Origin of the sequence: Citrobacter sp. wls714, from assembly GCF_005281025.1 — a bacterium.
GTDB lineage: Bacteria > Pseudomonadota > Gammaproteobacteria > Enterobacterales > Enterobacteriaceae > Citrobacter > Citrobacter werkmanii.
This window is the reverse complement of sequence record NZ_SZWZ01000097.1, coordinates 1-115,343: the sequence shown is the minus strand read 5'-3', so window position 1 is coordinate 115,343 and position 115,343 is coordinate 1. Positions and strand designations below refer to the sequence as shown.

Sequence of the window (115,343 nt, the reverse complement as noted above, 5' to 3'; positions counted from 1 at the left end):
TGGCGCTGAATAAAGCGACGTTTGGCATCGATTATGAAAAAAACATCACCACACGTGACGTCCAGCCGAGCGTAGGGTTTGCCAGTCGCGGTTCGCTACTGCTAGGAAAAGTGATTGAAGGGCTGCCGGTGATGGCGCTCAACGTTAACAGTGTGGATGTGAATTTTTATCGCGTGAAGCCAGAGTCGCTTGGCGCGTTCGTCAGCCAGTGGGAATACCGCAATTCGTTGTCGAACTGGGAATCCGATAATCTGCTGAAAATGGCGGAACTGGTCTATACCGGACGCTTTGATCTCAACCCTGCGCGTAACACGCGCGAAAAGCTGTTGCTCCCGCTGAGCGAAATCAAACCGTTGCAGCAGACCGGCGTTTACATCGCGGTGATGAATCAGGCCGGAAAATACAACTACAGTAATGCCGCGACGCTGTTTACGCTCAGCGATATTGGTGTATCGGCGCATCGCTACCACAATCAACTGGATGTCTTTACACAGAGTCTGGAAAACGGCGCAGCGCAGCAGGGCATTGAAGTCACATTACTCAACGAAAAAGGGCAGACGCTGGCGCAGGCCACCAGCGACGCACAGGGTCATGTACAGCTTAAGACGGATAAAGAAGCTGCCTTATTGCTGGCCCGAAAAGACGGGCAGACCACGCTGCTTGACCTGAAACTTCCGGCGTTGGATCTGGCTGAGTTTGATATTGCCGGCGCGCCGGGATACAGCAAACAGTTCTTTATGTTTGGTCCGCGCGATCTCTATCGCCCCGGTGAAACGGTGATCCTCAATGGATTACTACGTGACAGCGACGGTAAAACGTTACCCGACCAGCCGGTGAAGCTGGAAGTCGTTAAGCCAGACGGACAGGTTTTACGCTCGGTTGTCAGCCAGCCGGAGAACGGTCTGTACCGCTTTAGCTGGCCGCTGGACAGCAGCGCGCCGACCGGGATGTGGCATATTCGTGCCAATACTGGCGACAACCAGACGCGGATGTGGGATTTCCACGTCGAAGATTTTATGCCAGAGCGGATGGCGCTCAATCTCACCGCCAGCAAAATGCCGGTAGCGCCAACTGATGAAGTGAAATTCTCGGTGGTGGGTTACTACCTGTACGGCGCGCCCGCCAACGGCAACGCGCTGCAAGGGCAGCTTTTCTTGCGGCCATTGCGCGAGGCGGTGCAGGCGTTGCCAGGGTTCCAGTTTGGTAATATTGCCGAAGAAAACCTTTCCCGCAGCCTTGATGAAGTTCAGCTCACGCTGGACGATCACGGTCGTGGCGAAGTGACCACCGCCAGCCAGTGGCAGGAGACGCACTCCCCGTTACAGGTGGTGTTGCAAGCCAGCCTGCTGGAGTCGGGTGGCCGCCCGGTGACGCGTCGGGTTGAACAAGCCATCTGGCCTGCGGATACGCTGCCGGGGATTCGACCACAGTTTGCGGCGAAAGCCGTTTATGATTATCGCACTGACACCACGGTGAACCAGCCTATCGTCGATGAAGACAGCAATGCCGCTTTCGATATCGTTTATGCCGATGCGCAAGGCGATAAAAAAGCGGTGTCCGGCTTGCAGGTGCGTTTGATCCGGGAACGTCGAGATTATTACTGGAACTGGACTGAAGGCGAGGGCTGGCAATCACAGTTTGATCAAAAAGATCTGATCGAAGGTGAGCAGACGCTGGATCTTAAGGCCGATGAAACCGGTAAAGTGAGCTTCCCGGTTGAGTGGGGCGCCTATCGTCTGGAAGTAAAAGCGCCGAATGATGCGGTGAGCAGCGTGCGCTTCTGGGCCGGTTATAGCTGGCAGGATAATAGCGACGGCAGTGGCTCTGTTCGTCCCGATCGTGTAACCCTGAAACTGGATAAACCCGGCTATCGTCCTGGCGATACCATGAAGCTGCATATTGCCGCCCCCGCGGCTGGCAAAGGTTATGCGATGGTGGAGTCCAGCGAAGGACCGCTGTGGTGGCAAGAAATAGACGTGCCTGCGAATGGCCTGGATCTCACTATTCCGGTCGATAAAACCTGGAATCGCCACGATTTGTATCTCAGTGCGCTGGTGGTTCGTCCTGGCGACAAATCCCGTTCGGCGACGCCAAAACGGGCGGTTGGGTTACTGCATTTACCGCTGGGCGATGAAAATCGTCGTCTGGGACTGACGCTGGAAAGTCCGGCGAAAATACGCCCAAATCAGCCGTTAACCGTCAAGATTAAAGCCAGCGTTAAAAATGGCGACGTGCCAAAGCAGGTTAACGTACTGGTCTCTGCCGTTGATAGCGGGGTGTTGAACATCACCGATTACGTCACGCCCGACCCATGGCAGGCGTTTTTCGGGCAAAAACGCTATGGCGCGGATATTTATGATATTTACGGTCAGGTTATCGAAGGGCAAGGTCGTCTGGCGGCGCTGCGCTTTGGTGGCGATGGCGATGAGTTAAAGCGTGGCGGTAAGCCTCCGGTCAATCACGTCAATATCGTGGCGCAACAGGCGTTGCCGGTCACGCTTAACGAGCAGGGCGAAGGTACGGTGACGTTACCGATTGGTGATTTCAACGGCGAGCTGCGGGTCATGGCGCAGGCCTGGACGGCGGATGACTTTGGCAGCAGCGAAAGCAAAGTGATTGTCGCCGCGCCGGTGATTGCTGAACTGAACATGCCGCGCTTTTTGGCCGGGGGAGATACTTCGCGCCTGACGCTGGACGTGACCAACCTGACCGATAAACCGCAGACGCTGAATATTAAGCTCGCGGCCAGTGGTTTACTGGAACTGATAGGGCAAGATCCTACGCCTGTGAATCTGGCGCCAGGCGTACGGACTACGCTGTTTATTCCGGTGCGCGCGCGGGAAGGCTTTGGCGAGGGCGACATTCAGGCGCAGATTAGCGGTCTGTCCCTGCCAGGGGAAACGCTGCCTGTGCAGCACAAACAGTGGAAGATTGGCGTGCGTCCGGCGTTTCCCGCGCAAACCGTCAATAATGGCATTGCGCTCCAGCCGGGGGCAATCTGGCAGCTGCCAGGCGAAGAGTTGGCTAATTTCTCTCCTGTGACGATGCAGGGGCAACTGCTGTTCAGCGGTAAGCCGCCGCTTAATCTGGCGCGCTACATCCGTGAACTGAAAGCTTACCCTTACGGTTGCCTTGAGCAAACGGCGAGCGGATTGTTCCCATCCTTATACACCAACGCCGCGCAGTTGAAGGCGTTAGGTATCGCGGGCGACAGCGATGAAAAACGCCGTGCGGCAGTAGAGATTGGCATTTCCCGTTTACTGCAAATGCAGCGCGATAACGGCGGTTTTGCGCTGTGGGATAAAAACGGGCCGGAAGAGTACTGGCTGACCGCGTACGTGATGGATTTCCTCGTGCGTGCGAATGAACAGGGCTACAGCGTCCCGACGGAGGTGATTAACCGGGGTAACGAGCGGCTGCTGCGCTATTTGCAGGATCCGGGCATGATGTCGATTCGCTATACCGACGATACCTCTGCAAGCCGGTTTGCTGTACAGGCCTACGCCGCGCTGGTGCTGGCCCGTCAGCAGAAAGCCCCGCTCGGCGCGCTGCGTGAAATCTGGGAGCGCCGCGCTCAGGCGGCTTCTGGTTTACCGCTGTTGCAACTGGGGATCGCGCTGAAAAACATGGGCGATGCTAATCGCAGTGAACAGGCGCTGACGCTGGCGCTGAATACGCCGCGCCGCGATGCGCAGCAGTGGATGGCCGATTACGGCAGCCCGCTACGCGACAACGCGCTGATGCTGGCCTTGCTGGAAGAGAACAAGCTGAAACCAGACGTGCAGAATACGTTGCTGAATACCCTGTCAGAACAGGCTTTTGGTCAGCGCTGGCTCTCCACTCAGGAAAATAATGCGCTGTTCCTTGCCGCGCGTACGTTACAGGATTTACCCGGCACGTGGCAGGCGCAAACGTCGCTCTCTGAACAGCCGTTAGCCGGGGAGAAATCACAGACGCGTAATCTGGATGCCGACGCGCTGTCTACGCTCAGCGTCACCAATAGCGGTAATCAGCCGCTGTGGCTGCGTCTGGACGTCAGCGGTTACCCGCAAACCTCGCCGACGCCTGCCAGCAACGTCCTGCATATTGAGCGTCAGATCCTGGGGCTCGACGGACACAGCAAATCGCTGGATTCTCTGCGCAGCGGCGAGCTGGTGCTGGTCTGGCTGGAGGTGAAAGCCAGCCAGAACGTACCGGATGCGCTGGTCGTCGACCTACTGCCTGCCGGACTGGAGCTGGAAAACCAGAATCTGGCCAACGGCAGCGCCAGCCTGCAGGATAGCGGTAGCGAAGTGGCGAATCTGCTTAATCAGATGCAGCAGGCGGATATCCAGCACGTTGAGTTCCGTGACGATCGCTTTGTCGCCGCGGTGGCAGTTAATGAAGGACAGCCGGTTACGCTGGTGTACCTGGCGCGGGCGGTAACGCCGGGGACGTATCAGGTTCCCGTCCCGCAGGTCGAATCCATGTATGTTCCGCAATGGCGGGCGACCGGTGCGACAGAGGGACTTTTGATTGTCAGACCGTAAATGATGCGCGGGTTGGGTAAACGCGGCTGCTGGCTCTGGCTGGCAGTCGTTGCGCTAGTGTTGGTGGCGGCAATTTGGGCGGCAGATAAAATCTGGCCACTGCCGCTTCACGAGGTGGATCCCGCACGTGTCGTGGTGGCGCACGATGGTACGCCTCTCTGGCGCTTCGCCGACGCGGACGGTATCTGGCGTTATCCGGTGACGATTGATGAGGTATCACCCCGCTACCTTGAGGCCTTAATCAACTACGAAGACCGCTGGTTCTGGAAACATCCTGGCGTCAATCCATTTTCAGTGCTGCGCGCCGCATGGCAGGACCTCTCCTCAGGGCGTGTTGTTTCGGGCGGCAGTACGCTCACCATGCAGGTGGCACGTTTACTCGACCCCCACCCACGCACCTTTGGCGGCAAGTTTCGCCAGCTCTGGCGCGCTTTGCAGCTGGAATGGCATCTGTCCAAGCGCGACATTCTGACGCTGTATCTTAACCGTGCGCCGTTTGGCGGCACGTTGCAAGGTGTGGGCGCAGCAAGCTGGGCCTATCTTGGCAAATCGCCTGCACAACTGAGCTACTCCGACGCCGCACTGCTGGCTGTGCTGCCACAGGCGCCGAGCCGTCTGCGTCCGGACCGTTGGCCGGACCGCGCTGAAGCGGCGCGTAATAAAGTGCTCGAACGTATGGCAATTCGGGGCATTTGGCCCGCAAAACAGGTGCAGGAGTCACGTGAAGAGCCAGTCTGGCTGGCCCCCAGGCAGATGCCGCAGTTAGCGCCGTTATTTTCGCGCATGATGCTGGGAAAAAGCCGAAGCGATAAAATCGTGACTACCCTTGACGCCGGGTTGCAGCGCCAACTCGAAGAGCTGGCGCAAAACTGGAAAGGGCGGTTACCGGCGCGCAGTTCGCTGGCGATGATTGTGGTCGATCACACCGATATGAGCGTGCGTGGCTGGGTGGGGTCAGTTGATATGAATGATGACTCCCGCTTTGGTCATGTGGATATGGTGAATGCGATCCGCTCACCGGGATCGGTGCTGAAGCCGTTTATCTATGGTCTGGCGCTGGATGACGGATTAATTCATCCCGCTTCGTTGTTGCAGGATGTACCACGGCGAACCGGTGATTATCGACCGGGGAATTTTGACAGTGGTTTTCACGGACCGGTAAGCATGAGTGAGGCGCTGGTACGTTCACTGAATTTACCCGCGGTCCAGGTACTGGAAGCCTACGGTCCGAAGCGTTTTGCAGCATCGTTACGTAACGTCGGTTTACCGTTATATCTGCCTGCAGGGGCTGCGCCGAATCTGTCGTTGATTTTGGGCGGTGCGGGGGCAAGGCTTGATGATATGGCGGCGGCGTATAGCGCCTTTGCCCGCCACGGGAAGGCGGGTAAATTGCGCCTGCAGCCGTCAGACCCGCTACTGGAGCGCCCGCTGATGTCGGCAGGCGCGGCGTGGATTATTCGCCGGATTATGGCTGACGAAGCACAACCGCTACCGGATAACGCACTGAGCAGAGTGGTTCCGCTGGCGTGGAAAACGGGCACCAGCTATGGCTATCGCGATGCGTGGGCGATTGGTATTAACGCCCGTTATGTGATTGGCATCTGGACCGGCAGGCCCGACGGTACGCCGGTGGTGGGGCAATTTGGCTTTGCCAGCGCCGTACCGCTGCTCAATCAGGTCAACAATCTTCTGCTCTCTCGCGGGACGAATCAGCCGGAAGATCCTCGTCCTGAATCCGTTAGCCGCGGCGTGGTATGTTGGCCGGGCGGGCAATCTCTTGCGGCTGGAGACAGCAACTGTCGCCGCCGTCTGGCAACCTGGTTACTGGATGGCAGTCAGCCGCCAACGCTGTTATTACCCGAGCAGGAAGGCGTTAACGGCATTCGTTTCCCTGTCTGGCTGGACGGCGAGGGTAAACGCGTGGCGGCGGATTGCCCACAGGCGCGCGAACAGACGCTTATCGTCTGGCCCTTGCCTCTGGAGCCATGGCTGCCGGAATCAGAGCGCCGTGGGGCGAGATTACCGCCTGTTTCTGCCATATGTCCGCCGTTGGGACAGGATCCCGCGTTACCGTTGCAGTTGACAGGTCTGCGCGATGGCGCGATTGTGAAGCGTTTACCCGGTTCACCAGAGGCTTCATTGCCGGTGCAAACCAGCGGTGGAACAGGCGATCGCTGGTGGTTTCTTAACGGACAACGTTTGGACGAGCGCGGGCGTCACCTGACGCTACGTCTGACGGCCAAAGGGGATTACCAACTGCTGGTGATGGATGACGCCGGACAGGTGGCGACGGTGAGATTTTCGTTGCAGTAGACCAGTTGCTGACTATTTGTTGCTAAAACTCAGCTTATTTTAAAGAAATGTTACCTTCATCAATAGTCAATTGCCGGGATGCTCTTTATAATCCGCGCCAGGTCGTACATCTATATAGACAACAACAGAACACATTACAGAGGTTATCAATGGCTATTGAACGTACTTTTTCCATCATTAAACCAAACGCGGTGGCAAAAAACGTTATTGGGAGCATCTTTGCGCGCTTTGAAGCTGCAGGGTTCAAGATTGTCGGGACTAAAATGCTGCACCTGACCGTTGAGCAGGCGCGTGGCTTCTATGCTGAACACGATGGCAAGCCGTTCTTTGACGGTCTGGTTGAATTTATGACCTCCGGTCCGATCGTTGTTTCTGTTCTGGAAAGCGAAAACGCCGTACAGCGTCATCGCGATCTGCTGGGCGCTACCAACCCAGCGAACGCGCTGGCCGGTACCCTGCGTGCCGACTACGCTGACAGCTTCACCGAGAACGGGACTCACGGTTCTGATTCCGTTGAATCTGCCGCTCGCGAAATCGCCTATTTCTTTGGTGAGGGCGAGGTTTGCCCGCGTACGCGCTAATCTCCTGCGTCTGAAACGCCGTTGAGATGAATTAGCGATTTACATATTATTTTCGCTAATGCTTCGTGCAAACGTGGCATCCCTGCGCCAGACTTTGTACAATGCAACGCCCCGGAAGAGCAGATCGCTTGCCGGGGCGTTTCTTTTTAACCCTCCACGGGCCACAACGTGTAACAACGAGGCCGGAAAAAATTATGTCTGAATTAGTTAACACCTCTGAAGTCGTCATTCCTGCGGTTCCAAATAAAAATGGAAAAATTAACCTGCTGGATCTGAACCGTCAGCAAATGCGCGAATTCTTCAAAGAGATGGGCGAAAAGCCGTTTCGTGCCGATCAGGTCATGAAGTGGATGTACCACTATTGCAGCGACAACTTTGATGACATGACTGACATCAATAAGGTGCTGCGCAACAAGCTGAAAGAAGTCGCTGAAATTCGCGCCCCGGAAGTGGTGGAAGAGCAGCGTTCCTCTGACGGCACGATCAAATGGGCTATCGCGGTTGGCGATCAGCGCGTTGAAACTGTTTATATCCCGGAAGACGATCGCGCGACCCTGTGTGTTTCTTCACAGGTTGGTTGTGCATTAGAGTGTAAATTCTGCTCTACGGCGCAACAGGGATTTAACCGTAACCTGCGAGTGTCGGAAATCATTGGCCAGGTTTGGCGTGCGGCGAAAATCGTCGGCGCGGTCAAAGCAACGGGCGTACGTCCTATCACCAACGTGGTGATGATGGGGATGGGCGAGCCGCTGCTCAACCTGACTAACGTGGTGCCGGCGATGGAAATCATGCTGGATGACTTCGGTTTCGGGCTGTCAAAGCGTCGCGTTACGCTTTCCACCTCAGGGGTTGTACCTGCGTTGGATAAGCTGGGCGATATGATTGACGTCGCGCTGGCGATCTCTCTGCATGCGCCGAACGATGAAATTCGTGACGAAATTGTGCCTATCAACAAAAAGTACAATATCGAAACGTTCCTCGGGGCAGTACGTCGTTACCTGGAGAAATCCAACGCCAACCAGGGTCGTGTGACCATTGAGTATGTCATGTTGGATCACATCAATGACGGTACCGAACACGCACATCAACTGGCTGAACTGCTGAAAGATACACCGTGTAAGATCAACCTGATCCCATGGAACCCGTTCCCTGGCGCACCGTATGGTCGTAGCTCTAACAGCCGTATCGATCGTTTCTCCAAAGTGTTGATGAGCTATGGTTTCACCACCATCGTGCGTAAAACACGTGGCGATGACATCGATGCAGCCTGCGGTCAATTGGCCGGCGATGTTATCGACCGTACCAAGCGTACTCTGCGCAAGCGTATGCAGGGTGATGCTATCGACATCAAAACCGTTTGATGTTGAGTGCACTACGGTATAATTCATGTACCGTAGTGCAATGTAAGCCAGATGAGGTTCCTTGGCTGTTGTCGTCAGGTCAATAATAACGGTGCGTTTTTGTCGACTTTAAGGCAGTATGTAACGGCGCAACAAGAGTTTAGCCCTCAGGTTTACGCTTTTTTGTCATTGGTAGTCTGACCGTTTTATACTGTCTGACGAAGGTTAACTGACCAGATGTTTCGCGGTGTGGGTGAGCATTGTGACTCGCCGGCGCCAGAACCCAAATTTACGCAGCTGTAGCGAATGAATACTGAAGCCACGCACGACAAAAATGAAGCACTCTCCACCGGCGTTCGTCTGCGCAATGCCCGTGAACAACTCGGATTCAGCCAGCAGGCAGTCGCGGAGCGACTGTGCCTGAAGGTCTCCACGGTACGTGATATTGAAGAAGATAAGGCACCAGCCGATCTCGCTTCAACATTCCTGCGTGGATACATCCGTTCTTATGCGCGTCTGGTGCATATTCCTGAAGAAGAACTGTTGCCAGGGCTGGAAAAACAGGCGCCAATTCGTCCTGCTAAAGTCGCGCCGATGCAGAGCTTCTCGCTCGGTAAGCGTCGTAAAAAGCGCGATGGCTGGTTAATGACCTTCACCTGGCTGGTGCTGTTTGTCGTTGTCGGACTGACAGGGGCCTGGTGGTGGCAGAACCATAAAGCGCAGCAGGAAGAGATCAGCACCATGGCCGATCAATCTTCCGCTGAACTGAATGCCGGTAAAGACACTGCGCAGAATGTACCGTTAGATACCAGCGCCGCAGCAGGTCAGGAGACAACCCCGGCTTCGGGCGATGGCGTGGTGGCGAACGCAGCGCCAGCGACTGATGCCCCGACAGCTCCGGCACCAGCCGCGGATGCGCAACAGAATGCCGTAGTGGCACCTTCTCAGGCCAACGTCGATACCGCAACCGCCGCGCCAACAGCGCCAGCGAATGCGGCACCGCTGCCGACTGACCAGGCGGGTGTCACTACCCCGGCAACCGATCCTAACGCGCTGGTAATGAATTTTACCGCTGATTGCTGGCTGGAAGTGACCGATGCGACCGGTAAAAAACTGTTCAGCGGTATGCAGCGTAAAGACGGCAATCTCAATCTGACCGGTCAGGCGCCGTACAAACTGAAAATTGGCGCTCCGGCGGCAGTGCAGATTCAGTTCCAGGGGAAACCTGTCGATCTGAGTCGTTTTATCAGAACTAACCAGGTTGCACGTCTGACCGTTAATGCCGAACAATCACCGGCTCAGTAACAGACGGCAATGCGGGAGATTTTTTAATGCATAACCAGGCTCCAATTCAACGTAGAAAATCGACACGCATTTACGTTGGGAATGTGCCGATCGGCGATGGCGCGCCCATCGCCGTACAGTCTATGACCAATACGCGTACCACTGACGTGGAAGCGACGGTTAATCAGATTAAAGCGCTGGAACGCGTAGGCGCAGACATTGTTCGCGTCTCTGTACCGACAATGGATGCCGCAGAAGCGTTCAAGCTGATCAAACAGCAGGTTAATGTGCCGCTGGTTGCCGATATTCACTTCGATTACCGCATTGCGCTGAAAGTCGCGGAATACGGTGTCGATTGCCTGCGTATTAACCCAGGCAATATCGGTAATGAAGAGCGTATCCGCATGGTGGTTGACTGCGCGCGCGATAAAAATATCCCTATCCGCATCGGCGTAAACGCCGGCTCGCTGGAAAAAGATCTGCAAGAAAAATACGGTGAACCGACGCCGCAGGCGCTGCTGGAATCCGCTATGCGTCATGTGGATCATCTGGATCGTCTGAACTTCGATCAATTCAAAGTCAGCGTTAAAGCCTCTGACGTTTTCCTTGCCGTAGAATCCTATCGCCTGCTGGCGAAACAGATCGATCAACCGCTGCATCTGGGAATCACCGAAGCCGGTGGCGCACGTAGCGGCGCGGTGAAATCCGCGATCGGTTTAGGATTGCTGCTATCTGAAGGGATCGGCGATACGCTGCGTGTTTCTCTGGCCGCCGATCCGGTAGAAGAGATCAAAGTGGGCTTCGATATTCTGAAATCGCTGCGCATTCGCGCGCGCGGGATCAACTTTATCGCTTGTCCAACCTGCTCACGTCAGGAATTCGACGTTATCGGTACGGTTAACGCGCTGGAGCAACGTCTGGAAGATATCATTACGCCAATGGATGTTTCGATCATCGGCTGCGTGGTAAACGGTCCTGGCGAAGCGCTGGTTTCTACGCTGGGCGTGACGGGCGGTAACAAGAAAAGCGGCCTGTACGAAGACGGTGTGCGTAAGGACAGACTCGACAACGACGATATGATCACGCAGCTTGAAGCCCGTATTCGCGCTAAAGCGAGTATCCTGGACGAAGCGCGTCGTATCGACGTGCAGCAGCTTGAAAAATAACAACGTGATGGGAAGCGGCGTGCTTCCCGTGTATGATTGAACCCGCATGGCGCCCGCATTGTTCGGGTTAGCGCTGAGGGTTCATTTTTATATTCATAAAGAGAATAAACGTGGCAAAAAACATTCAAGCCATTCGCGGCATGAACGATTATCTGCCTGGCGAAACCGCCATCTGGCAGCGCATTGAAGGCACTCTCAAGAACGTGCTCGGTAGCTACGGTTACAGTGAAATCCGCTTGCCGATTGTAGAGCAGACCCCGTTATTCAAACGCGCGATCGGTGAAGTTACCGACGTGGTTGAAAAAGAGATGTATACCTTTGAGGACAGAAATGGTGACAGCCTGACTCTGCGTCCTGAAGGGACAGCGGGCTGCGTACGCGCCGGCATCGAACATGGTCTCCTGTACAATCAGGAACAGCGTCTGTGGTATATCGGGCCGATGTTCCGCCACGAACGTCCGCAGAAAGGACGCTATCGTCAGTTCCATCAGTTGGGTGTCGAAGTGTTTGGCCTGCAGGGCCCGGACATCGATGCTGAACTGATTATGTTGACCGCTCGCTGGTGGCGCGCGCTGGGTATATCTCAGCATGTCAGCCTGGAGCTGAACTCAATTGGTTCGCTTGAAGCCCGCGCTAACTACCGTGATGCGCTGGTAGCCTACCTGGAACAGCATAAAGAGAAGCTGGACGAAGACTGCAAGCGTCGCATGTACACCAACCCGCTGCGCGTGCTTGACTCCAAAAACCCAGAAGTGCAGGCGCTACTCAACGACGCACCTGCGCTGGGTGATTATCTTGATGACGACTCTCGCGAGCATTTCGCGGGTCTGTGCAAACTGCTGGAATCCGCAGGGATTGCCTACACCGTTAATCAGCGTCTGGTTCGTGGTCTTGATTACTACAACCGCACCGTATTCGAGTGGGTCACCAGCAGCCTGGGCTCGCAGGGTACCGTGTGTGCCGGTGGTCGTTACGACGGTCTGGTAGAGCAACTTGGCGGTCGCGCAACGCCTGCTGTGGGCTTCGCCATGGGCCTGGAACGACTTGTTTTATTAGTTCAGGCAGTTAATCCGGAATTTATTGCCTCCCCTGTTGTCGATATATACCTGGTTGCTTCAGGCACAGACACGCAGCCGGCAGCAATGCGGCTTGCAGAACGTCTGCGTGATGAAGTTCCTGGTGTGAAACTGATGACCAACCACGGCGGCGGCAACTTTAAGAAACAGTTTGCTCGTGCCGATAAATGGGGCGCCCGCGTTGCACTGGTACTGGGTGAGTCCGAAGTGGCTGACGGTACCGTTGTAGTGAAGGATTTGCGCTCTGGTGAGCAAACGGCAGTAGCGCAGGATGGCGTTGCCGCGCATTTGCGCACTCTACTGGGCTAAGGAGAAGGACAGCGTGGAAATTTACGAGAACGAACACGACCAGGTTGATGCGGTAAAACGCTTCTTTGCCGAAAACGGCAAAGCGCTGGCGGTTGGGATAATTTTAGGGGTTGGCGCGCTGGTTGGCTGGCGTTACTGGACCAGCCATCAGACGGAGTCCGCACGCTCTGCTTCTCTGGCATACCAAAATACGGTGACCGCGGTTAGTGCGGGTAAAGCGGATAGCATTCCTGCGGCAGAGAAATTTGCAGCAGAGAATAAAAATACCTACGGCGCGTTAGCTTCACTGGAACTTGCGCAGCAGTTTGTTGACCAAAATGAACTTGAGAAAGCCGCCAGCCAGCTGCAACAAGGCCTGGCTGCAACCAGCGATGATAATCTCAAAGCGGTGATTAACCTGCGTCTGGCTCGTGTTCAGGTTCAGCTTAAACAGGCTGATACCGCGCTGAAAACACTCGACACCATTAAAGGTGAAGGGTGGACGGCCATTGTTGCCGATCTGCGCGGTGAAGCGTTGCTGAGCAAGGGCGACAAACAAGGTGCGCGTAGCGCATGGGAAGCGGGTGTGAAAAGCGATGCCTCTCCTGCTCTGAGCGAAATGATGCAGATGAAAATCAATAATTTGTCCATCTGAGAGGGACCCGATGCAATTGCGTAAATTACTTCTGCCAGGGCTGCTTTCCGTTACCCTATTGAGCGGCTGTTCACTGTTTAGTGGCGAAGAAGATGTCGTTAAGATGTCCCCATTACCGGTGGTTGAAAACCAGTTTACTCCGTCTACGGACTGGAGCACTTCCGTGGGCAACGGTATTGGTGATTTCTATTCCAATCTTCATCCTGCGCTGGCGGATAACGTTGTCTATGCAGCCGATCGCTCAGGTGTCGTGAAAGCGTTGAACGCAGACGACGGCAAAGAAGTGTGGTCTGTTAATCTGGGTGAGAAAGACGGTTGGTTCTCCCGTGCATCTGCACAGCTTTCTGGCGGCGTAACCGTGTCCGGTGGTCATGTTTACATTGGCAGTGAAAAAGCGCAGGTTTATGCGTTGAATACCAGCGATGGTACCACCGCATGGCAGACGAAAGTTGCCGGTGAAGCGCTGTCTCGTCCGGTTGTGAGCGATGGCGTGGTATTAATCCACACCAGTAACGGTCAATTGCAGGCGTTGAACGAAGCTGACGGCGCCATCAAGTGGACCGTTAACCTCGATATGCCATCCCTGTCTCTGCGTGGCGAATCTGCCCCTGCGACGGCCTTTGGCGCAGCTATTGTTGGTGGTGATAACGGTCGCGTAAGCGCCGTGCTGATGCAGCAGGGTCAGATGATTTGGCAGCAACGTATTTCTCAAGCGACAGGCCCAACGGAAATCGATCGTCTGAGTGACGTTGATACCACGCCGGTTATCGTCAATGGCGTTGTTTACGCGCTGGCTTATAATGGTAACCTGACCGCGCTGGATCTGCGCAGTGGCCAGATTATGTGGAAACGTGAACTGGGCTCGGTGAATGATTTCATCGTCGACGGAAACCGTATCTACCTGGTCGATCAAAACGACCGCATCCTGGCGCTGACTACCGACGGCGGCGTGACGCTGTGGACGCAAAGCGATCTGCTGCACCGTCTGCTGACGTCTCCGGTATTGTATAACGGCAATTTAGTTGTGGGCGATAGCGAAGGCTACCTGCACTGGATTAACGTTGAAGATGGTCGCTTTGTTGCCCAGCAGAAAGTCGACAGCTCCGGTTTCCTGACTGAGCCAGTCTCTGCTGATGGTAAACTGCTGATCCAGGCGAAAGACGGTACGCTGTACTCCATTACGCGTTAATCGTCCTGGCCGCTCGCTTTGAAAAACGGCTCCTGGTGCAGGGGCCGTTTTACTGTTTTTAACAACGGCGCAAAAATGTGCGCGTTGTCTGATGATTTTTTAAATGAGGTTTTAAACATGGTACCTGTGGTCGCGCTTGTCGGGCGCCCTAACGTTGGCAAATCCACGTTATTTAACCGTCTAACTCGCACCCGAGATGCGCTGGTTGCGGATTTCCCGGGTCTGACTCGTGACCGTAAGTACGGTCGTGCGGAAATTGAAGGCCGCGAGTTTATCTGCATTGATACCGGCGGTATTGATGGCACCGAAGACGGTGTTGAAACCCGCATGGCTGAACAGTCTCTGTTGGCTATCGAAGAAGCGGACGTTGTGCTGTTTATGGTGGATGCGCGTGCTGGCCTGATGCCAGCGGATGAAGCCATTGCTAAACATCTGCGTTCACGCCAGAAACCGACGTTCCTGGTGGCCAACAAAACTGACGGACTGGATCCCGATCAGGCGGTTGTTGATTTCTACTCGCTGGGTCTGGGTGAAATTTATCCGATTGCTGCCTCCCATGGTCGCGGCGTTCTCAGCCTGCTGGAGCATGTTCTGCTGCCGTGGATGGATGACGTTGCGCCGCAGGAAGAAGTCGATGAAGATGCGGAATATTGGGCGCAACTGGAAGCCAAAGAAAACGGTGAAGAAGAGCCTGAAGACGACTTCAACCCGCAGGATCTGCCGATCAAACTGGCGATTGTGGGTCGTCCGAACGTAGGTAAGTCCACACTGACTAACCGTATTCTGGGCGAAGACCGCGTGGTGGTTTACGACATGCCTGGGACCACGCGTGACAGCATTTATATTCCGATGCAACGCGACGAACGTGAATATGTGCTGATCGACACCGCGGGCGTGCGTAAGCGCGGGAAAATTACCGAAGCGGTAGAAAAATTCTCAGTCATCAAAACGCTGCAGGCGATTGAAGATGCCAACGTGGTCATGCTGGTGATTGATGCGCGGGAAGGTATTTCCGATCAGGACCTGTCGCTGTTGGGCTTTATCCTCAATAGTGGGCGCTCACTTGTTATTGTCGTCAACAAATGGGACGGCCTGACGCAGGAAGTGAAAGAGCAGGTCAAGGAAACGCTGGACTTCCGTCTGGGCTTTATTGATTTTGCGCGTGTACACTTTATCTCTGCACTGCACGGTAGCGGCGTCGGTAATCTGTTTGAATCGGTCCGCGAAGCGTACGACAGCTCGACCCGTCGCGTTAGTACCGCGATGTTGACGCGTATCATGACCATGGCGGTAGAAGATCATCAGCCGCCGCTGGTACGTGGTCGTCGCGTGAAGCTGAAATATGCCCATGCCGGCGGTTATAACCCGCCGATTGTGGTGATTCATGGTAATCAGGTGAAAGATCTGCCGGATTCATATAAGCGCTATCTGATGAACTACTTCCGCAAAACTCTGGACGTGATGGGGACACCGATTCGCATTCAGTTCAAAGAAGGGGAAAACCCGTTTGCGAATAAACGTAATACGCTGACGCCGACCCAGATGCGTAAACGTAAGCGTTTGATTAAGCACATTAAAAAAAGCAAATAATCGTTGCTGATGTTGATAAAAACCCGCGCTTGCCGCGGGTTTTTTTTCGGTATTCCATCGCCAGCTTCAGCCCGTGCGATGTCAATCACTATTCGTTTTTTACCAAGTTTAAATCTAAGAAAGTAGACATTTGTCGAGTTTTCATCTTAAAGTCCGGGGGCTGGTACTAGACAAAACTAGCCTTAAGTTATCAAATGGTTAAATAACTTTTCGCCGCATGTAAAAAATCGGTCAGATACGTAACTGGCTGGCGTACATCGCGGTGTTTACACGCACGACGACATAACTTTCGGGAGAATTATGCAATCCTCTGTTAATCAAAAAGAAAGCCGAACTTTCTTCGGTCATCCTTATCCGCTCGGCTCGCTGTTCTTCACAGAGATGTGGGAGCGTTTCTCGTTTTATGGCATTCGCCCATTACTGATCCTGTTTATGGCGGCTACCGTCTATGACGGCGGCATGGGGCTGGCCCGTGAAAACGCCTCGGCGATTGTGGGTATCTTTGCCGGTACGATGTATCTCGCTGCGCTGCCGGGTGGTTGGCTGGCGGATAACTGGCTCGGCCAACAGAAAGCGGTATGGTACGGCTCCATCCTGATTGCGCTTGGTCATCTGTCGATTGCGCTTTCGGCCATTATGGGTAACAACCTGTTCTTTATCGGCCTGATGTTTATCGTGCTCGGTTCCGGTCTGTTTAAGACCTGTATTTCGGTCATGGTTGGCACATTGTATAAAAAAGGCGATGCGCGTCGTGACGGCGGTTTCTCGCTGTTCTACATGGGCATCAACATGGGGTCATTCATCGCCCCCTTGATCTCCGGTTGGTTGATTAAAACCCATGGCTGGCATTGGGGCTTCGGTATCGGTGGTATCGGGATGCTGGTGGCGTTAATCATCTTCCGTGTGTTTGCCGTTCCGTCGATGAAACGCTACGACAGCGAAGTGGGACTGGACTCGACCTGGAACAGCCCGGTAGTGAAGCGTAACGGTGTGGGCGCATGGCTACTCGCGCTGGCTGTCGGTGTGGCGGTTATCGTTACGCTGATTGCGCAGGGCGTGATTGTGATTAATCCGGTCGCGGTTGCCAGCATACTGGTGTACGTGATTGCCGCCTCTGTTGCACTCTACTTTATCTATCTGTTCATCTTTGCCGGCCTGAATCGTAAAGAGCGTGCCAGACTGCTGGTTTGCTTTATCCTGCTGGTTTCCGCCGCATTCTTCTGGTCGGCGTTTGAGCAAAAGCCAACCTCGTTCAACCTGTTCGCCAACGACTACACTAACCGTATGATCGGTGATTTTGAAATTCCGGCGGTCTGGTTCCAGTCGATAAACGCCCTGTTTATCATCCTGCTGGCGCCGGTATTCAGCTGGGCGTGGCCGAAGCTGGCGAGCATGAACATTCGCCCGAGCAGTATCACTAAGTTCGTTATCGGCATTTTGTGTGCGGCGGCAGGCTTTGGCTTGATGATGCTGGCGGCGCAAAACGTTCTCAGCAACGGCGGGGCGGGCGTTTCTCCATTCTGGCTGGTGGGCAGTATCCTGATGCTGACGCTCGGCGAGTTGTGTCTGAGCCCGATCGGTCTGGCGACCATGACGCTGCTGGCACCGGAAAGAATGCGTGGGCAGATGATGGGTCTGTGGTTCTGCGCCAGTGCGCTGGGTAACCTGGCTGCAGGTCTGATTGGTGGTCATGTGAAGGCTGACCAACTGGATATGCTGCCGGATCTCTTCGCTCGCTGCTCGATTGCGCTGCTGATCTGCGCCGCGGTCCTGATCGTCCTCATTGTGCCGATTCGTCGCATGCTGGAGAATACGCAAACTAAACCGGCAACCAGCGCCTGATAACACCTCGATTGTGCCGGGGCAGAGGCTATGCCCCGGTCATTCAATTGATGAGGTATGATGTTTTGTTGGGCCTGGGCGACATTCAGCGTAGCGTGTTAAACTCAACACAAGAATGGAGCCCTGTACTGGAGTTGTTATGTCTATCATTTGCCCGGATTGCCACGCTGAACTGGAACCACAAAACGGTGCGGCGCACTGTGAGAGTTGTCAAAAAGATCTTCAACTGGAAGCACGTTGCCCAGAGTGCCATCAACCACTCGAAGTACTAAAGGCCTGTGGCGCGATAGATTATTTCTGTCAGCATGGCCATGGGCTTATTTCGAAAAAACGCGTGGAGTATGTGCCGGTTTAAACCGGCTTTTTCTTCCGCGTTTTTTTCGCCGCCGTTACGCCCCTAACTTCGCTTTCCACCCAGCCATCTGCTAGTCGGGTGGTGATGACATCGCCTGCGCTGACCTGTTTGATCTGTTTCAGTACGCCGCCGCCAGTGGTGGTAGAAACGCTATAGCCGCGCGCCAGGGTCGCCAGCGGACTGACCGCTTCGAGATGAGTAACCGCATTACCAAAACGTTCGCGCTGTTCGCTGAGGCGCGCGCGAATGGTTTCGGCCAGGCGATATTCCAGTTGCTGGATACGGGTTTGTGCGCGATAAATGCGTGGCTGCGGGTTTTGCTGATTGAGACGTTGCAGCATGCGTTGCTGACGCTGATTTGCCTGTTTAATCTTATTTTCAAGCGCAAATCCCATCCGCTGGCGCAACCGCTCCAGCGACGTTTGCTGACGGGCCAGACGCAGCTGCGGATGCTGCTGTTGCAAACGGTGATGAAGCTGGGTAAATCGACGAGTACGGTTGGCGATGTAGTAGTCCATCGCCATTTCCAGACGCTGCTGGATGGACTGGATCTGACGCAACAACTCCTGCTGGTTGCGGCTGACAATTTCTGCCGCTGCCGACGGCGTCGGCGCACGCAGGTCGCCGACAAAATCAGCGATAGTGACGTCGGTTTCGTGGCCGACGGCGCTAACCACCGGAATACGGCTGGCAAAGATTGCCCGCGCCACGCGTTCGTCGTTAAAACTCCATAAATCTTCCAGCGAGCCACCGCCGCGCCCGACAATTAACACGTCGCACTCGCCGCGGGCGTTGGCCAGTTCAATCGCGCGCACGATCTGCCCCGGCGCATCGTCGCCCTGTACCGCGGCGGGGTAAATCACCACCGGCAGCGATGGGTCGCGGCGTTTTAGAACGTGGAGAATATCGTGCAGTGCCGCACCGGTTTTCGAGGTAATCACCCCGACACAGTGGGCCGGGGAGGGCAGAGGCTGCTTATATTGCTGATCGAACAATCCTTCCGCCTGCAGTTTGGCTTTCAACTGCTCATATTTTTGCTGCAATAGCCCTTCGCCCGCAGGCTGCATACTCTCGACGATAATCTGGTAGTCGCCGCGTGGCTCATACAGCGTGATGTTGGCGCGCACCAGCACCTGTTGCCCGTGCTGCGGGCGGAATGTTACCCGACGGTTGCTGTTGCGAAACATCGCGCAGCGTACCTGGGCGGTGTCATCTTTGAGCGTGAAATACCAGTGACCGGAGGACGGCTGAGTGAAATTCGAGATTTCACCGCTGATCCACACTTGTCCCATCTCCTGCTCAAGCAGCAAACGAACCGTCTGGTTCAGGCGGCTTACGGTAAAAATTGAGGTGGTCTGAGAGGATAACATGTGAGCGGGATCAAATTCTAAATCAGCAGGTTATTCAGTCGAAAGTAACATGCTCACAGAGGAGCGCAAGGTTTTTTTGCAAAAAAGTGTGGATGCAATCGGTTACGCTCTGTATAATGCCGCGGCAATATTTAATAACCTCCCAGGTGAGATATTGCCCATGCTACGTATCGCAAAAGAAGCCCTGACGTTTGACGACGTCCTCCTCGTTCCCGCTCATTCTACCGTTCTGCCGAATACTGCTGACCTCAGCACCCAGTTGACGAAAACCATTCGCCTGAACATTCCTATGCTCTCCGCAGCAATGGATACCGTGACGGAAGCGCGCCTGGCAATTGCCCTGGCACAGGAAGGCGGCATCGGTTTTATCCACAAGAACATGTCTATCGAGCGCCAGGCTGAAGAAGTTCGCCGCGTGAAAAAACACGAATCTGGCGTGGTAACCGACCCGCAGACGGTGCTGCCAACCACCACCCTGCGTGAAGTGAAAGAACTGACCGAGCGTAACGGTTTTGCGGGTTACCCGGTAGTGACTGAAGACAACGAGCTGGTTGGCATCATCACCGGTCGTGACGTGCGCTTTGTGACTGACCTGAACCAGCCGGTTAGCGTATACATGACGCCAAAAGAGCGTCTGGTGACTGTGCGTGAAGGTGAAGCACGTGATGTCGTGCTGGCCAAAATGCACGAAAAGCGTGTAGAGAAAGCGCTGGTTGTTGATGACAGCTTCCATCTGCTCGGCATGATCACCGTTAAAGATTTCCAGAAAGCGGAACGTAAACCGAACTCATGTAAAGACGAGCATGGTCGTCTGCGCGTCGGTGCAGCTGTAGGCGCTGGTGCTGGTAACGAAGAACGTGTTGACGCGCTGGTTGCTGCGGGCGTTGACGTGCTGTTGATCGACTCCTCTCACGGTCACTCTGAAGGCGTGCTGCAACGTATCCGTGAAACCCGTGCTAAATATCCTGACCTGCAAATCATCGGCGGTAACGTCGCCACTGGCGCAGGCGCTCGCGCACTGGCGGAAGCTGGTTGCAGCGCGGTGAAAGTGGGTATCGGCCCTGGCTCCATCTGTACGACTCGTATCGTTACTGGCGTGGGCGTTCCGCAGATCACTGCCGTTTCTGACGCGGTTGAAGCGCTGGAAGGTACCGGTATTCCGGTTATCGCTGACGGCGGTATCCGTTTCTCCGGCGACATAGCCAAAGCGATTGCTGCTGGTGCCGCTGCCGTCATGGTTGGCTCGATGCTGGCCGGTACCGAAGAATCCCCGGGCGAAATCGAACTGTACCAGGGCCGCTCTTACAAATCTTACCGCGGTATGGGCTCTCTGGGTGCGATGTCCAAAGGTTCTTCCGACCGTTACTTCCAAAGCGACAACGCCGCTGACAAACTGGTGCCGGAAGGTATCGAAGGTCGCGTAGCGTATAAAGGCCGCCTGAAAGAGATCATTCACCAGCAGATGGGCGGCCTGCGCTCCTGTATGGGTCTGACCGGTTGTGGTACCATCGACCTGCTGCGTACGAAGGCTGAATTCGTGCGTATCAGCGGTGCGGGTATCCAGGAAAGCCACGTTCATGACGTGACCATTACCAAAGAGTCCCCGAACTACCGCTTGGGCTCCTGATAAGTTTCCGCGCCCGGTTTTAAACCGGGCGTTTTGTTATTGTTTCACTTGCCTCGGAATTATCGTCAAATGACAGACAATATTCATAAACATCGCATTCTCATCCTCGATTTCGGATCGCAGTACACCCAACTGGTTGCACGTCGCGTACGTGAACTGGGCGTCTACTGTGAACTGTGGGCATGGGATGTTACTGAAGCACAAATCCGTGAGTTCAACCCGAGCGGCATCATCCTCTCCGGTGGCCCGGAAAGCACCACCGAAGCAAACAGCCCGCGCGCGCCTGAGTACGTCTTCAACGCCGGCGTGCCGGTCTTCGGCGTCTGCTACGGTATGCAGACCATGGCAATGCAGCTGGGTGGCCACGTTGAAGGTTCTAACGAGCGTGAATTCGGCTACGCCCAGGTTGAGGTACAGACCGACAGCGCACTGATTCGCGGTATCGAAGATTCTCTGACCGCCGACGGCAAACCGCTGCTTGACGTGTGGATGAGTCACGGCGACAAAGTGACCGCGATCCCGGAAGGCTTCGTTACCGTTGCTAGCACCGAGACCTGCCCGTTCGCCATTATGGCGCACGAAGAAAAACGCTTCTACGGCGTGCAGTTCCACCCGGAAGTGACCCACACCCGTCAGGGCATGCGCATGCTGGAGCGCTTCGTACGCGATATCTGCCAGTGTGAAGCCCTGTGGACTCCGGCGAAAATCATCGACGATGCCGTTGTCCGTATTCGCGAGCAGGTTGGCGACGACAAAGTGATCCTCGGCCTTTCCGGCGGCGTGGATTCTTCCGTAACCGCCATGCTGCTGCACCGCGCAATCGGTAAAAACCTGACCTGTGTGTTCGTAGACAACGGTCTGCTGCGTCTGAACGAAGCCCAGCAGGTGATGGACATGTTCGGCGACCACTTTGGCCTGAACATTGTTCACGTGGAAGGCGAGCAGCGCTTCCTGGAAGCGCTGAAAGGCGAGAACGATCCGGAAGCCAAACGTAAGATCATTGGTCGTGTGTTCGTGGAAGTGTTCGACGAAGAAGCGCTGAAGCTGGAAGATGTGAAGTGGCTGGCGCAGGGGACTATCTACCCAGACGTAATTGAATCTGCCGCTTCCGCTACCGGTAAAGCACACGTCATCAAATCTCACCACAACGTGGGCGGCTTGCCGAAAGAGATGAAGATGGGTCTGGTTGAGCCGCTGCGTGAGTTGTTTAAAGACGAAGTGCGTAAAATTGGTCTGGAACTGGGCCTGCCGTACGACATGCTGTACCGTCACCCGTTCCCGGGCCCTGGTCTGGGCGTGCGCGTGCTGGGCGAAGTGAAGAAAGAGTACTGCGACCTGCTGCGTCGCGCGGACGCTATCTTCATCGAAGAGCTGCACAAAGCTGACCTGTACAACAAAGTGAGCCAGGCGTTCACCGTATTCCTGCCGGTTCGCTCCGTTGGCGTAATGGGCGATGGCCGCAAGTACGACTGGGTTGTTTCTCTGCGTGCTGTGGAAACCATCGACTTTATGACCGCACACTGGGCGCATCTGCCGTATGACTTCTTAGGCCGCGTCTCTAACCGTATCATCAATGAAGTGAACGGCATTTCCCGTGTGGTGTATGACATCAGCGGTAAGCCACCGGCTACCATTGAGTGGGAATAATATCCCTCTCTGTAAGCGATTTCTGAATTCGTAATATCAAAAAACCCTCTGTTTATAGAGGGTTTTTTATTGCTCTCATTTCAGAAGGAAATTCTGATGGATGATGTTCTAATCAACCAGTTGAAGCTGAGGTTGAGAGTGGGATGCTACGTTCTCCACGCGAATATCCATCTGCGGATACGGCAGGTCAATATGATTAGCATCCAGGGCCTCTTTAATGTTTTCCAGCAAATCGTAATAGGTGTTCCAGTACTCAATATTAGGCACCCACACGCGGACGTAAAAATTGAGCGCAGAGGCACCTAACTCACCCAGACGAACGGTTACCCCTCGTTGCTTATCGATGCGACTGTCCTGCTCGATGATATGGTTAATCACGCGCTTAACATCTGCGATCCGACTCTGATAACCCACGCCAATCACAAGATCGATACGACGAAAAGGGTGGCGGGAATAGTTAATAATATTATCTGCGATGATCTTGCCGTTTGGGATCACCACTTCTTTGCTGTCAGCGGTGAGTAGGGTGGTAGAGAAAATGTGCACCTTTTCAACTGTCCCGGTGACTGCGCCAATCTGCACGATTTCTCCGGCGCGGAAAGGTCGCAGGGAAACCAACAGTACACCAGCGGCGAAGTTGGAGAGCGATCCTTGTAGCGCGAGGCCAATAGCCAGTCCGGCGGCGCCAATGACGGCAATAATGGAGGATGTTTCAATACCGACTCTCCCCAACGCAGCGACCACGAAAAAGGCGAGTGTGATGTAACGTACCAGGGCAGTGAAGAACTGAATGATAGTCCGGTCAACTTTACGTTTTAACAGCAACTTTTCCAGTCCACGGGAGAGCAGTCGAGAGATAAATTTACCGATAAAAAGTAAAATCACGGCAGCAACGATATTCCAGCCGAATTGCATAACAGCATCGCTGTGCCCGGCGATCCACTCAATTCCGTTTCTTATTTTCGGGAATAATGAAAAACCATTCATAGTATTGCTCTGTAGTATTTAAAAATGTTAACAGTTCAAATAAGGTCTTAATTTCATACGAAATATTAATGTTATCGCCAGTGATATTTTCTGGTGATATTAATTAAAGACTATTTGAACTGACTTTGTCTTGTTTATGTCCAGTAAACGGGAGCGTAAGAAATTAGCGCGAATGGTGCAGTGAAGCCGGATTAAAAGATTGTGTATTTGTGCGAAAAGCAGGGGATGATTATCTGTATTTTCAATGCGTGTCGAGGGCAAGATGATGAGTAGTGCCGTCACTCAAATCCCTTACCGGATGGTTAATTGTCAGGCGATTAGCCATCCGGTAAGGAATCTTAATGCTGGGGGATTGCAGGCAAGCGCGATCAACGTACGTCGGTTTGCGTTGGCGATGTCTGTTGCGGCTGGGTTAACTGCTGAGATTCTTTTTTGTCCTGGTGGTGATGCCACGCACCAATGGCGGAGTAGACGAAGCGTCCGAAGAAGAAGAGAAAGCTGATAAGCAGTACGATCCGGATCATGCGACTGTTAAATCGGTGTCGTTTGCGTAGGCTGGTAACCTGGCTCACAAAAGGTTCCTTGTTGTGTACCCGACGAGGGGCGATACTTACATTAAGGCATACTGTGAGGGAATGGTCAATTCTTCGTTATGTAAAATTGCTTCAGTTGTTTTATCCTCTTATGTTATGAAAATTAATATTATTATTTACATGAATAATGAATTAACGATAAAAAACAATGAAAAGAGTAATAATTGATTAATGAGGGGTGTTTTTTTTGATATGTATCAAACGCCACCCTTTGCTAATAACTAAAATTGATGAGCCCTTATGATGTATTTTACTTTATCGTTTTAAAGTCAGGTGGGATGCCTGTCTGAATACCCCCTACAGGATGTGTGGGATTCTACTGAGCATCTATGAAACTCAATAAAAAATATATTGGTATTAGAGATAGATGGTGGGCGTTACCTCTCATCTTACCTTCTTTACTGTTGCCTATATTGAGCACCGCCAACACCTATGCCCATATTAGTACAGGGACCGTAGTACTTTTCTATCTGCCATTGGCGCTGATGATTAGTCTGATGCTTTTTTTTGGCTGGGCGGCATTGCCAGGAATTATCATTTCCATTATCTGGTATAAATATCCGCAGGTTGGCCTATTTGAAACACTCTCAATAATTTCGCACTTTATAGTTACGTTAGTGCTTAGCTGGGGCGGGTATAAGGTATTTACTCCCCGACGCAATAATGTTTCGCACGGCGATTCTCACTTGATGTTTCAGCGAATGTTCTGGCAGGTGTTCTGCCCGGCAACGCTGTTTCTGATTCTCTTCCAGTTTGCCGCCTTTGTGGGCGTCTATGAGAGCAAATCAGGCATGGTGGGCGTAATGCCCTTCAATACTGGTACGTTGATTAATTATCAGGCCTTGCTGGTAGGGAATCTTGTTGGGGTTCCACTGTGCTATCTTATTATTCGAACGATACGAAATCCTTTGCACCTTAGAGGCTATTTTTCTCAATTAAAGCAGCAGTTTGATAGCAAAGTCACCAAGACAGAGCTTGCAGTCTGGTCGATTATATTAATGGCACTGATGTCTATGTTATGCATGCCGTTAAATGAACAAAGCTCAATATTTAGCACGAATTACACCTTGTCGCTGTTACTGCCCGTTATGCTTTGGGGCGCAATGCGTTACGGGTACAGGTTTATTTCGTTGGTATGGTCAGTCGTACTTATTACTGCAATTCATTATTATCAGCGCTATATGCCCTGGTATTCGGGCTATGACACCCAGCTTGCCATTACCTCATCGAGCTATCTGGTTTTCTCCTTTATAGTGAATTTCATTGCCGTACTGGCAACGCGACAGCGGTTCGTTACCCGACGGAACCATCGTCTGGCATACTTTGATCCGATGGTACATATTCCTAACCTGCGCGCGTTGAATCGGGATTTGAAAAAAGCGCCCTGGTCAGTGCTTTGTTTTTTGCGGGTTCCCGGCATGGAACTGCTGGTGAAAAATTACGGTATTATGCTGCGTATCCAGTACAAGCAAAAACTCGCTCAGTGGATAACACCTCTGTTAGAACTGGATGAGCATGTCTATCAATTATCGGGCAATGATCTCGTTTTACGTTTTAACACAGAGGCTCATCAGGAACGTATTGAAGCACTGGACAGGCATATTAAGCAATTCCGCTTTATCTGGGATGGCATGCCTTTACAGCCGCAGGTAGGCATCAGCTTTTGCTATGTTCGTGCTCCGGTTAACCACATTTATTTGTTGCTCGGTGAGTTAAGCACCATTGCTGAGATCTCCCTGGCGACCAATTCTCCAGAAAATATGCAGCGGCGCGGCGTGATGCACTTACAACGTGACCTGAAAGATAAGGTTGCGATGATGAACCGTCTGCAGCAGGCACTGGAGCACAATCGTTTTTTCCTGATGGCGCAGCCGATCGCTGGCGTGCGTGGCGATGTCTATCACGAAATTCTGCTGCGACTTCATGGGGATGACGGTGAAATTATCGCCCCGGATAATTTCTTGCCAGTAGCGCACGAGTTTGGCTTGTCATCCAGCATCGACATGTGGGTGATTGAAAATACGCTGAAATTTATGGCGCAGAATCGGGAACAAATGCCTGCCCGTCGGTTTGCTATTAACTTATCACCTACATCGGTATGCCGCGCCCGGCTTCCGCATGACATCAATCAGTTACTGACGAAATACAAAGTTGAAGCCTGGCAACTCATCTTTGAGGTGACGGAAAGCAATGCCTTAACCAATGCGGACCAGGCGCAGGCGACGTTACTACAGCTGCAGGCTTTGGGTTGTCAGATTGCGATTGATGATTTTGGGACCGGATATGCCAGCTATGCGCGACTGAAAAATGTGAATGCCGATATCCTGAAAATTGACGGCAGTTTTATTCGTAATATCGTTTCGAACAGCCTCGATTACCAAATCGTGGCCTCCATTTGTCATTTGGCGCGGATGAAAAGAATGCTGGTGGTTGCGGAGTACGTCGAAAGCGAAGAAATACGCAGTGCAGTGGTTTCGCTGGGGATTGATTACTTGCAGGGGTATTTGATTGGCAAACCGCAGCCGCTGCATGAAACTCTGGAGGAGCAGGTGCCAGACGAGCCGGCACCTGTTGAGAGCTTATGCGGCGAGATCGGGTGAGCTTTCTTCTTCAATTTTGAGACGCCAGCCGGTTACTGCGTCCCAGTATTGCTGCTCTTTTTCCAGATCGAGCAGGACCAGCGCATTTTGGCTGAACCAGTCATGCGGGAAGCGTAAGGTCCAGTGGTTGTCTTCGGTTAACAGGGTCAGAGTCGGCGGCGTAGTTGTCGCCTGACGCTGATTATTTAGCAATACCCCCAGACGCAACAGCTGGATTAACGGCAGAAACTGTTTTTTCTTAAACAGCGTAAAGCGGGGTAAATCATCAAGTTTCACCGCTTTACGATGGTAACGAACTAGTGTTGCCATCATCAGCTGTTGTTCCTGATTAAATCCAGGTAAATCGCTATTTTGTAGAATGTAAGCAGAATGGCGATGCAGACCGCTGTGGTTGATGTTCAGCCCAACCTCATGCAGCATCGCAGCCCAGCGCAGTAATGCTTCCAGCTGCGGATTGGCCAGTTTTGGTTGCTGGTTATGCCACTGGTCATACATCTGCATGGTGGTTTCCAACACACGGCGGGCTTGCTCACTGTCGATGTTGTACTGATTCGCCAGACTGCTGGCGGTGCGGCTGCGTACATCCTGATGGCGAAAACGGCCTTCCATCTCATACAGCACGCCTTCACGTAGCGCGCCATCGGACAGTCGAAGTTCGCGAATAGCCAGCGCATCAAAAACGCCACACAAAATAGCTAGCCCAGGTACAAACACCGCTTTTCGTTCTTCTGACAGTCCCGGCAAACTGAGCGCATCGAATGACGTGTGCTTCAGCACTTCAGCGGTCAGTTTTTGCAGACGTTCGGGGGTGATAAAACCATCTTTTTCACCCATCTCCAGCAGCACCTCGTGTGCCGCTTTAATGGTCCCCGACGCGCCCAGCGCAACGTTCCAGCCCTGAATGCGAAACTGCCAGGTTAGCGTTTCAAGTTTCTGCGCTGCCGCCATGCGGGCGCTCTGGAAGTTTTCCCGACTAATGGCGCCGCCCGGGAAATACATCTGAGCAAAACTAACGCAGCCCATACGGCGGCTTTCAACCAGTTTGGGTTCGAAATCTTCGCCGATCACCAGTTCCGTTGAGCCGCCGCCGATATCGATAACCAGCTTGCGGCCTTTTTCCGGCTGGGTGTGTTCAACGCCCATAAAAATCAGTCGGGCTTCTTCGTTACCGGAAATAATCTCAATCGGGTAGGGGATGACTTTTTCTGCGCGCTTGAGAAAATCGGTCGCATTCAGCGCCTGACGTAGAGTATGGGTTCCCACGATACATACGCTCGATGGGGGAAAGCCTTGCAGTCGTTCGGCGAAAAGTGACAAACAGCTTAATCCGCGCTCCATTGCTTCTTCGCTCAGCTTGTTGTCTGCGCCGAGCCCATCCGCCAGATGTACGCGTTGTTTCAGTCGGCCGATAATTTGCATTGCACCATCAACCACGCGGGCAATGACCATATGAAAACTGTTTGAACCCAGGTCGACCGCAGCAAATTCCTGCGGTCGCGGTGACTTGTCGTGTATTGGCATATCGTTAGTCAGGTTGCTCGAGTGATTTGATGTAGTCGTAAATCGCCAATTGTGACTGAACCTTACGGCGGTTTCCACGTGGCACGTAGCGATTACTCAGTTCTTTATCGATGAAGCGAGCCTTCACCGTATCGCTAAACAGGATATCAATGATATCCAGCACGCGTTGCTTGAGGCGTGGGTCAAGTAGCGGGGTAGCGACTTCGATACGATAGTCGATATTTCTTGTCATCCAGTCAGCCGAGGAGAGATACACCTGCTTATCGCCGCCGTTCTCAAAAATATAGACCCGGTCATGTTCGAGGTAGCGGTCAACAATGCTGATAACGCGAATATTGTCGCTGATACCTTCAAGGTTCGGGATCAGAGAACACATACCGCGAATCAATAAATTGACCGGCACGCCCGAGCCTGAGGCCGCATAGAGACGATCCACCAGACCTTTATCGACCAGGTTATTCAGTTTTAACGTAATACCTGAAGGTAACCCTTGCTGTGCGTTGGCGATCTCTTTGTCGATCATGGCGTACAGCAGGCGACGTGAGTTCTGCGGAGAAACCAGCAGATAATCAAACGTGACCGGACGATATGGGTTTTCAATGAAGTTGAATACCCGACGAACTTCGTTGGTAATGCGCGAATCGGCGGTAAGCAATGAGTAGTCGGTATACAGTCGCGCCGTTTTTTCGTTGAAGTTCCCGGTCCCGATATGCGCATAGCGCACGACTTCATCGCCTTCTTTACGTGAGATAAGAAACAGCTTGGCGTGAATTTTCAGGCCTGGGGCGGAGAAGATGACGTGCACGCCCGCTTCGGTAAGACGTTTGGCCCAGTGAATGTTAGCTTCTTCATCGAAGCGTGCCTGCAGTTCCACGACGACAGTGACTTTCTTACTGTTATGCGCGGCATGGATCATCGCATCGATGATGCGCGAGTCTTTTGCCACACGGTAGATGTTGATTTTTATCGCCAGCACGCTTGGGTCGAAAGAGGCCTGACGCAGCAGTTCCAGCACATGCTCAAAGGTGTGATACGGATAATAAAGCAGTACATCACGCTCGCGGATAGCATCAAATCCGTTGCGGAATTTCTCGTTATCGAACCAGATGTGACGCAGACGGGGCAGTGGTTTATTCACCAGGTTAGCTTTGCCAACGTTGGGGAAGTTAATAAAGTCTTTGAAGTTATGGTAACGCCCGCCGGGAACGATGGAGTCGTAGCGAGAAATGGTCAGTTTTTCACGCAGCACTTCGACCAGCGCATTAGGCATATCTCGCTGATAAACAAAGCGCACAGGCTCGGCGGTCAGACGCTGTTTCAGGCTGGATGACATCAGCTCCATCAGGCTGGATTCCATCTCGTGCACTAAATCGTATTCGGCGTCGCGGGTCATTTTCATCGAATAGGCGTTCAGCGCATCGTAATCAAAGAACCCTTTGAAAATATCGTCAAGGCAATAACGTAAAATGTTGTCCAACAGGATCATCGGTTTACGACGGCGCGGGGTCTCCGGCGGTAAATTCACAAAACGGGGAACCTTGTCAGAAGGGATTTCCAGTAGCGCATAGCGGATCGTATCACCACGGATAATCTCCACCGCCAGATAGGTATAGTCATCTTTCAGAAACTGGACTAAATCCGTCTCGCGGTTAATCAGGATCGGCGTAATGTGCTGGCGAAGATACTGCTTGAAGTAATGGCGTAACCAGCTCTGCTGATTCACCGACAATTGGCGTTCGTTGATTAAGAAAATCTGGTTGCGCGCCATCTCCAGCAGTAATTCGTTGTACAGGCCGTCAAATTCCTGATCGGCTTTTAATACGCGGGCCTGGATTTTGCCGAGTAAATGGCGGGAGTGAGAGTTTGAACCCTGTTCTTCGCTAATGATGATTCGGCGCTTCAGTTCGGCAAAACGAACCTTGTAAAACTCGTCGAGGTTATTGGAATAGATGCCTAAAAAACGCATCCGTTCGATCAACGGGTTTGATTTATCAGCAGCTTCCTGGAGTACACGTTCGTTGAACGCTAACCAGCTGAGTTCTTTCTCGATATATAGCTTTTCCTGACCCATTACCACTTTTACTCCGTTTCATTCACGGGACACTACCGATTTATTATGGCGAGCATTGCTCTCAGATGTCCAACTGTGCCAGAAAAATATGACAATAAACTGTCTGATAGCAAAGAGAAAGAGGGGAAGAAGAGTAGGCCCGATAAGCGAAGCGCCCTCAGGCCTACCGGAGGATGTGATTATTCGTCGGCGGCATAACCTTGTGGTGGCAGGCGATTACCGTCCAGCCACGCGGCGTTATCGCGCATTTTCAGTCGGCCGTCGGCAAACCAGCTAATCACCAGCGGGTAAATATCATGTTCCTGCGCCTGAACCCGGGCAGTGACATCATCTTCGCTGTCGCCTTCAAATACCGGTACTGTCGCCTGGAGAATAACCGGTCCGCCGTCCAGTTCATCCGTTACGAAATGGACTGAGGTTCCATGCTGTTCATCGCCGTTTTCCAGTACCTGACGGTGCGTATGCAGGCCGGGATACTTTGGCAACAACGAAGGGTGGATATTCAACAATCGTTCAGAATAGTGAGCGACAAACGCTGGGCTGAGGATGCGCATATAACCGGCCAACACCACGACATCGGGGCCGTAGGCGTCAATCTCTTGTATCAGTTGGCGGTCAAATGCTTCGCGGCTGGCAAACTGAGCGGCTTCCAGCGAATGTGCCGGAATATTCGCTTCTCGTGCACGTTCAAGGCCGAACGCATCGGCCTTGTTACTGAATACTGCACGTATGGTGCCATTGATTTTTTTCTGTTCGCAGGCGTTGATGATCGCCTGCAAATTGCTTCCGTTACCGGAAATGAGCACCACAATGTTTTTCATTCAATGACCACACGCTGTTCGGAATCAGAGGCTTTGATAATACCGATTTTCCATGCGTTTTCACCTTTCTCATTGAGCAAAGCGAGGGCGTTGTCAACTTCCGAAGCTGGCAGGGCGATGACCATGCCGACGCCGCAGTTAAAGGTGCGATACATCTCGTGCTGGCTGACGTTACCCGCCGTTTGCAGCCAGTTAAAGACGGCTGGCCACTGCCATGAGGATTCGTCGATCACTGCCTGCGTGTTGTCTGGCAGGACGCGCGGAATATTTTCCCAGAAGCCGCCGCCGGTCAGGTGAGCAATGGCATGCACATCCACCTTCTCGATCAGTTCCAGAATGGATTTAACGTAAATGCGGGTCGGGGCCAGTAAGTGATCGGCCAGCGGTTTACCGTCAAGCTCAGTGGTTTCCGGATTGCAACCGCTGACTTCAACGATTTTACGCACCAGGGAATAGCCGTTGGAGTGTGGACCACTGGAGCCGAGCGCAATCAGCACGTCGCCGTCAGCCACTTTTGAACCGTCGATAATCTCGGATTTTTCGACGACGCCAACGCAGAAGCCAGCCACGTCGTAATCTTCACCGTGGTACATTCCCGGCATTTCAGCCGTTTCACCGCCCACCAGCGCACAGCCTGACTGCAGACAGCCTTCGGCAATACCATTAATGACGCTGGCTGCGGTATCCACATCCAGTTTGCCTGTCGCATAGTAGTCGAGGAAAAACAGCGGCTCAGCGCCCTGAACCACGAGGTCGTTGACGCACATTGCGACCAGATCGATGCCAATAGTGTCGTGACGTTTCAGGTCCATCGCCAGACGCAGTTTTGTGCCAACGCCATCCGTCCCGGAAACCAGCACCGGTTCACGATATTTTTGCGGCAATGCGCACAGCGCACCGAAGCCACCCAGACCACCCATCACTTCCGGGCGACGCGTTTTCTTTACTACGCCTTTGATTCGATCAACCAGAGCATTACCTGCATCAATATCAACACCGGCATCTTTGTAGCTAAGAGAGGTTTTATCGGTCACTGCCTGCTTCCCCACATGTTTACTTGCAGTAAAAGTTAAATTCGGCGCAATTCTAACAGGGAAAGCAAACGTTTGCGAGCGTGCTCTGCATCAAGTTTTATCTGCTGATTTTTTCAGCATTTTACAGTCATTTATCTATTTGTTTGAATCACGTTACGAAAAGGAAACCGGTTTCTTTTTTCTGTTACGGACCTCACGGAGAGTGTTTTGCACAGAGCAAGCTGCGGGCTTATCTTCATCGATAAAAATAATGACGGTAGTGGGGCTTAGCACGCTCGCCTAAGAAATCTTTTTCATGGTATTAACACTTCATCCAGAATAATGCTTAATATCTTTAAAATTCATGGTATTGAATGCAGGCCCCGCCATTAGCTCGGACCTTGTTTTATACTCATCATCCAGACGCAAACGACTTTGGTTGATCCATATCAAGCGGATGCAGTGTTGCGCCAGAGACGAAAAGCGGTATAATCCGGCGATTTTTTTTGTGGTTGCCACTCGTCTGAGGAAAGGAGAAGAGTATGAAGATCGTGGAAGTCAAACACCCACTCGTCAAACACAAGCTGGGACTGATGCGTGAAAACGATATCAGCACTAAACGCTTTCGTGAACTCGCCTCGGAAGTTGGCAGCCTGCTGACTTATGAAGCAACCGCAGGCCTGGAAACCGAAAAGGTGACCATTGAAGGCTGGAACGGTCCGGTTGAAGTAGACCAAATCAAAGGTAAAAAAATCACCGTTGTGCCAATCCTGCGTGCCGGTCTGGGTATGATGGAAGGTGTACTGGAAAACGTTCCGAGCGCGCGTATCAGCGTTGTCGGTATGTACCGTAACGAAGAAACGCTGGAGCCGGTTCCGTATTTCCAGAAGCTGGTTTCTAACATCGATGAGCGTATGGCGCTGATCGTTGACCCGATGCTGGCGACCGGCGGTTCCGTTATCGCCACTATTGACCTGCTGAAAAATGCAGGCTGCACCAGCATCAAAGTGTTGGTGCTGGTTGCGGCGCCGGAAGGTATCGCGGCGCTGGAAAAAGCGCACCCGGATGTTGAGCTGTACACGGCCTCCATCGATCAGGGGCTGAACGAGCACGGATACATTATTCCGGGGCTTGGCGATGCCGGCGATAAGATTTTTGGTACCAAGTAAACGAATAAGTGAAAAGAAGCCGACTTTAAGAGTCGGCTTTTTTTTGAATACAACAACCTAATCGCTAATAACAAACAACACTCAGAGGAAAACACTATGACGCGCCGTGCTATCGGGGTAAGTGAAAGACCGCCGCTTTTACAGACAATCCCGCTTAGTTTACAGCACCTGTTCGCCATGTTTGGCGCAACGGTACTGGTGCCAGTCCTGTTCCACATCAACCCGGCTACCGTTTTGCTGTTTAACGGCATTGGTACGTTGCTGTATCTCTTTATCTGTAAGGGTAAAATCCCCGCGTACCTCGGTTCCAGCTTTGCGTTTATTTCTCCGGTGCTGCTGCTGTTGCCGTTAGGTTATGAAGTGGCGCTGGGCGGTTTCATTATGTGCGGCGTGCTGTTCTGCCTGGTTTCTTTCATCGTTAAGAAAGCAGGCACCGGCTGGCTGGATGTGATGTTCCCTCCGGCGGCGATGGGCGCAATCGTTGCCGTCATCGGCCTGGAGCTGGCAGGTGTTGCTGCGGGCATGGCGGGATTACTGCCTGCTGAAGGGCAATTACCGGATTCGAAAACCATCATCATCTCAATGGTGACGCTGGCGGTGACGGTATTTGGCTCCGTACTATTCCGCGGTTTTATGGCGATTATCCCGATTCTGATTGGGGTGTTAGCCGGTTATGCACTTTCTTTTGTGATGGGCGTCGTGGACACTACGCCGATTGCCCAGGCGCACTGGTTTGCGCTGCCGACTTTCTATACGCCGCGTTTTGAATGGGTTGCTATTCTGACCATCCTGCCTGCTGCGCTGGTGGTGATTGCTGAACACGTCGGACACCTGGTGGTGACGGCAAATATCGTGAAAAAAGATTTGGTTCGCGATCCTGGCCTGCATCGTTCCATGTTCGCCAACGGTCTGTCTACGGTGATCTCCGGTTTCTTCGGCTCTACGCCGAACACCACGTATGGCGAAAATATCGGCGTCATGGCGATTACCCGCGTATACAGTACCTGGGTTATTGGCGGCGCCGCGATTTTTGCCATCCTGCTCTCCTGTGTGGGCAAACTGGCGGCGGCGATTCAGATCATCCCACTGCCGGTCATGGGCGGCGTATCGCTGTTACTGTACGGCGTGATTGGCGCTTCCGGTATTCGCGTACTGATCGAATCAAAAGTTGACTACAACAAAGCTCAGAACCTGATCCTGACCTCTGTCATTTTGATCATTGGTGTGAGTGGGGCGAAAGTTCATATCGGTGCCGCAGAGCTGAAAGGTATGGCGCTGGCGACCATTGTCGGCGTCTGCCTGAGCCTGATTTTCAAAGTCATCAGCCTGCTGCGTCCGGAAGAAGTGGTGCTCGACGCAAAAGATGCAGACAGCCCGCAACAGTGAGTCTCTGACCGGGTGGCATCGCTGCCCGGTTCTATCGCGACGTATTTCTGTGTTAAACTCAACGCGATTTTATGAAATCCTGGGTTGAGGTATCTCTGAACACACCGGCACAGCTCTCTCTGCCACTTTATCTTCCTGACGACGAAACGTTTGCAAGTTTCTGGCCGGGGGATAACTCCTCTTTACTGGCTGCACTGCAAAACGTGCTGCGTCAGGAACATAGCGGGTATATTTATCTCTGGTCGCGTGAAGGCGCTGGCCGTAGTCATTTGCTGCATGCAGCCTGTGCGGAACTGTCTGCACGCGGCGACGCGGTAGGCTACGTGCCGCTCGATAAGCGCACCTGGTTTGTTCCCGAGGTGCTCGACGGTATGGAGCATTTATCGCTGGTATGCATCGATAACATCGAATGTGTGGCCGGTGATTCGCTGTGGGAAATGGCGATCTTTGATCTCTATAACCGTATTCTGGAGTCGGGAAAAACGCGATTGCTGATCACCGGCGATCGCCCACCCAGGCAGCTCAATCTGGGGTTACCGGATCTCGCTTCGCGCCTGGACTGGGGACAAATCTACAAGCTGCAGCCGCTTTCTGATGAAGATAAGCTGCAGGCGTTACAATTACGCGCCAGACTTCGTGGGTTTGAACTGCCGGAAGATGTGGGACGTTTCCTGCTTAAACGTTTGGATCGGGAAATGCGTACGCTGTTTATGACGTTGGATCAGCTTGATCACGCATCGATCACCGCCCAGCGTAAGCTGACCATTCCGTTCGTAAAAGAGATTTTGAAACTGTAAACGCCGCAGCCGAAAAGACTGCGGCTGGCTTCAGCTTAACCGACGATTTCCAGTACCTGCTCCGGCGGACGTCCAATCCGCGCCTGGCCTTTGGCCACCACAATTGGGCGCTCCATCAGTTTCGGGTTGTCTACCATGGCCTGAATCAGCGCATCTTCACTCAAATTTTTGTCCGCCAGGTTAAGCGACTTGTAGAGATCTTCTTTCTGGCGCATCAGTTCACGCGCGCTGGACATCCCCAGCATCTGCAGCAGTTCACGCAGGGTTGCGGCGTCAGCCGGAGTGTCCAGATACAGCACCACTTCCGGGTCCACGCCGTTGGACTTCAGTAATTCCAGCGTTTCGCGGCTCTTGGAACAACGTGGGTTATGGTAGATTTTAATCGCGTCTGACATTTTTTTTCCTGTTACATTTTCGTATACGGTTTAAAGCGTTCTTGCAGTTGGCGCAACTGGTCGATACGGGCGTCGTATCTGGCCTGCTGCTGGCTTCCCAGTTTAACCTGCGAACTTGCGCTGCTGAGCATCGAAATCGCCTGGTCAAGACGTCCTGCAAGGGCATACCCTTCCGCGCGAGCCGCCAGTTCCTGATCGCGGTTACCGAGACCGGCCTCCGTTTGCGCTAACAAATCCCAGCCGTTAGGGTCATCCTTGTGGTTAAACGTATAACGATTCAGGATATTGGCTGCTTCTTTGGCTTGTCCGCCCTGTAAATACGCATTTGCCAGATTGAGCTGCAGTACCGGGTTGACTCGCAGGTCTCGAGCATTTTTAAGGCGATTAATCGCGTCGCCGGTTTTCTTCTGTCCGAGATCGATATCCGTTGCCAGATCGAGATACCAGGCATTGTTAGGGTCAGCCGTCAGCAATGGTTGCAGCGCTTTACGCGCCTCGTCGTATTTACTGGCTTCCATCGCCTGGAGTGCGCGGCCATACTGCGCCGCACGTTGCTCGCGTACGTTGCCTTTCGACCAGTTACTCAGTAAGTCATCGGTCAACTGATTGCGGCCAGAGTTATACATGCCTAAGGTACGCGCCTTGGCCAGATAAAAATCTTCTGAAGACTGGACGACGACTGGGCGCATCTGGTTGGCGCGGTTACGCGCATCTGCCAGACGGCTTTCTGGCAGGGGGTGGGTCAGCAAAATTTCCGGTGGACGCGAAGAGTAACGGGCCTGATCGAGCAGTTTTTCCAGGAACGTCGGCATGGCCTGGGGATCGAATCCCGAACGTTGCAGTACCTGAATACCGATGCGGTCCGCTTCCTGTTCGTTTTGCTGCGTAAAGCTGATCATTCCCTGGCGCGTACCCGCCAGCGTACCGGTCAGCGCCGCCATACCCGCCTGGGGGCTGGCCATCGCTAATAAAATGGAGCCTAACGCACCGACCCACGTTAGCGGGGCGCTGCGTTTCTGATCTTCCATCGCACGAGCCAGGTGACGCTGCGTGACGTGGGAAATTTCGTGCGCCATAACCGATGCCAGCTGGCTTTCGTTATCGGAATAGCGGAATAACGCGGAGTGCAGGACAACGTTGCCGCCAAAGAAAGCAAAGGCGTTGATTTCATCGTTGTTGATTAAAAAGAAGGTGAAAGGCGTTTTTACCGAGTCGGCGTGGGCAACTAAACGCATCCCCAGACTATTAATATATTGGGTCAGCAGCGGATCGTTAATTAACGGCGCGCTGCCTCGCAGCTGGCGTACGTAAAAATCGCCCATCTGCATTTCCTGTCCTATGGAAAGGGTACTCCCTGCCGAGGTTCCCATATCAGGCAGGGTGTCCGCGGGGTCAGCAAATGCGGGCGCAACCTGACCGATGGTCAGTGCGGCAATGAGGGTAGCAACCAGGTTTTTTTTCAACTGCCTGAACATAACCTCTGTCCTGTATTCTTTTTTGAGATAGCCATTTGACCAATGCCGTGAAGTATCGTTCACACTCCGCAAGCTTAGGAAGTTTAACTGCGAAACCTGACGATGAACACCCAGGAAAATGTCTTTTCACTTTGCGTAATCAGCCATAAAAAGCGAAGTCTTTTTTGTGACATTTCGATACAATTCGGGATCGCAATCCCGCTATTGGGTTCATGGAAGGGTTTTATGCTCGAAATGTTGATGCAATGGTATCGCCGCCGCTTTAGCGACCCCGAGGCCATCGCCCTGCTAATTATTCTGGTTGCCGGTTTTGGCATCCTGTTCTTCTTTAGCGGTCTTTTGGCGCCGCTGTTGGTCGCCATTGTGTTGGCGTACCTGCTTGAGTGGCCGACTGTACGGCTGGAACATATCGGCTGCTCACGGCGCTGGGCGACATCAATCGTGCTGGTGGTGTTTGTCGGCATTTTGCTGCTGATGGCGTTTGTCGTGATGCCCGTCGCGTGGCAGCAGGGGATCTACCTGATCCGCGATATGCCCGGTATGCTCAATAAATTATCTGATTTTGCCGCCACTTTACCACGACGTTATCCGGCGCTGATGGATGCGGGCATTATTGATGCGATGGCGGAGAATATGCGCTCGCGAATGCTCACCATGGGGGATTCGGTGGTGAAATATTCGTTAGCCTCCCTGGTCGGATTACTCACGCTGGCGGTTTATCTGGTGCTTGTCCCGTTGATGGTGTTCTTCCTGATCAAAGATAAAGGCCAGATGCTGAACGCCGTGCGCCGGGTGCTACCGCGTAATCGCGGGCTGGCGGGACAGGTATGGAAAGAGATGAACCAGCAAATCACCAACTATATCCGCGGTAAAGTGTTGGAAATGGTGGTGGTTGGTGTGGCGACCTGGCTTGGATTCCTGCTGTTTGGCCTTAACTATTCTCTGCTACTGGCGGTGCTGGTGGGGTTCTCGGTTTTGATCCCATATATCGGCGCTTTTGTGGTGACGATCCCGGTCGTTGGGGTGGCGTTGTTCCAGTTCGGGCTTGGCACCGAATTCTGGAGCTGCTTTGCCGTGTACCTGATAATCCAGGCGCTGGACGGTAATCTGCTGGTCCCCGTACTGTTCTCCGAGGCCGTTAACCTGCATCCGCTGGTGATTATTCTGTCGGTCGTGATTTTTGGCGGGCTATGGGGGTTCTGGGGCGTATTCTTTGCGATTCCTCTGGCGACGCTCATCAAAGCCGTCATGCATGCCTGGCCTGACGGTCAGGCCGTTGACGAACCTTAATCTGCAAACTCCGGCGATGCAATGTCGCCGGAACTGAACTTGTCTGACCTCTATCCACACATTCTGAATAATCTCCTCTGGTGTCGTTTTTCTCCGCATTTGTCTTTAACTTGACCAACGTGATGTCTTTTCGTCACGCAAGGATAAGGCCAACAGGAGAACAAAATGGGTCACAACACACACACGCAGCAAAAGGTGGGATGGGGCGGTTATCTCGCTTTTTTAATTACAATAATTCTTTTTTCCGGCATGTTTGCGAAAAGTACCGAATGGTGGCGGGTTTTTGACTTCACCGTCCTCAACGGTGCGTTTGGGAAAGTTAATGCGGCAGGCGATACGGCGATCTCTTTTCGCGGCACGGGTGGTATGGGCGCTAAAGATGGCTTTTTATTCGCACTGGAGCTGGCACCTTCCGTCATTCTTTCTCTGGGGATTATTTCCGTCACCGAAGGGTTAGGTGGATTGCGCGCCGCACAACAGTTGATGACACCTGTCCTGCGCCCGTTACTCGGCATTCCAGGTGTTTGTTCGCTGGCGCTGATCGCGAATTTGCAAAATACCGATGCCGCGGCCGGGATGACGAAAGAGATGGCTGAAGAGGGCATTATCACTGAACAGGAACGTGCCATTTTTGCCTGCTGGCAAACCAGTGGCAGCGCCTGTATTACCAACTATTTTTCCTCGGGAGCCGCGCTGTTTACGATGGTTACCGTTCCGGTGATTACGCCGCTGGCGGTGATCCTCGTGTTCAAATTTGTGGGGGCTAACCTGCTGCGCTTATGGATTACGCAGTTGGAAAATCGCCGTACGCAGCAGGAGGCATGAGATGACAACTCAGGTACGTAAAAACGTCATGGATATGTTTATCGATGGCGCACGGCGCGGGTTTACCATAGCAACAACCAGCCTGTTGCCGAACGTGGTGATGGCGTTTGTGATTATTCAGGCGCTGAAAGTGACGGGGCTGCTCGAGATTGTCGGGCGGGTATGTGAGCCGGTTATGGCGCTATGGGGGCTGCCTGGCGAATCTGCCACCGTCCTGCTGGCGGCGGTAATGAGTATGGGAGGTGGCGTCGGTGTTTGCGCCAGCCTGGTTGTTGCCGGTACGCTTTCGGGACATGATGCTACGGTATTGTTACCCGCTATCTACCTGATGGGTAACCCGGTGCAAAATGTGGGACGTTGTCTGGGGACAGCGGGGGTCCATCCTCGTTACTATCCGCTTATTATTGCGGTGTGCGTCATTAATGCACTGCTCTCTATTTGGGTCATGCAGGTTATTGCCTGACAAGGAAGGTTATGAACTGTTCAATTCTTGATTTGACGTTGTTCCAGCAGGGACATGTGTACGCGCCGGAAGATTTAGGCCGACAGGATATACTGGTGTCCGGCAGCAAAATTGTTGCCATCGCGCCGTCGATTTCCCTGGAAGACTTTCCCGGCTGTGAGTGTGTCAATCTTGACGGCGCGATTGTGTGTCCTGGGTTTATCGATCAGCACGTCCATTTGATTGGCGGCGGCGGAGAAGCGGGGCCGCACACCCGCACGCCGGAAGTGCGTTTGTCACGGTTGGTTGAAGCAGGGGTCACTTCGGTGGTGGGATTACTGGGCACAGATGGTATTACCCGTCATCCGGAGTCGCTGCTGGCGAAAACCCGCGCGCTGGAGTTTGAAGGTATCAGCGCCTGGATGCTGACCGGGGCGTACTCTCTGCCTTCCCCGACTATCACCGGCAGCATCGATCGCGACGTGGCGCTGATCGATAAAGTGATTGGCGTGAAGTGTGCGATTTCGGACCATCGTTCTTCAGCACCAGATACTCAGGCACTGGCGAACATGGCGGCGCAGTCGCGCGTCGGTGGATTACTGGGGCGTAAACCGGGAATCAGCGTTTTCCATATGGGCGACAGCCCGCGCATGCTGGAACCGTTGTATCAGATCCTTGAAAACTGCGATGTGCCGATAACTAAACTGTTACCGACACACGTTAATCGTGCGGAACCTTTGTTCCAGGCGGCACTGGAGTATGCCCGCCAGGGCGGTTATATCGACATTACCAGCAGCATTGATGAGCCTGTTGATCCGGCCACGGCTATTGCCACGGCGCTGCGCCAAAATGTGCCGCTGTCGCGCATTACCTTAAGCTCGGACGGCAACGGCAGCCAGCCGGAATTTGATGAGTCAGGTAATCTCACCGGGATTGGCGTCGCGGGGTTTGAATCCCTGGCGGAAACGGTGCGTCAGTTGGTGAAGGTGCATGCTGTGCCGTTGGAACAGGCGCTGTGTCCGCTGACGCGTACGGTGGCAGAGTTTTTAGGACTGGAGCATAAAGGGCGTCTGGCGGTGGGATGCGATGCGGACATTCTGGTGCTGAACGACGCGCTGGAGGTGAATCACCTGTGGGCGAAGGGAAAAACCGTAGTCAGAGCGAAAAAAGCCTGCGTCAAAGGGACGTTTGAATAACCGAGGTTGTTGCCGGATGGCGGCGTAAACGCCTTATCCGGCCTACGGGTTTGTGCAGATCAAAGCCTGATAACACGCGTAGCGTCGCCATCAGGCTTTTTTCTGCAAAACGTGAATCAGGCGTTCTCTTTCAGCCAGTTCATTACCACGTCGTGGTGATTGCTGGTTTTGAAGTTATCAAACACATGCTCGATTTTCCCTTCAGCATCAATCAGGAAGCTGATGCGGTGGATGCCATCGTAGGTTTTGCCCATAAATGACTTCTCACCCCAGACGCCGAACTGCTCGCAAACCTGATGATCTTCGTCGGACAAGAGCGTGAAGTTAAGAACTTCTTTCTCAGCGAATCGGGAAAGTTTTTCCGGTTTATCGGTGCTGATTCCCAGCACTTCAACACCTGCTTTTTTTAACTCATCCATGTTATCGCGCAGGCCGCAGGCCTGTACGGTACAGCCGGGTGTCATGGCTTTCGGGTAAAAATAAACCAGAACACGCTGTCCCTGGAAGTCGGTTAAATTAACTTGTTCTCCGTCTTGATCCGGCAAGCTAAATTTCGGTGCGATATCACCGGCTTTCAGTGGGTTCATTACTTAACTCCATCCTGTTCATCATGCTGTGAGTAATTGACGACGTTAATACTGCCTTGCGCATTGAGTTCTGTACAGAGTGCTTTAAACGCATCTTCAATATTTGCCGCGTCATGTGACGCAGGACTATGTGCGGTAATTTGAATAAACAGCTGTGCCGTCTTTCCATTCTCAGCCGGTTGCGTGCGTGAAACCAGTTCCGCAATATTCATTTGGTGGCTGTCAAACAGGGCGGTAAAGCGTTCAATCAAATGTGGAGAATCGGGGACATCGACCTGTACCCATACCGTGGCGGGCATCGCTGGGCGGGGACGCGCAGTCGTGCGCTTCATGACAATCAATAAATCCAGCTCAGCGCCTTTCAACGGCAAGGTTGATTCAATCAGGGTGATGGCATTCCAGGTGCCTGACAGCAGCATGATAAATGTGAATTCATCACCCAGCATCGCCAGTCGGCTGTCTTCGATATTACAGCCGCAACTGCTGACATGACGCGTGATGGTGTTCACAATTCCTGGGCGGTCGGCACCCAGCGCAGTAATGACCAGATAGTGTTGCGATGACGATGTCAAACCTGTTCTTCCTTTGAGCGGTGAGGTAATCATAAGGAAAGCATAAAAAAAACATGCATACAACAATCAGAACGGCTCTGGTCGCTTGCTTTTATTGTCGTACCAAACGTACCATTGAGACACTTGTTTGCACAGAGGATGGCCCATGTTCACGGGAAGTATTGTCGCGCTTGTTACGCCGATGGATGAGAAAGGTAAAGTCTGCCGGTCGAGCCTGAAAAAACTGATTGATTATCATGTCGCCAGCGGCACCTCGGCGATCGTTTCGGTTGGCACCACTGGTGAGTCTGCCACCCTGAGTCATGATGAACATGGCGATGTGGTGATGATGACGCTGGAGCTGGCCGACGGGCGTATTCCGGTTATTGCCGGAACCGGCGCCAATGCGACCGCAGAAGCCATTAGTCTGACGCAGCGTTTCAACGATAGCGGTGTTGTCGGCTGCCTGACGGTGACGCCGTACTACAACCGCCCAACCCAGGAAGGTTTGTTCCAGCATTTCAAAGCTATCGCTGAACATACTGACCTGCCGCAAATTCTGTATAATGTGCCGTCCCGTACTGGCTGCGATATGCTGCCAGAAACCGTTGGCCGCCTGGCGAAAGTAAAAAATATTATCGCTATTAAAGAGGCCACGGGGAACTTAAGTCGCGTTCACCAGATCAAAGAGCTGGTTTCAGACGACTTCATTCTGCTCAGCGGTGATGACGCGACCGGACTGGATTTTATGCAGCTCGGTGGTCATGGCGTGATTTCCGTAACGTCTAACGTTGCGGCACGTGATATGGCTGAAATGTGCAAACTGGCGGCAGCGGGGAATTTTGCCGAGGCGCGGGTGATTAACCAGCGTCTGATGCCGTTACACAACAAACTATTTGTCGAACCCAATCCTATCCCAGTGAAATGGGCATGTAAGGAGTTGGGACTTGTGGCGACCGATACGCTGCGTCTGCCGATGACGCCAATCACGGACAATGCTCGTGAAATCGTCAAGGCGGCGCTTAAGCATGCCGGTTTGCTGTAAAGTTTAGGGAGATTTGATGGCTTACTCAGTACAAAAGTCGCGCCTGGCCAAGGTTGCGGGTGTTTCGCTTGTTATGTTGCTCGCGGCCTGTAGTTCTGACTCGCGCTATAAGCGCCAGGTGAGCGGTGATGAATCCTATCTGGAGGCCGCACCGCTTGCTGAGCTTCATGCGCCAGCTGGGATGATTCTGCCGGTTATGTCGGGTGACTATAATATCCCGGTAACCAACGGTAGTGGTGCCGTGGGTAAAGCGCTGGACATTCGCCCACCGGCTCAGCCGTTAGCGTTAGTCACTGGCGCTCGTACCCAGATCGCAGGTGATACGTCGACATTGCTGGTGGAAAATGGTCGTGGCAACACGCTGTGGCCACAGGTCGTTAGCGTCATTCAGTCTAAAAACTACACGATCGCTAAGCGTGATGATGCCAGCCAGACGTTGACCACCGACTGGGTTGACTGGAACCGTCTGGATGAAGACGAGCAGTACCGTGGACGTTATCAAATCTCGGTTAAACCGCAGGGCTATCAGCAAGCGGTAACGGTGAAACTGACTAACCTTGAGCAGGCGGGTAAACCCGTAGCCGATGCGGCATCAATGCAGCGTTACAGCGCTGAGATGATGAACGTTATCTCTGCCGGTCTGGATAAGAATGCCACCGATGCTGCGAATGCCGCGCAGAACCGCTCTGCAGCCACCATGGACGTTCAGAGCGCCGCCGATGACACGGGTTTACCAATGCTGGTGGTGCGTGGACCGTTCAACGTGGTTTGGCAACGTCTGCCGGCAGCGCTTGAGAAAGTGGGCATGAAAGTGACCGACAGTACCCGTTCTCAGGGCAGCATCGCTGTGACCTACAAACCGCTGTCTGATAGCAGCTGGCAGGAACTGGGTGCAAGCGATCCAGGTTTAGTGTCAGGCGACTATAAACTGCAGGTCGGTGATTTAGATAACCGCAGTAGTATGCAGTTTATCGATCCGAAGGGACATACCCTGACGCAAAGCCAGAACGACGCGCTGGTCGCTGTCTTCCAGGCAGCGTTCAGTAAGTAAAAATGAAGGGCTGGATAACTCCAGCCCTTTTTTTCTGATATGATACGCAAACGTGTGCGTCGGCAGAAAAACGCAATATTTATCGTTAATTCACACCCAGGAGTAATAAAGATGCAAAAGCAAGCTGAGTTGTATCGTGGTAAAGCGAAGACCGTATACAGCACGGAAAACCCGGACCTGTTGGTGCTCGAATTCCGCAATGATACGTCAGCAGGGGATGGCGCGCGCATTGAACAGTTTGACCGTAAAGGCATGGTGAATAACAAGTTCAACCATTTCATTATGACTAAACTGCAAGAAGCGGGCATTCCTACCCAGATGGAGCGACTGCTTTCCGATACCGAATGTCTGGTGAAAAAACTGGAGATGGTACCGGTTGAATGTGTGGTGCGTAACCGCGCGGCAGGCTCACTGGTTAAGCGTTTAGGCGTTGAGGAAGGTATTGAACTGAATCCGCCGCTGTTTGATCTGTTCCTGAAAAACGATGCTATGCACGATCCAATGATTAACGATTCCTATTGCGAAACTTTTGGTTGGGTGAGCAAAGAGAATCTGGCACGTATGAAAGAGCTGACCTACAAAGCTAACGACGTGCTGAAAAAGATGTTCGATGATGCGGGCCTGATTCTGGTCGATTTCAAACTTGAGTTTGGCTTGTATAAAGGTGAAGTGGTGCTGGGTGATGAATTCTCACCGGACGGTAGCCGTCTGTGGGATAAAGAAACGCTGGATAAAATGGACAAAGATCGCTTCCGCCAGAGCCTGGGCGGCCTGATCGAAGCCTATGAAGCCGTCGCGCATCGCCTGGGTGTCAAGTTAGACTAATTCCCCTTTGAGCCGGCGATCGCTCACCGGCTCATCAATCTCGCCGATTTTGATTACTGTTTCTTATGGTAATCCTGTTCCGAACCGCCTACGATCATCATCATAATGAATAAAAAGTTGAGGTGATTATGCGCTGGCAAGGGCGTCGTGAAAGTGACAATGTAGAAGACAGACGAAATAGCTCCGGCGGCCCTTCTATGGGCGGGCCTGGTTTTCGTTTGCCCAGTGGTAAAGGCGGCATCATCCTGCTGATTGTGGTGTTGGTCGCAGGTTATTATGGCGTGGATCTCACCGGGTTAATGACCGGTCAACCCGTCTCCCAACAGCAATCATCACGCTCCATCAGCCCAAATGATGATGAAGCGGCAAAATTTACCTCGGTGATTCTGGCCACCACAGAGGATACCTGGGGACAGCAGTTTGAAAAAATGGGCCGGACCTATCAACAGCCGAAGCTGGTGATGTATCGGGGCGCTACGCGTACCGGCTGCGGCGCGGGCCAGTCCGTGATGGGGCCGTTTTACTGCCCGGCGGATGGCACCGTGTACATCGACCTCTCCTTCTACGACGATATGAAAAACAAGCTGGGCGCCGATGGTGATTTTGCTCAGGGCTATGTTATCGCCCATGAAGTGGGCCACCACGTGCAGAAACTGCTGGGTATTGAACCGAAAGTTCGTCAGATGCAGCAGAATGCCTCACAGGCTGAAGTGAACCGTCTTTCCGTGCGTATGGAACTGCAGGCGGATTGCTTTGCCGGCGTCTGGGGCCATAGTATGCAGCAGCAGGGCGTGCTGGAGTCCGGCGATCTGGAAGAGGCGCTGAACGCCGCGCAGGCGATTGGCGACGATCGCCTGCAGCAGCAAGGACAAGGGCGCGTTGTACCGGACAGCTTTACCCACGGAACCTCTGAACAGCGTTTTACCTGGTTCAAACGCGGCTTTGACAGCGGCGATCCGGGGCAGTGCAATACTTTTGGAAAAGGCATTTAAAATACAGAGGCAGGGATGTCTGATAACACGGCGCTGAGTGCGTTAACTGAACAGATGACCCGCGAAGGTATCCGCCGTTTGCTGGTTATCAGCGGCGAGGATAGCTGGTGTCAGGCGCAAGCGTTAGCACTACGCAACGCGTTACCCGGTGACTGGCTATGGGTAGGGGCGCAAGCCCCTGCTGAGCCGAACTGTACGCCGCAGGCGCTGCAAACATTACTGGGGCGCGAATTCCATCATGCAGTTTTTGACGCCGGGCAGGGATTTGATGCTGCGGCGTTTGCCGCCTTAAGCGGCACGCTGCTCGCCGGGAGCTGGCTGGTGTTGCTGACTCCCCCCTGGCATGGCTGGCACACGCATCCGGACACGGATTCACTGCGCTGGAGCGACTGCGCAGACCCTATTCCAACGCCACATTTTGTTGAACACATCAAACGGGTGATTTCCCAGGATGGACAGGCGTTGCACTGGCAGCAGCATCAGCCTGCTACATATCCCCACTTTGCTGCTCGCGCCGACTGGCACGCGGCAACCGGTGAACCTCAGCCTGAACAGGCGCTGATTTTATCGCAGTTGCTGGGTATGCCTCCTGGCGTGGTTGCCGTGACGGCCGCGCGTGGTCGGGGAAAATCCGCGCTGGCGGGGCAACTGATTGCACGTATCAACGGGACTGCTATTGTTACCGCGCCTGCTAAAGCGGCAACCGATGTGCTGGCGCAATTTGCCGCAGAACGTTACCGCTTTATGGCCCCGGATGCGTTGTTAAGCAGTTCTGCAACCGCAGACTGGCTTATCGTTGATGAAGCCGCCGCAATTCCCGCGCCGCTACTGCATCAGTTAGTCGCGCGTTTTCCCCGTACGCTATTAACCACCACCGTTCAGGGCTATGAGGGAACCGGCAGAGGCTTCTTGTTGAAATTCTGCGCCCGCTTTCCCCATCTTCGACGTTATGAGTTACAACAGCCCGTACGCTGGGCGCTGGGATGCCCTCTGGAGAAAATCGTCAGCGATGCGCTGGTGTTTGACGACGAAACTTTTACGCATGCCCCGTTGGGCGATCTCCATTTCTCGGCATTTGAACAACAATCCTGGCATGACAACCCGGCACTGCCGGTAGCGGTATATCAACTGCTTTCCGGGGCGCACTATCGCACCTCGCCACTTGATCTGCGGCGGATGATGGACGCACCTGGCCAACATTTTCTTCAGGCATCGTGTGCTGATTCGGTGGCGGGAGCCGTCTGGTTGGTGGATGAAGGGGGACTATCTGCTGAATTAAGCCAGGCCGTCTGGGCAGGATATCGCCGACCACGTGGAAATCTGGTTGCACAGTCACTGGCGGCGCACGGTGGCGATCCGTTGGCGGCAACGCTCATTGGACGGCGGGTAAGCCGAATTGCGGTTCATCCTGCTCGCCAGCGAGAAGGTATCGGGCAGCAGTTGATAATGCAGGCCCGGCGTTACTCCACGCTGTGTGACTATCTGTCCGTCAGTTTTGGGTATACGGTCGAACTCTGGCGTTTCTGGCAGCGCTGTGGTTTTGTTCTGGTGCGAATGGGCAATCACCGCGAAGCCAGCAGCGGGTGCTATACCGCCATGGCGTTACTGCCTATTAGCGAAGCGGGAAAACGCCTTGCCGGGCGCGAACACCAGCGTCTGCGGCGTGATGCGGAGATCCTTACGCAGTGGAACGGTGAGGGCATTCCGCTGGACCCGTTGAAAGAGTCTACGCTTAATGAGGATGACTGGAACGAGCTGGCCGGATTTGCTTTCGCCCATCGGCCATTATTGACGTCGCTTGGCTGTCTGACTCGTCTGCTTCAGCACAGCGAGTTACCTCTCCCGGCCTTGCGGGGGCGCTTACAGGCTAAACGCAGCGATGTCGAATTGTGCCAGCAGTTGAAGATCCCCGGGCGTAAAGCACTGCTGGTCGTTCAGCGGGCCGAGGCGGCGCAGGCGCTAAAACAGCTGGATGCTGAACGTATACAGCGGCTACAAAATCGCATTATGCAATGGCAAAATTTTCACTAACTTCTTCAATTTACTGACATGGTCATTGCGGTTAAGCGGCGTAGAATGATTCTCATCAGTTAAGGAGATCGCCATGAAACATGACCATTTTGTTGTTCAAAGTCCTGATAAACCCGCTCAACAGCTACTGCTGCTGTTTCATGGCGTCGGCGATAACCCGGTTGCCATGGGCGAAATCGGCTCCTGGTTTGCACCGCTGTTTCCGGATGCGCTCATCGTCAGCATTGGCGGGGCTGAGCCTTCTGGTTCTCCTTCCGGACGTCAGTGGTTTTCGGTTCAGGGCGTAACGGAAGAGAACCGGCAGGCGCGTGTTGACGCCATTATGCCGGTCTTTATTGAAACCGTGCGCTACTGGCAGAAGCAGAGCGGCGTTTCACCTCAGGCTACTGCGCTGATTGGTTTTTCTCAGGGGGCGATTATGTCGCTTGAGAGTATTAAAGCCGAGCCGGGGCTGGCATCGCGCGTTATCGCTTTCAATGGTCGCTATGCCACCTTACCCGAGGTTGCAACCACGGCTACGACGGTGCATTTGATTCACGGCGGTGAAGACCGGGTGATTGAGTTATCTCACGCCGTTAACGCTCAGGAAGCGTTAATTCGCGCCGGTGGGGATGTGACGCTGGATATCGTCGAAAATCTGGGGCACGCCATTGATGAACACAGCATGCAGTTTGCGCTCGATCATCTGCGTTTTACCGTACCGAAACACTACTTTGATGAAGCGCTGAGTGGCGGTACGCCCAACGATGATGATGTGATTGAGATGATTTAACCTGTAGGCCGGATAAGGCGAAGCCGCCATCCGGCATGACAGTCAGTGATAGTGCCGGATAGCAATGTGATATGTGTTATCCGGCCTACAAATTATTTCTTCGGCTGATCCTTATTCGGCCAATCGTCGTCGTCGTCCCATTTATCGTTAAAGTCACGATGCGGGGGAAGCTCTGGCTTATTAGCGAGAAACTTCTTGTGGTCGACGCGCTTGAGATCTTTGATAACGTTCAGCAATACGCCTACCAGAAACACCAATACTAAAATCCACCAATATTTTGCCAGCCAGTCCATGCTCATTTCCTCTTGCAGGAACACTCATCAGGCGACGAGTTGCTCCATGATACGTTGATACATACGGGCAAGCAGTTGCAGGTCGGCGGCATTAACGCATTCATTAATTTTATGAATGGTGGCATTGACCGGCCCAAGCTCTACTACCTGTGCCCCCATGCGGGCAATAAAACGCCCGTCGGATGTCCCGCCTGTAGTCAGTAACTGCGGTTTAATTTCATTATAGTGCTCAATGGCGTTCACTACTGCATCCACCAGTTTACCGCGTGCGGTCAGGAACGGCTGACCGGAGAGCCACCAGTCGACGGTATAACGCAGTTGATGTTTTTCCAGCAGTTCCAGCACCCTGGCTTTAATCATTTCATCGTTTAATTCGGTGCTGAAACGGAAGTTAAACTGGATGAACAGCTCACCAGGGATGACGTTGTTGCTACCGGTTCCTGCCTGAATATTGGCAATCTGCATACTGGTCGCTGGGAAGAACTCGTTACCCTGATCCCACTCGATCGCCACCAGTTCATTGAGCATTGGCGCGGCGCGGTGTACCGGGTTATCAGCCAGATGTGGGTAGGCCACGTGTCCTTGCACGCCGTGAATGGTCAGGTTGCAGGTCAGCGAACCACGACGACCATTTTTCACCACGTCGCCAACGATTTCCGTACTGGATGGTTCGCCTACCAGACAATAATCGAGGCGTTCGTTACGCGCCATCAGCGCTTCAACCACCTTTACGGTGCCGTTTTTGGCGCTGGCTTCTTCGTCAGAGGTTATCAGGAACGCCAGACGGCCCTGATGATTAGGATGTTGGGCGACAAAGCGTTCTGCGGCCACGACCATCGCTGCCAGTGAACCTTTCATATCGGCAGCGCCACGCCCAAACAGCATGCCATCGCGAATGGTCGGTTCGAACGGCGGATTAATCCAGCGATCGACATCGCCGGCAGGCACTACGTCAGTGTGACCGGCAAATGCCAGAGTCTCACCTTTACCGCGCCATGCCCAAAAATTCTGTGTGTCACCAAAATCCATACGCTCAACGGTAAAACCTACCGCGCGCAGGCGTTCAATCATTAACGCCTGGCACCCGGCATCATCCGGGCTCAGGGAAGGACGGCGAATAAGCTGCTGTGTCAGCTCAATAACCGGGCACGACATAGACTACACCTCATTAAAAAACAGAGTATAACTGGATTCACTGAAACCAAGCAGCATAGGCTTACCCGGCGCGCAGAGCAATGGGCGTTTGATAATTGCTGGCATTTCAATCATCAACGCGGCGGCGGCGTCCGCAGTAGTGATTTGGCTACGCGTGGCTTCATCCAGTTTCCGCCAGGTGGTTCCACGCGTATTGAGTAATGGCTCCCAACCTAATTCGCTGATAAAAGACTGTAATAGCGTGTTGTCCAGTCCGTCGACGCGATAATCATGGAAGCGGTAGTCGATCCCTCGCTCTTCTAACCAGCGTCTGGCTTTTTTAATAGTATCGCAATTTTTAATGCCGTAGAGAGTGATCATTTGAATCCTTATCGATTTAATTTGAATATTTATTCTCGTGTTGTGTGAACACGGATAATACATATTGTCATCCTAGCGTTATAGAGAAATATAACATTGTTGAACAATGGTGAATAATGATTCCTGAAAGTTCCAAAACTAACTCGTAAATGAAAATCAGAATTTGCCTGTTTGCATCAGCCTGTTTTTCCATCAGAATTGCAACAGTAGTAGATGATGTATGAATATTTCAAAATATTGCAGTAAGTCACATAAAATTTATGGGTATAGCGCATAGTGATCACATAAACCCCAACCACGGGAGGATGTAATCACAACCATCGGTTAAATGATCTTCTTTTGATGATGATGATTTCGTAGAATGCTCATAATAATAAGAGAGGTTGTTATGATTGAACGTGAACTGGGGAACTGGAAAGACTTTATCGAAGTCATGCTTCGTAAATAATTTTCTGGAAGAAATTCAGATCCTGCAAAGGATAAAAAAAGGCGACTCAACGTAAGTCGCCTTTTTTGTGTCCGATTATTCTGGGCGTGGCTTCAATGGGAAGCGTCGGCGGACCAGCACAAAAAACAGGGGGACGAAGTAAATTGCCAGGATTGTGGCTGAAATCATCCCGCCCATTACGCCGGTCCCCACTGCATGTTGACCGCCGGAACCCGCGCCATTGCTGATGGCCATCGGCAACACCCCAAAGATAAACGCCAGCGACGTCATCAGAATCGGGCGTAAGCGCTGGCGACAGGCATGCAGCGTGGCGTCGAGCAGATCGTGTCCTTTCTCGTTCATCTCATTGGCGAATTCAACAATCAATATCGCGTTCTTCGCTGAAAGACCGATAACGGTTAATAACCCGACCTGGAAATAGACATCGTTTTCCAGACCGCGCATCCAGGTGGCCAGCAGCGCGCCAATTACCCCCAGCGGAACGACCAGCATGACGGAGAAGGGCACCGACCAGCTTTCGTACAGTGCCGCCAGGCACAGGAACACTACCAGCAGAGAAATGGCGTACAGGGCAGGTGCCTGAGAACCAGACAGTCGTTCCTGATAAGACATTGCCGTCCATTCGAGGCCAAATCCGGTCGGCAACTGTCGCACCAGCGACTCCATCACGTCCATTGCCGTACCGGTACTGACGCCGGGCGCGGCTTCACCGACAATCTCGACGGCAGAATAGCCGTTATAACGCTCCAGACGCGGTGAGCCGGTTTCCCAGCGCGAGGTGGCAAAGGCTGAGAAAGGCACCATGCCGCCGCTATTATTGCGGACGTACCACAAGTTGATGTCGTCCGGGAGCATGCGGTACTTCGCCGCCGCCTGGACGTAAACTTTCTTCACGCGACCGCGATCCATAAAGTCATTAACGTAGCTGGAGCCCCAGGCCGTTTGCAATGTATCGTTGATGTCGTCAATGGACACGCCCAGCGCCTGGGCTTTGCGCTGATCGATATCAATTTGCAATTGTGGACTGTCGTCGAGTCCGTTATGACGAACGCGGGTCAGGGACGCGTCTTTCCCGGCCAGCTCAATCAGCTTGTCGCGTGCGGCCATTAACGCGTCATGGCCCGCGCCGGCGTGATCCTGCAGTTCCATATCAAAACCAGCCGAACTGCCGAGGCCGCTAATGGCCGGAGGGCTGCTGGCGAAGACGCGAGCCTCTTTAATCTTATTAAACGCTTTGGTCGCGCGTTCGATGATGGCGAAGGAGGTCCCGGTGGTGGCGTCACGCTCATCCCAGTCTTTTAAACGCACGAACATACGCGCCACGTTTTGTCCGTTCCCGCCGGGGCCGGATCCTACCGTGGAAAAGACCGACATAATGTTGTCTTTTTCGTGGGTGAAGTAATACTTCTCTACTTCTTCTACCACTTTCAACGTTTGTTGTTGGGTGGAGCCGCTGGGGAGCTGTATCGAGGTGGTAAACATGCCGCGGTCTTCCAGCGGCAGGAAGGAAGTCGGCAGACGCAGGAACAGGAAGACCATACCGCCGAGCAGCAGACCGTAGATCAGGATCCAGCGCAGGCTGCGATGCAGGATCCGGGCAACGCCTTTTTCGTAGCGTTCGGCATTGCGGTTAAACATGCGGTTAAACCAACCGAAGAAACCGGTTTGCCCGTGATGTTCGCCTTTATGCAGCGGTTTGAGTAGCGTGGCGCACAGGGCGGGGGTGAGAATCATCGCCACCAGAACGGACAACACCATCGCGGAAACAATGGTAATCGAGAACTGGCGGTAAATAGCCCCGGTAGTGCCGCCGAAGAAGGCCATCGGGATAAACACCGCCGACAGCACCATGGCGATACCGACCAGCGCCCCCTGGATTTGCCCCATCGATTTCCGCGTCGCTTCACGCGGCGTGAGGCCCTCCTCACTCATAATACGCTCGACGTTTTCCACTACCACAATGGCGTCATCCACCAGCAGGCCGATCGCCAGCACCATCGCAAACATGGTTAACGTGTTCACGCTATAGCCAAAGGCGTAGAGCACGGAGAAGGTACCCATCAGCACGACGGGAACGGCGATAGTGGGAATCAGCGTGGCGCGGAAGTTTTGCAGGAACAGGTACATGACCAAAAATACCAGTGCGATCGCTTCCAGCAGCGTTTTTACCACGTCGATGATTGAGGCTTTTACGAAGGAGGTGGTTTCATACGCCACCTTATATTCCAGTCCGTGTGGAAAATATTGCGACAGCTCGTTCAGACGGTTAATGACCAGCGTTGCCGTCGCCATTTCATTGGCGCCGGAGGCCAGCTTCACGCCCAGACCGGAGGCGGGATTACCGTTAAAGCGGCTGAGGTAATCATACTTCTCAGCCCCCATTTCGACCGTCGCCACGTCGCCCAGTTTAACTTCTGAACCGTCCTGGTTAACGCGTAGCGTAATATCGCGGAATTGATCCGGAGTCTGCAGCAGCGACTGGGCATTAATCGTCGCATTCAGCGCTTGTTTGTCCACTGAAGGCGTGCCGCCAAGCTGTCCGACAGCAATCTGCGCATTCTGTGACTCGATGGCGTCGGTGACATCTTTGGCGGTCATCTGGAAGCTGTTAAGTTTGGCCGGGTCGAGCCAGATACGCATGGAGTATTGTGAACCGTAGGCGTCGATATCCCCCACGCCGTTTATACGACTGAGCGGGTCCTGAATATTACTCGCTACGTAATCAGCGATGTCCTGCTTATCCATGGAGCCATCGGTAGAGACGAAGGCGATGGTCAGAATATTTGTGTCCCCGGTTTTACGCACCGTGACCCCTTGATCCTGTACCGCCTGTGGCAACTTACGCATTGCCGATTGCAGCTGGTTTTGCACCTGCTGTACGGCTTCATCAGGATCGGTTCCGGCGACAAAGCTCAGCGTAACCGTCGCCTGGCCTGTCCCGCTGCTTTGTGATGACATGTACATCAGATTATCGAGACCAGTCATATTCTGCTCGATGACCTGGGTCACGGTGTTTTCCAGCGTTTGTGCAGATGCGCCAGGATAGTTGGCGGTTACCCGCACGTTGGGCGGGGCCAGATCGGGATATTGCTCAACGGGTAGTGAAAAAATAGCCAGGGCTCCTGTCAGGCACAACAGGATAGCTAACACCCAGGCAAAAATGGGGCGATCGATGAAAAAATTCGCCATTAAAAGGGGACCTCGTGTTTCTGCGTATCGTTATGGGTATGACTTGCTTCACTTTAGCGGCAAGGTACGAGCCAAACGTGGAGAAAAAAAGAAGATAATGTAAATTATCATGCCCGTTTACAGCATACCTTTTGTGCCAGCGCCGTCAGGCCTGGATCCAGGCCTACAAGCGCTTTGCGGTTCTTTACGTTAGCCCACTGTCGGAGTCAGCCGAACGAAAACTGATGCTTACCAGCGTACCCCCGCCGGAGGGCTGCGAGAAGGTCAGCGTGCCACTCAGCCTTTCCGCTCGCTCACGCATAATATTTAATCCATAGTGCCCGGTAGGCTCATGCGGTTCGCCAATGCCGATGCCGTTATCGCGGACATAAACCGTATGATTGCCATCCGGCGCGGTGACGCAACTGACGGCAATTTCGGTTGCGTTAGCATGCTTAATCGCGTTCAGCACCGCTTCACGAACAATTTGCAACAGATGCACCTGCATTTGCGCATCCAGCGCCAGCGTAGGTAACCGACAATCGAGTGTGAGTTTAGCTGTGGTCTGATTTTGCAGCGTTTCCAGCATTTCATGCAGGGCGGAGGGTAAATCGGCCTGCTGTAAGGTCAGACGGAAGGTGGTCAGCAGGTCGCGCAATTGACGATAAGCATCATTCAGCGCCTGAGAGAAATCCGCCATAATGCTTTGCGCCGGAGCGTTATCCTCTGGAATCGAGCGCTTCAGCAGCGTGAGCTGAATGCGTAAATAAGAGAGCACCTGCGCCAGCGAGTCATGCAGTTCGCGTGCAATGGTCGCGCGCTCTTCCATTAATAACAGCTGCTGAAAATGTTTTTGCGCCTGGTTGAAGTACAACCCGCGTCCCAGCATTGATGATACGCTGTTGAGCAGCGGGGTCGAGGCATTGACGTTTGGACTTTGCCAGTGCAGTTCGCCGTAGACGGTTTCCTGCATCGTGACCGGCAGGATTTGCATTGGCAGCTCGGGGCTTTTGGTCCCTTCGCTAATCCGCCAGTTATCACCGACGGTAAGCTCCAGGAAATACGCGGCGTCATGTTCGCGGACAATCTGTAAAATATGGCGGAAGCAGTACACATCAATCTGGCTGGTGTTGAGCGCCTGAGAGCACTGATACAGCACCTCCAGGCGGCGATTAGCTTCGTGGAGATCGTGGGTTTTCTCTGCGACCGAGGCTTCCAGCGAGCGGTACAGCTTGTGCAACTCACTCGACATCTGGCTAAAGGTCTTGCCCAGCAGCCCCAGTTCGTTGGGTAAACCGGTATCCAGCGGTGGGATATCAAACTGACCGTGCTCAATGTGCTGGCTGGCCATTACCAGCTTATTTAGCGGCCGCACCACCTGCTGGCGAATGCGCCGCAGGGTAAAGAAAACCAAAGTGAATATGCCGATCCCGCCAGCCAGCGAAATACCAAAAACCAGCATCACTTTGCGTTCGGCGTAATGTTGCAGCGCCAGTACGAAGAGATCGATTTGATCGACATAGTTGTTGATATTAGCCTGGTACCATTTTAAATCGCCATCGATCAGACGGGCGTTCATTTCCAGCCAGTTTGCATGCAGTCGTCCATAGCGACTTTTCACCGCTTGCGGTACATACCACGCATTCAGATTTTGCAATGCCGACGAGTTTAGCGCCTGCTGGAAAAGTTGGCGGTGAGCGTTGAGCTGCGGGCTTTGGCTTTGCAGATCGTAACCCAGACGGTAGCTTTGCATGCGCAATGAGCCAGCAACGTTGATGGCTTCAGCATCCCGCAAGCTGCTGGTCAGCGTGAGCAGCGCAATACCCGTTGAGAGAATCGACAACAGCACGATGTAGAAAAAAGCCTTGGCCAGACTGGCCGAGACCGGACGCTTTACCGTCACTTGTGCATCCTCACACACTACACGTCGCGCCTTGATTCAGCCCGAACGATGCGGTGTAGTTGATAAATGTTAATAAAACGCCATGAAACTGGATGGTAACTGAAACACAATTTCATATGCGATGAAATAAATTGATCTGCCACAGGTTCTGGATAAATAGTTGTGCTTCCTGGGCAAATGAACATTGCCGCTTCCTTCCGTGTCGGTTAATAACAACAGTCATATAAAGAATAAGGTTTTTGCAACCAAAAAAGAAGGAAGCCATGAATCGTTTTATTATGGTCAATAGCCAGCAGTGCCTGGGTTGCCATGCCTGTGAGGTCGCCTGCGTCATGGCTCACAATGGCGAGCAGCATGTCCTGAGCCCGCGGCATTTTCAGCCCCGAATTACCGTCATCAAGCATCAGCAACAACGCAGTGCGGTGACCTGCCACCACTGTGAAGATGCGCCCTGCGCCAGAAGTTGCCCAAATGGGGCAATCAGCCATGAAAACGACAGCGTGCAGGTGAACCCGCAAAAATGTATTGGCTGCAAATCGTGCGTCGTGGCTTGTCCCTTTGGCACGATGCAGATCGTACTCACTCCCGTGGCTAAAGGAAAGGTGAAAGCGACAGCGCATAAATGCGACTTATGTCAGGGGCGTGAAGAGGGGCCCGCCTGCGTGGAAAACTGTCCGGCACAGGCGTTACAGTTGGTGACGGAAAACGCGCTTACCGGTCTGTCAAAAGCGCGCAGACTGCGTACAGCCAGTCTGGAGAGTCAGCCCTGGCACAGTAGCGCTACCGATTTTGTTCAGGTTGCCATCACCAAACGTGAGCAAATGCAGGCGACGCCTGCGCGTGGTGAGCCGGACAAGCTGGCGATTGAAGCCCGTAAAACCAGCTTTGAAGAGATCTATCTGCCGTTTCGTACGGCGCAGGCGGAACGGGAAGCATCCCGCTGTCTGAAATGCGGCGACCACAGTATTTGCGAATGGACCTGCCCACTGCATAACCATATTCCGCAGTGGATAGAACTGGTCAAAGCCGGGAACATTGACGCGGCGGTTGAGCTTTCTCATCAGACCAACTGTCTGCCGGAAGTGACCGGGCGCGTGTGTCCCCAGGATCGGCTCTGCGAAGGGGCATGTACGGTGCGTAACGAGCATGGCGCGGTGACTATCGGTAATATTGAGCGTTATATTTCTGATCGGGCGCTGAGTAAAGGTTGGCGACCGGACTTAAGCCACGTACAGAAAGTGGATAAGCGCGTCGCGATTATCGGCGCGGGTCCGGCGGGCCTGGCCTGTGCGGATGTGTTAGCGCGAAACGGCGTTAGCGCCACCGTGTACGATCGCCATCCTGAAATCGGCGGTTTGCTGACGTTTGGCATACCGGCCTTCAAGCTCGACAAAACGCTGCTGGCGCGTCGCCGTGAAATCTTCAGCGCCATGGGTATTCATTTCGAACTTAACTGCGAAGTGGGCAAGGATGTGGCGCTGGCGACGCTGCTGGAAGAGTACGATGCCGTGTTTGTGGGCGTGGGGACCTATCGTTCCATGAAGGCGGACCTGCCGAATGAAGACGCGCCTGGTGTTTATGATGCGCTGCCGTTCCTGATTGCCAACACGAAACAGGTGATGGGGCTGGATGAACTGCCTGAAGAACCGTTTATTGATACCGCCGGGTTGAATGTGGTTGTCCTGGGCGGAGGCGATACGGCAATGGACTGCGTTCGCACTGCGCTGCGTCACGGCGCAAGTCAGGTAACCTGCGCCTATCGTCGTGATGAAGCCAACATGCCGGGTTCGAAAAAAGAGGTAAAAAACGCGCGTGAAGAGGGGGCGAACTTTGAGTTTAACGTCCAGCCGGTTGAACTGGTGTTGAATGCCGATGGACGAGTCAGCGGCGTGCGTTTCTTACGTACCCAGCTTGGCGAGCCGGACGCGAATGGGCGTCGACGTCCGGTGCCGATCGCCGGGAGTGAGTTTGTTATGCCCGCAGACGCGGTGATCATGGCGTTTGGTTTCCACCCGCACGGTATGCCGTGGCTGGAGACGCATGGCGTTAAGGTCGATAACTGGGGACGGATTGCCGCCAACGTTGAGAGCGCGTACCGTTATCAAACCAGTAATCCGAAAATTTTTGCCGGCGGAGATGCGGTACGCGGTGCGGACCTGGTGGTCACGGCGATGGCCGAAGGGCGGCATGCTGCCCAAGGGATCGTTGACTGGCTGGGCGTAAAATCAGTCAAATCTCACTAGCCGAAGGTCAAGACAAACCCGGTTTCACGGCGTAGTATTATTTTTCACTTCTCGCCGTGGAGCCGGTATGTCGCAAAAAATTACCCTCATCAAAGATAAAGTCCTTTCTGATAACTACTTCATCCTGCGCAATATCACCTATGACCTGACCCGAAGTAATGGGGAGGTGATTCGTCACAAACGCGAGGTTTACGATCGCGGCAACGGTGCGACTATTCTGTTGTATAACGCTGAGAAAAAAACCGTGGTGCTCATCCGTCAGTTCCGCGTCGCGACCTGGGTCAACGGTAACGAAGACGGCCAACTGATTGAAACCTGCGCCGGGCTACTGGATAACGACGAACCGGAAGCGTGTATTCGTAAAGAGGCGATTGAAGAGACCGGCTATGAAGTGGGTGAAGTGCGTAAACTGTTCGAACTCTACATGTCTCCGGGCGGCGTAACGGAGCTGATCCATTTCTTTATCGCGCAATACAGCGACAGTCAACGGGCAAACGCAGGCGGCGGTGTTGAAGATGAAGATATTGAGGTTCTGGAGCTACCGTTCACGCAGGCACTGGAAATGATTAAAACGGGTGAGATCCGTGACGGCAAAACGGTGCTGTTGTTGAATTACCTGCAGTCGTCGCACCTGATGGATTAACCTTCAGTATTAATATTTCTTTACAAATAGACGGCCAATCCGACGATTCTTATTGAGCCACATCAGTCGCGCAAGGAAGATACCGCTTAGGCTGTGTGTTTTGATTTCGGGGTTGTACCGTCCATGCGCTATCGCGTCATTTTCTTTTTCCTGCTCGGGCTGCTACCCGTTCGTTTGCTGTGGGCCGCGCCCGCGCAGCAGGCTTTTTCTGATTGGCAGGTGACGTGTAACAACCAGAATTTTTGCGTGGCGCGCAATACCGGAGAACATCACGGCCTGGTCATGACCCTCAGCCGCAGCGCCGGGGCGCACACCGATGCCGTGTTGCGTATTGAACTGGGAGGGCTGGAGCCTTCCCATGTTAAAGAGAGCGAAATTGCGTCGCGTCTGTTGCTGGATGGCGACTCGCTTGCGCTTAGCGGTGAGCACTGGCGTATTACGCCCTGGCAACTGATGACCGATGATCCGGCAACTATTAGCGCATTTTTACAAACTGTACAGGACGCGAAGGCAATAACCCTGCAAAAAGGCGCGCAAAATCTTTCACTGATCGGATTAAAAGCAGCATTGCTGTTTATCGATGCCCAGCAAAAACGCGTGGGGAGCGAAACCGCCTGGATCGAAAAAGGTGATGAGCCGCCGCTCAGCGTACCGCCAGCCCCGGCCCTGAAAGGTGTGGCTGTCATTAACCCAACGCCAACGCCCTTAACACAACAAGAGCGCAGTGAGCTGCTGGATTATGGTAACTGGCGCATCAATGGTATTCGCTGCTCGATCGATCCACTGCGTCGCGAGATGCGCGTCACGGCCCTGACGGATGATAAAGCGCTACTGATGATCGGCTGTGAAGCCGGGGCGTATAACACTATCGATCTGGCGTGGATTGTTTCGCGCGCAAAACCGTTAACTTCCAGTGCCGTACGTTTGAGTCTGCCATTTAAAACGGATGCCGAAAGTCGGGATATGGAGCTGACCAACGCCACATTTGACGAGAAGTCGCGAGAACTGGTTACCCTCGCCAAAGGACGAGGGATGGCAGATTGCGGTATCCAGACGCGCTGGCGCTATGATGGACAGCGGTTTCGCCTGGCGCGTTATGCCCAGGAACCAAGTTGCGATAACTGGCATGGGCCAGATGCCTGGCCCACATTGTGGATCACGCGTTAAGCACTTTATGCGCTTTGGCCACGATGTTATCCACCGTAAAGCCGAAGAACGGGAACAACTTATCTGCCGGAGCCGATTCTCCATAACCGGTCATGCCGACAATTGCCCCTTTTAGACCGACATATTTGTACCAGTAATCGGCAATGCCTGCTTCCACCGCCACGCGCGCGCTGACGTTTATCGGTAAGACAGATTCCCGGTACGCCTCATCCTGAGCGTCAAAAATATCGGTTGAGGGCAGAGAAACCACGCGCACGTTACGGCCTTCACCGGTCAGTTTTTCCGCTGCCAGCAGCGTGATTTCCATTTCTGAACCGGTAGCAATCAAAATAATATCCGGTTTACCGCCGTTGTCCTTCAGCACATATCCCCCGCGGGCAATCTGCTGCACCTGTTCAGGCGTACGCTCAACCTGCGCCAGATTTTGTCTGGAGAGGATTAGCGCCGTTGGCCCGTCATGGCGTTCGACCGCCAGCTTCCAGCCTACTGCCGCCTCAACCTGATCGCACGGTCGCCAGGTGCTGAAATTAGGTGTCAGACGCAGGCTGGCGAGCTGTTCAACGGCCTGGTGCGTAGGACCATCCTCCCCCAGACCAATCGAGTCGTGGGTATAAACCATGATTTGTCTGGCCTTCATCAGCGCCGCCATGCGCGCGGCATTACGGGCATATTCGACAAACATCAGGAACGTGGCGGTGTAAGGCACAAAGCCACCGTGATGGGCGATACCGTTAGCAATCGCGGTCATGCCAAACTCCCGCACGCCATAGTGGATGTAATTTCCGGCTGGATCCTCTTTAAGCGACGTAGATCCTTTCCAAATGGTCAGGTTGCTCGGCGCCAGATCCGCCGAGCCGCCAAGCAGCTCAGGCAGAATCGGCCCGTAGGCGTTCAGGGTATTTTGCGAGGCCTTACGGGTGGCGATTTTGGCCGGATTTGCCTGTAAGTCGGTAATGTACTTCTGGGTTGTTTCTTCCCACTGTTCCGGTAGCCCGCCGCTCATTCGACGGGTAAATTCAGCCGCCAGCTCCGGGTGTGCTTGTTGATACGCCGCGAATTTCTCATTCCAGGCCTGTTGCGCTTTTTCGCCTTTTTCCCGTGCATCCCACGCCCGGTAAATCTCTTTGGGGATCTCAAAAGCAGGATGGTGCCACCCCAGCTTCTGTCGGGTTAGCGCCACTTCTTCTTCACCCAGCGCGGCGCCGTGCGCTTCTTCTTTCCCGGCTTTATTCGGTGAGCCAAAACCAATCACCGTGCGGCAGATAATCAGCGATGGCTTATCGGTAACAGCCTGCGCTTCCTGAATCGCTTTTTTCACCGCCTCAGGATCATGACCATCAATCTCATGCACCACATGCCAGTGATAGGCCTCAAAGCGTTTTGCGGTATCGTCGGTAAACCAGCCGTCGGTTTCGCCATCAATCGAGATGCCGTTGTGATCGTAGAAGCCGATCAGTTTGCCCAGTCCCAGGGTTCCCGCCAGGGAACAAACCTCGTGGGAAATCCCCTCCATCAGGCAGCCGTCGCCCATAAACACCCAAGTATAGTGGTTAACAATCTCATGATCCGGCTGGTTAAATTGCGCAGCCAGCGTGCGTTCGGCAATCGCCAGGCCAACCGCGTTGGCTAAACCCTGACCCAGCGGGCCGGTGGTGGTTTCCACGCCCGGCGTGTAGCCGATTTCCGGATGCCCTGGCGTCTTCGAATGCAGTTGGCGGAAGTTCTTCAACTCCTCTAACGGCAAATCGTAGCCGGAAAGATGCAGCAGACTGTAAAGCAGCATTGAAGCGTGACCATTGGACAGAATAAACCGGTCACGATCGTACCAGGTGGGATCGGTCGGGTTATGGCGGAGGAAATCATTCCACAGTACTTCGGCGATATCGGCCATACCCATTGGTGCGCCGGGGTGGCCTGAGTTAGCTTTTTGTACGGCATCCATACTTAGCGCACGAATGGCATTGGCAAGCTCTTTACGGGTCATAGGAAATACTCCTTGAAAAGTAAAGCGTTAGATGCGTGTGTTAATTCACACTTTTGGGAAAATTGCGGGCTGCACACGCAAAAAGCATAGCAGACAAGCATGGCATTGCTGGATTAAGCAGGTAACATGGCTGTTATAAGTTGATAACAAATTCTTTCTTTGAATGGCGAGAGTTTGGGGACCTTCAAAGTTTGGGCCGCTGACTGAGGTGATAATGTGCGGCTCGTAGCATGGTTACCCGCGCCACTTTTTTGATCGACACGTGAAAGGAACAACAAGATGGATGACCAGTTAAAACAAAGCGCCCTCGATTTCCACGAATTTCCAGTACCAGGTAAAATTCAGGTTTCTCCGACCAAGCCTCTTGCAACACAGCGCGATCTTGCTCTGGCCTACTCGCCAGGCGTTGCAGCGCCGTGTCTGGAAATTGAAAAGGACCCGCTGGCGGCCTATAAATACACCGCGCGCGGCAACCTGGTTGCGGTTATCTCCAACGGTACCGCGGTGCTGGGCCTGGGCAATATCGGCGCACTGGCTGGCAAACCGGTGATGGAAGGTAAAGGCGTTCTGTTTAAGAAATTCGCCGGGATTGACGTGTTCGATATCGAAGTGGATGAGCTCGATCCGGATAAATTTATCAATGTCGTGGCGGCTCTGGAGCCAACATTTGGCGGCATCAACCTCGAAGATATCAAAGCGCCGGAGTGCTTCTACATTGAGCAAAAACTGCGCGAGCGCATGAATATTCCGGTATTCCATGATGATCAGCACGGCACGGCGATCATCAGCACCGCCGCAATTCTGAACGGTCTGCGGGTGGTGGAGAAGAACATCTCTGACGTACGCATGGTGGTGTCCGGCGCAGGTGCGGCGGCGATTGCCTGTATGAACCTGCTGGTGGCGCTGGGGATGCAGAAACACAATATTGTGGTCTGCGACTCCAAAGGCGTGATTTACAAAGACCGCGAACCGAACATGGCGGAGACCAAAGCGGCTTACGCGGTAGTGGATGATGGTAAACGTACGCTGGATGATGTGATTGACGGCGCAGACATTTTCCTCGGCTGTTCTGGCCCGAAAGTGCTGACCCAGGAAATGGTCAAGAAGATGGCGCGAGCGCCAATGATCCTGGCACTCGCCAACCCGGAACCGGAAATCCTGCCGCCGCTGGCAAAAGAGGTGCGTTCCGACGCCATCATTTGCACCGGTCGTTCTGACTACCCGAACCAGGTTAACAACGTCCTGTGCTTCCCGTTCATTTTCCGCGGCGCGCTGGATGTCGGCGCTACCGCCATCAACGAAGAGATGAAACTGGCTGCAGTACACGCGATTGCTGAGCTGGCGCACGCCGAGCAGAGCGAGGTGGTGGCCTCTGCCTATGGCGACCAGGATCTGAGCTTTGGCCCGGAATACATCATTCCGAAACCGTTCGACCCACGTCTGATCGTCAAAATCGCCCCAGCGGTAGCAAAAGCGGCGATGGACTCCGGTGTGGCGACGCGTCCGATTGCTGACTTTGACGCTTATATCGATAAGCTGACCGAATTTGTCTACAAAACCAACCTGTTCATGAAGCCGATTTTCTCCCAGGCACGTAAAGCGCCGAAGCGCGTGGTGCTGACGGAAGGGGAAGAGGTGCGTGTGCTGCATGCGACTCAGGAGCTGATCACCTTAGGTCTGGCGAAGCCGATCCTGATTGGTCGTCCGAGCGTGATCGAAATGCGTATCCAGAAACTGGGGCTGCAGATCAAAGCCGGCGTCGATTTTGAAATCGTTAACAATGAGTCCGATCCGCGCTTTAAAGAGTACTGGAGCGAGTACTACCAGATCATGAAGCGCCGTGGTATTACCCAGGAGCAGGCGCAGCGTGCGGTGATTGCCAACACCACGGTGATCGGTGCGATCATGGTGCAGCGCGGTGAAGCGGATGCGATGATCTGCGGTACGATTGGCGACTATCATGAGCACTTCAGCGTAGTTAAAGAGGTGTTTGGTTACCGCGAAGGCGTGCATACGGCCGGAGCGATGAACGCTTTGCTGCTGCCAAGCGGTAACACCTTTATCGCCGACACCTACGTCAACGATGACCCTACGCCGGAGCAACTGGCTGAAATCGCCGTGATGGCGGCAGAAACCGTACGTCGCTTTGGTATTGAACCGAAGGTGGCATTACTGTCGCATTCCAACTTTGGCTCATCAAACTGTCCGTCGGCCAGCAAAATGCGTGAAGCGCTGGCGCTGATTAAGGCGCGTGCGCCAGAATTGATGATTGACGGTGAAATGCACGGTGATGCCGCGCTGGTGGAAAGTATCCGTAATGACCGTATGCCGGACAGCCCGTTGAAAGGCTCAGCGAATATTCTGGTGATGCCGAATATGGAGGCTGCTCGTATTAGTTACAACTTACTACGTGTTTCCAGCTCCGAAGGCGTAACGGTCGGCCCAGTGCTGATGGGGGTAGCGAAACCGGTTCACGTATTAACGCAGATCGCCTCTGTTCGTCGTATCGTTAATATGGTGGCGCTGGCCGTTGTAGAAGCTCAAACACAGCCGCTGTAATTTCACTTTAATTATTTCTGGCGCGGGTACCTCCCGCGCCTTTTTATTTTCCTTTTCTTAGTGATCCACTTCACCTTTTAAACCTGGTTGCCGAATTTTGTTATTTACTCTGACAAAAAATTGCCACGATGAGGGCAGTTTTAGCGGAGGCGGTGAGCAATGGAAAAAGAACGCATCATTCAGGAATTTGTGCCGGGGAAACAGGTCACGCTGGCGCATCTCATTGCGCACCCAGGCGAAGAACTGGCGAAAAAGATCGGCGTTCCCGAAGCGGGCGCTATCGGCATTATGACGCTGACGCCAGGCGAAACCGCGATGATAGCCGGTGATTTAGCCATGAAAGCGGCGGATGTACATATTGGCTTTCTCGATAGATTCAGCGGGGCACTGGTGATTTATGGCTCGGTAGGCGCGGTAGAAGAAGCGTTATTACAGACGGTGAGCGGTCTGGGTCGGTTATTAAATTTCACGTTGTGCAACCTGACAAAAAGTTAATCAGAGGCGGCGATGAAACGTATTGCGTTTGTCGGTACGGTGGGCGCGGGGAAAACAACGCTCTTTAATGCGCTACAGGGGAATTATTCCCTCGCCAGAAAAACACAGGCCGTTGAGTTTAATGAAAATGGCGATATCGATACGCCAGGAGAATATTTTAGCCATCCGCGCTGGTACCACGCCTTAATTACCACGCTGCAGGATGTCGATACGTTGATTTATATACACGCGGCAAATGATAAAGAAAGTCGCTTACCTGCCGGGCTGTTGGATATCGGCGCCAGTAAACGACAAATCGCCGTTATCAGCAAAACGGACATGCCGGATGCCGACGTCGCCGCAACGCGACAACTACTTCGCGGGATGGGGTTTCAGGAGCCGATTTTCGAGCTCAATAGCCATGACCCGCGCAGCGTGCAGCACCTGGTGGATTATCTGACTGAGCTCAGCCAAAAGGAGGAAAGGGCAGGTGAAAAAACTCATCACAGCTAACGATATTCGTGCGGCCCACGCACGCGGCGAACAGGAAATGTCGGTTGTTCTGCGCGCCAGCATCATCACCCCGGAGGCACGCGAAGTGGCGGAGCTGCTGGGTGTCACTATCCGTGAATGCGACGAATCCGCGCCAACTGCCGCCGCTGTTGCACCGGCTGCGGTGGATGATGGCAAAACGGAGAGCCAGCGCATTCGTGAAACCATCATTGCGCAATTGCCCGAAGGACAATTTACCGAAAGCCTGGTCGCGCAGCTGATGGACAAAGTCATGAAGGAGAAACAGTCGCTGGAGCAGGGCGGAATGCAGCCGAGCTTTAAATCGGTCACCGGCAAAGGCGGCGTCAAAGTCATCGACGGTAGCAGCGTGAAGTTTGGGCGTTTTGACGGCGCACAACCACACTGCGTTGGCTTAACCGATCTGGTGACCGACCAGGACGGTAGCAGCATGGCCGCCGGGTTCATGCAGTGGGATAACGCCTTTTTCCCATGGACGCTGAACTACGACGAAATCGACATGATTCTGGAAGGCGAGCTGCACGTTCGCCACGAAGGTGAAACCATGATTGCTAAAGCCGGGGACGTCATGTTTATCCCGAAAGGCTCCAGCATTGAATTTGGTACGCCATCGACGGTGAAGTTTCTGTATGTGGCCTGGCCTGCGAACTGGCAGTCCTGCTAAGGCGGATGTATGAAGGATTTCATTACCGAAGCATGGCTCAGAGCGAATCATACGCTCAGCGAGGGGGCTGAAATTCATCTCCCCGCTGATGCTCGCCTGACGCCGTCTGCCCGGGAATTACTGGAAAGCCGACATCTGCGCATTAAGTTTATCGACGAGCAGGGCAGCCTGTTTATTGATGACGAACAACAGCAGCCGCAGCCGGTGCATGGTTTAACCAGCAGCGATACCCATCCACAGGCCAGCTGCGAACTGTGTCATCAACCGGTGGCGAAGAAACCAGACACGCTGACGCATCTGACGGCTGACAAGATGGTGGCCAAAAGTGATCCACGTCTGGGATTTCGCGCCGCGCTGGACAGCACCATCGCGCTGGCCGTGTGGTTGCAGATCGAGCTGGCGGAACCGTGGCAGCCGTGGCTGGCGGATATCCGTTCGCGTCTGGGCAATATTATGCGTGCCGACGCTATGGATGAGCCGCTGGCCGCACAAGCTATCGTCGGTTTGAGCGACGAAGATTTACACCGGCTTTCACATCATCCGCTGCGCTATCTGGATCACGATCATCTGGTGCCTGAGGCCAGCCACGGACGTGATTGCGCGCTGCTGAATCTGCTGCGTACCAAAGTCCGTGAAACGGAGACGGTGGCGGCTCAGGTCTTCATTACCCGCAGTTTTGAAGTTATACGACCGGACATCATGCAGGCGCTCAATCGCCTTTCCAGTACGGTCTACGTGATGATGATTCTGAGCGTGGCGAAACATCCGCTGACGGTTAGCCAAATTCAACAACGACTGGGGGAGAAGCCATGATCATCGAACGTGCTCGTCAACTCGCCCAGCAAGCCCCTGCTCGGGTGGTGTTCCCGGATGCGCTGGATGTCCGGGTGCTGAAAGCCGCGAATTATCTGCATCAGCACGGTCTGGCACGCCCCATTCTTGTCGCCAGCCCATTTGCTTTGCGCCAGTTTGCTCTCAGCCATCGGGTGGCGATGGATGGTATCCAGGTTATCGATCCGCAAAGCAATCTGGCAATGCGCGAAGAGTTTGCGCTGCGCTGGCTGACCCGCGCGGGAGATAAAACGCCAGCCGATGCGCTGGAAAAGCTCAATGATCCGCTGATGTTCGCTGCGGCAATGGTCAGCGCGCGAGAAGCTGACGTCTGTATTGCCGGCAATCTGTCGTCAACAGCAAACGTGCTGCGCGCCGGGTTACGCATTATTGGGCTACAGCCGGGCTGTAAAACGCTGTCGTCGATTTTTCTGATGCTGCCGCAGTATCTCGGACCGTCATTAGGCTTTGCCGATTGCAGCGTCGTACCCCAGCCCACCGCTGCACAGCTGGCGGATATTGCGATTGCCAGCGCGCAGACCTGGCAGGCAATTACCGGTGAAGAGCCGCGCGTGGCCATGCTGTCGTTTTCAAGTAATGGCAGTGCCCGTCACCCCAACGTCGCTAACGTGCAGCAGGCGACCGAGATCGTTCGTGAACGTGCGCCGCAGCTTATCGTGGATGGCGAACTGCAATTTGATGCCGCCTTTGTTCCGGATGTCGCCGCGCAAAAAGCGCCTGCAAGTCCGTTAAAGGGTAATGCCAATGTGATGGTCTTCCCATCGCTTGAAGCAGGCAATATTGGTTACAAAATCGCCCAGCGTTTGGGAGGGTATCGTGCAGTCGGGCCACTGATCCAGGGGCTTGCCGCACCGCTTCATGACCTCTCTCGCGGCTGTAGCGTACAGGAAATTATCGAACTGGCGTTGGTGGCAGCAGTGCCGCGCCAGACTGACGTGAGTCGTGAAAACGCCTCACAAACACTGGTTGTTTAGGTCCCGTTCTGGACCCCTTAATGAGAGGAAAACACAATGGAAGCATTAGGAATGATTGAAACCCGGGGCCTGGTTGCACTGATTGAGGCTTCTGACGCAATGGTTAAAGCGGCACGCGTGAAACTGGTTGGCGTGAAGCAGATCGGTGGCGGTCTGGTCACTGCCATGGTCCGTGGCGACGTAGCGGCATGCAAAGCCGCAACGGACGCAGGTGCTGCGGCTGCACAGCGTATTGGCGAGCTGGTTTCCGTACATGTGATCCCGCGTCCGCATGGCGATCTGGAGGAAGTATTCCCGATCAGCTTTAAAGGCGACAGCAACGACATGTAAGTCGTCCATGTGACGCCACAGACTGTATTGCTGGCGTCACCCTCTCTCCTTTTCACATTACCTTCTGCGGAGGGTAGGGGGAGGTTTTACCTGAAATATGCCACGGAGGCGCGTATGAAACTGGCAATCGTCACAGGACAAATTGTTTGTACCGTACGCCATCAGGGGCTCGCGCACGACAAGTTGCTGATGGTGGAAATGATTGATGCCCAGGGTAACCCCGACGGGCAATGTGCTGTTGCTATCGACAGCATCGGGGCGGGAACCGGAGAGTGGGTGCTGCTGGTCAGCGGAAGCTCAGCCCGTCAGGCGCACCGTAACGAATCATCACCTGTCGATCTGTGCGTGATTGGCATTGTCGATGAAGTGGTGGCAGGTGGTCAGGTGATCTTCCATAAATAAGGCAGAAAATCATGAATCAACAGGATATTGAACAGGTCGTGAAAGCGGTACTGCTGAAAATGAAAGACAGCAGCCAACCCGTCAGTGCCGTTCAAGAAATGGGCGTTTTTGCCTCCCTGGATGACGCAGTGGCGGCAGCAAAACTGGCCCAGCAAGGGCTGAAAAGCGTTGCCATGCGCCAACTGGCTATCACGGCGCTACGTGAGGCGGGCGAAAAGCACGCCAGAGAATTAGCGGAACTTGCCGTCACAGAAACCGGCATGGGACGCGTTGAGGATAAATTTGCCAAAAACGTGGCGCAGGCACGCGGCACGCCGGGAGTGGAATGTCTGTCTCCACAGGTCCTGACCGGCGATAACGGCCTGACGCTGATTGAAAATGCGCCGTGGGGCGTGGTGGCCTCGGTGACACCGTCCACCAACCCGGCCGCAACCGTTATTAACAATGCCATTAGCCTGATCGCAGCTGGCAACAGCGTGGTCTTCGCGCCGCATCCGGCGGCGAAAAAAGTTTCTCAGCGCGCCATCACCCTGCTTAACCAGGCGGTGGTCGCTGCAGGCGGTCCGGCAAACCTGCTGGTCACCGTTGCCAATCCGGATATCGAAACCGCCCAGCGTCTGTTCAAGTACCCAGGCATCGGCCTGCTGGTCGTCACCGGTGGCGAAGCCGTAGTGGATGCCGCGCGTAAACACACCAACAAACGTTTGATTGCTGCCGGTGCGGGTAACCCGCCGGTGGTGGTGGATGAAACGGCCGACCTGGCACGCGCGGCGCAGTCGATCGTCAAAGGCGCGTCGTTTGACAACAACATTATCTGCGCCGACGAAAAAGTGCTGATTGTGGTCGACAGCGTCGCCGATGAGCTGATGCGTCTGATGGAAAGCCAGCATGCGGTGAAATTGACCGCGGCCCAGGCTGAACAGCTGCAACCAGTGCTGCTGAAAAATATCGATGAGCGCGGTAAAGGCACGGTCAGTCGTGACTGGGTAGGGCGCGACGCAGGAAAAATCGCTGCGGCGATTGGTCTGAACGTACCGGAGCAAACCCGGCTGTTATTCGTCGAAACCTCCGCGACGCATCCGTTTGCCGTCACCGAACTGATGATGCCGGTTCTGCCGGTCGTGCGGGTCGCTAACGTCGATGAAGCCATTGAACTGGCGGTCAAGCTTGAAGGCGGCTGCCACCATACGGCGGCGATGCACTCACGCAACATCGACAATATGAACCGCATGGCGAACGCCATTGATACCAGCATTTTCGTTAAGAACGGGCCGTGTATTGCCGGTCTGGGACTTGGCGGCGAAGGCTGGACCACGATGACCATTACCACGCCAACCGGGGAAGGGGTGACCAGCGCGCGTACGTTTGTGCGTCTGCGTCGCTGTGTGTTGGTGGACGCCTTCAGAATTGTATAAGGAGTAAAAGAGATGGCGCACGACGAACAACGTTGGCTGACACCCAGACTGCAAAAAGCAGCCACGCTATGCAACCAGACGCCTGCTGAGAGCGAATCACCGCTATGGTTGGGCGTTGATTTGGGGACGTGTGATGTGGTGTCGATGGTCGTCGACGGTGACGGGCAGCCGGTAGCGGTTTGCCTCGACTGGGCCGATGTCGTGCGCGATGGCATCGTCTGGGATTTCTTCGGCGCAGTAACCATTGTTCGTCGCCATCTCGATACGCTTGAACAACAGCTGGGTTGCCGCTTTACCCATGCGGCAACCTCGTTTCCACCGGGAACGGACCCACGAATCTCCATTAACGTGCTGGAGTCAGCCGGACTTGAAGTGAGTCATGTGCTCGACGAGCCGACCGCCGTGGCGGATCTGTTGCAGCTCGATAACGCTGGTGTGGTGGATATTGGTGGCGGTACCACCGGGATTGCCATTGTTAAGCAGGGCAAAGTGACCTACTCCGCCGATGAAGCGACCGGTGGGCATCACATTTCTCTGACGCTGGCCGGGAACCGCCGCATCCAGTTGGAAGAAGCCGAACAGTATAAACGTAGCAACGGTCAGGAAATCTGGCCGGTGGTTAAGCCTGTCTACGAAAAAATGGCGGAAATCGTGGCTCACCATATAGCCGGACAGGGCGTCACCGATTTATGGCTGGCCGGCGGTTCCTGCATGCAGCCGGGCGTGGATGAGCTGTTCCGTAAGCGCTTCCCGGAACTGCAGGTGCATTTACCTCAGCACAGCCTGTTTATGACCCCGCTGGCGATTGCCAACAGCGGAAAAGAAAAAGCGGAAGGAATCTATGCAAGCTGAATTGCAGACCGCGCTCTTTCAGGCATTCGACACCCTGAATCTGCAACGCGTTAAAACGTTTAGCGTTCCACCGGTCACCCTTTGCGGATTGGGAGCGCTCAGTACCTGCGGTCAGGAAGCACAAACGCGCGGACTGACGCACATGTTCGTCATGGTAGACAGCTTTCTGCATCAGGCGGGGATGACCGCTGCGCTGGAACGCAGTCTGGCGATGAAAGGCGTGGCGATGACGCTGTGGCCGTGCCCGGTGGGCGAACCGTGCATCACGGATGTCTGCGCCGCGGTCGCGCAACTGCGTGAATCGAAGTGCGACGGCGTGGTGGCCTTTGGCGGTGGCTCCGTACTGGATGCCGCTAAAGCAGTGGCGTTGCTGGTGACTAATCCCACGCAGACCCTGGCTGACATGGATGAGCGCAGCGCTTTACGTCCGCGTTTGCCGCTGATTGCCGTACCAACTACCGCCGGAACGGGGTCGGAAACCACTAACGTCACGGTGATTATCGACGCTGCAACCGGACTTAAAAAAGTGCTGGCGCATGCGTCGTTGATGCCGGATGTGGCGATTCTTGACGCCGCGCTAACGGAAGGTGTGCCCGCACACGTCACGGCGATGACCGGGATCGATGCGCTGACGCATGCCATTGAAGCGTATAGCGCCCTGAACGCGACGCCGTTTACCGACAGCCTGGCGATTGGCGCGATTGCGATGATCGGCAAATCGCTGCCGAAGGCCGTTGGCTATGGGCAGGATCTGGCGGCGCGGGAAAGCATGCTGCTGGCCTCCTGTATGGCAGGGATGGCGTTTTCCAGCGCGGGGCTGGGCCTGTGCCATGCGATGGCCCACCAGCCGGGTGCGACGTTGCACATTCCGCACGGGCAGGCTAACGCCATGCTGCTGCCCACGGTAATGGGGTTCAACCGCATGGTGTGTCGCGAACGCTTCAGCCATATCGGACGGGCGTTAACCAACAAGAAGTCGGACGATCGCGATGCCATCAACGCCGTCAGCGAGCTGATTAGCGAAGTGGGCCAGACCAGACGGCTCTCCGACGTTGGGGCAAAGCCCGAGCATTACAGCGCATGGGCTGACGCCGCGCTGGAGGATATTTGTATTCGCAGTAACCCACGCACCGCCACACAGGCACAGATTATCGACCTGTACGCGGCTGCCGGGTAATGCCTGTAGGCCGGATAAGGTGCTCGCACCGCCATCCGGCAATAACACGGCGTTAATGCCGGAGGCGACGTAAACGTCTTATCCGGCCTACAAATCACAAATGACAGGGAGTAGGGGCTATGGGAATTAACGAAATCATCATGTACATCATGATGTTCTTTATGCTGATTGCCGCCGTGGACAGGATCCTGTCGCAGTTTGGCGGTTCAGCGCGCTTCCTCGGTAAGTTCGGTAAGAGTATTGAGGGATCGGGCGGTCAGTTTGAAGAAGGTTTTATGGCGATGGGCGCGTTGGGCCTGGCGATGGTCGGTATGACCGCGCTGGCACCGGTACTGGCGCATGTGCTCGGTCCGGTGATTATTCCGCTGTACGAAATGCTGGGCGCGAACCCGTCGATGTTTGCCGGAACGCTGCTGGCGTGCGACATGGGCGGCTTCTTCCTGGCAAAAGAACTGGCGGGCGGCGACGTTGCGGCGTGGTTGTACTCTGGCCTGATCCTTGGGGCGATGATGGGGCCGACGCTGGTTTTCTCCATTCCGGTTGCGCTGGGGATTATTGAACCGTCCGACCGTCGTTATCTGGCGTTGGGCGTGCTGGCCGGTATCGTCACCATTCCGATTGGTTGTATTGCGGGTGGTTTGATAGCGATGTACTCCGGCGTTGAAATCAACGGTCAGCCGGTGGAGTTCACCTTCGCGCTAATCCTGATGAACATGATCCCGGTGCTGATCGTGGCTGTGCTGGTGGCGCTGGGTCTGAAATTCATCCCGGAAAAAATGATCAACGGCTTCCAGATTTTCGCGAAATTCCTGGTGGCGCTGATCACCATCGGTCTGGCGGCGGCGGTCATCAAATTCCTGCTTGGTTGGGAGCTGATCCCGGGTCTGGACCCTATCTTCATGGCGCCGGGCGACAAGCCGGGTGAAGTGATGCGCGCCATCGAAGTTATCGGCTCTATCTCCTGTGTACTGCTCGGCGCGTACCCGATGGTGCTGCTGCTGACCCGCTGGTTTGAAAAACCGCTGATGAGCGTCGGTAACCTGTTAAAAGTCAATAACATTGCGGCTGCGGGCATGGTGGCGACACTGGCGAACAACATCCCAATGTTCGGCATGATGAAGAATATGGATACCCGCGGCAAAGTGATCAACTGCGCGTTTGCGGTCTCCGCGGCCTTCGCGCTGGGTGACCACTTAGGTTTCGCCGCTGCCAACATGAACGCCATGATCTTCCCGATGATTGTCGGCAAGCTGATTGGCGGCGTGACGGCGATTGGTGTGGCTATGCTGTTGGTACCGAAAGATGAAGATGTGCCAGCAGAAGTGGAAACCAACCCGGAGGCGCAATCGTGAACACTCGCCAGCTACTGAGCGTCGGTATCGATATCGGCACCACCACCACTCAGGTGATCTTCTCGCGCCTTGAGCTGGTTAACCGTGCGGCAGTGTCGCAGGTGCCGCGCTACGAATTCATCAAACGCGAAATTAGCTGGCAAAGCCCGGTGTTCTTCACCCCTGTTGATAAGCAGGGCGGGTTGAAAGAGGCTGAACTTAAGGCACTGATCCTTGCCCAGTATCAGGCGGCGGGCATCAAGCCTGAAGCTGTTGATTCCGGGGCGATCATCATCACCGGCGAAAGCGCCAAAACCCGCAACGCCCGCCCGGCGGTAATGACGCTCTCCCAGTCGCTGGGGGACTTCGTGGTTGCCAGCGCCGGTCCGCACCTGGAGTCGGTGATCGCCGGTCACGGTGCGGGCGCACAAACGCTGTCTGAGCAGAAGTTGTGCCGTGTACTGAATATCGACATCGGTGGCGGGACGTCGAACTATGTGTTGTTCGACGCCGGAAAGGTCAGCGGTTCGGCCTGCCTGAACGTCGGTGGGCGACTGCTGGAAACTGACGGTCAGGGGCGCGTGGTGCATGCGCATCAGCCGGGACAGATGATTGTCGATGACGTATTTGGTCCGGGCTTTGACGCCCGAACGCTCAACGCCTCACAACTGGTCCAGGTAGCAAGACGCATGGCGGCGCTGATTGTGGAGGTGATTGACGGCACGCTGTCACCGCTGGCGCAGGCGCTGATGCAAACCGGTCTGCTGCCAACTGGCGTGAAGCCGGAAGTGATTACGTTGTCCGGTGGGGTAGGTGAATGCTACCGCAACCAACCTGCCGATCCGTTCTGTTTTTCCGACATCGGACCGCTGCTCGCCACGGCGCTGCATGAGCATCCGCGTCTGCGTGAGATGAACGTGCAGTTCCCGGCGCAAACCGTGCGCGCCACGGTGATTGGCGCCGGGGCGCATACGCTGTCGCTTTCGGGCAGCACTATCTGGCTGGAAGGCGTGGCGCTTCCGCTGCGCAATCTGCCGGTGGCGATTCCGGTTGATGAGGCTGATTTGGTGACTGCCTGGCAACAGGCGTTGATGCAGCTCGATCTGGATCCGCAAACGGACGCCTACGTGCTGGCGCTGCCCGGTTCGCTACCGGTGCGCTACGCAGCGCTGTTAACGGTAATTGATGCGCTGCTGGCCTTTGTCGCGCGCTATCCGAATCCGCATCCCCTGCTGGTGGTAGCCGAGCAGGATTTTGGTAAAGCCCTGGGCATGCTGTTACGCCCACAGTTACAGCAACACCCGCTGGCGGTCATCGATGAGGTGGTTGTCCGGGCGGGGGACTATATCGACATTGGTACGCCTCTTTTTGGCGGATCGGTTGTGCCGGTGACGGTGAAATCACTCGCATTTCCTTCCTGAGGGAACGACTTATGAAACTAAAGACCACATTGTTCGGCAATGTTTATCAGTTTAAGGATGTTAAAGAGGTGCTGGCCAAAGCCAACGAACTGCGTTCGGGGGATGTGCTGGCAGGGGTAGCTGCAACCAGTTCGCAGGAACGCGTGGCGGCCAAGCAGGTGCTGTCGGAAATGACGGTAGCGGATATCCGTAATAACCCGGTGATTTCCTATGAAGAGGACTGCGTGACGCGTCTGATTCAGGATGACGTCAACGAAACGGCCTATAACCGCATCAAAAACTGGAGTATCAGCGAGCTGCGCGAGTACGTGCTGAGCGATGAAACCTCTGTTGATGACATTGCGTTTACGCGCAAAGGGTTAACGTCGGAAGTGGTCGCTGCGGTAGCAAAAATCTGCTCCAACGCGGACCTGATCTACGGCGGCAAGAAAATGCCGGTGATCAAAAAAGCTAACACCACTATCGGGCTGCCGGGCACCTTTAGCTGCCGTTTGCAGCCGAACGACACCCGTGACGACGTGCAGAGTATTGCGGCGCAAATCTATGAAGGGCTGTCTTTCGGAGCGGGCGATGCGGTGATCGGCGTAAACCCGGTAACGGATGACGTGGAAAACTTAAGCCGCGTGCTTGATACCGTGTACGGCGTTATCGATAAATTCAATATTCCGACCCAGGGCTGCGTACTGGCGCACGTTACCACCCAGATTGAAGCGATTCGTCGCGGCGCGCCGGGTGGATTGATCTTCCAGAGTATCTGCGGCAGCGAGAAAGGTTTAAAAGAGTTCGGCGTGGAGCTGGCAATGCTCGATGAAGCGCGCGCCGTAGGCGCTGAATTCAACCGTATCGCCGGGGAAAACTGCCTGTACTTCGAAACCGGACAAGGTTCTGCGCTCTCCGCTGGCGCTAACTTCGGCGCCGATCAGGTGACAATGGAAGCGCGTAACTACGGGCTGGCGCGGCACTACGATCCGTTCCTGGTGAACACCGTGGTGGGCTTTATCGGGCCAGAGTATCTCTACAACGACCGTCAGATTATTCGCGCGGGTCTGGAAGATCACTTTATGGGCAAGCTGAGCGGCATCTCGATGGGCTGCGACTGCTGCTACACCAACCATGCTGATGCTGACCAGAACCTTAACGAAAACCTGATGATTCTGCTCGCCACCGCTGGCTGCAACTACATCATGGGCATGCCGCTCGGTGACGACATCATGCTCAACTATCAGACCACCGCATTCCACGATACCGCGACCGTGCGCCAGTTGCTGAACCTGCGCCCGTCGCCGGAGTTTGAACGCTGGCTGGAAACCATGGGCATTATGGCAAACGGTCGCCTGACCAAACGGGCGGGCGATCCGTCACTGTTCTTCTGATGATGCGGGGATGAAACACGATGGATCAAAAACAGATTGAAGAAATTGTACGCAGCGTAATGGCGTCAATGGGTGAGTCTCAACCGCAGGCTCAAGAACCGTCAGCACCAGCAAAATGCAGCACTACGCAGTGCGCCGCGCCGACTGGTGAAAGCTGTGCGATGGACTTAGGCTCAGCCGAAGCTAAAGCGTGGATAGGCGTTGAGAATCCGCACCGCGCAGAGGTGTTGACTGAACTGCGGCGCAGTACCGCGGCGCGTGTTTGTACCGGGCGCGCCGGTCCTCGTCCGCGTACCCAGGCGCTGCTGCGCTTCCTGGCCGACCACTCGCGTTCGAAAGATACGGTGTTAAAAGAAGTGCCGGAAGAGTGGGTAAAAGCGCAAGGGCTACTGGAAGTGCGTTCGGAAATCAGTGACAAAAACCTGTATCTGACGCGCCCGGATCTGGGCCGTCGTCTGAGTGCGGAAGCCATTGATGCGCTGAAATCGCAGTGTGTGATGAACCCGGATGTGCAGGTGATTATCTCTGATGGCTTGTCTACCGATGCCATCACTGCCAACTACGAAGAGATTCTCCCGCCGCTGTTGTCAGGCTTAAAACAAGCCGGATTAAAAGTCGGGACCCCGTTCTTCGTTCGCTATGGTCGCGTGAAAATCGAAGATCAGATCGGCGAACTGCTGGGCGCGAAAGCGGTGATCCTGCTGGTGGGGGAACGTCCGGGTCTCGGTCAGTCGGAAAGTCTCTCCTGCTACGCCGTCTATTCGCCGCGTGTGGCGACGACCGTAGAAGCGGACCGTACCTGTATCTCGAACATTCACCAGGGCGGTACGCCACCGGTTGAAGCAGCGGCGGTGATTGTGGATTTGGCCAAGCGCATGCTGGAGCAAAAAGCCTCCGGCATCAATATGACCCGTTAAGGAGGCATCATGCCAGCATTAGATTTGATTAGACCTTCAGTCACCGCAATGCGCGTGATTGCCTCGGTAAATGACGGTTTTGCCCGTGAGCTTAAGTTACCGCCACATATCCGTAGCCTCGGACTCATCACAGCAGACTCTGATGACGTGGCGTATATTGCCGCAGACGAAGCGACAAAACAGGCGATGGTGGAAGTGGTTTATGGCCGCTCGCTGTACGCCGGTGCGGCGCACAGTCCCTCTCCAACCTCGGGCGAAGTACTGATTATGCTCGGTGGCCCAAACCCGGCTGAAGTTCGCGCGGGTCTGGACGCGATGGTCGCCAATATTGAAAGTGGTGCGGCGTTCCAGTGGGCGAATGACGCAGAAGATACCGCCTTCTTGGCGCACGTGGTTTCGCGTACCGGTTCGTATCTTTCCGCGACCGCAGGATGCCGACTTGGCGATCCAATGGCGTATCTGGTGGCGCCGCCGCTGGAAGCGACGTTTGGTATTGATGCGGCGCTGAAATCTGCTGATGTACAACTGGTGACCTACGTGCCACCGCCGTCAGAAACCAACTATTCAGCCGCGTTTTTGACCGGTAGCCAGGCCGCTTGTAAAGCCGCATGTAACGCCTTTGCTGATGCCGTTCTGGATATTGCCCGTAATCCAATCCAGCGCGCGTAAGAGAGGTTGTGATGATCAATGCACTGGGATTACTGGAAGTGGATGGCATGGTGGCTGCCGTAGACGCGGCGGATGCCATGCTGAAAGCCGCGAACGTACGCCTGCTGAGCCACGAAGTGCTCGATCCAGGCAGGCTGACGCTGGTCGTGGAAGGCGATCTGGCGGCGTGCCGCGCAGCGCTGGATGCTGGCAGCGCCGCCGCAGCGCGAACGGGCCGTGTTATCAGCCGTAAGGAGATAGGCCGACCGGACGATGACACCCAGTGGCTGATCGGCGGTTTTAAGCGCCAGCCGAAGAAACCAGAACAGAAGCCAGAAGTGAAAACAGACGTAAAAGCAGAGAAGACACAGGACGCCCCGTTAACGTCTGAATCCTCTGAACAACTTCTGACGCTGTTAGCATCGGTCCGTCAAGGAATGACGGCAGGGGAAGTGGCTGCCCACTTTGGCTGGTCACTTGATGAAGCCAGAAAGGCGCTGGAACAGCTCTTTTCTGACGGAGCGTTGCGTAAACGCAGTAGTCGCTATCGCTTAAAAAATTAACCTGTCGGAGGGCCGGGGGCTTCGTTGAAGCTTCCGGCTTAAAAGATCATGAAAAAGAACCGTACTGCAAACCTGCACCATCTTTATCATGAAGTGTTACCCGAAGACGTTAAACTTACGCCGAAAGTGGAGGTGGACAACGTTCACCAGCGGCGAACAACGGATGTATATGAGCATGCGCTGACGATTACCGCCTGGCAGCAGATTTACGATCAGCTGCATCCGGGAAAATTTCATGGCGAGTTCACGGAAATCCTGCTCGACGATATTCAGGTTTTCCGTGAATACACCGGACTCGCGCTGCGCCAGTCGTGTCTTGTCTGGCCGAACTCGTTCTGGTTTGGCATTCCGGCCACGCGCGGCGAACAGGGTTTTATTGGCGCCCAATGTCTGGGCAGTGCTGAAATTGCCACCCGACCTGGTGGGACGGAGTTTGAACTGAGTACGCCGGATGATTACACCATTCTGGGGGTTGTCATTTCGGAAGAGGCGATTGCCCGTCAGGCCAACTTCCTGCATAACCCGGAAAGGGTGCTGCATATGCTGCGCAACCAGTCGGCGCTGGAAGTCAAAGAACAGCACAAAGCCGCGCTATGGGGCTTTGTGCAGCAGGCGCTGGCAACGTTTAGCGAAAATCCAGAAAACCTGCGTCAACCTGCGGTACGCAAAGTGTTGGGCGATAACCTGCTGCTGGCGATGGGGACCATGCTGGAAGAAGCGCAGCCGATTATAACCGCTGAGAGCATCAGCCATCAGAGCTATCGTCGTTTACTGTCGCGTGCGCGCGAGTATGTGTTGGAAAACATGTCAGAGCCGCTGACCGTGCTCGATCTGTGTAACCAACTGCACGTCAGCCGTCGGACGTTGCAAAACGCCTTTCACGCGATTCTGGGGATTGGTCCGAATGCCTGGTTAAAACGTATTCGCCTGAACGCCGTGCGTCGAGAGCTGATAAGTCCGTGGTCGCAGAGTGCGACGGTGAAAGATGCCGCCATGCAGTGGGGATTCTGGCATTTAGGGCAGTTTGCTACCGACTACCAGCAGTTGTTTGCGGAAAAACCGTCGTTGACGCTGCATCAGCGTATGCGCCAGTGGGCGTGATGGCATTATTGTGCCGGATGTGATGCTTTGCGTCTTATCAGGCCTATGGGTTGTAGGCCTGATAAGCATTGCGTTATCAGACAATTACACCCAGTCGCGGACCTGAATAAATTCGCTAAGGGCAGCTTCCGGGCTGTTCGCTTCCGGCTGCCAGTCATACTCCCAGCGCACCAGCGGCGGCATCGACATCAGAATCGATTCCGTGCGCCCACCGGTCTGCAGACCGAACAATGTGCCGCGATCCCACACCAGGTTAAATTCGACATAGCGCCCACGACGATAAAGCTGGAAGTTGCGCTCGCGTTCACCCCAATTTATCGCTTTACGTCGGTCAACAATGGGCAGGTACGCCTCGGTGTAACCTTGCCCCACCGCCTGCATAAAGGCGAAGCAGTGGTCGAAACCCGGCGTATTCAAATCATCGAAAAACAACCCGCCAATGCCGCGCTGCTCGTTGCGGTGTTTAAGGAAGAAGTAGTCATCGCACCACTTTTTGTAACGGGGATAAACGTCTTCACCGAACGGCTGACACAGATCCCGCGCCGTACGGTGCCAGTGTACCGCATCCTCTTCAAAGCCGTAGTAGGGCGTTAAGTCAAAGCCGCCGCCAAACCACCAGACGGGATCGGCGTCCGGTTTTTCCGCGATAAAAAAGCGCACGTTGGCATGACTGGTCGGAATGTAGGGATTCTGCGGATGCACCACCAGCGAGACGCCCATGGCTTCAAAGCTGCGCCCGGCAAGTTCAGGTCGATGGGCGGTAGCCGAGGCCGGCATCGCATCGCCGTGGACGTGAGAGAAGTTGACGCCCGCTTGTTCGAAAATACCGCCGTTACGCAGTACCCGGCTGCGCCCGCCGCCACCTGCTTCGCGCTGCCAGTTATCTTCAACAAACTCGGTGCCGTCTACGGCGGATAATCGCTGGCAAATATCATCCTGCAGGCTAAGCAGGAACTGTTTTACGCGCTGTGCATCGGGCTTCATGATTAACGTTTCTTCGAGTGTGCTTTCTGGTTATCAAACCAGTGAAAATAGCTGATGATGCCATTGGCGATAGCGGTAGCAATTTTTTGTCGAAATGCCGCCGTGCCCAGCAGTCGTTCTTCTTCCGGGTTGGTAATGAACGACGTTTCGACCAGTACCGAAGGAATTGAGGGTGATTTTAGCACCACAAAGGCGGCCTGTTCCGTGCTGCGACTGTGCAGACGGTGTACCGGCTTGATCTTCTTAAGAATATGCGAACCTAACGTCAGGCTGTTTTTAATGGTGTCAGTTTGCACCAGATCGAACAGCACCTGCTGCAGCAAATGGTCTTTGTCGGTGGCCTTCTTCCCGGCCACTTCATCGGCGCGGTTTTCACGATCGGACAGATACTTCGCCATGGCGCTACTGGCGCCGCGATTGGACAACGCAAAGACTGAAGCACCTGCCGCGCTTGGGTTGGTAAAACCGTCGGCGTGGATCGACATGAACAGATCGGCGCCATGTTTATGGGCGATCTCGACGCGATCGTAGAGCGGAATAAACGTATCGCCGGAGCGGGTCAGGCGTGCATCTATCCCCTGGTTACGTAGAATCGAGCGCACGTTTTTGGCAATCGCTAGTACCACATGCTTTTCCTTGGAACCGTTGCGGCCAATTGCGCCGGTATCAATACCACCGTGACCCGGATCAAGGACAACTACGCGTTTAGCGCCTGATTTTTTCGCTTTCGGTTTGCTGTGTCCATTACTGGTTTTTAGCGCTTCTTCTTTAGCGATGGCTTGCGACATGCCTGACAGCGTCAGGGCGGCCAGCCCGGCTTTCAGCACCTGGCGGCGCGATGTGAGTGTTTTTAGTGGTTTAAAAGTGCTCATACGGCCTGAGTTGTAAAAAAAAGGTTCTAAACGTTATATCGTATCGCGTAGTCCGTTGCGACGGATCGGGATAAGAATTGTTTTACTTTTCATTTCAATACGTGACAATTCCGTATTATGCCATTTTTTCCGCCGCTTCGCGTCAGATATTGGCTAAATCAGCCGTTCGCGCCATAATCGCTTTTTAACGTCCTGAAAAGGTAACCAATACCATGGAAATACGCGTTTTTCGCCAGGAAGATTTCGAAGAGGTGATCACCCTCTGGGAGCGCTGTGATTTGCTGCGTCCATGGAATGACCCGGAAATGGACATTGAGCGTAAAGTAAATCATGACGTCAGCTTGTTCCTGGTCGCTGAAGTGAACGGCGAGGTGGTCGGTACGGTGATGGGCGGATACGACGGGCATCGCGGCTCGGCCTATTACCTCGGCGTGCATCCTGAGTTTCGCGGTCGCGGCATCGCCAATGCGCTGCTTAACCGACTGGAGAAAAAGCTCATCGCCCGCGGGTGTCCGAAGATTCAAATCATGGTGCGTGAAGATAATGATCTGGTGCTGGGGATGTATGAACGCCTGGGCTATGAACATGCGGATGTACTCAATCTCGGTAAGCGCTTGATCGAAGATGAAGAGTACTGAGTTTCACCCCGCCGACTATGACGGTCACGGGCGTCTGCGCCTGCCTTTTCTTTTCTGGTGCGTACTGCTGCTGCAGGCGCGCACCTGGGTGTTGTTCGTGATTGCCGGTTCTTCCCGTGAGCAGGGCAATACGCTACTGAATCTGTTTTATCCCGACCATGACGCATTCTGGCTGGGGTTGCTCCCCGGCGTTCCCGCGGTGCTGGCGTTTTTACTCAGCGGGCGGCGCTTTGCGTATCCGGGGGTATGGCGCTGGCTGCGCGGATTACTGATTCTCGCGCAACTGGTACTGCTCTGCTGGCAACCGGCGATGTGGCTGGCAGGCGATCCTGTCAACGGAATCGGACTGGCGCTGCTGGTGGCGGATATCGTCGCGCTGGTCTGGCTGTTAACCAATCAACGTCTGCGCGCCTGTTTTTCCCTTGAGAAAGAATAACGGCACTTTTTGGTGAAAGCGGACTCCAAGCAACGTTGATAAATAAGGAAGGAAGTGAAATGAAATCACTGCGTTTGACTTTATGCGCGATGCCGCTGCTACTGACCGGGTGTTCCACGCTGTCGTCGGTGAACTGGTCTGCCGCCAATCCGTGGAACTGGTTCGGTTCTTCAACGCAGGTTACTGAGCAGGGTGTCGGCGCGTTAACGGGCGCTACGCCGCTGGATGAAAAAACTATTGCTGATGCGCTGGATGGTGATTACCGCCTGCGCAGCGGGATGAAGACCGATGACGGTAATGTGGTGCGCTTCTATGAGGCGATGAAAGATGACCAACTGGCAATGGTCATCAATGGCAGTCAGGGAACCATCAGCCGTATTGATGTCCTGGACAGCGATATTTCATCAGACGCGGGTGTCGAAATTGGTACACCGTTTAGCGACCTTTACACCAAAGCCTTTGGTAATTGCCAGAAAGCAACCGGCGATGACAGCGCGAGCGTTGAATGTAAAGCTGAAGGAAGTCAGCATATTAGCTACATTTTTTCCGGCGAATGGAGCGGGCCTGAGGGCTTAATGCCGTCGGACGACACGCTGAAAACGTGGAAAGTCAGCAAAATCATCTGGCGGCGTTAATTTGCGTCTGAACAAATCGACTTGCTAAAAAAACAGGTAGAATAGCGCCAATCAATGCCACGAGGTCGTGGCATCTTTTTTTCAGGAGGAACAATGTCTCAGGTTCAGAGTGGCATTTTGCCAGAACATTGCCGTGCGGCGATTTGGATTGAAGCCAATGTTAAAGGCGACGTTGAGGCCCTGCGTGCGGCCAGCAAAATCTTTGCTGATAAACTGGCGACCTTTGAAGCGAAGTTCCCGGATGCGCATCTGGGCGCGGTTGTGGCTTTCGGCAACAACACCTGGCGTGTATTAAGCGGCGGCGTTGGGGCGGAAGAGTTAAAAGACTTTATCCCTTACGGTAAAGGCCTGGCGCCAGCCACCCAGTATGATGTGTTGATCCACATTCTCTCTTTGCGTCATGACGTGAATTTCTCCGTCGCGCAGGCAGCAATGGAAGCATTTGGTGACTACATTGACGTCAAAGAAGAGATCCACGGTTTCCGTTGGGTTGAAGAACGCGATCTCAGCGGCTTTGTTGACGGTACGGAAAATCCGGCTGGTGAAGAAACGCGTCGTGAAGTCGCGGTGATCAAAGATGGCGTGGATGCTGGTGGCAGCTATGTATTTGTGCAGCGTTGGGAACATAACCTGAAGCAGCTTAACCGCATGAGCATTCACGACCAGGAAATGATGATTGGTCGTACCAAGGAAGCCAACGAAGAGATCGACGGTGATGACCGTCCGGTTACCTCTCACCTGAGCCGCGTTGATCTGAAAGAAGACGGTAAAGGGCTGAAAATTGTGCGCCAGAGCCTGCCATACGGCACGGCCAGCGGCACACACGGTCTCTATTTCTGCGCCTACTGCGCACGTCTGCACAACATTGAGCAGCAACTGCTGAGTATGTTTGGCGACACAGACGGTAAGCGCGACGCGATGCTGCGTTTCACCAAGCCGGTAACCGGTGGCTATTACTTTGCCCCGTCGCTGGACCGCCTGATGGCGCTGTGATTCGTCAGAGACCTTGCATGAGTGAATGGCCAGTCAGTTAGATGATAACGCTGGCCATTTTTGTTACTCGTTTTTGAGTGCTGCATACACCTGATCAACCACCCAGCCGTAGGTAGCAATCGGCATCAAACCACTGTTAAACATGTTTGGGTTCTTTTGTGGATCGGCGACAGGTGAGTGTGGTTTATTGCTCAGCATGACAATCGCCATTCGGTTAACCGGATCGATAACGGTCAGCGTTCCGGTCCATCCGGTGTGTCCATAAGCCTGCGAACTAGCCAACGTACCAAATGTTGGCGTCATAGTGGGATTACCGTTAACTCTCCAGCCAAGGCCAAATGTGGCATCTTCCATTGAACTTTGGGTGAACATTTTTACCGTCTGAGGATCAAATAGCGTGACGTTGCCGTAACCTCCGCCATTCAGCATGGTTTGCATCAATACCGCAATATCGCCAGTGTTTGAAAATAGCCCCGCATGACCCGAAACGCCGCCCATCGAGTAGAACGCTTTTTCATCATGCACCTGACCCCATAATGTTGTGGTGCGAATATTCGGGAAATGGATCACGCCATCCCGGGTATTACCGTTCAGTTCCGTCGCGGCGATCTGCTGCTGATTGAACCCTTTCTGCAGCGGGTTAAAGACGGTATGTGTTAACCCGAGTGGGCGATAGATTGTTTCTTCCACATAACGATCGAGCGGCTGGCCGGTGATGGACTCCACAATAAAGCCAAGCAACATATAATCCACATCGCTGTAGATATGTTTATCGCCTGGATGATATTCCAACGGCGTGCGTTTGATCATTTCAAGCGTAGTGGTTTTATCTTGGGAATATAGCTTGCCTGCTACATCTTTGTTTGGGTATTGCGGATCGGCCGGGAAACCACCGACGTGATGCAAAAGATCCGAAATTCTCAGTGTACTTTTCCCTTTAATGGCATCCTCCGGACGATCGCCAAAACCGGGAATGTACTTTGAGATAAGATCGTCCGGGCGTAATTTACCTTCTGACATCAGTTTTTGTAGCGCAAAATTTGTCGCGTACATTTTGGTGTTTGATGCCAGATCGTACAAAGTATCTGTCGTGGCCTTGACTGGCTGGATCATCAGGTTGAGGCCATCATATTTCTTCGCGTAGCCCCAGGCCTTTCGGTAAACAATATGATTGTCTTTAACAATTAGCAGGTTAACGCTGGGGTATCCGGCATCCACTTGTTGCGCTATCCAGCTATCTAACTGGTTAAGTTGTTTAATATTAAATCCTGCATTTTCCGGAGACGTTTCTGTTAATACCGGAAATGGTACTGCGTTGGCGGTTAAACTTAGAGCCAATAGAAAAGCAAAGCATAATCTTATCTTCATGATATTATTCCAGATTCACATTACGACAGCCAAACAGAACGGTGAAAATAAACCCGCCAAGGTATGAAATCAGCATGCCCCCTGCATATACCGCCATGGCGGGCAAAATACCTTGTGCGGATGTCATTAATGGCAACGCAACCAGACCGGATGGGCCAAAGGCGCTGTTTAATCCCATCGGAAGACCAGCCCATGCCACCAGCCCAATGAAAAGTCCTCCGGCTGCGCCGCCAAGGCAAGCGGTGATAAACGGCTTCATTCGCGGTAGCGTAACACCGTAAATCAGTGGTTCACCGACACCCAATAAACCGGGAATGATCGCCCCACGAATCTGGCTGCGTAACACGCTGTGTTTTTCTGCTCGCCAGTAGAGCGCCAACGCCGCGCCGACCTGGCCTGCGCCAGCCATCGACAGAATCGGGAACAGGCTATTGAATCCCTGGCTACTCATTAATGCCAGATAAACAGGAATGAATCCTTGATGTACGCCGAATACCACTGAAACCAGAAACAGACCGGCCAGAATGGCGCAGCCCAGCGGGTTGCTGTTGAGGTGGATAAAGAGCCAGGACATTCCTTCAAACAGCCAGCCGCCCAGGGGCATGATGATCAAATAGGTCAGCGTGGCGGTGACCAGCAGAGTTAACATCGAGGTCAACAGCATATCCAGATCGTCAGGCATAAATCGGCGAATAAGCCCTTCGAGCCGCGCGCTTGCCCAGGCGGCAATCAGTACGCCGATAATGTTACCGCGTGGGTCGATTGGCATGCCGAAGAAATCCTGAATACCAGAGAAATAACCCGTAGTGGCTACGGGGTTGTAGCCTAACAGGAACAATGACGCGATGATCGCCCCATTAACGCCTGTACCACCGAAAGCCTGAGCTGCGTTGTAACCAACCAGAATGACGAGGAAAGTGAATAACCCCTTACTGAAGACTTTCATGAAGTTAAGCGCGTCGGGAAGCATACCTTGCGCATCGGCTGGGACATGCATGACCGTACCGAGGAGTGTGGCAATACCTAGCAGCAGCCCAGCTGCGATAAAACCTGGAATCAACGGGGTAAAAATGGTAGCGAATTTAGATAGAAATTGTTGAATACCTGAGGTTTGCTTCGCTTTTAGTTGGTTTTTGGTTTTAGCGGCGATATCTGCCGCTTGCATGACGCCCTTGCTGCTATCGGCCAGCAGAACATTCATAGCGTCTGCTGCCCGCTGTGCTTTACCGGGGCCAAAAATGATCTGTACCTGATTTGCGGAAAGTACGACGCCTTTTACACCTTCAAGGTTCTTGAGCGCCGGATCAACCTGATTGCTGTCATGCACCGTCAGGCGTAAACGTGTCATGCAGTTCCCACAGGTGGCAATATTACCCTGGCCGCCGACCTGGGTAATAATGGCGTTCAGGAGATTATTACTGATTTCTTTTGCCATTTGCTTTATTCCTCTTCCAGTACCTGGCGAATGAAACCGCCATGTTGCTCAAGGCGCAGATTGGCTTCCGTTGCGTTGAGGTTTTTCAGTAGCATGACAATCGCGGTTTTACATTGGCGACCACAGGCGATCAGTGCGGCTTCTGCCTGCTGCGCGCTGCAACCTGTTGCATCTTTCACAATATTGACCTGACGCAGATTGAGCTTGTGGTTAGTGGAGACGACGTCCACCATTAGGTTGCCAAATACTTTGCCGGATTTGATCATCAGGCCAGTGGAGAGTGTGTTGAGAACCAGTTTCTGGGCCGTGCCTGCCTTCATGCGCGAGGAACCGCTTACCACTTCGGCACCCACTACCGGGGTGATGGCAATTTCAGCCGCTTCTGATACTGCGCTTCCAGGATTGCAGGAGATGCCTATCGTCCGACAACCAAGTGTGCGGGCATAGCCTAGCCCGGCAACGACATACGGCGTACGACCGCTGGCCGCGATACCGACTACGACGTCCTTTCCATTTAGTGCGATCTTTTTCAGATCGTTGATCCCAAGTTCGCCATCGTCTTCTGCGCCTTCAATGGCATGCTGAAGCGCTTGATCGCCACCGGCGATCAAGCCGATGACCAGTCCCGACTCTACGCCATAGGTGGGAGGACATTCGCTGGCGTCAAGAACACCCAGGCGACCGGATGTTCCGGCGCCAGTATAAATCAACCGCCCGCCCGCGCTGACCTGGGCATAAATAGTGTCAATAGCCGCAGCAATTTCGGGAAGAACCTGCTCTACGGCGAGCGGAACGATTTTATCTTCGTTATTGATGATGCGGCACAATGCGAGGGTAGAGACCCGATCAATCTCCAGAGACGCGGGATTAACGCTTTCGGTAATCATTTTTTCAAGTTGCATATTACTTCTCGCCTTACAGGTTTAGCGCCCATTTCAGGAATGCTTTTTTCTGGGAATCGTCAGCTTTCAGATACAATTGCTGCAACTGAGATAGTTGATCGTATGAAGAGATGGACGTCGCCTCAGGGGAGGTAGAGCGTGCCGGGGACGGGATTATTGTCCCATCGTCGTTGACGATGGCGCTAAGATCGGTAAAGACAGTGAGGCTGTCACGATCGAGAATTTTGATATCAAAGGGCACAGGTTTTCCGCCTGCGGTCAGCGTGAATACCGGCTTTTGCGCCATCAGGCTCGCTTCTTTTTCATCCAGCGGTTTACCTGTTGATAGCTGAATATCAATATTGCCGGAAGCGTTGAAAGAGAGGATATACGGATTAGACGTGACCCTACCTCGGTTATTGTTTACCGATTCCGGATTGACCGGGCTGTCGAATTTAACCACCATTTTTTGCGTACCGTCAGTTAGCGCCACATCTTTGCTAAAAATGCTGACTTTTGCTGAACGGGCCGCCAGTACACTGACATTATCCCCAATAAACAGATGCGGTGCGGCAAGCGCCTGGCTGCAAAATAATAATGCAGCTGCGGATATAATATATTTCTTCATTTTTAACTCTCGCGAAAAGAGGAATCAGAATTCGTAACGTAAGCCAAGATGGAAATAGTCATCTGCCGGGCTGCTGCCGCCGAAGGAGACGTCATTGCCATTGGTGCGTTTTTTCCCCTCTTCACCATTACGCCAGGAGTAAGACGCAAAAACGGAACTGCGTACGGTGAGTTTGTACTGGGCTTCGAAAGTGGTATCGCGAAGTTTCAGCCCGTCACCATCCTGATTTTTCAGATGACGATAACCGGTACGTAAGGCCCAGTCAGGACTGACGTTCCAGACGAGTGTTGCTTCGTAATCTTTATCGGTACTGTCAGGAGAACCATCAAGATAAGTGACTTTATCCTGGGCAAAGAGCAGGCCGAGCATGAAATCACCCAGATAGTATCGGGTACCGATGCCATAAAAAGCGTACTTATCGGCATTATCATCTGACTGCATGGAGGTGTCGTCGTGGCTGGCTTTCTCCGCCTGACCTGCAATTACCGGCTGGAGACGACCAAAATCGCCCATATCGAGCGTATAGCGAAGGGCGGCGTTATAGCCATAATCCAGATCGGAGGTGTTATTCCCCAGAATATAGGCGGTAGAGAAATCAAAGTTTCCGAAGGTGTTCTGATACTGAATCGTACCGTCCTGACGAAAAACCTGTACTGCTGTTGGGTCAACAAAGTTGGCCTGTCGGGCCATGGCCACGTCGGAGCTGGCGAACACATCGCCAATATCTGTAAACATAATCAGGCCGGATGACACGCGCCCACCGGTCAACTTTCCGTATTCCGCAAAATCAATCCCTGCCCATACATAACGCGCAGTGAAATCATCCGGGTCTTCCGCACTGATGTTGTTGGCGTACTCTGCTGCATTCACCTGATACTGTGTAAAGCCAATGACGGCCAGCTTTTCATTGATGGCCTGGCGAGCAGAAAAACCGATACGCGCGTCAAAGTCGCCCGATGTGTCACCCGTCTTTTTATCTGAAATATTGAAGCCGAGACGCCCGTAGAGATCGATATTTGATCCATCATTAGCCTGATAGATCACTGCGGCATGGCTGGTGCTGCTAGCAAGGAGAATAAAAGTTGCCAGGGATGTCAGAGTAAGTTTCATTATGATTATCCTTTTCGATGTGTAAGTTGTCATTGCCATAAACAACGATTGGAATCATATATTCCTTTTTTTAAGTTTCAATGGAATCATTGAATCATAATACAAATATTGTGAGGGCTATCATATTCTCACCAGGCTTGTGGTATCCTGCGGCCAGAGCGTTGGAATTAATGATTCCATGATTACGGGAGTGAAAGAGATATGTTGTATCTGGCGAAGATGCGGAATGCAGAGGCAGAATTAACGGAAAATGAGCAGAAAATTGCCAATTTCCTTTTAGCCCATGTTGACGAGCTGAAAACAGTTTCTTCCCGCAATATGGCGAAGCAGTTGGAAGTCAGTCAGTCGAGTATTGTGAAATTCGCTCAAAAGCTTGGTGCGAACGGCTTCACTGAACTCAGAATGGCGCTCATTGAGGAGTACAGCGCCAATCGGGAAAAGAAACATAATAAGGCCCTGCATCTGCACAGCACAATCACCAGTGAAGACAGTCTGGAGGTGATGGCCCGTAAGCTGAACAGGGAAAAAATAGTCGCCCTTGAAGAGACTTGTAGCCTGATGGATTTCGATCGGCTGACACAGGTGATTAAGCTTATCAGCCAGGCTCAACTTATTCAGATTACCGGGGTTGGGGGATCCGCGCTGGTCGGGCGCGATTTATCCTTTAAGCTGATGAAAATTGGCTGCCGCGTTGCCTGTGAGGTCGATACCCATGTTCAGGCGACAATTGCGCAGGCATTACGCAAAGGTGATGTGCAAATCGCTATTTCCTACAGCGGCTCGAAAAAAGAGATTGTGCTTTGCGCTGAAGCCGCGCATAAGCAGGGAGCAACGGTCATTGCGATCACCTCATTGGCCGATTCCCCGCTGCGGCGACTGGCCGATTACACACTGGATACCGTTTCCGGTGAGACTGAATGGCGCAGTTCGTCTATGTCAACCCGAACCGCGCAGAACTCGGTAACGGACCTGCTTTTTGTCGGCATGGTGCAACTGAATGATGTGGAATCGCTGCGTATGATTGAACGCAGTAGCGAGTTGATTCATCGTTTAGACCGCAGCTAGTGTATTTGACCCGGGATTTACCTAAATTAGTGAGCTATTCCTCAGCACTAATTTGTTATTGCTGTATCTTCTGCGTGAATGAAGTGAAGGCTTCATATTCAAAAGGAGAATATTGAAATGGGAAAACTCACGGGCAAAACAGCATTGATTACGGGCGCATCTCAGGGTATTGGCGAGGGGATCGCCAGAACGTTTGCCCGCCATGGCGCGAACTTAATCCTGCTGGATATCTCCGATGAGATTGAAAAACTGGCGGATGAGCTGGCAGGACGCGGTCACCGCTGCACTGCGGTTCATGCGGATGTCAGAGATTTTGCTTCGGTCACGGAAGCGGTGAAACGCGCGAAGAAGGTTGAAGGCAAAATCGATATTCTGGTCAACAATGCCGGCGTATGTCGCCTCGGCAACTTCCTTGAGATGAGCGATGAAGATCGCGACTTCCATATTGATATCAATATCAAAGGCGTCTGGAACGTAACGAAAGCCGTGCTGCCGGAGATGATTGATCGCAAAGACGGGCGTATCGTGATGATGTCCTCAGTGACTGGCGATATGGTGGCCGATCCGGGCGAAACGGCCTACGCAATGTCAAAAGCGGCGATTATCGGCTTAACCAAATCGCTGGCGGTGGAATATGCGCAGTCCGGTATTCGCGTGAATGCCATTTGCCCAGGCTATGTTCGCACGCCGATGGCGGAAAATATTGCGCGTCAGTCCAATCCGGACGATCCGGAATCTGTATTAACCGAAATGGCGAAAGCGATCCCGATGCGTCGTCTGGCCTGCCCGCTAGAAGTTGGTGAGCTGGCTGCGTTCCTGGCCTCGGATGAGTCCAGTTATTTAACTGGCACGCAAAATGTGATTGATGGCGGTAGCACCTTGCCTGAAAGCGTTAGCGTCGGCGTCTGATTGATGCCGGTCTCCTCCCCGCGCGATGGGGAGGAGGTACCCCTTATTCTCTTTTCAACTTTCAAATCATCAAACGGTATATAAAACCGTTACTCCTTTAGCACTGGTTATAAATATGATGACCATAAGAAAGTCATTAAATTTATAAGGGTGCGCAATGGCCGTTAACTTACTGAAAAAAAGAACCCTGACGCTGGCAGCAATGCTGTTGCTGGTGGGGCAGGCGCAGGCAGCGGAACTGCTGAACAGTTCATACGATGTCTCCCGCGAGCTGTTTGCCGCCCTTAACCCGCCATTTGAACAGCAATGGGCGAAGGATAACGGCGGCGACAAACTGACGATAAAACAATCTCATGCCGGGTCATCAAAACAGGCGCTGGCGATTTTGCAAGGGTTGAAGGCCGATGTAGTGACCTATAACCAGGTGACAGACGTGCAGATCCTGCATGACAAAGGCAAGCTGATCCCCGCCGACTGGCAAAGCCGACTGCCGAATAACAGCTCGCCATTCTATTCCACCATGGCGTTTTTGGTGCGTAAGGGTAACCCGAAGAATATCCACGAATGGAACGATCTGGTTCGCCCGGACGTGAAGCTAATTTTCCCTAACCCGAAGACTTCCGGTAACGCGCGTTATACCTATCTGGCTGCGTGGGGCGCGGCAGATAAAGCTGACGGTGGTGATAAAGCCAAAACCGAACAGTTTATGACCCAGTTTCTGAAAAACGTGGAAGTGTTTGATACCGGCGGTCGCGGTGCAACGACCACCTTTGTTGAACGCGGTCTGGGTGATGTGCTGATCACGTTTGAATCGGAAGTGAACAACATCCGTAAACAGTATGAAGATCAGGGTTTCGAAGTGGTGGTGCCGAAGGTCAACATTCTGGCGGAATTCCCGGTAGCCTGGGTAGATAAAAATGTGCAGGCCAACGGTACTGAAAAAGCGGCGAAAGCGTACCTGAACTGGCTGTACAGCCCACAGGCGCAAACCATCATTACCGATTTCTACTACCGCGTGAACAACCCGCAGGTGATGGACAAGCTGAAAGATAAATTCCCGCAAACCGAACTGTTCCGCGTCGAAGACAAGTTTGGCGCGTGGCCTGAGGTGATGAAAACGCACTTTGTCAGCGGCGGCGAGCTGGACAAACTGTTGGCGGCGGGGCGTAAGTAAATGTTTGCTGTTTCCTCCCGACGCGTGCTGCCCGGCTTCACCTTAAGCCTCGGGACCAGCTTATTGTTCGTTTGCCTGATATTGCTGCTGCCGCTTAGTGCGCTGGTCATGCAACTGGCGCAAATGAGCTGGGCGCAGTATTGGGAAGTGATTACCAATCCGCAGGTGGTAGCGGCTTATAAAGTGACACTGCTGTCGGCGTTTGTGGCATCAATTTTTAACGGCGTGTTCGGTTTGCTGATGGCGTGGATCTTAACCCGCTATCGCTTTCCGGGCCGTACGCTGTTGGATGCGCTGATGGACCTGCCGTTTGCGTTGCCTACGGCGGTAGCTGGCCTGACGCTGGCGTCGCTGTTTTCGGTCAATGGCTTCTACGGCGAGTGGCTGGCGAAGCTGGACATTAAGGTGACCTATACCTGGCTTGGCATCGCGGTGGCGATGGCCTTTACCAGCATTCCGTTCGTAGTGCGTACCGTACAGCCAGTGCTGGAAGAGTTAGGCCCGGAATATGAAGAAGCGGCGGAAACGCTCGGCGCCACGCGTTGGCAGAGTTTTCGTAAAGTGGTGCTGCCAGAGCTGTCTCCCGCGCTGGTGGCGGGCGTTGCGCTCTCGTTTACCCGAAGCCTCGGTGAGTTTGGCGCGGTTATTTTTATCGCCGGAAACATCGCATGGAAAACCGAAGTGACCTCGCTGATGATTTTTGTTCGCTTGCAGGAGTTTGACTACCCGGCCGCCAGCGCGATTGCTTCTGTGATCCTCGGGGCGTCGTTGTTGCTGCTGTTTTCAATTAACACCCTGCAAAGTCGCTTCGGTCGACGCGTGGTAGGTCACTGATGGCAGACATTACTCAATTGAAACGCTATGACGCACCCCGTATTAACTGGGGTAAATGGTTTCTGATCGGCACGGGCATGCTGGTATCGACCTTTATTTTGCTGGTACCGATGATTTATATCTTCGTGCAGGCGTTCAGTAAGGGATTAATGCCGGTACTACAGAACCTGGCTGACCCGGATATGCTGCATGCCATTTGGCTGACGGTGCTAATTGCGCTGATTGCGGTGCCGGTTAATCTGGTATTCGGCGTATTGCTGGCCTGGCTGGTGACTCGCTTCAACTTCCCTGGACGCCAACTGCTGCTGACGCTGCTGGATATTCCATTTGCCGTCTCGCCAGTGGTCGCAGGTCTGATCTATCTGCTGTTTTATGGTTCTAACGGCCCGCTGGGTGATTGGCTGGATGAACACAACCTGCAAATTATGTTCTCCTGGCCGGGGATGGTGCTGGTGACGGTGTTCGTGACCTGTCCGTTTGTGGTGCGCGAACTGGTGCCGGTAATGTTAAGTCAGGGCAGCAATGAAGACGAAGCGGCGATTTTGCTTGGTGCCTCCGGCTGGCAGATGTTCCGCCGCGTCACGCTGCCGAATATCCGTTGGGCGTTGCTGTATGGCGTGGTGCTGACTAACGCCCGTGCGATAGGTGAATTCGGCGCGGTGTCGGTGGTTTCCGGCTCGATTCGCGGCGAAACCTTGTCTTTACCACTACAGATTGAATTACTGGAGCAGGACTATAACGCCGTCGGCTCCTTTACCGCCGCCGCGCTGTTGACGCTGATGGCGATTATTACCCTGTTTTTGAAGAGCATGTTGCAATGGCGTCTGGAGAACCAGGAGAAACGCGCGCAGCAGGAGGAAAATCATGAGCATTGAGATTGCCAATATTAAGAAGTCTTTTGGTCGCACCCAGGTGCTGAACGATATCTCGCTGGATATTCCTTCAGGTCAAATGGTGGCTCTGTTGGGGCCATCCGGTTCGGGAAAAACCACGCTGCTGCGTATCATTGCCGGGCTGGAGCATCAGTCCAGCGGGCATATTCGTTTTCACGGCACCGATGTCAGCCGTTTGCACGCCCGCGACCGTAAGGTGGGGTTTGTGTTTCAGCACTATGCGCTGTTTCGCCATATGACCGTTTTCGACAACATCGCTTTTGGTCTGACAGTTCTGCCACGGCGTGAGCGTCCGAACGCGGCGGCGATCAAAGCCAAAGTGACCAAACTGCTGGAGATGGTGCAATTGGCTCATCTGGCAGATCGTTTCCCGGCGCAGCTTTCCGGTGGCCAGAAACAGCGTGTGGCGTTGGCGCGTGCGCTGGCTGTCGAGCCGCAGATCCTGCTGCTCGACGAGCCGTTTGGCGCGCTCGACGCTCAGGTGCGTAAAGAACTGCGCCGCTGGCTGCGTCAGCTGCACGAGGAACTGAAGTTCACCAGCGTGTTTGTCACCCACGATCAGGAAGAAGCGACGGAAGTTGCGGATCGCGTAGTGGTGATGAGTCAGGGTCATATTGAACAGGCCGATGCGCCGGATCAGGTCTGGCGCGAACCGGCCACCCGTTTTGTGCTGGAGTTTATGGGCGAGGTTAACCGCCTGCAGGGGACGATTCGTGGCGGACAGTTCCACGTGGGCGCACACCGCTGGCCGTTGGGCTATACACCTGGCTATCAGGGACCGGTCGATCTGTTCCTGCGTCCATGGGAAGTGGATGTGAGCCGCCGTACCAGCCTGGATTCGCCGCTGCCGGTGCAGGTGCTGGAAGCCAGTCCGAAGGGGCACTACACCCAATTAGTTGTACAACCCCTCGGGTGGTACAACGAACCGCTGACGGTCATCATGCAGGGCGATGATTCCCCGAGCCGCGGTGAACGGCTGTTTGTTGGACTGCAAAATGCACGTTTGTATAACGGCGACCAGCGTATTGAAACGCGTGAAGAGGAACTTGCCCTGGCGCAATCAGCCTGATAGGTTAATTTGCATAGTTATCGCCCGGTGGCGCTACGCTTACCGGGCTTTTTTACGAGCTGAAAACGTGAACACATTAGAAAAAACAATTGGCAATACGCCTCTGGTGAAATTACAACGCCTGGCGCCGGATAACGGCAGCGAAATTTGGGTCAAGCTGGAAGGGAATAATCCTGCGGGTTCGGTGAAAGACCGGGCTGCGCTGTCGATGATTGTTGAAGCGGAAAAGCGTGGGGAAATTAAGCCGGGTGACGTATTGATTGAGGCTACCAGCGGCAATACTGGTATTGCGCTGGCCATGATCGCCGCGCTGAAGGGCTACCGCATGAAGCTGCTGATGCCAGACAACATGAGCCAGGAACGCCGGGCGGCAATGCGTGCCTATGGCGCGGAGCTGATTCTGGTCACTAAAGAGCAGGGGATGGAGGGGGCGCGCGATTTAGCCCTCGCTATGTCTGAGCGCGGAGAAGGTAAACTGCTCGATCAGTTTAATAATCCCGATAACCCGTACGCGCATTACACCACCACCGGACCCGAAATCTGGCAGCAGACGTCAGGCCGCATCACCCATTTTGTCTCCAGTATGGGGACAACCGGCACCATTACCGGCGTGTCGCGTTTTCTGCGCGAGCAGGAAAAACCGGTCACTATCGTTGGCCTGCAGCCGGAAGAGGGCAGCAGTATTCCGGGAATTCGCCGCTGGCCTGCGGAATATATGCCGGGCATTTTTAACGCCTCGCTGGTGGATGAGGTGCTGGATATTCATCAGAATGATGCCGAAAATACCATGCGTGAACTGGCCGTGTGTGAAGGAATTTTCTGCGGTGTCAGCTCTGGCGGCGCGGTCGCGGGCGCGTTACGCGTTGCACGTGCCACGCCCGGCGCGGTAGTTGTGGCGATCATCTGCGATCGCGGCGATCGCTACCTTTCGACCGGCGTCTTTGGTGAAGAGCACTTTAATCAGGGGCTGGGAATTTAACTTTTTGGCCTGATAAGCGCAGCGCCATCAGGTAACTGCCTGGCACGATGGCCGGATAATGTTTTATCCGGCCAGGGATGATTAATCGTTACGTTTTTCCACCAGCTTATCCAGGAATTGCCACAGCTTCTCATTCATCTGCTGGTAGTTCCAGGCGCGCATCTCTTCAACCGGGCGGATGAAGCGTTTCCCTTCGGCTTCAGCCAACTCTTGCTCTGAGTGCTGAATTAATCCTTCAATCGCGTCAGCTGTGAACTCCATATGGCACTGGAAACCATAGACGAAATTACCGTATTGCACGATTTGTCGCGGACAGCCCTGACTGGTAGCAAGAATTATCGCCTGGTCGGTTAACCCCGGCATGTCGTTGTGCCAGTGACCGACGATAAGCGATGAGCCGAAATGGCTGAACAACGGGTGCTGTTGGCCTGCCTCGGTCAGGACGATTGGGTAGTGCCCAATCTCTTTTTCCGGGCTTTGACACACCTTCGCGCCCAGCGCTTCTCCAATTAACTGCGAACCCAAACAGATCCCCACCACGATTTTTCTTGCCGAAATCGCCTGGTTAATCAGATGCTGCTCAGCCTGAGAGTCAAAGTACGGGCACTCTTCCTGCGTGGTGCGGGGCGACTGCGGGCCACCAAAGACGACCAGCATATCGAAACCATCGGCATTGGCGGGAACTGTTTCTCCAGCGTATACGCGTGACCAGGTGATGGTATAGCCGCGCGATTCGGCCCACGGCAGGTACGCGCCAGCAGATTCAAAAGACTCATGAATAACAAAATGAACTCGCACTTTTTCTCTCCTGTTAGCGCTTTAGCGCCTGATGAATATCAACCGCCAGCTTATCAATGTCGCTGTCTTCTAATGTTGACAGCGTAATGCGTAAACCGTGTGCAGGCGTATTGACGCCGAAAACTTCGCCTTCGCGAACCAGCCAGCCGGACTTTGCCAGCGCAAAAGCGATCTCCTGACTGTGATCTGCCAGCGGTAACCACAGATTCAGACCGTCACCGACGGGCAGTTCAATGCCATGTTGGCGCAGAGCCGTATTCAGCTTTTGCTGCTGGACGGCGTAAAACTGCTGCGTTTGTGCCAGCGTGTGTTGATATGTCTCGTCACTCAGGCACGCGCAGGCTAAATCCTGCAGCAGATGGCTGACCCACTGACTGCCGGAGTTGAGCCGTAAACGCAGTTTCCCGGATGTGACGGGATCGCTGGCTACGATAGCCAGGCGTAAATCCGGGCCTAAGGTTTTCGACATCGAACGGACAATCGCCCAGTGTACAGTTTCCTGCGCAATCACCGGATACCAGCGGCAAGCGGACAGCAGCGCAAAGTGGTCGTCGACGATCACCAGCGTTTGCGGATAGCGAGCCAGGATTTCCTGTAATTGCGCCGCGCGGGATGCGTTCAGACTGCATCCTGTCGGGTTATGAGCGCGCGGGGTCAGAATCACCGCCCGCGCGCCTTTCTGTAATGCGCATTCCAGCATGGCGGGTTGCATGCCTTCACTGTCGACGTTAACTGGACTGGCGGTAAATCCGGCATAGCGCAGCATGTTGATGCTACTCAAAAAGCACGGATCTTCTACAGCCACGCTATCGCCGGGCAGTAAATGAGCACATAGCAGCCGCTCAATGGCATCGATGGCGCCGCTGGTGATATCAATTTCCCCCTGACCCGGTATCGCATCCTGCATCCATTGCGTGGCCCAGCTCTTGAGTCCTGGGGAGACGGCTGCATCACCATACAAACGCGGGTTCTTATTTATCTTCGCGAAATAACTACTCAGGTCAGGAAGCCGTGAGGGCGCTGGATTACCGCCGGAAAGATCGATTAGTGGAGTATCTGGGTTACCACCTTCCAGCGCAACGGGGGTTGTAATCCCCTTAATCACCGTGCCGTTGCGTCCCAGACTCTGTGCCAACCCGGAGGTGACCAGACGTTTGTAAGCCGCCGCGACAGTATTGCGGTTCACGTTTAATTCCGTTGCCAGTTCCCGCACTGGCGGCAACGTTTCTCCTGCTGCCAGCGTGCCTGTAGAAACATGTTGACGGATACTGTCAAAAATTTCGTTAGCGGTTTTTCCGTCGATCATTATTGACCTATGACAAAATGGATTTTAGCATATGACGATAATAATGAGGCGTAAGCGCGCTGTCCAGCGAGAGGAGAAATTTATGGAGCAGGAGAGTGATATTCAGTCAGTGCTCTTCGACGACAAGCATCGGGCATTACAGACCGATATCGTCGCCGTCCAGTCACAGGTGGTATATGGCAGCGTAGGCAACAGCATCGCTGTGCCGGCCATTAAAGCGCAGGGATTACGCGTGACGGCAGTACCCACGGTACTGTTCAGTAACACCCCGCATTATGAAACCTTTTATGGCGGCGTTATTCCGCCCGAATGGTTTAGCGGCTATCTCCGCGCCTTAAGCGAACGTGATGCCTTGCGCGAGCTAAAGGCGGTGACGACAGGGTACATGGGCAGCGCGGAGCAAATCGCCTTGCTGGCACAATGGCTGGAAACCGTTCGGGCCACGCATCCGGACCTGTGCATTTTGGTTGACCCCGTGATTGGCGATACGGATAGCGGTATGTATGTTAAAGCCGAAATCCCGGAGGCTTATCGTCAACGTCTGCTGCCGCTGGCGCAGGGGCTGACGCCGAACGTATTCGAGCTGCAAATGCTGAGCGGAAAGCCGTGTCGTACGCTTGATGAAGCAATCGCAGCGGCAAAATCTCTGCTTAGCGACACACTGAAATGGGTGGTGATCACCAGCGCGCCGGGTGATAGCGAAGAAGTTATTAATGTGGCGGTAGTGACGGCTGAAACGGTTGAGGTGTTCGCTCACCTGCGGGTGAAGACGGATTTAAAAGGCACCGGCGATCTGTTCTGTGCTGAACTGGTGAGCGGCATTGTGCTGGGGAAAGCGCTGACTACGGCGGCATACGATGCCGCGCAGCGCGTGCTGGACGTCATGAGCTGGACGCATCAGTGCGGTTGTGATGAATTAATTCTGCCACCGGCAGGGGAGGCGCGATGAAGAGTTATCGGCTGGTGGTTCGCCAGCATGGACGTTTAGTCGGGCATTTTGATACCAGTGGGACAGAGGCGCTGGAAGATATTTGCGTAGCGCGGGCGATGTTTGGTATTGCGGGTGGGTATGATTGTGAACTGCTGGTGTCTGATTCCGAAAGGCGGATGCTGGAAAGTGGACCGGAAGGGATGAAAATCCTGATGCGCGAGGCGTGTTACCGGCCGATGACCTCACAAATTTAACGCCGCCATCCGTTAGATAAAAAAATGGCGCCATCTGGCGCCATTCTTCTCTGCGGCAAGAATTACTTCTTGATGCGGATAACCGGAGTTTCACCCACGGTCACGCTACCGGACAGTTTGATCAGCTCTTTGATTTCGTCCATGTTGGAGATAACAACCGGAGTCAGGGTAGACTTGGCTTTTTCTTCCAGCAGCGGCAGATCGAATTCAATAACCGGGTCGCCCACTTTAACGCGCTGACCTTCTTCAGCGATACGCTTGAAGCCTTCGCCTTTCAGTTCAACGGTATCAATACCGAAGTGAACAAACAGCTCAATGCCGCTGTCGGATTCGATAGAGAAAGCGTGGTTGGTTTCAAAGATTTTGCCGATGGTGCCATCAACAGGGGCGACCATTTTATTACCGGTTGGTTTGATAGCGATGCCATCACCAACGATTTTTTCAGCAAAAACTACATCCGGCACGTCTTCGATGTTGACGATCTCGCCAGAGAGCGGAGCAACAATCTCAATAGTTCCGGTGTCTTTCTTATCATCAGAAACCAGAGATTTCAGTTTATCGAACAAACCCATGATCTTCTCCTAAGCAGTAAATTGGGCCGCATCTCGTGGATTAGCAGATTGTTTTTTCTTCAATGAACTTGTTAACCAGCGTCATTAACTCGTCCGTTGTCGGTTGAGCAAGAGCCTGCTCTGCTAACACCTTCGCATCTTCGAAGTTCGTGTTACGGATAATCTTCTTAATGCGCGGGATAGAAATGGCGCTCATAGAGAATTCGTCCAGACCCATCCCCAGCAACAGAAGTGTAGCACGTTCGTCGCCTGCAAGCTCACCACACATGCCAGTCCATTTGCCTTCAGCATGAGAAGCATCAATAACTTGCTTGATCAGCGTCAGCACAGATGGCGACATCGGTTGGTAAAGGTGTGAAATCATATCATTACCACGGTCAACTGCCAGGGTGTACTGCGTTAAATCATTGGTGCCGATACTAAAGAAATCAACTTCTTTGGCTAAATGACGCGCAATTGTTGCCGCAGCCGGTGTTTCCACCATCACGCCAATCTCAATGCTTTCGTCAAAAGCTTTACCTTCGTCGCGCAGTTCCTGTTTGTAGATTTCAATCTCTTTGCGCAGCGCACGCACTTCTTCAACAGAGATGATCATCGGGAACATGATGCGCAGTTTACCGAAAGCAGAGGCACGCAGGATAGCGCGAACCTGGTCACGCAGGATCTCTTTACGATCCATGGCGATACGCACGGCGCGCCAGCCCAGGAACGGGTTCTCTTCTTTCGGGAAGTTCATGTACGGCAGCTCTTTATCGCCGCCGATGTCCATGGTACGGACGATGACCGCCTGAGAGCCACAGGCTTCCGCCACGGCTTTATACGCAGCGAACTGTTCTTCTTCAGTCGGCAGCGATTCACGGTCCATGAACAGGAATTCGGTGCGGTACAAACCAACACCTTCGGCGCCATTACGTTCAGCGCCTTCAACGTCACGAACGGTACCGATGTTGGCGCAAACTTCAACCTGATGTCCGTCCAGCGTGATAGCCGGCAGATCTTTCAGTTTTGCGAGTTCCGCTTTCTCGGTCGCAACCTGCTCCTGAACGGCACGCAGTTGCTCGATAACGTCGTTGGTCGGATTGACGTAAACCTGGTTGTTTACGGCATCCAGAATCAGATAATCGTCGTTTTTCACCTGAGAGGTGACGCTACCCGTACCGACGATGGCAGGCAGTTCCAGGGAACGCGCCATAATGGAGGTGTGGGAAGTACGTCCACCCGCGTCAGTGATGAAACCCAGTACCTTGTTCAGGTTCAGCTGTGCGGTTTCAGACGGGGTCAGGTCTGCGGCAACCAGGATAACTTCTTCCTGGATAGCGCTCAGGTCAATAATTGCCAGACCCAGAATGTTACGCAGCAGGCGTTTACCGATGTCACGTACGTCAGCCGCACGTTCTTTCAGGTATTCATCATCCAGCTCTTCCAGGGCTGTGGCCTGACCTTCGATAACTTCATGCGCAGCTGCATCAGCCGTCATGTGCTTATCTTTAATCAGGGCTATGATTTCCTGCTCCAGCTCCTCATCTTCGAGCAGCATGATATGCCCTTCAAAGATGGCTTCTTTTTCTTCACCGAACGTTTCACCAGCTTTGGTTTTGATCGCTTCCAGTTGCGCAGATGCCTTGGCACGACCGCTCAGAAAACGTTCAACTTCCTGATCAACCTTGTCGGCAGAAATTTTTTTCCGGTCAATGACGATTTCGTCTTCTTTCAGCAGCAATGCTTTGCCGAAAGCGATACCCGGGGATGCTAAAATGCCTGAAATCATAACCCTACCTTACTTGTGACTGATATTTAAAAGAACTCGTTGAACTTACTCGAGTTCAGCCATCAGTTTTACCAGATGCTCAACTGCTTTCTGCTCGTCTTCACCTTCTGCGGACAGGGTGACAACGGTACCCTGAGTCAGGCCCAGAGTCTGCAGTTTAAACAGGCTTTTGGCGCTAGCGCTTTTGCCGTTGGAAGTCACAGTAATTTCAGAAGTAAAACCTTTTGCTTCTTTAACAAACTGAGCAGCAGGGCGAGTATGCAGACCGTTCGGAGCGGTAATGGTAACTTCTTGCTGGAACATTATATTTCCCCAACTTATAGGTTTAGTGTTGTGGAACTAAAGTCTAGCCTGGCGGCTCAACTTTAGCCTGTATTGTTAGCATCGGCGTAAACTGGACGCGACACAAAAGGAGTTCGGTGCAATCCGTTGCTGGCAACTTCTTGCCGCTGACGTTTCGTTCGTCATTAAACATTATGCAGCGAAAGGAAGAGTTGAACCAAATCATAAAATCGATTCAGCTAGCGCTTTTCCTGTAACGATTAATTTCGCGCATCAAAATAATTAGCTTGGTTAAATACCAGTTCCGGCGGGTTGAATCAATGCCAGGAGAGTTGAAACTTTGAAGCAGGCCACAAAAAAGCACCCAAAAGGGTGCTTTTTTACGCGTTTTTAACATGCTGGCATTACTGTTGCAGTTCTTTCTCAGTGAAGAGATCGGCAAACAGTGCAGTGCTCAGATAACGCTCACCCGATGACGGTAGAATAACCACTATATTCTTATTGGTAAAGGTTTCATCTTCCTGGAGCTTAAGCGCGGCAGCAACCGCAGCACCGGAAGAGATCCCCGCCAGAATACCTTCTTCTTCCATCAGGCGACGCGCGGTAGAAATAGCTTCATCGTTGGTGATAGCAACGACTTTATCGATAAGCTTCAGATCAAGGTTACCTGGAATGAAGCCTGCGCCGATACCCTGAATTTTATGCGGGCCTGGTTTGAGTTCTTCGCCCGCCAGGGCCTGGGCGATAACCGGTGAGTCGGTCGGTTCTACCGCGACGGTGATCAGATCCGTTTTACCTTTGGTGCCTTTAATGTAACGGGTCACGCCAGTCAGCGTACCGCCGGTGCCGACGCCGGAAATAAAGACATCAACCTGGCCATCGGTATCTTCCCAGATTTCCGGGCCGGTGGTTTTTTCGTGGATTTCCGGGTTGGCCGGGTTGCTGAACTGCTGCAGCAGCAGGAATTTTTCCGGATCGCTGGCCACAATTTCTTCCGCTTTCTGGATCGCGCCCTTCATGCCTTTTACGCCTTCGGTCAGCACCAGATTCGCGCCCAGCGCTTTTAACAGCTTGCGGCGCTCAATGCTCATGGTTTCCGGCATGGTCAGAGTCAGTTTGTAACCACGGGCGGCGGCAACGTAGGCCAGAGCAATCCCGGTGTTGCCGCTGGTCGGTTCAACCAGCTCAACGCCCGGTTTCAGCACCCCACGTTTTTCGGCATCCCAAATCATATTGGCACCGATACGGCATTTAACGCTAAAGCTCGGGTTACGTGATTCCACCTTCGCCAGAATGCGTCCGTTACCGATACGGTTCAGTCGAACCAGCGGCGTATGACCGATAGTCAGCGAGTTGTCTTCAAAAATCTTACTCATGGCCTGTCCTTAACTGTATGAAATTGGGATACCGCTTCAGCATACCTGTTGAGAAAGTATGGGGAAGTAAGGAAATCGCATATCTATATGCTGATGGGAAATAATGCCTTGCAGTATGGAATAAGAGCGGGCATAAGCCAGCCCGCTTTTACACATTTTTGCATTACTTCCATAACGCGTGCTTAGCACGATAGCAGTCTACCCACATCGCCGTGGCGCCACAAACCGCCACCGGCATAATGAACAGATTCAGCACCGGGATCATGGTGAAAAGGCTGGTCAACGCGCCAAACTGCATATTGGTCACTTTACACGTACGCAGCGCGACGCGCATTTCCTTAAAGGGAACCTTATGGTTATCAAACGGATAATCGCAATACTGAATGGCCAACATCCATGCGCTGAACAGGAACCACAGCACCGGGGCGACGGTCTGTCCAATGCCGGGAATAAAATAGAGGATCAGCAACACGAAAGCGCGCGGGAGATACCACGCCAGCTTTTGCCATTCACGCTTCATAATGCGTGGAACGTCTTTCATGATGCCGAGAACGCCAGTGTCGGGTGGCGTTGCGCCCGTTAAGCGTGCTTCAAGTTGTTCTGCCAGTAAACCGTTAAACGGTGCGGCAATCCAGTTGGCAACGGTGGAGAACAGGTAGCCGAACACTAACAGTACGGAAATAGTGACAATTGGCCACAGCAAATAGCTGAGCCACTGCAGCCAGTCTGGAACGTGGCTCATCAATGCGGGGATCCAGCTATCGAGTTGGGTAAATAACCACCAGAACGCGCCGCCCATCAACAGGATATTCACCAGCAAAGGCAGAATAACAAACCGACGAATGCCCGGTTGGGAGATGAGCTTCCATCCCTGAGAAAAGTAATAAAGGCCGCTGCGAGGTACAACTGCAGATGATGAAACCATGGTCAGGACATACTCCTTGTTATATAAGCTCTGGTAAACCTGGTGTATCTTACCGGGTTGTTGAGCGTTAAGCTGTTCGGAAATGTTCGAAAAAACAGCAAAAAGCACAATTTTGTTCATCTTTATGCCGTGAAAGCCAAGAGTGCACTTGCACTTGGCGTAATCGACAAATACTCTTAGTGAGTAAATGTTTGCCGTGGTGGCAAGGTGTTAGAACAACAGAGAATATAATGATGCAGGATTTGCGTCTGATATTAATCATTGTTGGCGCGATCGCCATAATCGCTTTACTGGTACATGGTTTTTGGACTAGCCGTAAAGAGCGGTCTTCTATATTCCGCGATCGCCCACTGAAACGCATGAAGTCTAAACGTGAAGACGAGGATTCGTTCGACGACAACGTCGAGGAAGACGAAGGCGTGGGCGAAGTTCGCGTTCATCGTGTGAATCATGCTCCCGGTAACGCGCAGGAACATGGTGTTCCTCCTCAGTCGCCGCAACACCAGTACCAGCCGCCTTATGCGTCTGCTCAGCCGCGTCCAACCGCGCAGCAGCCTGCACAAGAGCCGGTACCGCCGCCGCATGTTCAGCAGCCGCCTCAGCCTGTTCAACCGCAACAGCCTGTGCAACATCAGCCTGTTCAGCCGCAACCGGTGCAACAGCCGGTGCAGCATCAGCCTGTTGCCCCTCAGGTTCAGCAGCCGGTGCAGCAGGCTCCGCAACCTGCGCCACAAACCTTCCAGCCAGCAGAGCCTGTCGTTGAACATCAACCGCAGCCTGAGCCGGTAGTTGAAGAAGCGCCTGTTGCAGAAAAACCGCAGCGTAAAGAAGCGGTCATCATTATGAACGTTGCGGCCCACCATGGTAGCGAGCTCAACGGTGATGTGCTGCTTAACAGCATTCAGCAAGCCGGTTTTAAATTTGGCGATATGAATATTTTCCATCGCCATTTGAGCCCGGATGGTAGTGGTCCGTCGCTGTTCAGTCTTGCCAACATGGTTAATCCTGGGACGTTTGACCCGGAGATGACGGGCGACTTCAGCACGCCTGGCGTGACTATTTTTATGCAGGTTCCGTCCTATGGCGACGAGCTGCAAAACTTTAAGCTGATGCTGCAGTCCGCGCAGCACATTGCTGATGAAGTTGGCGGTGTGGTGCTCGACGATCAACGTCGTATGATGACGCCGCAGAAACTGCGCGAATATCAGGACCGCATCCGCGAAGTTAAAGAATCTCACGCCTGATTTACTTCTGGCGTGACATCTCCTTGCTAAACCCCCGCCTGTCGGGGGTTTTTTATCATTGATGGTGCGATATGGAATCAATCGAACAACAACTGACAGAACTGCGAACCACGCTTCGCCATCATGAGTATCTCTACCATGTGATGGACGCGCCGGAAATTCCCGATGCGGAATATGATCGTCTGATGCGCGAACTGCGCGAGCTGGAAGCGCTGCACCCGGACCTGGTTACCCCTGACTCGCCAACCCAACGCGTTGGCGCCGCTCCGTTGTCGGCGTTCAGCCAGATTCGCCATGAAGTGCCAATGCTGTCGCTGGATAACGTGTTTGATGAGGAGAGTTTTCTCGCCTTCAACAAGCGCGTGCAGGACCGACTGAAGAGCACCGATAAGCTGACCTGGTGCTGTGAACTGAAACTGGACGGCCTGGCGGTCAGTATCCTGTATGAAAACGGCGTGCTGGTCAGCGCCGCAACGCGCGGTGATGGCACCACGGGGGAGGACATTACCTCTAACGTGCGCACTATCCGCGCGATCCCGTTAAAACTGCGTGGCGAAAATATTCCCGCCCGTCTGGAAGTGCGCGGGGAAGTGTTCCTGCCACAGGCCGGATTTGAAAAAATTAATGAAGAAGCCCGCCGCACTGGCAATAAAGTGTTTGCTAACCCGCGCAACGCGGCAGCCGGGTCATTACGTCAGCTTGATCCACGTATCACGGCGAAGCGACCGCTTACTTTCTTCTGCTATGGCGTTGGTGTGCTGGAAGGCGGCGTGCTGCCTGATACTCACCTCGGCCGTCTGCTGCAATTTAAAGAGTGGGGACTGCCGGTAAGCGACAGGGTAGCGCTGTGTGACTCACCGGAGGAAGTACTCGCTTACTATCACAAGGTTGAAGAAGACCGACCGACGTTGGGCTTCGATATTGACGGTGTGGTGATTAAAGTCAACTCCATGGCGTTGCAGGAACAACTGGGCTTTGTCGCTCGCGCGCCGCGCTGGGCAGTGGCTTTTAAGTTTCCGGCGCAGGAGCAGATGACCTTTGTACGCGAGGTTGAGTTTCAGGTCGGACGTACCGGGGCGATTACGCCCGTCGCTCGTCTTGAGCCGGTTCAGGTTGCCGGGGTTCTGGTCAGTAACGCCACTCTGCATAATGCCGATGAAATCGATCGTCTGGGGTTGCGTATTGGCGATAAAGTCGTTATTCGCCGGGCGGGCGATGTGATCCCGCAGGTCGTCAACGTGGTGCTTTCCGAGCGCCCGGAAGAGACGCGTGAAATCGTGTTTCCACAGCATTGTCCGGTGTGCGGGTCTGATGTTGAACGTGTGGAAGGCGAAGCGGTCGCTCGCTGTACCGGTGGCCTGATTTGCGGGGCACAGCGTAAGGAATCGCTGAAACATTTCGTTTCCCGCCGTGCGCTCGACGTTGACGGTATGGGCGACAAAATTATCGATCAACTGGTCGAGAAAGAGTATGTCCATACGCCAGCAGATCTCTTCACCTTGACGGCAGGCAAGCTGACCGGGCTCGATCGGATGGGGCCGAAGTCGGCGCAAAACGTGGTGAATGCGCTGGAAAAAGCGAAAGAAACGACGTTTGCCCGTTTCCTCTACGCGCTGGGCATTCGTGAAGTCGGCGAGGCCACAGCCGCAGGTCTGGCGGCGTATTTCGGCACGCTTGAAGCGCTGGAAGCGGCCTCTATTGACGAGCTGCAAAAAGTGCCGGATGTCGGCATTGTGGTGGCGACGCACGTGTTTAATTTCTTTGCCGAAGAGAGCAACCGCGAGGTGATAGGCCAGTTACTGGCGCAGGGCATTCACTGGCCCGCGCCAGTGGTTATCAACGCTGAGGAAATCGACAGCCCCTTCGCGGGCAAAACGGTGGTGCTGACCGGAAGCCTGAGCCTGATGTCGCGTGATGACGCCAAAGCACGGTTGACCGAACTGGGCGCGAAAGTGGCCGGTAGCGTGTCGAAGAAAACCGATCTGGTTATTGCCGGCGAAGCGGCGGGTTCGAAACTGGCAAAAGCGCAGGAACTCGGTATTAGCGTGATTGATGAAGCTGAAATGATCCGCTTACTGGGTGCCTGAGATGGAAAAAGAGCAGCTGGTTGAAATCGCCAACACCGTGATGCCCTTTGGCAAATATAAGGGGCGTCGGCTGATTGATGTCCCGGAAGAGTATCTGCTGTGGTTTGCCCGTAAGGATGAATTCCCGCCGGGTAAACTGGGCGAGCTGATGCAAATCACGCTGCTGATTAAAACTGAGGGGCTGACGCAACTGGTGCAGCCCCTGAAACGCCCGCTTTAAGCTTTTGCGGCGGGGCTTTTCTGCTGCGCCTGCAATGCGTCCGTCTGTTGCTTGTAGCGACGGGCCAATACGGCGCAGACCATCAGCTGAATTTGATGGAAGATCATCAACGGCAGCACCATCATGCCAATCACCGAAGTCGGGAACAGAATATTTGCCATTGGGATCCCATTCGCCAGGCTCTTTTTCGAACCGCAGAAGACAATGGTGATTTCATCGGCTTTATTGAAGCCGCATTTCCGGGCAACAAAGACGTTTATGCCAATCACAATTGCCAGCAGAACGATGCTGACCACGCTGATAAAAAGCAGTGAGCCAATTCCTACTTTGTGCCAGATCCCGTTAACGACGGCTTCGCTAAAGGCGGAGTACACCACCAGTAAAATGGAGGATTGGTCCGTTTTGGCGATCCATTTTTTATGTCGTGATACCCAGTTACCAATCCATGGACGCGAAAGATGTCCCAACACGAATGGCAGCAGCAGTTGCAGCATAATTTTCCCCACCTGCTCCAGGCTGCCTTCCGCGCCGTGCATATTCATCACCAGGCCTACCAGCAGTGGTGAAAGGAAAATACCCAGCAGGCTGGAGGCCGAAGCGGAGCACACGGCGGCGGCGACGTTACCTCCGGCCAGCGATGTAAAGGCGATGGCCGACTGCACCGTGGCCGGCAAAATACACAGATACAGGAAACCGGAATACAGCATCGGGTCAACATTGACCGGTGCCCACCACGCGAACAGAACACCCAATACCGGGAAGACGACGAAAGTGCTGCACATGACCCACAGATGCAAACGCCAGTGGCTACCACCGGCAATAATGGCCTCACGCGACAGCTTTGCCCCGTGCATAAAAAACAGCAGGGCAATGGCGGCGGTGGTTAAGCCTTCAAAAAAAGGGACAAAACCGCCCTCGGCCGGGAAAAAGGAAGCCAGTAAAACGACGGTAATTAGCGTTATCGTGAACGGATCAAGAATACGAAATAGTTTCATAAAAGCTCCTGAAATTCGGTAGGAACATTTTGCGTTTTTCCGTTTGAGAAATAAAATTGATTTATTGCATCCATATATGAATCGAATAGATGAATTACTCTCTGCGTCAGCTCCGTATTTTTGTTACCGTCGCTCAGGCTAAAAGTTTTAGCCGGGCGGGGGATATCATTGGCTTAAGCCAGTCGGCAGTCAGCCATAGCGTTAAAGAGCTGGAAGGGCAGACGGGCGTCCGATTATTAGATAGAACAACGCGAGAAGTGGTACTGACAGAAGCCGGGCATCAGTTGGCGGCACGACTGGAGCGTATTCTGGATGAACTGCACAGCACCCTGCGTGAAGCAGGCCAGGTGGGGACACAGTTAACCGGAACGGTGCGCGTTGCCGCCAGCCAGACGATCTCCGCGCACCTGATTCCACAGTGTATTGCCCAGAGTAATCAGCTTTATCCTGCGATCGATTTTGTGCTGCACGACAGGCCACAGCAGTGGGTGCTGGAAAGCATTCGCCAGGGAGAAGTCGATTTTGGCATTGTGATTGATCCTGGTGCTGTGACCGATCTGCAGTGTGAAGCCGTACTGTCCGAACCTTTCCTGTTGCTGTGTCGGCAGGATCATCCGTTAGCCCAGCGGGAATGGGTAAACTGGCAGGATCTCTATCATGAGCGTCTGGTGCTACAGGATTACGCTTCCGGCAGTCGACCGCTGATCGATGCGGCGCTGGCCCACTTTTCGATTGATGCCAATATTGTTCAGGAGATTGGTCACCCGGCTACGTTGTTTCCGATGGTAGAGGCGGGCATTGGTATCAGCGTACTGCCCGCGCTGGCGCTTCCTCTGCCACAGGGCAGCCATTTGCAGGTAAAACGCCTGACGCCGGTGGTGGAACGACAATTGATGCTGGCACGACGTAAAAATCGTTCTTTATCGACTGCAGCCCAGGCGCTGTGGGACGTAGTGCGGATGCAGGCCAGTGAATTAACCGCCGGTCGTGCCCGAGATCCGTTGTATCAGATATAAATATCGACCTGATGTTGGCCGGTAGCATTGTTGACGCCCTCAGCTTTTCTTTGATCGGCGCTTTGCTTTTGCTGTGACTCCTCGGCCTGCTGGCGCAACAACTGAGCCAGCTGTGCTTGTAACATCTTGATTTGAGTCTGAATAAGCTCCTGCTGCTCGCGTTTCTGCTCAACACTGCCACTGCTATTGGGGATATCTTTGAGCTGCTGGGTTAGCTTGGTTATCTTTTGGGTGATTTGTGCAATCTGTGCGGAGATGTCATTCCCGGCTGGTGCTTTTCCACCGCCGCTACTGCTTTGAACAGTTGGGGTGGAAACGTTGATAGTTGTCATACGGATTCCTCGTGCCATAAAACATGAGTATCGGCATCAGCGAACAGAACTTCAGCGACAATACGGCAGAGTGGAGTTTAATCATTAAAATCCCAAACCTTCATGTATCTGTATTCCTGTGCCATTTCTGGCTCGAAAATAATGTGATTTCAAGCTGATTTAGTGCAACTCATCGATACAGATTTACTATCGCTTATCGGGATAAACGGTATTGGTAATCGATTGCGTAGTCCCGCTATAACAGTCCGGTACGTGACGTTATTTCGATTACTCAGTATTAAGGATATCTCATGAGCCACTCTCTTTTCTCGCAAAATCCCTGGTACAGCGCCGATATTATTCGTAGCTATAAGCCGGATTTCACTCCACGTGTCGCTTTTATTCTTGGCTCAGGCCTGGGCGCGTTGGCGGATCAAATTGAGGATGCGGTGGCCATCTCTTACGAGAAGCTTCCCGGGTTCCCGGTGAGCACCGTTCACGGTCATGCCGGTGAACTTGTGCTGGGAAATCTGGCGGGCGTACCGGTGGCCTGTATGAAAGGTCGCGGGCATTTTTATGAAGGGCGCGGTATGACGGTGATGACCGATGCCATTCGCACACTGAAGCTGCTGGGCTGTGAACTGTTATTTTGTACTAATGCCGCAGGCTCCCTCCGCCCTGAAGTTGGGCCAGGTAGTCTGGTTGCGCTTAGCGATCACATCAATACGATGCCTGGTACACCGATGGTGGGACTTAACGATGAGCGTTTTGGCGAGCGATTCTTTTCGCTGGCGAATGCCTATGATGCTGAATATCGTGCAATTCTACAAACCGTTGCCGCAGAAGAAGGTTTCCCGCTGAGCGAAGGCGTATTTGTCTCTTATCCGGGGCCAAATTTTGAAACCGCGGCAGAAATTCGCATGATGCAAATCATTGGTGGCGATGTGGTGGGGATGTCGGTGGTGCCTGAAGTTATCTCTGCACGCCACTGCGGTCTGAAAGTGGTTGCGGTCGCAGCTATCACTAACCTGGCTGAAGGGTTGGGCGATGTGAAATTATCTCACGCGCAGACGCTGGCGGCAGCGGAACTCTCCCGGCAGAACTTTATCAATCTGATCTGCGGCTTTTTGCGCAAACTGGCCTGAATAATTAGAAAATGACCCCGCTTGCGGGGTCTTACTTTTTTGGCAAGGAACGGAAAAATGGGTATCGCATCTCGCTTAAAGCTCATGTCGTTTTTGCAATATTTCATCTGGGGGAGTTGGCTGGTTACCCTGGGTTCTTACATGATTAATACCCTGGATTTTACCGGCGCGAATGTGGGTATGGTCTACAGTTCAAAAGGGCTGGCGGCGATTATCATGCCGGGCATAATGGGGATCATCGCCGATAAATGGCTACGCGCCGAACGCGCCTACATGCTTTGCCATCTGGTCTGCGCGGGGGTGTTGCTATACGCCACCACCGTTACCGATCCCCAGACGATGTTTTGGGTGATGTTGGTTAACGCGATGGCATATATGCCGACGATTGCGTTATCGAACAGCGTCTCATACTCATGCCTTGCACAATCGGGTCAGGATCCGGTCACCGCTTTCCCCCCCATTCGCGTGTTTGGCACTATAGGGTTTATTGTGGCCATGTGGACGGTGAGCCTGATGGGGCTGGAGCTGAGCAGTGCGCAACTGTATATCGCTTCTGGCGCATCGTTATTGCTGGCGCTGTATGCGTTGACGTTGCCGAAAATTCCGGTTGCAGAGAAGAAAGCGAACACAACGCTTGCCAGCAAGCTTGGGCTGGATGCTTTTGTTTTGTTTAAAAATCCACGCATGGCTATCTTCTTTTTGTTTGCGATGATGTTGGGGGCGGTACTGCAAATCACTAATGTTTTCGGCAATCCGTTCCTGCATGATTTTGCCCGTAATCCTGAGTTTGCCGACAGTTTTGTGGTGAAGTATCCCTCTATCCTGCTTTCAGTTTCGCAGATGGCGGAAGTGGGCTTTATCCTCACCATCCCGTTCTTCCTCAAACGCTTTGGTATTAAAACGGTAATGCTAATGAGCATGCTGGCGTGGACGCTGCGCTTTGGTTTTTTTGCCTTTGGCGATCCGTCCCCGGTCGGCTTTGTTATGCTGCTGATGTCGATGATTGTCTACGGTTGCGCGTTTGATTTCTTCAATATTTCAGGATCGGTGTTTGTAGAGCAGGAAGTGAGTTCTAACATTCGCGCCAGTGCGCAGGGGCTATTTATGACGATGGTCAACGGCGTGGGCGCTTGGGTGGGTTCAATCCTGAGCGGGATGGCGGTAGATTACTTCTCTGTCGATGGCGTTAAGGATTGGCAAACCATCTGGCTGGTGTTTGCCGCGTATGCGTTAGCGCTTGCGGTTATCTTTGCGTTGTTCTTCAAATATAAACATGACCCTGAACGGCGGGTGCAGAAATCACTGGCACATTAACGTGACATTAGCGGCGGGGTCCTGATACCTGCCGTTTCATGTTCTGCGCTGCGATGTGGTAACTTTGCGCATTATCCTTTGTCCTCAGGAGCGCACTATCCATGGAACGCACGCACCGTATCGATCTGAAGTTACTGCGTTATTTTCTTGCTGTCGCAGAAGAACTGCATTTTGGACGCGCTGCTGCTCGCCTGAATATGTCGCAACCACCGCTCAGTACGCATATTAAAGAGCTGGAACAACAGCTCGGCACTTTGCTATTTATCCGACATTCTCGCAGTGTAGCCTTAACTCACGCCGGAAAAATTTTGATGGAAGAGTCGCGCCGATTGCTATCCAGTGCGAATCAGGCGCTGGCGCGAGTGGAGCAGATTGGTCGCGGAGACGCAGGGCGGATTGAGCTCGGTGTTATCGGTACGGCGATGTGGGGAAAAATGCGTCCAGTAATGCGGCGTTTCTTAAAAGATAACCCTAATGTTGAAGTGCTGTTTCGCGAGAATATGCCTGCCATGCAGATGACGATGCTGGAACGACGTGAGCTGGATGCGGGAATTTGGCGGATGGCGACAGAACCTTCGCCTGGATTCACCAGCCTGCGTTTGCACGAATCCTCTTTTCTGGTGGCGATGCCAGAAGAGCATCCCCTGGCTGAACTTGCCGCGATACCATTGGAAGCATTGCTGAACGAATATTTTGTCACGATGCCGTCCATTCATACCGACTGGGCATTTTTACAGCGCGTTTGCCAAAGCGCCGGATTTTCGCCAATGATTATTCGCGAGGTGAAGGAGCCGCAAACGGTGTTGGCGATGATCAGTATGGGGGTTGGAATTACGTTGATTGCAGACAGTTATGCGCAGATGAGCTGGCCGGGTGTGGTGTTCCGTCCGTTAGAGGAACGTATTCCGGCAGATTTGTATATTGTGTATGACCAACTGCAGGCAACGCCAGCACTGGAGAAACTGGTGGCGGCGTTGACGGTATGATGTCTGCGCCGGATGGCGACTAACGTCTTATCCGGCCTACGCGTGCGGTGTTGCCTGTAGGCCTGATAAGCGAAGCGCATCAGGCAAGCAGGTTCGAATCTTCCATATTGCAGATAGCAAAAAGGCGCCGCCAGCGCCCTTTTTACATTGGTGGGTCGTGCAGGATGACTCGCTTCGCTCGCCCTTCGGGCCGTCGCCGTAAACGGCTCCGTTGTCTCACTACGTTCGACCCGAACCTGCTGCAGGTTCGAATCGTTGAATTTTGCGCATAGCAAAAAGGCGCCTTTAGGGCGCCTTTTTACATTGGTGGGTCGTGCAGGATTCGAACCTGCGACCAATTGATTAAAAGTCAACTGCTCTACCAACTGAGCTAACGACCCGAAGTGGTGGGTGATGACGGGATCGAACCGCCGACCCCCTCCTTGTAAGGGAGGTGCTCTCCCAGCTGAGCTAATCACCCACTTCGGTACTTCACATTTTAACAAGAAATCCAGCTGGCGAGAAAGTGGTGGGTGATGACGGGATCGAACCGCCGACCCCCTCCTTGTAAGGGAGGTGCTCTCCCAGCTGAGCTAATCACCCACTTCTCAATTTCTTGTTTTACACGGCGGAGACTACATAAAGTAGTTGGTGGGTGATGACGGGCTCGAACCGCCGACCCCCTCCTTGTAAGGG

At 53.6% G+C, this 115,343-nt stretch carries 103 protein-coding genes, 3 tRNA genes and 1 other RNA gene (1 of these 107 running past the window's edge); 70 read left to right on the top strand and 37 right to left on the bottom strand.

Annotation, left to right across the window (positions count from 1 at the left end):
- The 12 genes from FDX11_RS22525 to FDX11_RS22470 form a co-directional block, all read left to right on the top strand.
- Positions 1-4,529 carry the 3' portion of an alpha-2-macroglobulin gene (locus FDX11_RS22525; RefSeq protein ID WP_137398554.1) on the top strand. Its footprint begins 406 nt before the window's first position, so only the last 4,529 of its 4,935 coding nucleotides appear in the window; its start codon lies off the left edge, out of view; it ends in the stop codon at positions 4,527-4,529.
- Entirely contained in the window at positions 4,530-6,842 is a 2,313-nt protein-coding gene (gene pbpC / locus FDX11_RS22520) for a peptidoglycan glycosyltransferase PbpC (protein WP_137398553.1), read from the top strand. It abuts the gene before it with no gap.
- 149 nt (positions 6,843-6,991) lie between these two features.
- Positions 6,992-7,423: a nucleoside-diphosphate kinase gene (ndk, locus tag FDX11_RS22515; RefSeq protein WP_003037710.1), complete on the top strand. Its 432-nt coding sequence runs from the start codon at positions 6,992-6,994 to the stop codon at positions 7,421-7,423.
- A 194-nt stretch (positions 7,424-7,617) separates the two neighbouring features.
- Positions 7,618-8,784: a bifunctional tRNA (adenosine(37)-C2)-methyltransferase TrmG/ribosomal RNA large subunit methyltransferase RlmN gene (locus FDX11_RS22510; RefSeq protein WP_003037713.1), complete on the top strand. Its 1,167-nt coding sequence runs from the start codon at positions 7,618-7,620 to the stop codon at positions 8,782-8,784.
- A 285-nt stretch (positions 8,785-9,069) separates the two neighbouring features.
- Positions 9,070-10,068: a cytoskeleton protein RodZ gene (rodZ, locus tag FDX11_RS22505; protein WP_137398552.1), complete on the top strand. Its 999-nt coding sequence runs from the start codon at positions 9,070-9,072 to the stop codon at positions 10,066-10,068.
- Between the two features lie 26 nt (positions 10,069-10,094).
- Entirely contained in the window at positions 10,095-11,213 is a 1,119-nt protein-coding gene (gene ispG / locus FDX11_RS22500) for a flavodoxin-dependent (E)-4-hydroxy-3-methylbut-2-enyl-diphosphate synthase (RefSeq protein WP_016154000.1), read from the top strand.
- A 110-nt stretch (positions 11,214-11,323) separates the two neighbouring features.
- Entirely contained in the window at positions 11,324-12,598 is a 1,275-nt protein-coding gene (gene hisS, locus FDX11_RS22495; protein WP_137398551.1) for a histidine--tRNA ligase, read from the top strand.
- 13 nt (positions 12,599-12,611) lie between these two features.
- Entirely contained in the window at positions 12,612-13,232 is a 621-nt protein-coding gene (locus tag FDX11_RS22490; protein ID WP_042306752.1) for a YfgM family protein, read from the top strand.
- A gap of 10 nt (positions 13,233-13,242) precedes the next feature.
- The gene (gene bamB, locus FDX11_RS22485) at positions 13,243-14,421 is read left to right on the top strand and encodes an outer membrane protein assembly factor BamB (RefSeq protein WP_137398550.1); all 1,179 of its coding nucleotides are present in this window, start codon (positions 13,243-13,245) and stop codon (positions 14,419-14,421) included.
- A 117-nt stretch (positions 14,422-14,538) separates the two neighbouring features.
- Positions 14,539-16,011, top strand: coding sequence for a ribosome biogenesis GTPase Der (gene der, locus FDX11_RS22480; RefSeq protein WP_038642605.1), 1,473 nt, complete (start codon positions 14,539-14,541; stop codon positions 16,009-16,011).
- Positions 16,012-16,311: 300 nt separating this feature from the next.
- A complete protein-coding gene (locus FDX11_RS22475) occupies positions 16,312-17,853 on the top strand; it encodes a peptide MFS transporter (protein WP_042306756.1) in 1,542 nt (513 codons plus the stop codon).
- 139 nt (positions 17,854-17,992) lie between these two features.
- Positions 17,993-18,208, top strand: coding sequence for a zinc ribbon domain-containing protein (locus FDX11_RS22470; protein ID WP_072014717.1), 216 nt, complete (start codon positions 17,993-17,995; stop codon positions 18,206-18,208).
- Here FDX11_RS22470 and xseA read toward each other — a convergent pair.
- Positions 18,205-19,578: an exodeoxyribonuclease VII large subunit gene (xseA, locus tag FDX11_RS22465; RefSeq protein ID WP_137398549.1), complete on the bottom strand. Its 1,374-nt coding sequence runs from the start codon at positions 19,576-19,578 to the stop codon at positions 18,205-18,207. The two genes, FDX11_RS22470 and xseA, sit on opposite strands and share 4 nt — an antisense overlap.
- 160 nt (positions 19,579-19,738) lie before the next feature.
- On the opposite strand from xseA, the gene guaB reads away from it, so the two are divergent.
- Both guaB and guaA read left to right on the top strand, forming a co-directional pair.
- Positions 19,739-21,205, top strand: a complete 1,467-nt coding sequence (guaB, locus tag FDX11_RS22460; RefSeq protein ID WP_038642597.1) for an IMP dehydrogenase — start codon at positions 19,739-19,741, stop codon at positions 21,203-21,205.
- A gap of 69 nt (positions 21,206-21,274) precedes the next feature.
- Positions 21,275-22,852: a glutamine-hydrolyzing GMP synthase gene (guaA, locus tag FDX11_RS22455; RefSeq protein ID WP_042306761.1), complete on the top strand. Its 1,578-nt coding sequence runs from the start codon at positions 21,275-21,277 to the stop codon at positions 22,850-22,852.
- A 108-nt stretch (positions 22,853-22,960) separates the two neighbouring features.
- Here guaA and mscS read toward each other — a convergent pair whose 3' ends face one another.
- Both mscS and FDX11_RS22445 read right to left on the bottom strand, forming a co-directional pair.
- Complete coding sequence (gene mscS, locus FDX11_RS22450; protein WP_137360580.1) at positions 22,961-23,839, bottom strand: small-conductance mechanosensitive channel MscS; 879 nt, start codon at positions 23,837-23,839, stop codon at positions 22,961-22,963.
- A gap of 368 nt (positions 23,840-24,207) precedes the next feature.
- On the bottom strand, positions 24,208-24,411 hold the full coding sequence (locus FDX11_RS22445; protein WP_032939486.1) for a YfgG family protein: 204 nt from the start codon (positions 24,409-24,411) through the stop codon (positions 24,208-24,210).
- Between the two features lie 350 nt (positions 24,412-24,761).
- On the opposite strand from FDX11_RS22445, the gene FDX11_RS22440 reads away from it, so the two are divergent.
- On the top strand, positions 24,762-27,032 hold the full coding sequence (locus tag FDX11_RS22440) for a sensor domain-containing phosphodiesterase (RefSeq protein ID WP_042306853.1): 2,271 nt from the start codon (positions 24,762-24,764) through the stop codon (positions 27,030-27,032).
- Here FDX11_RS22440 and ppx read toward each other — a convergent pair.
- From ppx to purM, 4 genes are all read right to left on the bottom strand, one after another.
- Entirely contained in the window at positions 27,012-28,553 is a 1,542-nt protein-coding gene (gene ppx, locus FDX11_RS22435) for an exopolyphosphatase (protein ID WP_137398548.1), read from the bottom strand. The genes FDX11_RS22440 and ppx overlap by 21 nt on opposite strands.
- A gap of 4 nt (positions 28,554-28,557) precedes the next feature.
- Positions 28,558-30,624 (bottom strand): polyphosphate kinase 1, encoded by a 2,067-nt coding sequence (ppk1, locus tag FDX11_RS22430; protein ID WP_042306859.1) that lies wholly within the window; start codon positions 30,622-30,624, stop codon positions 28,558-28,560.
- A gap of 179 nt (positions 30,625-30,803) precedes the next feature.
- Entirely contained in the window at positions 30,804-31,445 is a 642-nt protein-coding gene (gene purN / locus FDX11_RS22425) for a phosphoribosylglycinamide formyltransferase (protein ID WP_042306860.1), read from the bottom strand.
- On the bottom strand, positions 31,442-32,479 hold the full coding sequence (purM, locus tag FDX11_RS22420; RefSeq protein WP_061382236.1) for a phosphoribosylformylglycinamidine cyclo-ligase: 1,038 nt from the start codon (positions 32,477-32,479) through the stop codon (positions 31,442-31,444). The genes purN and purM overlap by 4 nt, the downstream gene beginning before the upstream one ends.
- A 521-nt stretch (positions 32,480-33,000) precedes the next feature.
- Here purM and upp point away from each other — a divergent pair.
- The 3 genes from upp to FDX11_RS22405 all read left to right on the top strand — a co-directional run bounded on the left by upp (position 33,001) and on the right by FDX11_RS22405 (position 35,810).
- Complete coding sequence (upp, locus tag FDX11_RS22415) at positions 33,001-33,627, top strand: uracil phosphoribosyltransferase (protein WP_003835110.1); 627 nt, start codon at positions 33,001-33,003, stop codon at positions 33,625-33,627.
- Positions 33,628-33,723: 96 nt separating this feature from the next.
- Positions 33,724-35,013: a uracil permease gene (gene uraA, locus FDX11_RS22410; protein WP_042306864.1), complete on the top strand. Its 1,290-nt coding sequence runs from the start codon at positions 33,724-33,726 to the stop codon at positions 35,011-35,013.
- 95 nt (positions 35,014-35,108) lie between these two features.
- Positions 35,109-35,810 carry a DnaA inactivator Hda gene (locus tag FDX11_RS22405; protein ID WP_211924219.1) on the top strand — a complete coding sequence of 234 codons (702 nt, stop codon included), beginning with the start codon at positions 35,109-35,111 and terminating at the stop codon, positions 35,808-35,810.
- Positions 35,811-35,845: 35 nt separating this feature from the next.
- On the opposite strand, the gene arsC is transcribed toward FDX11_RS22405, so the two are convergent.
- Both arsC and bepA read right to left on the bottom strand, forming a co-directional pair.
- Positions 35,846-36,205 carry an arsenate reductase (glutaredoxin) gene (gene arsC, locus FDX11_RS22400; protein WP_042306866.1) on the bottom strand — a complete coding sequence of 120 codons (360 nt, stop codon included), beginning with the start codon at positions 36,203-36,205 and terminating at the stop codon, positions 35,846-35,848.
- Positions 36,206-36,216: 11 nt separating this feature from the next.
- On the bottom strand, positions 36,217-37,680 hold the full coding sequence (bepA, locus tag FDX11_RS22395; RefSeq protein WP_042306868.1) for a beta-barrel assembly-enhancing protease: 1,464 nt from the start codon (positions 37,678-37,680) through the stop codon (positions 36,217-36,219).
- Positions 37,681-37,905: 225 nt separating this feature from the next.
- Between bepA and FDX11_RS22390 the strand changes: the two genes are divergently transcribed.
- From FDX11_RS22390 to iadA, 4 genes are all read left to right on the top strand, one after another.
- Positions 37,906-38,970 (top strand): AI-2E family transporter, encoded by a 1,065-nt coding sequence (locus FDX11_RS22390; protein ID WP_006683504.1) that lies wholly within the window; start codon positions 37,906-37,908, stop codon positions 38,968-38,970.
- 165 nt (positions 38,971-39,135) lie between these two features.
- Entirely contained in the window at positions 39,136-39,795 is a 660-nt protein-coding gene (locus FDX11_RS22385) for a nucleoside recognition domain-containing protein (RefSeq protein WP_061382181.1), read from the top strand.
- A gap of 1 nt (position 39,796) precedes the next feature.
- Positions 39,797-40,258 carry a YjiG family protein gene (locus FDX11_RS22380; protein ID WP_003037948.1) on the top strand — a complete coding sequence of 154 codons (462 nt, stop codon included), beginning with the start codon at positions 39,797-39,799 and terminating at the stop codon, positions 40,256-40,258.
- An 11-nt stretch (positions 40,259-40,269) separates the two neighbouring features.
- Positions 40,270-41,433 carry a beta-aspartyl-peptidase gene (gene iadA, locus FDX11_RS22375; protein WP_137349342.1) on the top strand — a complete coding sequence of 388 codons (1,164 nt, stop codon included), beginning with the start codon at positions 40,270-40,272 and terminating at the stop codon, positions 41,431-41,433.
- 116 nt (positions 41,434-41,549) lie between these two features.
- Here iadA and bcp read toward each other — a convergent pair whose 3' ends face one another.
- Both bcp and FDX11_RS22365 read right to left on the bottom strand, forming a co-directional pair.
- Complete coding sequence (bcp, locus tag FDX11_RS22370; RefSeq protein ID WP_038642568.1) at positions 41,550-42,020, bottom strand: thioredoxin-dependent thiol peroxidase; 471 nt, start codon at positions 42,018-42,020, stop codon at positions 41,550-41,552.
- Positions 42,020-42,592, bottom strand: a complete 573-nt coding sequence (locus FDX11_RS22365) for a glycine cleavage system transcriptional repressor (protein ID WP_038642566.1) — start codon at positions 42,590-42,592, stop codon at positions 42,020-42,022. The genes bcp and FDX11_RS22365 overlap by 1 nt, the downstream gene beginning before the upstream one ends.
- 145 nt (positions 42,593-42,737) lie before the next feature.
- Between FDX11_RS22365 and dapA the strand changes: the two genes are divergently transcribed.
- From dapA to ypfH, 6 genes are all read left to right on the top strand, one after another.
- Entirely contained in the window at positions 42,738-43,616 is an 879-nt protein-coding gene (gene dapA, locus FDX11_RS22360) for a 4-hydroxy-tetrahydrodipicolinate synthase (protein WP_016153972.1), read from the top strand.
- 16 nt (positions 43,617-43,632) lie between these two features.
- Entirely contained in the window at positions 43,633-44,667 is a 1,035-nt protein-coding gene (gene bamC, locus FDX11_RS22355; protein ID WP_038642564.1) for an outer membrane protein assembly factor BamC, read from the top strand.
- Between the two features lie 111 nt (positions 44,668-44,778).
- Entirely contained in the window at positions 44,779-45,492 is a 714-nt protein-coding gene (gene purC / locus FDX11_RS22350) for a phosphoribosylaminoimidazolesuccinocarboxamide synthase (protein WP_003835086.1), read from the top strand.
- A 128-nt stretch (positions 45,493-45,620) separates the two neighbouring features.
- Positions 45,621-46,484, top strand: coding sequence for a neutral zinc metallopeptidase (locus tag FDX11_RS22345; protein WP_032944186.1), 864 nt, complete (start codon positions 45,621-45,623; stop codon positions 46,482-46,484).
- Positions 46,485-46,499: 15 nt separating this feature from the next.
- On the top strand, positions 46,500-48,515 hold the full coding sequence (locus FDX11_RS22340; RefSeq protein WP_137349341.1) for a tRNA(Met) cytidine acetyltransferase TmcA: 2,016 nt from the start codon (positions 46,500-46,502) through the stop codon (positions 48,513-48,515).
- 73 nt (positions 48,516-48,588) lie between these two features.
- A complete protein-coding gene (gene ypfH / locus FDX11_RS22335) occupies positions 48,589-49,287 on the top strand; it encodes an esterase (RefSeq protein WP_137366382.1) in 699 nt (232 codons plus the stop codon).
- Positions 49,288-49,379: 92 nt separating this feature from the next.
- Here the strand turns inward: ypfH and FDX11_RS22330 are convergent, their stop codons facing one another.
- Genes FDX11_RS22330 through FDX11_RS22320 form a run of 3 tightly spaced genes read right to left on the bottom strand, consistent with a single transcriptional unit; the run spans position 49,380 to position 51,095 of the window.
- A complete protein-coding gene (locus FDX11_RS22330) occupies positions 49,380-49,580 on the bottom strand; it encodes a YpfN family protein (RefSeq protein ID WP_003835080.1) in 201 nt (66 codons plus the stop codon).
- 27 nt (positions 49,581-49,607) lie between these two features.
- Complete coding sequence (dapE, locus tag FDX11_RS22325; RefSeq protein ID WP_042306881.1) at positions 49,608-50,735, bottom strand: succinyl-diaminopimelate desuccinylase; 1,128 nt, start codon at positions 50,733-50,735, stop codon at positions 49,608-49,610.
- 3 nt (positions 50,736-50,738) lie between these two features.
- A complete protein-coding gene (locus FDX11_RS22320; protein WP_137349340.1) occupies positions 50,739-51,095 on the bottom strand; it encodes an ArsC family reductase in 357 nt (118 codons plus the stop codon).
- A gap of 388 nt (positions 51,096-51,483) precedes the next feature.
- Between FDX11_RS22320 and ypfM the strand changes: the two genes are divergently transcribed.
- Positions 51,484-51,543, top strand: a complete 60-nt coding sequence (gene ypfM, locus FDX11_RS22315; RefSeq protein ID WP_001386977.1) for a protein YpfM — start codon at positions 51,484-51,486, stop codon at positions 51,541-51,543.
- A gap of 75 nt (positions 51,544-51,618) precedes the next feature.
- On the opposite strand, the gene acrD is transcribed toward ypfM, so the two are convergent.
- Positions 51,619-54,732, bottom strand: coding sequence for a multidrug efflux RND transporter permease AcrD (gene acrD / locus FDX11_RS22310; protein WP_137398547.1), 3,114 nt, complete (start codon positions 54,730-54,732; stop codon positions 51,619-51,621).
- A 184-nt stretch (positions 54,733-54,916) separates the two neighbouring features.
- Positions 54,917-56,614: a nitrate/nitrite two-component system sensor histidine kinase NarQ gene (narQ, locus tag FDX11_RS22305; RefSeq protein ID WP_137398546.1), complete on the bottom strand. Its 1,698-nt coding sequence runs from the start codon at positions 56,612-56,614 to the stop codon at positions 54,917-54,919.
- A 263-nt stretch (positions 56,615-56,877) separates the two neighbouring features.
- On the opposite strand from narQ, the gene aegA reads away from it, so the two are divergent.
- The 3 genes from aegA (at position 56,878) to FDX11_RS22290 (ending at position 60,667) form a co-directional block, all read left to right on the top strand.
- Positions 56,878-58,857, top strand: coding sequence for a formate-dependent uric acid utilization protein AegA (aegA, locus tag FDX11_RS22300; protein WP_137349338.1), 1,980 nt, complete (start codon positions 56,878-56,880; stop codon positions 58,855-58,857).
- Between the two features lie 67 nt (positions 58,858-58,924).
- Complete coding sequence (gene nudK / locus FDX11_RS22295; protein ID WP_006683526.1) at positions 58,925-59,500, top strand: GDP-mannose pyrophosphatase NudK; 576 nt, start codon at positions 58,925-58,927, stop codon at positions 59,498-59,500.
- Between the two features lie 123 nt (positions 59,501-59,623).
- On the top strand, positions 59,624-60,667 hold the full coding sequence (locus FDX11_RS22290) for a DUF1176 domain-containing protein (protein ID WP_042307205.1): 1,044 nt from the start codon (positions 59,624-59,626) through the stop codon (positions 60,665-60,667).
- On the opposite strand, the gene tkt is transcribed toward FDX11_RS22290, so the two are convergent.
- The gene (tkt, locus tag FDX11_RS22285) at positions 60,657-62,651 is read right to left on the bottom strand and encodes a transketolase (protein ID WP_042306890.1); all 1,995 of its coding nucleotides are present in this window, start codon (positions 62,649-62,651) and stop codon (positions 60,657-60,659) included. The two genes, FDX11_RS22290 and tkt, sit on opposite strands and share 11 nt — an antisense overlap.
- 279 nt (positions 62,652-62,930) lie before the next feature.
- On the opposite strand from tkt, the gene maeB reads away from it, so the two are divergent.
- From maeB to eutR, 18 genes are all read left to right on the top strand, one after another.
- Positions 62,931-65,210, top strand: coding sequence for an NADP-dependent oxaloacetate-decarboxylating malate dehydrogenase (gene maeB / locus FDX11_RS22280; protein WP_061382175.1), 2,280 nt, complete (start codon positions 62,931-62,933; stop codon positions 65,208-65,210).
- A gap of 159 nt (positions 65,211-65,369) precedes the next feature.
- Entirely contained in the window at positions 65,370-65,705 is a 336-nt protein-coding gene (gene eutS / locus FDX11_RS22275) for an ethanolamine utilization microcompartment protein EutS (RefSeq protein WP_003037995.1), read from the top strand.
- A 12-nt stretch (positions 65,706-65,717) separates the two neighbouring features.
- The gene (gene eutP / locus FDX11_RS22270) at positions 65,718-66,197 is read left to right on the top strand and encodes an ethanolamine utilization acetate kinase EutP (RefSeq protein ID WP_003037998.1); all 480 of its coding nucleotides are present in this window, start codon (positions 65,718-65,720) and stop codon (positions 66,195-66,197) included.
- On the top strand, positions 66,175-66,879 hold the full coding sequence (gene eutQ, locus FDX11_RS22265; RefSeq protein WP_042306897.1) for an ethanolamine utilization acetate kinase EutQ: 705 nt from the start codon (positions 66,175-66,177) through the stop codon (positions 66,877-66,879). Before eutP ends, eutQ begins: the two co-directional genes overlap by 23 nt.
- Positions 66,880-66,888: 9 nt before the next feature.
- Complete coding sequence (gene eutT / locus FDX11_RS22260; RefSeq protein ID WP_042306900.1) at positions 66,889-67,692, top strand: ethanolamine utilization cob(I)yrinic acid a,c-diamide adenosyltransferase EutT; 804 nt, start codon at positions 66,889-66,891, stop codon at positions 67,690-67,692.
- Positions 67,689-68,705, top strand: a complete 1,017-nt coding sequence (gene pta / locus FDX11_RS22255) for a phosphate acetyltransferase (RefSeq protein ID WP_042306902.1) — start codon at positions 67,689-67,691, stop codon at positions 68,703-68,705. Before eutT ends, pta begins: the two co-directional genes overlap by 4 nt.
- 36 nt (positions 68,706-68,741) lie before the next feature.
- Positions 68,742-69,035: an ethanolamine utilization microcompartment protein EutM gene (eutM, locus tag FDX11_RS22250; RefSeq protein ID WP_003835054.1), complete on the top strand. Its 294-nt coding sequence runs from the start codon at positions 68,742-68,744 to the stop codon at positions 69,033-69,035.
- Positions 69,036-69,149: 114 nt separating this feature from the next.
- The gene (eutN, locus tag FDX11_RS22245) at positions 69,150-69,437 is read left to right on the top strand and encodes an ethanolamine utilization microcompartment protein EutN (protein ID WP_003038011.1); all 288 of its coding nucleotides are present in this window, start codon (positions 69,150-69,152) and stop codon (positions 69,435-69,437) included.
- An 11-nt stretch (positions 69,438-69,448) separates the two neighbouring features.
- Entirely contained in the window at positions 69,449-70,852 is a 1,404-nt protein-coding gene (locus tag FDX11_RS22240) for an aldehyde dehydrogenase family protein (RefSeq protein WP_042306904.1), read from the top strand.
- A gap of 12 nt (positions 70,853-70,864) precedes the next feature.
- Entirely contained in the window at positions 70,865-71,704 is an 840-nt protein-coding gene (gene eutJ, locus FDX11_RS22235; RefSeq protein ID WP_038642530.1) for an ethanolamine utilization protein EutJ, read from the top strand.
- Positions 71,694-72,881, top strand: a complete 1,188-nt coding sequence (eutG, locus tag FDX11_RS22230) for an ethanolamine utilization ethanol dehydrogenase EutG (RefSeq protein WP_061382174.1) — start codon at positions 71,694-71,696, stop codon at positions 72,879-72,881. The genes eutJ and eutG overlap by 11 nt, the downstream gene beginning before the upstream one ends.
- 119 nt (positions 72,882-73,000) lie before the next feature.
- Positions 73,001-74,233, top strand: coding sequence for an ethanolamine utilization protein EutH (eutH, locus tag FDX11_RS22225; protein ID WP_042306909.1), 1,233 nt, complete (start codon positions 73,001-73,003; stop codon positions 74,231-74,233).
- A complete protein-coding gene (eutA, locus tag FDX11_RS22220) occupies positions 74,230-75,633 on the top strand; it encodes an ethanolamine ammonia-lyase reactivating factor EutA (protein ID WP_042306911.1) in 1,404 nt (467 codons plus the stop codon). Before eutH ends, eutA begins: the two co-directional genes overlap by 4 nt.
- An 11-nt stretch (positions 75,634-75,644) precedes the next feature.
- Entirely contained in the window at positions 75,645-77,006 is a 1,362-nt protein-coding gene (gene eutB, locus FDX11_RS22215) for an ethanolamine ammonia-lyase subunit alpha (RefSeq protein ID WP_003038029.1), read from the top strand.
- 20 nt (positions 77,007-77,026) lie between these two features.
- Positions 77,027-77,923 (top strand): ethanolamine ammonia-lyase subunit EutC, encoded by an 897-nt coding sequence (gene eutC / locus FDX11_RS22210; RefSeq protein ID WP_038642522.1) that lies wholly within the window; start codon positions 77,027-77,029, stop codon positions 77,921-77,923.
- A 9-nt stretch (positions 77,924-77,932) separates the two neighbouring features.
- On the top strand, positions 77,933-78,592 hold the full coding sequence (gene eutL / locus FDX11_RS22205) for an ethanolamine utilization microcompartment protein EutL (RefSeq protein WP_003838537.1): 660 nt from the start codon (positions 77,933-77,935) through the stop codon (positions 78,590-78,592).
- Between the two features lie 11 nt (positions 78,593-78,603).
- Complete coding sequence (gene eutK / locus FDX11_RS22200) at positions 78,604-79,134, top strand: ethanolamine utilization microcompartment protein EutK (RefSeq protein WP_042306913.1); 531 nt, start codon at positions 78,604-78,606, stop codon at positions 79,132-79,134.
- A gap of 48 nt (positions 79,135-79,182) precedes the next feature.
- Positions 79,183-80,235: an HTH-type transcriptional regulator EutR gene (gene eutR / locus FDX11_RS22195; RefSeq protein WP_042306914.1), complete on the top strand. Its 1,053-nt coding sequence runs from the start codon at positions 79,183-79,185 to the stop codon at positions 80,233-80,235.
- An 84-nt stretch (positions 80,236-80,319) separates the two neighbouring features.
- On the opposite strand, the gene hemF is transcribed toward eutR, so the two are convergent.
- Positions 80,320-81,219 (bottom strand): oxygen-dependent coproporphyrinogen oxidase, encoded by a 900-nt coding sequence (gene hemF, locus FDX11_RS22190; protein ID WP_137366392.1) that lies wholly within the window; start codon positions 81,217-81,219, stop codon positions 80,320-80,322.
- A 2-nt stretch (positions 81,220-81,221) separates the two neighbouring features.
- Entirely contained in the window at positions 81,222-82,091 is an 870-nt protein-coding gene (gene amiA, locus FDX11_RS22185; RefSeq protein WP_003038046.1) for an N-acetylmuramoyl-L-alanine amidase AmiA, read from the bottom strand.
- 212 nt (positions 82,092-82,303) lie between these two features.
- Between amiA and FDX11_RS22180 the strand changes: the two genes are divergently transcribed.
- The 4 genes from FDX11_RS22180 to yfeX all read left to right on the top strand — a co-directional run bounded on the left by FDX11_RS22180 (position 82,304) and on the right by yfeX (position 84,793).
- Positions 82,304-82,729, top strand: a complete 426-nt coding sequence (locus tag FDX11_RS22180) for a GNAT family acetyltransferase (protein WP_006683546.1) — start codon at positions 82,304-82,306, stop codon at positions 82,727-82,729.
- The gene (locus FDX11_RS22175) at positions 82,716-83,165 is read left to right on the top strand and encodes a DUF2919 domain-containing protein (RefSeq protein ID WP_079223208.1); all 450 of its coding nucleotides are present in this window, start codon (positions 82,716-82,718) and stop codon (positions 83,163-83,165) included. Before FDX11_RS22180 ends, FDX11_RS22175 begins: the two co-directional genes overlap by 14 nt.
- Before the next feature lie 59 nt (positions 83,166-83,224).
- A complete protein-coding gene (locus FDX11_RS22170; RefSeq protein WP_042306922.1) occupies positions 83,225-83,800 on the top strand; it encodes an RpoE-regulated lipoprotein in 576 nt (191 codons plus the stop codon).
- 93 nt (positions 83,801-83,893) lie between these two features.
- Complete coding sequence (yfeX, locus tag FDX11_RS22165) at positions 83,894-84,793, top strand: porphyrinogen peroxidase (RefSeq protein WP_137349331.1); 900 nt, start codon at positions 83,894-83,896, stop codon at positions 84,791-84,793.
- A 63-nt stretch (positions 84,794-84,856) separates the two neighbouring features.
- Here yfeX and pbp4b read toward each other — a convergent pair whose 3' ends face one another.
- The 5 genes from pbp4b to FDX11_RS22140 are packed head-to-tail and all read right to left on the bottom strand — an operon-like array spanning position 84,857 to position 90,215.
- Complete coding sequence (gene pbp4b, locus FDX11_RS22160) at positions 84,857-86,161, bottom strand: penicillin binding protein PBP4B (RefSeq protein WP_137398545.1); 1,305 nt, start codon at positions 86,159-86,161, stop codon at positions 84,857-84,859.
- A gap of 4 nt (positions 86,162-86,165) precedes the next feature.
- Entirely contained in the window at positions 86,166-87,596 is a 1,431-nt protein-coding gene (murP, locus tag FDX11_RS22155; protein WP_061382169.1) for a PTS N-acetylmuramic acid transporter subunit IIBC, read from the bottom strand.
- 5 nt (positions 87,597-87,601) lie between these two features.
- Positions 87,602-88,498, bottom strand: coding sequence for an N-acetylmuramic acid 6-phosphate etherase (gene murQ, locus FDX11_RS22150; protein ID WP_137349329.1), 897 nt, complete (start codon positions 88,496-88,498; stop codon positions 87,602-87,604).
- Positions 88,499-88,511: 13 nt separating this feature from the next.
- Positions 88,512-89,105, bottom strand: coding sequence for a DUF2057 family protein (locus FDX11_RS22145; protein ID WP_079223215.1), 594 nt, complete (start codon positions 89,103-89,105; stop codon positions 88,512-88,514).
- A gap of 24 nt (positions 89,106-89,129) precedes the next feature.
- The gene (locus tag FDX11_RS22140) at positions 89,130-90,215 is read right to left on the bottom strand and encodes a porin (RefSeq protein WP_061382166.1); all 1,086 of its coding nucleotides are present in this window, start codon (positions 90,213-90,215) and stop codon (positions 89,130-89,132) included.
- A gap of 201 nt (positions 90,216-90,416) precedes the next feature.
- Here FDX11_RS22140 and murR point away from each other — a divergent pair, with 201 nt between their 5' ends.
- The 7 genes from murR to cysM all read left to right on the top strand — a co-directional run bounded on the left by murR (position 90,417) and on the right by cysM (position 97,138).
- Complete coding sequence (gene murR / locus FDX11_RS22135) at positions 90,417-91,280, top strand: HTH-type transcriptional regulator MurR (protein WP_061382165.1); 864 nt, start codon at positions 90,417-90,419, stop codon at positions 91,278-91,280.
- Between the two features lie 117 nt (positions 91,281-91,397).
- Complete coding sequence (gene ucpA, locus FDX11_RS22130) at positions 91,398-92,189, top strand: SDR family oxidoreductase UcpA (protein WP_042306926.1); 792 nt, start codon at positions 91,398-91,400, stop codon at positions 92,187-92,189.
- 157 nt (positions 92,190-92,346) lie between these two features.
- On the top strand, positions 92,347-93,363 hold the full coding sequence (locus FDX11_RS22125; RefSeq protein ID WP_137398544.1) for a sulfate ABC transporter substrate-binding protein: 1,017 nt from the start codon (positions 92,347-92,349) through the stop codon (positions 93,361-93,363).
- Complete coding sequence (gene cysT, locus FDX11_RS22120; RefSeq protein ID WP_038642497.1) at positions 93,364-94,197, top strand: sulfate/thiosulfate ABC transporter permease CysT; 834 nt, start codon at positions 93,364-93,366, stop codon at positions 94,195-94,197.
- Positions 94,197-95,072 (top strand): sulfate/thiosulfate ABC transporter permease CysW, encoded by an 876-nt coding sequence (cysW, locus tag FDX11_RS22115; protein WP_042306930.1) that lies wholly within the window; start codon positions 94,197-94,199, stop codon positions 95,070-95,072. Before cysT ends, cysW begins: the two co-directional genes overlap by 1 nt.
- On the top strand, positions 95,062-96,159 hold the full coding sequence (cysA, locus tag FDX11_RS22110) for a sulfate/thiosulfate ABC transporter ATP-binding protein CysA (protein WP_003038066.1): 1,098 nt from the start codon (positions 95,062-95,064) through the stop codon (positions 96,157-96,159). The genes cysW and cysA overlap by 11 nt, the downstream gene beginning before the upstream one ends.
- 67 nt (positions 96,160-96,226) lie before the next feature.
- Positions 96,227-97,138: a cysteine synthase CysM gene (cysM, locus tag FDX11_RS22105; RefSeq protein ID WP_079226145.1), complete on the top strand. Its 912-nt coding sequence runs from the start codon at positions 96,227-96,229 to the stop codon at positions 97,136-97,138.
- An 81-nt stretch (positions 97,139-97,219) separates the two neighbouring features.
- On the opposite strand, the gene FDX11_RS22100 is transcribed toward cysM, so the two are convergent.
- A complete protein-coding gene (locus FDX11_RS22100; protein WP_137398543.1) occupies positions 97,220-97,936 on the bottom strand; it encodes a type 1 glutamine amidotransferase in 717 nt (238 codons plus the stop codon).
- 13 nt (positions 97,937-97,949) lie between these two features.
- Positions 97,950-99,242, bottom strand: coding sequence for a transcriptional regulator PtsJ (ptsJ, locus tag FDX11_RS22095; RefSeq protein WP_137398542.1), 1,293 nt, complete (start codon positions 99,240-99,242; stop codon positions 97,950-97,952).
- Positions 99,243-99,324: 82 nt separating this feature from the next.
- On the opposite strand from ptsJ, the gene pdxK reads away from it, so the two are divergent.
- Together pdxK and FDX11_RS22085 are read left to right on the top strand one after the other, a co-directional pair.
- On the top strand, positions 99,325-100,191 hold the full coding sequence (gene pdxK / locus FDX11_RS22090; protein ID WP_061382161.1) for a pyridoxine/pyridoxal/pyridoxamine kinase: 867 nt from the start codon (positions 99,325-99,327) through the stop codon (positions 100,189-100,191).
- A complete protein-coding gene (locus FDX11_RS22085) occupies positions 100,188-100,427 on the top strand; it encodes a hypothetical protein (protein ID WP_038642483.1) in 240 nt (79 codons plus the stop codon). Before pdxK ends, FDX11_RS22085 begins: the two co-directional genes overlap by 4 nt.
- Before the next feature lie 62 nt (positions 100,428-100,489).
- On the opposite strand, the gene crr is transcribed toward FDX11_RS22085, so the two are convergent.
- The 5 genes from crr to cysZ form a co-directional block, all read right to left on the bottom strand.
- Positions 100,490-100,999 carry a PTS glucose transporter subunit IIA gene (crr, locus tag FDX11_RS22080; protein ID WP_000522253.1) on the bottom strand — a complete coding sequence of 170 codons (510 nt, stop codon included), beginning with the start codon at positions 100,997-100,999 and terminating at the stop codon, positions 100,490-100,492.
- A gap of 40 nt (positions 101,000-101,039) precedes the next feature.
- Positions 101,040-102,767, bottom strand: coding sequence for a phosphoenolpyruvate-protein phosphotransferase PtsI (gene ptsI, locus FDX11_RS22075; protein WP_003038080.1), 1,728 nt, complete (start codon positions 102,765-102,767; stop codon positions 101,040-101,042).
- A gap of 45 nt (positions 102,768-102,812) precedes the next feature.
- Positions 102,813-103,070, bottom strand: a complete 258-nt coding sequence (ptsH, locus tag FDX11_RS22070; protein ID WP_002913505.1) for a phosphocarrier protein Hpr — start codon at positions 103,068-103,070, stop codon at positions 102,813-102,815.
- A gap of 383 nt (positions 103,071-103,453) precedes the next feature.
- Positions 103,454-104,425 carry a cysteine synthase A gene (cysK, locus tag FDX11_RS22065; protein ID WP_137398541.1) on the bottom strand — a complete coding sequence of 324 codons (972 nt, stop codon included), beginning with the start codon at positions 104,423-104,425 and terminating at the stop codon, positions 103,454-103,456.
- Between the two features lie 163 nt (positions 104,426-104,588).
- Positions 104,589-105,350: a sulfate transporter CysZ gene (gene cysZ / locus FDX11_RS22060; RefSeq protein ID WP_137398540.1), complete on the bottom strand. Its 762-nt coding sequence runs from the start codon at positions 105,348-105,350 to the stop codon at positions 104,589-104,591.
- Between the two features lie 230 nt (positions 105,351-105,580).
- Here cysZ and zipA point away from each other — a divergent pair, with 230 nt between their 5' ends.
- The 3 genes from zipA to FDX11_RS22045 all read left to right on the top strand — a co-directional run bounded on the left by zipA (position 105,581) and on the right by FDX11_RS22045 (position 108,901).
- A complete protein-coding gene (gene zipA, locus FDX11_RS22055; protein ID WP_042306945.1) occupies positions 105,581-106,594 on the top strand; it encodes a cell division protein ZipA in 1,014 nt (337 codons plus the stop codon).
- 71 nt (positions 106,595-106,665) lie between these two features.
- Positions 106,666-108,681, top strand: coding sequence for an NAD-dependent DNA ligase LigA (gene ligA / locus FDX11_RS22050; protein WP_042306947.1), 2,016 nt, complete (start codon positions 106,666-106,668; stop codon positions 108,679-108,681).
- A gap of 1 nt (position 108,682) precedes the next feature.
- Positions 108,683-108,901, top strand: coding sequence for a DUF3820 family protein (locus FDX11_RS22045; RefSeq protein ID WP_003038102.1), 219 nt, complete (start codon positions 108,683-108,685; stop codon positions 108,899-108,901).
- Here FDX11_RS22045 and FDX11_RS22040 read toward each other — a convergent pair.
- Complete coding sequence (locus tag FDX11_RS22040; protein ID WP_042306950.1) at positions 108,898-109,896, bottom strand: bile acid:sodium symporter family protein; 999 nt, start codon at positions 109,894-109,896, stop codon at positions 108,898-108,900. The genes FDX11_RS22045 and FDX11_RS22040 overlap by 4 nt on opposite strands.
- Before the next feature lie 89 nt (positions 109,897-109,985).
- On the opposite strand from FDX11_RS22040, the gene FDX11_RS22035 reads away from it, so the two are divergent.
- Complete coding sequence (locus FDX11_RS22035; RefSeq protein ID WP_042306952.1) at positions 109,986-110,912, top strand: LysR family transcriptional regulator; 927 nt, start codon at positions 109,986-109,988, stop codon at positions 110,910-110,912.
- Here the strand turns inward: FDX11_RS22035 and FDX11_RS22030 are convergent.
- Positions 110,903-111,244 carry a FlxA-like family protein gene (locus tag FDX11_RS22030; RefSeq protein WP_137398539.1) on the bottom strand — a complete coding sequence of 114 codons (342 nt, stop codon included), beginning with the start codon at positions 111,242-111,244 and terminating at the stop codon, positions 110,903-110,905. The two genes, FDX11_RS22035 and FDX11_RS22030, sit on opposite strands and share 10 nt — an antisense overlap.
- A 290-nt stretch (positions 111,245-111,534) precedes the next feature.
- On the opposite strand from FDX11_RS22030, the gene xapA reads away from it, so the two are divergent.
- From xapA to FDX11_RS22015, 3 genes are all read left to right on the top strand, one after another.
- Positions 111,535-112,368: a xanthosine phosphorylase gene (xapA, locus tag FDX11_RS22025; RefSeq protein ID WP_042306955.1), complete on the top strand. Its 834-nt coding sequence runs from the start codon at positions 111,535-111,537 to the stop codon at positions 112,366-112,368.
- A gap of 57 nt (positions 112,369-112,425) precedes the next feature.
- Positions 112,426-113,682, top strand: a complete 1,257-nt coding sequence (locus FDX11_RS22020; RefSeq protein ID WP_042306957.1) for a nucleoside permease — start codon at positions 112,426-112,428, stop codon at positions 113,680-113,682.
- Positions 113,683-113,783: 101 nt separating this feature from the next.
- Entirely contained in the window at positions 113,784-114,668 is an 885-nt protein-coding gene (locus FDX11_RS22015) for a LysR family transcriptional regulator (protein WP_137398538.1), read from the top strand.
- A 148-nt stretch (positions 114,669-114,816) separates the two neighbouring features.
- Here FDX11_RS22015 and FDX11_RS22010 read toward each other — a convergent pair.
- From FDX11_RS22010 to FDX11_RS21995, 4 genes are all read right to left on the bottom strand, one after another.
- A non-coding RNA gene (locus tag FDX11_RS22010) (RtT sRNA) lies at positions 114,817-114,950 on the bottom strand.
- Positions 114,951-114,972: 22 nt separating this feature from the next.
- Positions 114,973-115,048, bottom strand: a tRNA-Lys gene (locus FDX11_RS22005).
- Positions 115,049-115,052: 4 nt separating this feature from the next.
- Positions 115,053-115,128 (bottom strand) — tRNA-Val (locus FDX11_RS22000).
- A 46-nt stretch (positions 115,129-115,174) separates the two neighbouring features.
- Positions 115,175-115,250: transfer RNA gene (locus FDX11_RS21995), tRNA-Val, on the bottom strand.
- Positions 115,251-115,343 lie beyond the last annotated feature (93 nt).

Coding starts and splice junctions, on each gene's coding strand:
- pbpC (WP_137398553.1), top strand. CDS start 4,530: ATGATGCGCGGGTTGGGTAAACGCGGCTGCTGGCTCTGGCTGGCAGTC.
- ndk (WP_003037710.1), top strand. CDS start 6,992: ATGGCTATTGAACGTACTTTTTCCATCATTAAACCAAACGCGGTGGCA.
- FDX11_RS22510 (WP_003037713.1), top strand. CDS start 7,618: ATGTCTGAATTAGTTAACACCTCTGAAGTCGTCATTCCTGCGGTTCCA.
- rodZ (WP_137398552.1), top strand. CDS start 9,070: ATGAATACTGAAGCCACGCACGACAAAAATGAAGCACTCTCCACCGGC.
- ispG (WP_016154000.1), top strand. CDS start 10,095: ATGCATAACCAGGCTCCAATTCAACGTAGAAAATCGACACGCATTTAC.
- bamB (WP_137398550.1), top strand. CDS start 13,243: ATGCAATTGCGTAAATTACTTCTGCCAGGGCTGCTTTCCGTTACCCTA.
- der (WP_038642605.1), top strand. CDS start 14,539: ATGGTACCTGTGGTCGCGCTTGTCGGGCGCCCTAACGTTGGCAAATCC.
- FDX11_RS22475 (WP_042306756.1), top strand. CDS start 16,312: ATGCAATCCTCTGTTAATCAAAAAGAAAGCCGAACTTTCTTCGGTCAT.
- FDX11_RS22470 (WP_072014717.1), top strand. CDS start 17,993: ATGTCTATCATTTGCCCGGATTGCCACGCTGAACTGGAACCACAAAAC.
- xseA (WP_137398549.1), bottom strand. CDS start 19,578: ATGTTATCCTCTCAGACCACCTCAATTTTTACCGTAAGCCGCCTGAAC.
- guaB (WP_038642597.1), top strand. CDS start 19,739: ATGCTACGTATCGCAAAAGAAGCCCTGACGTTTGACGACGTCCTCCTC.
- guaA (WP_042306761.1), top strand. CDS start 21,275: ATGACAGACAATATTCATAAACATCGCATTCTCATCCTCGATTTCGGA.
- mscS (WP_137360580.1), bottom strand. CDS start 23,839: ATGAATGGTTTTTCATTATTCCCGAAAATAAGAAACGGAATTGAGTGG.
- FDX11_RS22440 (WP_042306853.1), top strand. CDS start 24,762: ATGAAACTCAATAAAAAATATATTGGTATTAGAGATAGATGGTGGGCG.
- ppx (WP_137398548.1), bottom strand. CDS start 28,553: ATGCCAATACACGACAAGTCACCGCGACCGCAGGAATTTGCTGCGGTC.
- ppk1 (WP_042306859.1), bottom strand. CDS start 30,624: ATGGGTCAGGAAAAGCTATATATCGAGAAAGAACTCAGCTGGTTAGCG.
- purN (WP_042306860.1), bottom strand. CDS start 31,445: ATGAAAAACATTGTGGTGCTCATTTCCGGTAACGGAAGCAATTTGCAG.
- upp (WP_003835110.1), top strand. CDS start 33,001: ATGAAGATCGTGGAAGTCAAACACCCACTCGTCAAACACAAGCTGGGA.
- uraA (WP_042306864.1), top strand. CDS start 33,724: ATGACGCGCCGTGCTATCGGGGTAAGTGAAAGACCGCCGCTTTTACAG.
- arsC (WP_042306866.1), bottom strand. CDS start 36,205: ATGTCAGACGCGATTAAAATCTACCATAACCCACGTTGTTCCAAGAGC.
- bepA (WP_042306868.1), bottom strand. CDS start 37,680: ATGTTCAGGCAGTTGAAAAAAAACCTGGTTGCTACCCTCATTGCCGCA.
- FDX11_RS22390 (WP_006683504.1), top strand. CDS start 37,906: ATGCTCGAAATGTTGATGCAATGGTATCGCCGCCGCTTTAGCGACCCC.
- FDX11_RS22385 (WP_061382181.1), top strand. CDS start 39,136: ATGGGTCACAACACACACACGCAGCAAAAGGTGGGATGGGGCGGTTAT.
- FDX11_RS22380 (WP_003037948.1), top strand. CDS start 39,797: ATGACAACTCAGGTACGTAAAAACGTCATGGATATGTTTATCGATGGC.
- iadA (WP_137349342.1), top strand. CDS start 40,270: ATGAACTGTTCAATTCTTGATTTGACGTTGTTCCAGCAGGGACATGTG.
- bcp (WP_038642568.1), bottom strand. CDS start 42,020: ATGAACCCACTGAAAGCCGGTGATATCGCACCGAAATTTAGCTTGCCG.
- dapA (WP_016153972.1), top strand. CDS start 42,738: ATGTTCACGGGAAGTATTGTCGCGCTTGTTACGCCGATGGATGAGAAA.
- bamC (WP_038642564.1), top strand. CDS start 43,633: ATGGCTTACTCAGTACAAAAGTCGCGCCTGGCCAAGGTTGCGGGTGTT.
- purC (WP_003835086.1), top strand. CDS start 44,779: ATGCAAAAGCAAGCTGAGTTGTATCGTGGTAAAGCGAAGACCGTATAC.
- FDX11_RS22345 (WP_032944186.1), top strand. CDS start 45,621: ATGCGCTGGCAAGGGCGTCGTGAAAGTGACAATGTAGAAGACAGACGA.
- FDX11_RS22340 (WP_137349341.1), top strand. CDS start 46,500: ATGTCTGATAACACGGCGCTGAGTGCGTTAACTGAACAGATGACCCGC.
- ypfH (WP_137366382.1), top strand. CDS start 48,589: ATGAAACATGACCATTTTGTTGTTCAAAGTCCTGATAAACCCGCTCAA.
- FDX11_RS22330 (WP_003835080.1), bottom strand. CDS start 49,580: ATGGACTGGCTGGCAAAATATTGGTGGATTTTAGTATTGGTGTTTCTG.
- dapE (WP_042306881.1), bottom strand. CDS start 50,735: ATGTCGTGCCCGGTTATTGAGCTGACACAGCAGCTTATTCGCCGTCCT.
- FDX11_RS22320 (WP_137349340.1), bottom strand. CDS start 51,095: ATGATCACTCTCTACGGCATTAAAAATTGCGATACTATTAAAAAAGCC.
- acrD (WP_137398547.1), bottom strand. CDS start 54,732: ATGGCGAATTTTTTCATCGATCGCCCCATTTTTGCCTGGGTGTTAGCT.
- aegA (WP_137349338.1), top strand. CDS start 56,878: ATGAATCGTTTTATTATGGTCAATAGCCAGCAGTGCCTGGGTTGCCAT.
- nudK (WP_006683526.1), top strand. CDS start 58,925: ATGTCGCAAAAAATTACCCTCATCAAAGATAAAGTCCTTTCTGATAAC.
- FDX11_RS22290 (WP_042307205.1), top strand. CDS start 59,624: ATGCGCTATCGCGTCATTTTCTTTTTCCTGCTCGGGCTGCTACCCGTT.
- tkt (WP_042306890.1), bottom strand. CDS start 62,651: ATGACCCGTAAAGAGCTTGCCAATGCCATTCGTGCGCTAAGTATGGAT.
- maeB (WP_061382175.1), top strand. CDS start 62,931: ATGGATGACCAGTTAAAACAAAGCGCCCTCGATTTCCACGAATTTCCA.
- eutS (WP_003037995.1), top strand. CDS start 65,370: ATGGAAAAAGAACGCATCATTCAGGAATTTGTGCCGGGGAAACAGGTC.
- eutP (WP_003037998.1), top strand. CDS start 65,718: ATGAAACGTATTGCGTTTGTCGGTACGGTGGGCGCGGGGAAAACAACG.
- eutT (WP_042306900.1), top strand. CDS start 66,889: ATGAAGGATTTCATTACCGAAGCATGGCTCAGAGCGAATCATACGCTC.
- pta (WP_042306902.1), top strand. CDS start 67,689: ATGATCATCGAACGTGCTCGTCAACTCGCCCAGCAAGCCCCTGCTCGG.
- eutM (WP_003835054.1), top strand. CDS start 68,742: ATGGAAGCATTAGGAATGATTGAAACCCGGGGCCTGGTTGCACTGATT.
- eutN (WP_003038011.1), top strand. CDS start 69,150: ATGAAACTGGCAATCGTCACAGGACAAATTGTTTGTACCGTACGCCAT.
- FDX11_RS22240 (WP_042306904.1), top strand. CDS start 69,449: ATGAATCAACAGGATATTGAACAGGTCGTGAAAGCGGTACTGCTGAAA.
- eutJ (WP_038642530.1), top strand. CDS start 70,865: ATGGCGCACGACGAACAACGTTGGCTGACACCCAGACTGCAAAAAGCA.
- eutG (WP_061382174.1), top strand. CDS start 71,694: ATGCAAGCTGAATTGCAGACCGCGCTCTTTCAGGCATTCGACACCCTG.
- eutH (WP_042306909.1), top strand. CDS start 73,001: ATGGGAATTAACGAAATCATCATGTACATCATGATGTTCTTTATGCTG.
- eutB (WP_003038029.1), top strand. CDS start 75,645: ATGAAACTAAAGACCACATTGTTCGGCAATGTTTATCAGTTTAAGGAT.
- eutC (WP_038642522.1), top strand. CDS start 77,027: ATGGATCAAAAACAGATTGAAGAAATTGTACGCAGCGTAATGGCGTCA.
- eutL (WP_003838537.1), top strand. CDS start 77,933: ATGCCAGCATTAGATTTGATTAGACCTTCAGTCACCGCAATGCGCGTG.
- eutK (WP_042306913.1), top strand. CDS start 78,604: ATGATCAATGCACTGGGATTACTGGAAGTGGATGGCATGGTGGCTGCC.
- eutR (WP_042306914.1), top strand. CDS start 79,183: ATGAAAAAGAACCGTACTGCAAACCTGCACCATCTTTATCATGAAGTG.
- hemF (WP_137366392.1), bottom strand. CDS start 81,219: ATGAAGCCCGATGCACAGCGCGTAAAACAGTTCCTGCTTAGCCTGCAG.
- amiA (WP_003038046.1), bottom strand. CDS start 82,091: ATGAGCACTTTTAAACCACTAAAAACACTCACATCGCGCCGCCAGGTG.
- FDX11_RS22180 (WP_006683546.1), top strand. CDS start 82,304: ATGGAAATACGCGTTTTTCGCCAGGAAGATTTCGAAGAGGTGATCACC.
- FDX11_RS22175 (WP_079223208.1), top strand. CDS start 82,716: ATGAAGAGTACTGAGTTTCACCCCGCCGACTATGACGGTCACGGGCGT.
- FDX11_RS22170 (WP_042306922.1), top strand. CDS start 83,225: ATGAAATCACTGCGTTTGACTTTATGCGCGATGCCGCTGCTACTGACC.
- yfeX (WP_137349331.1), top strand. CDS start 83,894: ATGTCTCAGGTTCAGAGTGGCATTTTGCCAGAACATTGCCGTGCGGCG.
- pbp4b (WP_137398545.1), bottom strand. CDS start 86,161: ATGAAGATAAGATTATGCTTTGCTTTTCTATTGGCTCTAAGTTTAACC.
- murP (WP_061382169.1), bottom strand. CDS start 87,596: ATGGCAAAAGAAATCAGTAATAATCTCCTGAACGCCATTATTACCCAG.
- murQ (WP_137349329.1), bottom strand. CDS start 88,498: ATGCAACTTGAAAAAATGATTACCGAAAGCGTTAATCCCGCGTCTCTG.
- FDX11_RS22145 (WP_079223215.1), bottom strand. CDS start 89,105: ATGAAGAAATATATTATATCCGCAGCTGCATTATTATTTTGCAGCCAG.
- FDX11_RS22140 (WP_061382166.1), bottom strand. CDS start 90,215: ATGAAACTTACTCTGACATCCCTGGCAACTTTTATTCTCCTTGCTAGC.
- murR (WP_061382165.1), top strand. CDS start 90,417: ATGTTGTATCTGGCGAAGATGCGGAATGCAGAGGCAGAATTAACGGAA.
- ucpA (WP_042306926.1), top strand. CDS start 91,398: ATGGGAAAACTCACGGGCAAAACAGCATTGATTACGGGCGCATCTCAG.
- FDX11_RS22125 (WP_137398544.1), top strand. CDS start 92,347: ATGGCCGTTAACTTACTGAAAAAAAGAACCCTGACGCTGGCAGCAATG.
- cysT (WP_038642497.1), top strand. CDS start 93,364: ATGTTTGCTGTTTCCTCCCGACGCGTGCTGCCCGGCTTCACCTTAAGC.
- cysW (WP_042306930.1), top strand. CDS start 94,197: ATGGCAGACATTACTCAATTGAAACGCTATGACGCACCCCGTATTAAC.
- cysA (WP_003038066.1), top strand. CDS start 95,062: ATGAGCATTGAGATTGCCAATATTAAGAAGTCTTTTGGTCGCACCCAG.
- ptsJ (WP_137398542.1), bottom strand. CDS start 99,242: ATGATCGACGGAAAAACCGCTAACGAAATTTTTGACAGTATCCGTCAA.
- pdxK (WP_061382161.1), top strand. CDS start 99,325: ATGGAGCAGGAGAGTGATATTCAGTCAGTGCTCTTCGACGACAAGCAT.
- FDX11_RS22085 (WP_038642483.1), top strand. CDS start 100,188: ATGAAGAGTTATCGGCTGGTGGTTCGCCAGCATGGACGTTTAGTCGGG.
- crr (WP_000522253.1), bottom strand. CDS start 100,999: ATGGGTTTGTTCGATAAACTGAAATCTCTGGTTTCTGATGATAAGAAA.
- ptsI (WP_003038080.1), bottom strand. CDS start 102,767: ATGATTTCAGGCATTTTAGCATCCCCGGGTATCGCTTTCGGCAAAGCA.
- ptsH (WP_002913505.1), bottom strand. CDS start 103,070: ATGTTCCAGCAAGAAGTTACCATTACCGCTCCGAACGGTCTGCATACT.
- cysK (WP_137398541.1), bottom strand. CDS start 104,425: ATGAGTAAGATTTTTGAAGACAACTCGCTGACTATCGGTCATACGCCG.
- cysZ (WP_137398540.1), bottom strand. CDS start 105,350: ATGGTTTCATCATCTGCAGTTGTACCTCGCAGCGGCCTTTATTACTTT.
- zipA (WP_042306945.1), top strand. CDS start 105,581: ATGATGCAGGATTTGCGTCTGATATTAATCATTGTTGGCGCGATCGCC.
- ligA (WP_042306947.1), top strand. CDS start 106,666: ATGGAATCAATCGAACAACAACTGACAGAACTGCGAACCACGCTTCGC.
- FDX11_RS22045 (WP_003038102.1), top strand. CDS start 108,683: ATGGAAAAAGAGCAGCTGGTTGAAATCGCCAACACCGTGATGCCCTTT.
- FDX11_RS22040 (WP_042306950.1), bottom strand. CDS start 109,896: ATGAAACTATTTCGTATTCTTGATCCGTTCACGATAACGCTAATTACC.
- FDX11_RS22035 (WP_042306952.1), top strand. CDS start 109,986: ATGAATTACTCTCTGCGTCAGCTCCGTATTTTTGTTACCGTCGCTCAG.
- FDX11_RS22030 (WP_137398539.1), bottom strand. CDS start 111,244: ATGACAACTATCAACGTTTCCACCCCAACTGTTCAAAGCAGTAGCGGC.
- xapA (WP_042306955.1), top strand. CDS start 111,535: ATGAGCCACTCTCTTTTCTCGCAAAATCCCTGGTACAGCGCCGATATT.
- FDX11_RS22020 (WP_042306957.1), top strand. CDS start 112,426: ATGGGTATCGCATCTCGCTTAAAGCTCATGTCGTTTTTGCAATATTTC.
- FDX11_RS22015 (WP_137398538.1), top strand. CDS start 113,784: ATGGAACGCACGCACCGTATCGATCTGAAGTTACTGCGTTATTTTCTT.